Origin of the sequence: Salmonella sp. 3C (assembly GCF_025426275.1) — a bacterium.
GTDB classification, from domain to species: Bacteria; Pseudomonadota; Gammaproteobacteria; order Enterobacterales; family Enterobacteriaceae; genus Salmonella; species Salmonella enterica.
On the sequence record NZ_CP104858.1, the window covers coordinates 230,686 to 345,649 of the forward strand.

The 114,964-nt window shown below is 52.3% G+C and carries 106 protein-coding genes, 7 tRNA genes and 7 pseudogenes (2 of these 120 running past the window's edge); 43 read left to right on the forward strand and 77 right to left on the reverse strand.

All coding sequences use genetic code 11. From position 1 onward, the window contains the following. The 4 genes from N7E69_RS01040 to yfbV all read right to left on the reverse strand — a co-directional run. A protein-coding gene (locus N7E69_RS01040) for an SLC13 family permease (protein WP_039506976.1) crosses the window boundary here: on the reverse strand, positions 1 to 687 show its start. The gene continues 1,140 nt to the left of window position 1, outside the view; 687 of the gene's 1,827 nt are visible here — the first part of the coding sequence; it begins with the start codon at positions 685 to 687; its stop codon lies off the left edge, out of view. A 76-nt stretch (positions 688 to 763) separates the two neighbouring features. Further along, entirely contained in the window at positions 764 to 1,441 is a 678-nt protein-coding gene (locus N7E69_RS01045) for a sugar phosphatase (RefSeq protein WP_001555201.1), read from the reverse strand. After that, positions 1,434 to 1,928 carry a YfbU family protein gene (locus N7E69_RS01050; protein WP_000426137.1) on the reverse strand — a complete coding sequence of 165 codons (495 nt, stop codon included), beginning with the start codon at positions 1,926 to 1,928 and terminating at the stop codon, positions 1,434 to 1,436. The genes N7E69_RS01045 and N7E69_RS01050 overlap by 8 nt, the downstream gene beginning before the upstream one ends. An 82-nt stretch (positions 1,929 to 2,010) precedes the next feature. Then, the gene (yfbV, locus tag N7E69_RS01055; RefSeq protein WP_000106617.1) at positions 2,011 to 2,466 is read right to left on the reverse strand and encodes a terminus macrodomain insulation protein YfbV; all 456 of its coding nucleotides are present in this window, start codon (positions 2,464 to 2,466) and stop codon (positions 2,011 to 2,013) included. A gap of 349 nt (positions 2,467 to 2,815) precedes the next feature. On the opposite strand from yfbV, the gene ackA reads away from it, so the two are divergent. The 3 genes from ackA (at position 2,816) to yfcC (ending at position 7,977) form a co-directional block, all read left to right on the forward strand. Further along, complete coding sequence (gene ackA, locus N7E69_RS01060) at positions 2,816 to 4,018, forward strand: acetate kinase (protein ID WP_000095689.1); 1,203 nt, start codon at positions 2,816 to 2,818, stop codon at positions 4,016 to 4,018. Between the two features lie 76 nt (positions 4,019 to 4,094). Then, on the forward strand, positions 4,095 to 6,239 hold the full coding sequence (gene pta, locus N7E69_RS01065; protein WP_000086692.1) for a phosphate acetyltransferase: 2,145 nt from the start codon (positions 4,095 to 4,097) through the stop codon (positions 6,237 to 6,239). 217 nt (positions 6,240 to 6,456) lie between these two features. Next, the gene (gene yfcC / locus N7E69_RS01070) at positions 6,457 to 7,977 is read left to right on the forward strand and encodes a putative basic amino acid antiporter YfcC (protein ID WP_000117930.1); all 1,521 of its coding nucleotides are present in this window, start codon (positions 6,457 to 6,459) and stop codon (positions 7,975 to 7,977) included. Positions 7,978 to 8,025: 48 nt separating this feature from the next. On the opposite strand, the gene N7E69_RS01075 is transcribed toward yfcC, so the two are convergent. The 5 genes from N7E69_RS01075 to N7E69_RS01095 all read right to left on the reverse strand — a co-directional run bounded on the left by N7E69_RS01075 (position 8,026) and on the right by N7E69_RS01095 (position 12,007). Beyond that, positions 8,026 to 8,979, reverse strand: a complete 954-nt coding sequence (locus N7E69_RS01075) for a transketolase family protein (RefSeq protein WP_000593035.1) — start codon at positions 8,977 to 8,979, stop codon at positions 8,026 to 8,028. Next, positions 8,972 to 9,802: a transketolase gene (locus tag N7E69_RS01080; RefSeq protein WP_001103262.1), complete on the reverse strand. Its 831-nt coding sequence runs from the start codon at positions 9,800 to 9,802 to the stop codon at positions 8,972 to 8,974. The genes N7E69_RS01075 and N7E69_RS01080 overlap by 8 nt, the downstream gene beginning before the upstream one ends. Next, entirely contained in the window at positions 9,799 to 11,190 is a 1,392-nt protein-coding gene (locus tag N7E69_RS01085; protein WP_001675787.1) for a PTS ascorbate transporter subunit IIC, read from the reverse strand. Before N7E69_RS01085 ends, N7E69_RS01080 begins: the two co-directional genes overlap by 4 nt. Positions 11,191 to 11,210: 20 nt before the next feature. Next, the gene (locus N7E69_RS01090) at positions 11,211 to 11,483 is read right to left on the reverse strand and encodes a PTS sugar transporter subunit IIB (RefSeq protein ID WP_000699818.1); all 273 of its coding nucleotides are present in this window, start codon (positions 11,481 to 11,483) and stop codon (positions 11,211 to 11,213) included. Between the two features lie 80 nt (positions 11,484 to 11,563). Then, the gene (locus tag N7E69_RS01095) at positions 11,564 to 12,007 is read right to left on the reverse strand and encodes a PTS sugar transporter subunit IIA (protein WP_000901821.1); all 444 of its coding nucleotides are present in this window, start codon (positions 12,005 to 12,007) and stop codon (positions 11,564 to 11,566) included. Positions 12,008 to 12,259: 252 nt separating this feature from the next. On the opposite strand from N7E69_RS01095, the gene N7E69_RS01100 reads away from it, so the two are divergent. After that, entirely contained in the window at positions 12,260 to 13,279 is a 1,020-nt protein-coding gene (locus N7E69_RS01100) for a LacI family DNA-binding transcriptional regulator (protein ID WP_000026949.1), read from the forward strand. A gap of 5 nt (positions 13,280 to 13,284) precedes the next feature. On the opposite strand, the gene yfcD is transcribed toward N7E69_RS01100, so the two are convergent. From yfcD to yfcF, 3 genes are read right to left on the reverse strand one after another with little or no spacing between them, the layout of a single operon-like run. Then, positions 13,285 to 13,839 carry an NUDIX hydrolase YfcD gene (gene yfcD, locus N7E69_RS01105; protein WP_000230215.1) on the reverse strand — a complete coding sequence of 185 codons (555 nt, stop codon included), beginning with the start codon at positions 13,837 to 13,839 and terminating at the stop codon, positions 13,285 to 13,287. Between the two features lie 56 nt (positions 13,840 to 13,895). Continuing rightward, the gene (gene yfcE, locus N7E69_RS01110; protein WP_000772458.1) at positions 13,896 to 14,447 is read right to left on the reverse strand and encodes a phosphodiesterase; all 552 of its coding nucleotides are present in this window, start codon (positions 14,445 to 14,447) and stop codon (positions 13,896 to 13,898) included. Positions 14,448 to 14,502: 55 nt separating this feature from the next. Next, the gene (gene yfcF, locus N7E69_RS01115; RefSeq protein ID WP_000043010.1) at positions 14,503 to 15,147 is read right to left on the reverse strand and encodes a glutathione transferase; all 645 of its coding nucleotides are present in this window, start codon (positions 15,145 to 15,147) and stop codon (positions 14,503 to 14,505) included. Positions 15,148 to 15,289: 142 nt separating this feature from the next. Between yfcF and yfcG the strand changes: the two genes are divergently transcribed. Then, positions 15,290 to 15,937 carry a GSH-dependent disulfide bond oxidoreductase gene (gene yfcG, locus N7E69_RS01120; RefSeq protein WP_000566563.1) on the forward strand — a complete coding sequence of 216 codons (648 nt, stop codon included), beginning with the start codon at positions 15,290 to 15,292 and terminating at the stop codon, positions 15,935 to 15,937. A gap of 125 nt (positions 15,938 to 16,062) precedes the next feature. Beyond that, entirely contained in the window at positions 16,063 to 16,956 is an 894-nt protein-coding gene (locus N7E69_RS01125; protein ID WP_001166268.1) for a TIGR01777 family oxidoreductase, read from the forward strand. A 51-nt stretch (positions 16,957 to 17,007) separates the two neighbouring features. On the opposite strand, the gene hisP is transcribed toward N7E69_RS01125, so the two are convergent. The 10 genes from hisP to N7E69_RS01175 all read right to left on the reverse strand — a co-directional run bounded on the left by hisP (position 17,008) and on the right by N7E69_RS01175 (position 27,539). Continuing rightward, the gene (hisP, locus tag N7E69_RS01130) at positions 17,008 to 17,781 is read right to left on the reverse strand and encodes a histidine ABC transporter ATP-binding protein HisP (protein WP_001293591.1); all 774 of its coding nucleotides are present in this window, start codon (positions 17,779 to 17,781) and stop codon (positions 17,008 to 17,010) included. A gap of 13 nt (positions 17,782 to 17,794) precedes the next feature. Beyond that, positions 17,795 to 18,502: a histidine ABC transporter permease HisM gene (gene hisM / locus N7E69_RS01135; RefSeq protein ID WP_000569766.1), complete on the reverse strand. Its 708-nt coding sequence runs from the start codon at positions 18,500 to 18,502 to the stop codon at positions 17,795 to 17,797. Further along, positions 18,499 to 19,185: a histidine ABC transporter permease HisQ gene (locus N7E69_RS01140; protein ID WP_000965498.1), complete on the reverse strand. Its 687-nt coding sequence runs from the start codon at positions 19,183 to 19,185 to the stop codon at positions 18,499 to 18,501. The genes hisM and N7E69_RS01140 overlap by 4 nt, the downstream gene beginning before the upstream one ends. 182 nt (positions 19,186 to 19,367) lie before the next feature. Beyond that, positions 19,368 to 20,150, reverse strand: a complete 783-nt coding sequence (gene hisJ, locus N7E69_RS01145) for a histidine ABC transporter substrate-binding protein HisJ (protein ID WP_000731868.1) — start codon at positions 20,148 to 20,150, stop codon at positions 19,368 to 19,370. Between the two features lie 237 nt (positions 20,151 to 20,387). Then, positions 20,388 to 21,170: a lysine/arginine/ornithine ABC transporter substrate-binding protein ArgT gene (gene argT, locus N7E69_RS01150; protein ID WP_000754422.1), complete on the reverse strand. Its 783-nt coding sequence runs from the start codon at positions 21,168 to 21,170 to the stop codon at positions 20,388 to 20,390. 288 nt (positions 21,171 to 21,458) lie between these two features. After that, positions 21,459 to 22,028, reverse strand: a complete 570-nt coding sequence (locus N7E69_RS01155; RefSeq protein WP_000825682.1) for a UbiX family flavin prenyltransferase — start codon at positions 22,026 to 22,028, stop codon at positions 21,459 to 21,461. Positions 22,029 to 22,054: 26 nt separating this feature from the next. After that, entirely contained in the window at positions 22,055 to 23,461 is a 1,407-nt protein-coding gene (locus N7E69_RS01160) for an amino acid permease (protein WP_000380353.1), read from the reverse strand. A 63-nt stretch (positions 23,462 to 23,524) separates the two neighbouring features. Next, positions 23,525 to 24,628 carry an alanine/ornithine racemase family PLP-dependent enzyme gene (locus tag N7E69_RS01165; protein ID WP_000281907.1) on the reverse strand — a complete coding sequence of 368 codons (1,104 nt, stop codon included), beginning with the start codon at positions 24,626 to 24,628 and terminating at the stop codon, positions 23,525 to 23,527. Between the two features lies 1 nt (position 24,629). Then, the gene (locus tag N7E69_RS01170) at positions 24,630 to 26,051 is read right to left on the reverse strand and encodes an APC family permease (RefSeq protein WP_000072506.1); all 1,422 of its coding nucleotides are present in this window, start codon (positions 26,049 to 26,051) and stop codon (positions 24,630 to 24,632) included. A 90-nt stretch (positions 26,052 to 26,141) separates the two neighbouring features. Continuing rightward, positions 26,142 to 27,539, reverse strand: a complete 1,398-nt coding sequence (locus tag N7E69_RS01175; RefSeq protein WP_000132307.1) for a diaminopimelate decarboxylase family protein — start codon at positions 27,537 to 27,539, stop codon at positions 26,142 to 26,144. 210 nt (positions 27,540 to 27,749) lie between these two features. Here N7E69_RS01175 and N7E69_RS01180 point away from each other — a divergent pair, with 210 nt between their 5' ends. Continuing rightward, positions 27,750 to 29,177: a sigma-54 interaction domain-containing protein gene (locus N7E69_RS01180; protein ID WP_000168929.1), complete on the forward strand. Its 1,428-nt coding sequence runs from the start codon at positions 27,750 to 27,752 to the stop codon at positions 29,175 to 29,177. A gap of 35 nt (positions 29,178 to 29,212) precedes the next feature. Here the strand turns inward: N7E69_RS01180 and purF are convergent, their stop codons facing one another. The 9 genes from purF to pdxB form a co-directional block, all read right to left on the reverse strand. Further along, positions 29,213 to 30,730: an amidophosphoribosyltransferase gene (gene purF, locus N7E69_RS01185; protein WP_000334205.1), complete on the reverse strand. Its 1,518-nt coding sequence runs from the start codon at positions 30,728 to 30,730 to the stop codon at positions 29,213 to 29,215. 37 nt (positions 30,731 to 30,767) lie between these two features. Continuing rightward, positions 30,768 to 31,256, reverse strand: coding sequence for a colicin V production protein (cvpA, locus tag N7E69_RS01190; RefSeq protein WP_000262102.1), 489 nt, complete (start codon positions 31,254 to 31,256; stop codon positions 30,768 to 30,770). A 310-nt stretch (positions 31,257 to 31,566) separates the two neighbouring features. Next, positions 31,567 to 32,241 carry a cell division protein DedD gene (gene dedD / locus N7E69_RS01195; RefSeq protein WP_000157035.1) on the reverse strand — a complete coding sequence of 225 codons (675 nt, stop codon included), beginning with the start codon at positions 32,239 to 32,241 and terminating at the stop codon, positions 31,567 to 31,569. After that, complete coding sequence (gene folC, locus N7E69_RS01200; protein ID WP_000792281.1) at positions 32,231 to 33,499, reverse strand: bifunctional tetrahydrofolate synthase/dihydrofolate synthase; 1,269 nt, start codon at positions 33,497 to 33,499, stop codon at positions 32,231 to 32,233. The genes dedD and folC overlap by 11 nt, the downstream gene beginning before the upstream one ends. 67 nt (positions 33,500 to 33,566) lie before the next feature. Continuing rightward, positions 33,567 to 34,481 (reverse strand): acetyl-CoA carboxylase, carboxyltransferase subunit beta, encoded by a 915-nt coding sequence (accD, locus tag N7E69_RS01205; protein ID WP_000118383.1) that lies wholly within the window; start codon positions 34,479 to 34,481, stop codon positions 33,567 to 33,569. Positions 34,482 to 34,630: 149 nt separating this feature from the next. Continuing rightward, entirely contained in the window at positions 34,631 to 35,290 is a 660-nt protein-coding gene (locus tag N7E69_RS01210; RefSeq protein ID WP_000364318.1) for a DedA family protein, read from the reverse strand. Positions 35,291 to 35,338: 48 nt separating this feature from the next. Then, positions 35,339 to 36,151 (reverse strand): tRNA pseudouridine(38-40) synthase TruA, encoded by an 813-nt coding sequence (truA, locus tag N7E69_RS01215; RefSeq protein WP_000016631.1) that lies wholly within the window; start codon positions 36,149 to 36,151, stop codon positions 35,339 to 35,341. Next, positions 36,151 to 37,164, reverse strand: a complete 1,014-nt coding sequence (locus N7E69_RS01220) for an aspartate-semialdehyde dehydrogenase (RefSeq protein ID WP_001289141.1) — start codon at positions 37,162 to 37,164, stop codon at positions 36,151 to 36,153. Before N7E69_RS01220 ends, truA begins: the two co-directional genes overlap by 1 nt. Positions 37,165 to 37,231: 67 nt before the next feature. After that, positions 37,232 to 38,368, reverse strand: a complete 1,137-nt coding sequence (gene pdxB / locus N7E69_RS01225) for a 4-phosphoerythronate dehydrogenase PdxB (RefSeq protein WP_000699176.1) — start codon at positions 38,366 to 38,368, stop codon at positions 37,232 to 37,234. A gap of 103 nt (positions 38,369 to 38,471) precedes the next feature. Between pdxB and flk the strand changes: the two genes are divergently transcribed. Next, positions 38,472 to 39,473 (forward strand): flagella biosynthesis regulator Flk, encoded by a 1,002-nt coding sequence (gene flk, locus N7E69_RS01230; protein ID WP_000553397.1) that lies wholly within the window; start codon positions 38,472 to 38,474, stop codon positions 39,471 to 39,473. On the opposite strand, the pseudogene N7E69_RS01235 reads toward flk, so the two are convergent. Beyond that, positions 39,470 to 40,648 (reverse strand): annotated as a pseudogene (locus N7E69_RS01235) (MFS transporter). The gene flk and the pseudogene N7E69_RS01235 overlap by 4 nt on opposite strands. A gap of 179 nt (positions 40,649 to 40,827) precedes the next feature. After that, entirely contained in the window at positions 40,828 to 41,202 is a 375-nt protein-coding gene (locus tag N7E69_RS01240) for a hypothetical protein (RefSeq protein ID WP_001051261.1), read from the reverse strand. 172 nt (positions 41,203 to 41,374) lie between these two features. On the opposite strand from N7E69_RS01240, the pseudogene N7E69_RS01245 reads away from it, so the two are divergent. The 3 genes and pseudogenes from N7E69_RS01245 (at position 41,375) to N7E69_RS01255 (ending at position 42,678) form a co-directional block, all read left to right on the forward strand. Beyond that, positions 41,375 to 41,623 (forward strand): annotated as a pseudogene (locus N7E69_RS01245) (transcriptional regulator). 168 nt (positions 41,624 to 41,791) lie between these two features. After that, the gene (locus N7E69_RS01250; protein WP_000118258.1) at positions 41,792 to 42,160 is read left to right on the forward strand and encodes an NlpC/P60 family protein; all 369 of its coding nucleotides are present in this window, start codon (positions 41,792 to 41,794) and stop codon (positions 42,158 to 42,160) included. After that, on the forward strand, positions 42,160 to 42,678 hold the full coding sequence (locus N7E69_RS01255; RefSeq protein WP_000847547.1) for a YbjP/YqhG family protein: 519 nt from the start codon (positions 42,160 to 42,162) through the stop codon (positions 42,676 to 42,678). The genes N7E69_RS01250 and N7E69_RS01255 overlap by 1 nt, the downstream gene beginning before the upstream one ends. A gap of 66 nt (positions 42,679 to 42,744) precedes the next feature. On the opposite strand, the gene N7E69_RS01260 is transcribed toward N7E69_RS01255, so the two are convergent. Together N7E69_RS01260 and fabB are read right to left on the reverse strand one after the other, a co-directional pair. After that, on the reverse strand, positions 42,745 to 43,401 hold the full coding sequence (locus tag N7E69_RS01260; RefSeq protein WP_001142903.1) for a CPBP family intramembrane glutamic endopeptidase: 657 nt from the start codon (positions 43,399 to 43,401) through the stop codon (positions 42,745 to 42,747). Between the two features lie 97 nt (positions 43,402 to 43,498). After that, positions 43,499 to 44,713: a beta-ketoacyl-ACP synthase I gene (gene fabB, locus N7E69_RS01265; RefSeq protein ID WP_000817161.1), complete on the reverse strand. Its 1,215-nt coding sequence runs from the start codon at positions 44,711 to 44,713 to the stop codon at positions 43,499 to 43,501. Positions 44,714 to 44,872: 159 nt separating this feature from the next. On the opposite strand from fabB, the gene mnmC reads away from it, so the two are divergent. Continuing rightward, on the forward strand, positions 44,873 to 46,873 hold the full coding sequence (gene mnmC, locus N7E69_RS01270) for a bifunctional tRNA (5-methylaminomethyl-2-thiouridine)(34)-methyltransferase MnmD/FAD-dependent 5-carboxymethylaminomethyl-2-thiouridine(34) oxidoreductase MnmC (protein ID WP_000816104.1): 2,001 nt from the start codon (positions 44,873 to 44,875) through the stop codon (positions 46,871 to 46,873). A gap of 51 nt (positions 46,874 to 46,924) precedes the next feature. Here mnmC and N7E69_RS01275 read toward each other — a convergent pair whose 3' ends face one another. Genes N7E69_RS01275 through prmB form a run of 6 tightly spaced genes read right to left on the reverse strand, consistent with a single transcriptional unit; the run spans position 46,925 to position 51,471 of the window. Beyond that, a complete protein-coding gene (locus N7E69_RS01275) occupies positions 46,925 to 47,200 on the reverse strand; it encodes a YfcL family protein (RefSeq protein ID WP_000559749.1) in 276 nt (91 codons plus the stop codon). A 32-nt stretch (positions 47,201 to 47,232) separates the two neighbouring features. Next, positions 47,233 to 47,781, reverse strand: a complete 549-nt coding sequence (locus N7E69_RS01280; RefSeq protein ID WP_001066345.1) for an elongation factor P hydroxylase — start codon at positions 47,779 to 47,781, stop codon at positions 47,233 to 47,235. Beyond that, positions 47,781 to 48,590 carry a sulfite exporter TauE/SafE family protein gene (locus N7E69_RS01285; protein WP_000368599.1) on the reverse strand — a complete coding sequence of 270 codons (810 nt, stop codon included), beginning with the start codon at positions 48,588 to 48,590 and terminating at the stop codon, positions 47,781 to 47,783. Before N7E69_RS01285 ends, N7E69_RS01280 begins: the two co-directional genes overlap by 1 nt. Continuing rightward, entirely contained in the window at positions 48,590 to 49,414 is an 825-nt protein-coding gene (gene mepA / locus N7E69_RS01290) for a penicillin-insensitive murein endopeptidase (protein WP_000750428.1), read from the reverse strand. Before mepA ends, N7E69_RS01285 begins: the two co-directional genes overlap by 1 nt. 3 nt (positions 49,415 to 49,417) lie before the next feature. Continuing rightward, positions 49,418 to 50,503, reverse strand: coding sequence for a chorismate synthase (gene aroC, locus N7E69_RS01295; protein WP_000918457.1), 1,086 nt, complete (start codon positions 50,501 to 50,503; stop codon positions 49,418 to 49,420). A 35-nt stretch (positions 50,504 to 50,538) separates the two neighbouring features. Next, positions 50,539 to 51,471, reverse strand: coding sequence for a 50S ribosomal protein L3 N(5)-glutamine methyltransferase (prmB, locus tag N7E69_RS01300; RefSeq protein WP_001542329.1), 933 nt, complete (start codon positions 51,469 to 51,471; stop codon positions 50,539 to 50,541). 165 nt (positions 51,472 to 51,636) lie between these two features. Between prmB and smrB the strand changes: the two genes are divergently transcribed. Continuing rightward, positions 51,637 to 52,188 (forward strand): endonuclease SmrB, encoded by a 552-nt coding sequence (smrB, locus tag N7E69_RS01305; RefSeq protein ID WP_000730794.1) that lies wholly within the window; start codon positions 51,637 to 51,639, stop codon positions 52,186 to 52,188. Between the two features lie 99 nt (positions 52,189 to 52,287). Here the strand turns inward: smrB and sixA are convergent, their stop codons facing one another. From sixA to N7E69_RS01325, 4 genes are all read right to left on the reverse strand, one after another. Continuing rightward, complete coding sequence (gene sixA / locus N7E69_RS01310) at positions 52,288 to 52,773, reverse strand: phosphohistidine phosphatase SixA (protein ID WP_001195800.1); 486 nt, start codon at positions 52,771 to 52,773, stop codon at positions 52,288 to 52,290. Positions 52,774 to 52,981: 208 nt separating this feature from the next. Next, positions 52,982 to 55,129 (reverse strand): fatty acid oxidation complex subunit alpha FadJ, encoded by a 2,148-nt coding sequence (fadJ, locus tag N7E69_RS01315; RefSeq protein WP_000214143.1) that lies wholly within the window; start codon positions 55,127 to 55,129, stop codon positions 52,982 to 52,984. Beyond that, positions 55,129 to 56,439: an acetyl-CoA C-acyltransferase FadI gene (fadI, locus tag N7E69_RS01320; protein ID WP_001248128.1), complete on the reverse strand. Its 1,311-nt coding sequence runs from the start codon at positions 56,437 to 56,439 to the stop codon at positions 55,129 to 55,131. The genes fadJ and fadI overlap by 1 nt, the downstream gene beginning before the upstream one ends. Positions 56,440 to 56,617: 178 nt before the next feature. Continuing rightward, a complete protein-coding gene (locus N7E69_RS01325) occupies positions 56,618 to 56,902 on the reverse strand; it encodes a YfcZ/YiiS family protein (protein WP_000030904.1) in 285 nt (94 codons plus the stop codon). Between the two features lie 371 nt (positions 56,903 to 57,273). Between N7E69_RS01325 and fadL the strand changes: the two genes are divergently transcribed. Then, positions 57,274 to 58,581, forward strand: a complete 1,308-nt coding sequence (gene fadL, locus N7E69_RS01330) for a long-chain fatty acid transporter FadL (RefSeq protein WP_001518618.1) — start codon at positions 57,274 to 57,276, stop codon at positions 58,579 to 58,581. A gap of 60 nt (positions 58,582 to 58,641) precedes the next feature. On the opposite strand, the gene mlaA is transcribed toward fadL, so the two are convergent. Further along, entirely contained in the window at positions 58,642 to 59,397 is a 756-nt protein-coding gene (gene mlaA / locus N7E69_RS01335) for a phospholipid-binding lipoprotein MlaA (protein ID WP_000776787.1), read from the reverse strand. A gap of 288 nt (positions 59,398 to 59,685) precedes the next feature. On the opposite strand from mlaA, the gene N7E69_RS01340 reads away from it, so the two are divergent. After that, complete coding sequence (locus N7E69_RS01340) at positions 59,686 to 60,627, forward strand: formate/nitrite transporter family protein (protein WP_000377779.1); 942 nt, start codon at positions 59,686 to 59,688, stop codon at positions 60,625 to 60,627. A 75-nt stretch (positions 60,628 to 60,702) separates the two neighbouring features. Next, positions 60,703 to 60,777 (forward strand) — tRNA-Arg (locus N7E69_RS01345). Between the two features lie 147 nt (positions 60,778 to 60,924). Here N7E69_RS01345 and N7E69_RS01350 read toward each other — a convergent pair. After that, positions 60,925 to 61,549: pseudogene (locus tag N7E69_RS01350) on the reverse strand (transposase); the annotation flags it as partial. 320 nt (positions 61,550 to 61,869) lie between these two features. Between N7E69_RS01350 and N7E69_RS01355 the strand changes: the two are divergent. From N7E69_RS01355 to N7E69_RS01365, 3 genes and pseudogenes are all read left to right on the forward strand, one after another. Beyond that, a complete protein-coding gene (locus N7E69_RS01355) occupies positions 61,870 to 62,259 on the forward strand; it encodes a GtrA family protein (protein ID WP_001576268.1) in 390 nt (129 codons plus the stop codon). Next, positions 62,228 to 62,446, forward strand: a pseudogene (locus N7E69_RS01360) (glycosyltransferase); the annotation flags it as partial. The gene N7E69_RS01355 and the pseudogene N7E69_RS01360, both read left to right, overlap by 32 nt. Positions 62,447 to 62,499: 53 nt before the next feature. Beyond that, positions 62,500 to 64,422, forward strand: coding sequence for an LPS modification acyltransferase (locus tag N7E69_RS01365; RefSeq protein ID WP_000400618.1), 1,923 nt, complete (start codon positions 62,500 to 62,502; stop codon positions 64,420 to 64,422). 170 nt (positions 64,423 to 64,592) lie between these two features. Here the strand turns inward: N7E69_RS01365 and N7E69_RS01370 are convergent. From N7E69_RS01370 to pgtC, 7 genes and pseudogenes are all read right to left on the reverse strand, one after another. Further along, positions 64,593 to 65,039, reverse strand: a pseudogene (locus N7E69_RS01370) (transposase); the annotation flags it as partial. 372 nt (positions 65,040 to 65,411) lie between these two features. After that, the gene (locus tag N7E69_RS01375) at positions 65,412 to 65,555 is read right to left on the reverse strand and encodes a tail spike protein (protein ID WP_105789228.1); all 144 of its coding nucleotides are present in this window, start codon (positions 65,553 to 65,555) and stop codon (positions 65,412 to 65,414) included. After that, entirely contained in the window at positions 65,494 to 65,715 is a 222-nt protein-coding gene (locus N7E69_RS01380) for a tail spike protein (protein WP_250637931.1), read from the reverse strand. The genes N7E69_RS01375 and N7E69_RS01380 overlap by 62 nt, the downstream gene beginning before the upstream one ends. A 194-nt stretch (positions 65,716 to 65,909) precedes the next feature. Beyond that, positions 65,910 to 66,848 carry an omptin family outer membrane protease PgtE gene (gene pgtE, locus N7E69_RS01385; protein WP_000716011.1) on the reverse strand — a complete coding sequence of 313 codons (939 nt, stop codon included), beginning with the start codon at positions 66,846 to 66,848 and terminating at the stop codon, positions 65,910 to 65,912. Positions 66,849 to 67,115: 267 nt separating this feature from the next. Next, entirely contained in the window at positions 67,116 to 68,363 is a 1,248-nt protein-coding gene (gene pgtA, locus N7E69_RS01390) for a two-component system response regulator PgtA (protein ID WP_000930836.1), read from the reverse strand. Next, on the reverse strand, positions 68,353 to 70,359 hold the full coding sequence (pgtB, locus tag N7E69_RS01395; protein ID WP_108610923.1) for a two-component system sensor histidine kinase PgtB: 2,007 nt from the start codon (positions 70,357 to 70,359) through the stop codon (positions 68,353 to 68,355). The genes pgtA and pgtB overlap by 11 nt, the downstream gene beginning before the upstream one ends. Beyond that, positions 70,356 to 71,549: pseudogene (gene pgtC, locus N7E69_RS01400) on the reverse strand (phosphoglycerate transport regulator PgtC). Before pgtC ends, pgtB begins: the two are co-directional and overlap by 4 nt. A 435-nt stretch (positions 71,550 to 71,984) precedes the next feature. Between pgtC and pgtP the strand changes: the two are divergent. Beyond that, positions 71,985 to 73,376, forward strand: coding sequence for a phosphoglycerate transporter PgtP (gene pgtP / locus N7E69_RS01405; protein WP_000955739.1), 1,392 nt, complete (start codon positions 71,985 to 71,987; stop codon positions 73,374 to 73,376). A 274-nt stretch (positions 73,377 to 73,650) separates the two neighbouring features. Here the strand turns inward: pgtP and N7E69_RS01410 are convergent, their stop codons facing one another. Continuing rightward, entirely contained in the window at positions 73,651 to 73,893 is a 243-nt protein-coding gene (locus tag N7E69_RS01410) for a YfdY family protein (RefSeq protein WP_000639889.1), read from the reverse strand. 521 nt (positions 73,894 to 74,414) lie between these two features. On the opposite strand from N7E69_RS01410, the gene lpxP reads away from it, so the two are divergent. Beyond that, positions 74,415 to 75,335: a kdo(2)-lipid IV(A) palmitoleoyltransferase gene (gene lpxP / locus N7E69_RS01415; protein WP_000484428.1), complete on the forward strand. Its 921-nt coding sequence runs from the start codon at positions 74,415 to 74,417 to the stop codon at positions 75,333 to 75,335. A gap of 402 nt (positions 75,336 to 75,737) precedes the next feature. After that, positions 75,738 to 75,809, forward strand: coding sequence for a membrane protein YpdK (gene ypdK / locus N7E69_RS01420; protein ID WP_010723117.1), 72 nt, complete (start codon positions 75,738 to 75,740; stop codon positions 75,807 to 75,809). Positions 75,810 to 75,858: 49 nt separating this feature from the next. Here the strand turns inward: ypdK and alaC are convergent, their stop codons facing one another. Next, complete coding sequence (gene alaC, locus N7E69_RS01425; RefSeq protein ID WP_000763118.1) at positions 75,859 to 77,097, reverse strand: alanine transaminase; 1,239 nt, start codon at positions 77,095 to 77,097, stop codon at positions 75,859 to 75,861. Positions 77,098 to 77,819: 722 nt separating this feature from the next. Next, the gene (gene glk, locus N7E69_RS01430) at positions 77,820 to 78,785 is read right to left on the reverse strand and encodes a glucokinase (protein ID WP_000170380.1); all 966 of its coding nucleotides are present in this window, start codon (positions 78,783 to 78,785) and stop codon (positions 77,820 to 77,822) included. A gap of 203 nt (positions 78,786 to 78,988) precedes the next feature. Here glk and N7E69_RS01435 point away from each other — a divergent pair, with 203 nt between their 5' ends. Continuing rightward, positions 78,989 to 80,224, forward strand: coding sequence for an ion channel protein (locus tag N7E69_RS01435; RefSeq protein WP_000468920.1), 1,236 nt, complete (start codon positions 78,989 to 78,991; stop codon positions 80,222 to 80,224). 19 nt (positions 80,225 to 80,243) lie between these two features. Here N7E69_RS01435 and N7E69_RS01440 read toward each other — a convergent pair. Next, positions 80,244 to 81,897, reverse strand: a pseudogene (locus N7E69_RS01440) (alpha-keto acid decarboxylase family protein). 179 nt (positions 81,898 to 82,076) lie between these two features. Between N7E69_RS01440 and mgrA the strand changes: the two are divergent. Then, positions 82,077 to 83,075, forward strand: a complete 999-nt coding sequence (gene mgrA / locus N7E69_RS01445; RefSeq protein ID WP_000640294.1) for an L-glyceraldehyde 3-phosphate reductase — start codon at positions 82,077 to 82,079, stop codon at positions 83,073 to 83,075. Positions 83,076 to 83,188: 113 nt separating this feature from the next. Then, positions 83,189 to 83,515, forward strand: a complete 327-nt coding sequence (gene ypeC, locus N7E69_RS01450) for a DUF2502 domain-containing protein YpeC (protein WP_000490091.1) — start codon at positions 83,189 to 83,191, stop codon at positions 83,513 to 83,515. A 60-nt stretch (positions 83,516 to 83,575) separates the two neighbouring features. On the opposite strand, the gene N7E69_RS01455 is transcribed toward ypeC, so the two are convergent. Beyond that, entirely contained in the window at positions 83,576 to 84,817 is a 1,242-nt protein-coding gene (locus N7E69_RS01455) for an Nramp family divalent metal transporter (RefSeq protein ID WP_108610916.1), read from the reverse strand. A 342-nt stretch (positions 84,818 to 85,159) separates the two neighbouring features. On the opposite strand from N7E69_RS01455, the gene nupC reads away from it, so the two are divergent. Next, positions 85,160 to 86,362, forward strand: coding sequence for a nucleoside permease NupC (gene nupC, locus N7E69_RS01460; protein WP_039506979.1), 1,203 nt, complete (start codon positions 85,160 to 85,162; stop codon positions 86,360 to 86,362). A gap of 52 nt (positions 86,363 to 86,414) precedes the next feature. On the opposite strand, the gene N7E69_RS01465 is transcribed toward nupC, so the two are convergent. The 3 genes from N7E69_RS01465 to N7E69_RS01475 form a co-directional block, all read right to left on the reverse strand. Then, positions 86,415 to 88,604 (reverse strand): sensor domain-containing phosphodiesterase, encoded by a 2,190-nt coding sequence (locus tag N7E69_RS01465; RefSeq protein WP_000884545.1) that lies wholly within the window; start codon positions 88,602 to 88,604, stop codon positions 86,415 to 86,417. Between the two features lie 190 nt (positions 88,605 to 88,794). Continuing rightward, a tRNA-Ala gene (locus tag N7E69_RS01470) sits at positions 88,795 to 88,870 on the reverse strand. Between the two features lie 42 nt (positions 88,871 to 88,912). Beyond that, positions 88,913 to 88,988 (reverse strand) — tRNA-Ala (locus N7E69_RS01475). Between the two features lie 221 nt (positions 88,989 to 89,209). Here N7E69_RS01475 and N7E69_RS01480 point away from each other — a divergent pair. Next, on the forward strand, positions 89,210 to 89,572 hold the full coding sequence (locus N7E69_RS01480) for a MerR family transcriptional regulator (protein ID WP_000472034.1): 363 nt from the start codon (positions 89,210 to 89,212) through the stop codon (positions 89,570 to 89,572). Position 89,573: 1 nt separating this feature from the next. Then, positions 89,574 to 89,966: a MerR family transcriptional regulator gene (locus tag N7E69_RS01485; protein WP_000826514.1), complete on the forward strand. Its 393-nt coding sequence runs from the start codon at positions 89,574 to 89,576 to the stop codon at positions 89,964 to 89,966. 53 nt (positions 89,967 to 90,019) lie between these two features. Here N7E69_RS01485 and gltX read toward each other — a convergent pair whose 3' ends face one another. After that, positions 90,020 to 91,435 carry a glutamate--tRNA ligase gene (gene gltX, locus N7E69_RS01490; protein ID WP_000695630.1) on the reverse strand — a complete coding sequence of 472 codons (1,416 nt, stop codon included), beginning with the start codon at positions 91,433 to 91,435 and terminating at the stop codon, positions 90,020 to 90,022. Positions 91,436 to 91,693: 258 nt separating this feature from the next. Here gltX and N7E69_RS01495 point away from each other — a divergent pair. From N7E69_RS01495 to N7E69_RS01510, 4 genes are all read left to right on the forward strand, one after another. Further along, positions 91,694 to 91,769: transfer RNA gene (locus N7E69_RS01495), tRNA-Val, on the forward strand. Between the two features lie 45 nt (positions 91,770 to 91,814). Continuing rightward, positions 91,815 to 91,890, forward strand: a tRNA-Val gene (locus N7E69_RS01500). A gap of 41 nt (positions 91,891 to 91,931) precedes the next feature. Continuing rightward, positions 91,932 to 92,007: transfer RNA gene (locus N7E69_RS01505), tRNA-Val, on the forward strand. Between the two features lie 4 nt (positions 92,008 to 92,011). Further along, positions 92,012 to 92,087: transfer RNA gene (locus tag N7E69_RS01510), tRNA-Lys, on the forward strand. 265 nt (positions 92,088 to 92,352) lie between these two features. Here N7E69_RS01510 and N7E69_RS01515 read toward each other — a convergent pair. The 4 genes from N7E69_RS01515 to xapA are packed head-to-tail and all read right to left on the reverse strand — an operon-like array spanning position 92,353 to position 95,650. Next, entirely contained in the window at positions 92,353 to 93,237 is an 885-nt protein-coding gene (locus N7E69_RS01515) for a LysR family transcriptional regulator (RefSeq protein ID WP_000438884.1), read from the reverse strand. A 51-nt stretch (positions 93,238 to 93,288) separates the two neighbouring features. Further along, positions 93,289 to 93,447 carry a XapX domain-containing protein gene (locus N7E69_RS01520; protein ID WP_000658727.1) on the reverse strand — a complete coding sequence of 53 codons (159 nt, stop codon included), beginning with the start codon at positions 93,445 to 93,447 and terminating at the stop codon, positions 93,289 to 93,291. A 58-nt stretch (positions 93,448 to 93,505) separates the two neighbouring features. Further along, positions 93,506 to 94,762 carry a nucleoside permease gene (locus N7E69_RS01525; protein WP_000513237.1) on the reverse strand — a complete coding sequence of 419 codons (1,257 nt, stop codon included), beginning with the start codon at positions 94,760 to 94,762 and terminating at the stop codon, positions 93,506 to 93,508. Positions 94,763 to 94,816: 54 nt separating this feature from the next. Continuing rightward, positions 94,817 to 95,650, reverse strand: a complete 834-nt coding sequence (gene xapA / locus N7E69_RS01530; RefSeq protein ID WP_001119760.1) for a xanthosine phosphorylase — start codon at positions 95,648 to 95,650, stop codon at positions 94,817 to 94,819. Positions 95,651 to 95,905: 255 nt separating this feature from the next. Here xapA and N7E69_RS01535 point away from each other — a divergent pair, with 255 nt between their 5' ends. Beyond that, the gene (locus N7E69_RS01535) at positions 95,906 to 96,667 is read left to right on the forward strand and encodes an outer membrane protein OmpK (RefSeq protein ID WP_000722929.1); all 762 of its coding nucleotides are present in this window, start codon (positions 95,906 to 95,908) and stop codon (positions 96,665 to 96,667) included. A 61-nt stretch (positions 96,668 to 96,728) separates the two neighbouring features. Here N7E69_RS01535 and N7E69_RS01540 read toward each other — a convergent pair whose 3' ends face one another. Beyond that, positions 96,729 to 97,655, reverse strand: coding sequence for a LysR family transcriptional regulator (locus tag N7E69_RS01540; protein WP_001109831.1), 927 nt, complete (start codon positions 97,653 to 97,655; stop codon positions 96,729 to 96,731). An 89-nt stretch (positions 97,656 to 97,744) separates the two neighbouring features. Here N7E69_RS01540 and N7E69_RS01545 point away from each other — a divergent pair, with 89 nt between their 5' ends. Further along, positions 97,745 to 98,743 carry a bile acid:sodium symporter family protein gene (locus N7E69_RS01545; protein ID WP_000765569.1) on the forward strand — a complete coding sequence of 333 codons (999 nt, stop codon included), beginning with the start codon at positions 97,745 to 97,747 and terminating at the stop codon, positions 98,741 to 98,743. On the opposite strand, the gene N7E69_RS01550 is transcribed toward N7E69_RS01545, so the two are convergent. The 3 genes from N7E69_RS01550 to zipA all read right to left on the reverse strand — a co-directional run bounded on the left by N7E69_RS01550 (position 98,740) and on the right by zipA (position 102,033). Further along, complete coding sequence (locus N7E69_RS01550) at positions 98,740 to 98,958, reverse strand: DUF3820 family protein (RefSeq protein WP_001519708.1); 219 nt, start codon at positions 98,956 to 98,958, stop codon at positions 98,740 to 98,742. The two genes, N7E69_RS01545 and N7E69_RS01550, sit on opposite strands and share 4 nt — an antisense overlap. Position 98,959: 1 nt before the next feature. After that, positions 98,960 to 100,975, reverse strand: coding sequence for an NAD-dependent DNA ligase LigA (ligA, locus tag N7E69_RS01555; protein ID WP_000433289.1), 2,016 nt, complete (start codon positions 100,973 to 100,975; stop codon positions 98,960 to 98,962). A 71-nt stretch (positions 100,976 to 101,046) separates the two neighbouring features. Beyond that, complete coding sequence (zipA, locus tag N7E69_RS01560; RefSeq protein ID WP_001752361.1) at positions 101,047 to 102,033, reverse strand: cell division protein ZipA; 987 nt, start codon at positions 102,031 to 102,033, stop codon at positions 101,047 to 101,049. Positions 102,034 to 102,264: 231 nt separating this feature from the next. On the opposite strand from zipA, the gene cysZ reads away from it, so the two are divergent. From cysZ to crr, 5 genes are all read left to right on the forward strand, one after another. Next, positions 102,265 to 103,026 (forward strand): sulfate transporter CysZ, encoded by a 762-nt coding sequence (gene cysZ, locus N7E69_RS01565; RefSeq protein ID WP_000255008.1) that lies wholly within the window; start codon positions 102,265 to 102,267, stop codon positions 103,024 to 103,026. Between the two features lie 163 nt (positions 103,027 to 103,189). Continuing rightward, positions 103,190 to 104,161, forward strand: coding sequence for a cysteine synthase A (cysK, locus tag N7E69_RS01570; protein WP_000036902.1), 972 nt, complete (start codon positions 103,190 to 103,192; stop codon positions 104,159 to 104,161). A 383-nt stretch (positions 104,162 to 104,544) separates the two neighbouring features. Next, positions 104,545 to 104,802 carry a phosphocarrier protein Hpr gene (gene ptsH, locus N7E69_RS01575; RefSeq protein WP_000487600.1) on the forward strand — a complete coding sequence of 86 codons (258 nt, stop codon included), beginning with the start codon at positions 104,545 to 104,547 and terminating at the stop codon, positions 104,800 to 104,802. A 48-nt stretch (positions 104,803 to 104,850) separates the two neighbouring features. Beyond that, the gene (ptsI, locus tag N7E69_RS01580; RefSeq protein ID WP_000623120.1) at positions 104,851 to 106,578 is read left to right on the forward strand and encodes a phosphoenolpyruvate-protein phosphotransferase PtsI; all 1,728 of its coding nucleotides are present in this window, start codon (positions 104,851 to 104,853) and stop codon (positions 106,576 to 106,578) included. 40 nt (positions 106,579 to 106,618) lie between these two features. Next, complete coding sequence (crr, locus tag N7E69_RS01585) at positions 106,619 to 107,128, forward strand: PTS glucose transporter subunit IIA (protein ID WP_000522253.1); 510 nt, start codon at positions 106,619 to 106,621, stop codon at positions 107,126 to 107,128. Positions 107,129 to 107,277: 149 nt separating this feature from the next. On the opposite strand, the gene N7E69_RS01590 is transcribed toward crr, so the two are convergent. Beyond that, positions 107,278 to 107,517 (reverse strand): hypothetical protein, encoded by a 240-nt coding sequence (locus N7E69_RS01590; RefSeq protein ID WP_000844541.1) that lies wholly within the window; start codon positions 107,515 to 107,517, stop codon positions 107,278 to 107,280. Next, on the reverse strand, positions 107,514 to 108,380 hold the full coding sequence (pdxK, locus tag N7E69_RS01595; protein WP_000529617.1) for a pyridoxine/pyridoxal/pyridoxamine kinase: 867 nt from the start codon (positions 108,378 to 108,380) through the stop codon (positions 107,514 to 107,516). The genes N7E69_RS01590 and pdxK overlap by 4 nt, the downstream gene beginning before the upstream one ends. 82 nt (positions 108,381 to 108,462) lie before the next feature. On the opposite strand from pdxK, the gene ptsJ reads away from it, so the two are divergent. Genes ptsJ through N7E69_RS01615 form a run of 4 tightly spaced genes read left to right on the forward strand, consistent with a single transcriptional unit; the run spans position 108,463 to position 111,480 of the window. Beyond that, positions 108,463 to 109,755 (forward strand): transcriptional regulator PtsJ, encoded by a 1,293-nt coding sequence (gene ptsJ, locus N7E69_RS01600; protein ID WP_000565117.1) that lies wholly within the window; start codon positions 108,463 to 108,465, stop codon positions 109,753 to 109,755. A gap of 14 nt (positions 109,756 to 109,769) precedes the next feature. Then, a complete protein-coding gene (locus N7E69_RS01605) occupies positions 109,770 to 110,489 on the forward strand; it encodes a type 1 glutamine amidotransferase (RefSeq protein WP_001263760.1) in 720 nt (239 codons plus the stop codon). 58 nt (positions 110,490 to 110,547) lie between these two features. Beyond that, positions 110,548 to 110,928, forward strand: coding sequence for a YfeK family protein (locus tag N7E69_RS01610; RefSeq protein WP_000710729.1), 381 nt, complete (start codon positions 110,548 to 110,550; stop codon positions 110,926 to 110,928). A 12-nt stretch (positions 110,929 to 110,940) separates the two neighbouring features. After that, on the forward strand, positions 110,941 to 111,480 hold the full coding sequence (locus N7E69_RS01615) for a transglycosylase domain-containing protein (RefSeq protein ID WP_001119683.1): 540 nt from the start codon (positions 110,941 to 110,943) through the stop codon (positions 111,478 to 111,480). A 130-nt stretch (positions 111,481 to 111,610) separates the two neighbouring features. On the opposite strand, the gene cysM is transcribed toward N7E69_RS01615, so the two are convergent. The 4 genes from cysM to cysT all read right to left on the reverse strand — a co-directional run. Then, the gene (cysM, locus tag N7E69_RS01620; RefSeq protein WP_001093883.1) at positions 111,611 to 112,522 is read right to left on the reverse strand and encodes a cysteine synthase CysM; all 912 of its coding nucleotides are present in this window, start codon (positions 112,520 to 112,522) and stop codon (positions 111,611 to 111,613) included. Between the two features lie 67 nt (positions 112,523 to 112,589). Beyond that, positions 112,590 to 113,687 (reverse strand): sulfate/thiosulfate ABC transporter ATP-binding protein CysA, encoded by a 1,098-nt coding sequence (cysA, locus tag N7E69_RS01625; RefSeq protein ID WP_000021076.1) that lies wholly within the window; start codon positions 113,685 to 113,687, stop codon positions 112,590 to 112,592. Further along, entirely contained in the window at positions 113,677 to 114,552 is an 876-nt protein-coding gene (gene cysW / locus N7E69_RS01630; RefSeq protein ID WP_000852708.1) for a sulfate/thiosulfate ABC transporter permease CysW, read from the reverse strand. The genes cysA and cysW overlap by 11 nt, the downstream gene beginning before the upstream one ends. Then, positions 114,552 to 114,964 carry the end of a sulfate/thiosulfate ABC transporter permease CysT gene (cysT, locus tag N7E69_RS01635; RefSeq protein ID WP_000881746.1) on the reverse strand. Its footprint extends 421 nt past the window's final position, so the window shows 413 of its 834 coding nt (coding positions 422–834); the start codon falls outside the window, past its right edge; its stop codon occupies positions 114,552 to 114,554. Before cysT ends, cysW begins: the two co-directional genes overlap by 1 nt.

Here is a 114,964-nt window from a genome sequence, read left to right on the forward strand (position 1 = left end):
GCGAGCGCGCCCCGTCAGACGGTACTCGCGGATAAGATCGCGGAAAGTGCGCCGCTTACCTGCCTGTTGTCCGGGCGCATCGCCTTTTAGCATGAAGCGCATCACCAGCATATAAACAATGCCGAGCGCCAACACCACTATCCCCAGCGGCGTCACGCTAAAAAAGTTGAACCCGTGCAGGCCTTCACGCAGCAGTTCACTGTTAACCACCAGGTTCGGCGGCGTCGCCACCAGCGTCATCATTCCGCTGATAAGCCCGGCAAAACTCAGCGGCATCATCAGGCGCGAAGGCGAGGTTTGCATATGCATAGAAACGCTAAGAACAACGGGGATAAAGATCGCCACCACGCCGGTTGAACTCATGAAAGCGCCAAGTCCGGCGACGGTGATCATCAGTAAAACCAGCATTTTGATTTCACTGCTGCCCGCCATTTTAACCAGCCAGGTACCGACCACCGTCGCAACGCCGGTTCGCACGAGGCCGTCGCCAATAATAAATAAGGCGGCGATAAGAATGACATTCGGATCGCTAAAGCCGGAGAAGGCTTCCGGAAGGGTCAAGGTACCGCTAAGGACAAAAGCAACAATGACGAATAAAGCCACCGCATCCATACGCACTTTGCCCGTCGCAAACAACACGACGGCAATCGCCAGTAAAGAGAGAACCCAAATCAATTCACCGTTCACAACATGTCCTTGTCAGATGAGAAGATAACGCGATTCTGCCATAAATATGCCCCGCCAAAGCGGGGCGATATCATGATCAGGTCTTTCTTAACACCACCACATCGCCGTTTGGTTGTTTAGCGACCGATAATTGCGTCAGGCTATCCAACGCAAAATCAACATCCGCCAGACGCGGCGTGTCGGCCGGCGCATTGACCGCAATGACGTGGCAGCCCGCAGCCAGTCCGGACAGCACGCCAGCCGGGGCATCTTCTACTACGACGCACTCCTGAGGGGCCAGGCCAAGCAGTTGTGCGCCCAGCAAATACGCATCCGGCTCCGGTTTGCCGCGTTTGACTCGTTCGGCGGTGACAAACACCTCTGGCGCTGGAAGGCCCGCGACCTGATGGCGCGCACGCGCGACCGGCATTGAACCGGAGGTGACGATAGCCCACGGAATGCCCGCTTTATTCAGGTGATTGAGTAAATCGACTGCCCCCGGCAACGCGGTGATCCCTGCGGTTTCAGTGGCTTCTATTTGCTCCAGGCGCGTAAACTCAGCGGCAATTTCCGCCTCCGATTTACCCGCCATAAAATGCCGCAACGAGGTGATCGCCTGTTTGCCATGAATAAAGCCCAGCACCTCATCATGAGCAAGGTTAAAACGATCGGCCCAGCTACACCACGCGCGTTCAACGGCAGGTAATGAGTCAACCAACGTTCCATCCAGATCAAACAGAAAACCTTTACACTGCACGCGAGCCTCCTCAGGCATTAATGATTTGATTGATTTCATTCGCGCTCAGGTGGTACTGACGCGGGCAGGCATGCCAGACATTCAACATCCGCTGGTATTTTTCCCACATCGGCGTCTGGGCATTAAAGCCGTGCGTCCCGGCGTCAAAGTGAGTGTAGCGTCCTTCTATATTCACCATAAAACGGACATAGCCGAGGTAACGCGCTTCCGTCGCGGCGTCAAACCCCAGGAAGGTGACGCGACGTTCGTCGATGGTTTGCGTATCTTTGAGGTTGGTCCAGGAGACGTGCAGCGCATGGTACATCTCCATAATATCGATGATGGTACGACAGGTCTCTTCCGTCAGCTCGCCAAACTCGCGATCCAGCTCGCGCATCTGCAGGCCGTAGCCGCGTTCAATAATTGTTTGTAAGCGACGGTAACGCTCGGCGTTGGTGGGATCGAGCATCGTCATCATTTTGTACTGGTTAGACAAAATCAGACGTTGCGCGTTGGTCATTTCCATTTTGAACTCCTGTATCACGCTATGGCGATGAAAAAAAGAAGGCATTGGTATGCCTTCTTTTATATGCGTAATCCGGGGTCAATTACAAATCATCCAGGAAAGTTTTATCCAGTTGTTTGAAGGCGCGCTTAAGCGTGTCAGCTAATGCCTGGTAATCCGGCTTTCCTTCTACCGGCGCCAGCGCTTGTCCAGCCTCCTGCAATTTACCGCGAACTTCGTAAAACCAGTTAAGGATTGAAGGCGGTAACGGCGTCACGGAACGTTTTCCTAACCACCATAATCCCTGCATGGGCAAGCTCAGGGCGAACAGAGCGGTCGCCACGGCCGGGCCTAACTGACCGCCCAGCGCTATCTGCCAGCATAATGTAAAGACGGCGACAGGCGGCATAAATCGTATGGCATAGCGCGTCATACGAATGACGCGGTTTTCGACGAAAACGGGCGCCAGCCGCTTTTCCATCGGCCACGTCTTCGCGTAGTGCTGCCCCCGGCGAAATAAGCTAAAAAAATTTACGGAGCGATTATCCGGTGTCGACATGGCCTACCTCAACTTCACATATAAAATTTAAAAAATTTGTGCAAAACAACAACTGCGAGGGACAACGTTCAAAACATTTTGTCTTCGATACCCACTATCAGGTATCCTGTGTCGGCCTGTGTCGGCCTGTCAAAGGCCGGTAGTTTAAAATCATTGAGTCGTCAATATTACACATAGTATGCCATTGGCTGAAAAATACGCAAAATGGCATAGACTCAAAGGTATTTCTTCCATCATGCCCAAAAAAACTCCTGCGCATGATGTTAATCATAAATGTCAGGGCTATCATGCGCTACGCTCTATGGCTCACTGACGTTTTTTTAGCCACGTATCATAAATAGGTACTTCCATGTCGAGTAAGTTAGTACTGGTTCTGAACTGCGGTAGTTCTTCACTGAAATTTGCAATTATTGATGCAGTTAATGGTGATGAATACCTTTCTGGTTTAGCCGAATGTTTCCATCTGCCAGAAGCACGCATCAAATGGAAAATGGACGGCAGTAAACAAGAAGCGGCTTTAGGTGCAGGCGCCGCTCACAGTGAAGCGCTGAACTTTATCGTTAACACTATTCTGGCACAAAAACCAGAACTGTCTGCGCAGTTAACTGCAATTGGTCACCGTATCGTACACGGCGGCGAGAAGTATACCAGCTCCGTAGTCATTGATGAGTCCGTCATTCAGGGCATCAAAGATTCCGCCTCTTTCGCACCGCTGCATAACCCGGCTCACCTGATTGGTATCGCCGAAGCGCTGAAATCTTTCCCGCAGCTGAAAGATAAAAACGTTGCAGTATTCGACACCGCCTTCCATCAGACCATGCCGGAAGAATCTTACCTGTATGCCCTGCCGTACAGCCTGTATAAAGAACACGGCGTTCGTCGCTATGGCGCACACGGCACCAGCCACTTCTATGTAACTCAGGAAGCGGCAAAAATGCTGAACAAGCCGGTAGAAGAACTGAACATTATCACCTGCCACCTGGGCAACGGCGGTTCTGTTTCCGCTATCCGTAACGGTAAATGCGTGGATACCTCTATGGGTCTGACCCCGCTGGAAGGCCTGGTCATGGGTACCCGTTCCGGCGATATCGACCCTGCGATTATCTTCCACCTGCACGACACTCTGGGCATGAGCGTGGATCAGATCAACAAAATGCTGACCAAAGAGTCCGGTCTGCTGGGTCTGACTGAAGTGACCAGCGACTGCCGTTATGTTGAAGACAACTACGCCACCAAAGAAGACGCAAAACGTGCGATGGACGTTTACTGCCACCGCCTGGCGAAATACATCGGTTCTTACACCGCTCTGATGGACGGTCGTCTGGATGCAGTCGTGTTCACCGGCGGTATCGGTGAAAACGCCGCGATGGTTCGCGAACTGTCTCTGGGTAAACTGGGCGTGCTGGGCTTTGAAGTCGACCACGAACGTAACCTGGCGGCCCGCTTCGGCAAATCTGGTTTCATCAACAAAGAAGGTACCCGTCCGGCGGTGGTGATCCCAACCAACGAAGAACTGGTTATCGCGCAAGACGCGAGCCGTCTGACTGCCTGATTTCACACCGCCAGCCTCGCTGGCGGTGCTGTTTTGTAACCCGTCCCCAAAAGACGGTAACGAAAGAGGATAAACCGTGTCCCGTATTATTATGCTGATCCCTACCGGAACCAGCGTCGGCCTGACCAGCGTCAGCCTCGGCGTCATCCGTGCTATGGAACGCAAAGGCGTTCGTCTGAGCGTCTTTAAGCCTATCGCCCAGCCTCGCGCTGGCGGCGATGCGCCTGACCAGACCACCACTATCGTTCGCGCGAACTCTACCCTGCCGGCGGCTGAACCGCTGAAGATGAGCCACGTTGAATCTCTGCTCTCCAGCAACCAGAAAGACGTGCTGATGGAAGAGATCATCGCGAACTACCATGCGAATACCAAAGACGCGGAAGTGGTGCTGGTTGAAGGTCTGGTTCCGACCCGTAAACATCAGTTCGCTCAGTCTCTGAACTATGAAATCGCGAAAACGCTGAATGCGGAAATCGTTTTTGTCATGTCTCAGGGTACCGACACGCCAGAACAGCTGAACGAACGTATCGAACTGACGCGCAGCAGCTTCGGCGGCGCGAAAAACACCAACATCACCGGCGTTATCATCAACAAACTGAATGCGCCGGTTGATGAACAAGGTCGTACTCGCCCGGATCTGTCGGAGATTTTTGACGACTCTTCCAAAGCGCAGGTGATCAAAATCGATCCTGCTAAACTGCAGGAATCCAGCCCGCTGCCGGTTCTGGGCGCGGTGCCGTGGAGCTTCGATCTGATTGCGACCCGCGCTATCGATATGGCGCGTCACCTGAACGCCACCATCATTAACGAAGGCGATATCAAAACCCGCCGCGTTAAATCCGTTACGTTCTGCGCGCGTAGTATTCCGCATATGCTGGAACATTTCCGCGCAGGATCATTGTTAGTGACTTCCGCTGACCGTCCGGACGTACTGGTCGCAGCTTGCCTGGCCGCGATGAACGGCGTAGAAATCGGCGCCCTGCTGCTGACCGGCGGCTATGAAATGGACGCACGCATTTCTAAACTGTGCGAACGCGCATTCGCCACCGGTCTGCCGGTCTTTATGGTGAACACCAACACCTGGCAGACTTCGCTGAGCCTGCAAAGCTTCAATCTGGAAGTCCCGGTTGATGACCATGAGCGCATCGAGAAAGTTCAGGAATACGTCGCGAACTACGTTAACGCTGAGTGGATCGAGTCGCTGACCGCCACTTCCGAGCGTAGCCGTCGTCTCTCTCCGCCGGCGTTCCGCTACCAACTGACCGAGCTGGCGCGTAAAGCCGGTAAACGCGTAGTGCTGCCGGAAGGCGACGAACCGCGTACCGTCAAAGCGGCGGCAATCTGCGCTGAACGCGGCATCGCCACTTGCGTTCTGCTGGGCAACCCGGATGAAATCAACCGCGTCGCGGCATCTCAGGGCGTTGAGCTGGGCGCAGGTATTGAAATCGTCGATCCGGAAGTGGTGCGTGAAAGCTATGTCGCTCGTCTGGTTGAGCTGCGTAAGAGCAAAGGCATGACCGAACCGGTTGCCCGCGAGCAGCTGGAAGACAACGTGGTGCTCGGCACGCTGATGCTGGAGCAAGACGAAGTCGACGGCCTGGTTTCCGGCGCGGTTCATACCACCGCCAACACCATCCGTCCGCCGCTGCAGCTTATTAAAACGGCGCCGGGTAGCTCCCTGGTCTCTTCTGTGTTCTTTATGCTACTGCCGGAACAGGTTTACGTTTACGGCGACTGCGCAATCAACCCAGACCCGACTGCAGAGCAGCTGGCAGAAATCGCGATTCAGTCTGCGGATTCCGCCATTGCCTTCGGCATCGAACCGCGTGTGGCAATGCTCTCCTACTCCACCGGCACCTCTGGCGCGGGCAGCGACGTAGAGAAAGTACGTGAAGCGACGCGTCTGGCGCAGGAAAAACGTCCTGACCTGATGATCGACGGTCCGTTGCAGTACGACGCCGCGGTCATGGCTGACGTAGCGAAATCCAAAGCGCCGAACTCGCCGGTTGCGGGTCGCGCTACCGTGTTCATTTTCCCGGATCTGAACACCGGTAACACCACCTACAAAGCGGTACAGCGTTCTGCCGACCTGATCTCCATCGGGCCGATGCTGCAGGGTATGCGCAAGCCGGTGAACGACCTGTCCCGTGGCGCACTGGTTGACGATATCGTCTATACCATCGCCCTGACGGCGATCCAGGCTTCCCAACAGCAGCAGTAACAGTAAAAGCTAATGCCGGATGGCGGCGTGAACGCCTTGTCCGGCCTACAGGTGAGATACCGTTGTAGGCCGGATAAGACGCGTTAGCATCGCCATCCGGCATTCTGCTATTTACCCTGCAAAGCGGAATTTTTTGCTTAACTGCGCTGCATCAATGAATAACTATTCCCTTCTTCTCATACTTAGCCTCTTTGCTTTGCAACAGGGATAGTCTGTCATGTCTGTCGTTACAGAATCAAAAACAGCCAGAAAATGGGCAATGCCCGATACGCTGGTCATCATCTTTTTTGTCGCCATTTTAACCAGTATCGCCACCTGGGTCGTACCCGTTGGGATGTTTGATAGCCAGGAAGTGCAGTATCAGGTCGATGGTCAGACAAAAACCCGCAAAGTCGTCGACCCGCACTCTTTTCGCATTGTGACCAATGAGGCCGGGGAAGCGCAGTATCATCGCGTACAATTTTTCACTACCGGCGATGAAAGACCAGGGCTGATGAATTTTCCGTTTGAAGGGTTAACATCCGGATCGAAATTCGGCACTGCCGTCGGCATCATTATGTTTATGTTGGTGATTGGCGGCGCATTCGGCATCGTGATGCGTACCGGCACCGTGGATAACGGCATTCTGGCGCTTATTCGCCACACGCGGGGCAACGAAGTCCTGTTTATTCCGGTGCTATTTGTCCTCTTTTCGTTAGGGGGCGCCGTATTTGGCATGGGCGAAGAGGCGGTCGCCTTTGCAATTATCATAGCCCCGCTGATGGTCAGGCTGGGCTATGACAGCATTACCACCGTCCTGGTGACCTATATCGCCACCCAAATTGGCTTTGCCAGTTCGTGGATGAACCCTTTCTGCGTAGTCGTCGCCCAGGGGATTGCCGGCGTGCCGGTACTTTCCGGCTCCGGGCTGCGTATTGCGGTCTGGATTGTCGCCACGCTGATTGGGCTGGTTTTTACACTGGTCTACGCCTCACGCGTGAAAAAGAATCCGCTGCTGTCCCGCGTCCACGAATCCGATCGCTATTTCCGCGAACAGCAGGATGAAGTCGTCCAGCGCCCTTTCACCTTCGGTGACTGGCTGGTACTGCTGGTCCTGACCGGCGTAATGATTTGGGTCGTCTGGGGCGTGATTGTCCACGCCTGGTTTATTCCGGAGATCGCCAGCCAGTTTTTCACCATGGGCGTGGTGATCGGCCTCATCGGCGTTATCTTCCGCCTCAACGGTATGACGGTCAACGTGATGGCGTCCTCATTCACCGAAGGGGCGAGGATGATGATCGCGCCCGCCTTGCTGGTGGGTTTTGCCAAAGGCATTCTGCTGCTGGTCGGCAACGGCGAAGCCGGGGAACCCAGCGTGCTCAATACGCTGCTTAACAGTATCGCGCATGGCATCAGCGGGCTTAATAATGCTATCGCCGCCTGGTTTATGCTGCTCTTCCAGGCGGTATTTAATTTCTTTGTCACGTCCGGTTCGGGTCAGGCGGCGTTAACCATGCCATTACTGGAGCCGCTCGGCGATCTGGTCGGTGTTAACCGTCAGGTGACTGTTCTGGCCTTCCAGTTTGGCGATGGCTTCAGCCATATTATCTATCCGACATCAGCCTCGCTGATGGCCACGCTGGGCGTGTGCCGGGTCGATTTTCGCAACTGGCTGAAAGTGGGAGCGTCGCTGCTGGGACTACTGTTTATTATGTCCAGCGTGGTCGTCATTGGCGCGCAGATGATGGGATATCATTAATCCAAAATGCCGGATGAGCATCAGCGCCATCCGGCAATATCTCCATGATTAAAGCAGTGATTTCGCGGCTTCTACAATCGCTTCGGCGGTGAGTCCGTACTCTTGTTGTAAGAAATCCTGCGTTCCTACCTGCCCATAACGCTCTTTGACGCCAACACGGCGCATCGGCACCGGGCAGTTTTCCACCAGCACTTCCGCCACCGCTGACCCCAGTCCATTATGGATGCTGTGGTTTTCACACGTGACGATACGCCGCGTTTTTTCCGCGTAGTTTTTCACCAACATGCGATCGATAGGCTTTAAGGTGAACATATCAATGACCGCGGCGCTCACGCCTTCCTGCTCCAGTTGGCGCGCCGCCTCCAGCGCCTCCGCCACCATAATGCCGTTGGCGATAAGCGTAATATCATCGCCCTCGCGCAGTACGTTGCCCTTGCCAATGGTAAAGGTAGAGCCTGGCGCATAGATACTCGTCGCCTGCTTACGGATGGTACGCAGCCAGTAAAAACCGTCCAGGTCCATTAGCTGGCGTAAAATATCCGCGAACATCACCGCATCCGTCACCTCCAGTACTACGGAGTGCGCCAGCCCGCGAACAATCCCCATATCTTCAAAAGACATATGGGTGCCGCCGTTATGGCACGCCGTCACTCCGGCATCGGAGGCGATCACTTTGACGTTGTTACGCTGATAATCCAGCGCCATGAAGAGCTGATCAAAACAGCGACGGCTGGCAAAAGCGGTAAAGGTATGCACAAACGGTTTACGACCGGTCAGCGCCAGCCCCGCCGCAGTGCCAATCACATTCGCCTCCATAATACCGCAGTTAATGACATGCTGCGGGTAGTCACGCGCCACGCTGTCCATCGCCATTGAGCTCATTAAATCAGCCTCAAGCGCAATAATTGGGCTTCCGGCCTCAATCTGCCCGGCGACAAAACCGGCGTAAACTTTGCGCATTTCGATATCGTCTTTAAGCCCTGCGGGCGCAAGCTTAATCATGCATGACCTCCAGTTGATGAATGGCCTCATTGAGCGTCTGCTTCATGCCATCCGTCAGGCGTAAGTGGTGAGAATTCGTTAACTGCTCCAGGTATGGCACCCCCTGCCCTTTAATGCTGTCAAGGATCACAACCCGTGGCCGGGCATCAGCGGGCAGCACAGGCTGAACCACCGCCAGTAGTCCGGCGATATCATCGCCTTTGACGGTGACGACATCGAAACCAAACGCACGGAATTTCCCTTCCAGATCGAATGGATTGATAATCTCCTCCAGCTCGCCGTCAAGCTGCTGTTTATTCCAGTCAATGAAAACGGTCAGATTATTCAGGCGGTGGTGGGCAATAAACTGAAACGCCTCCCAGCACTGCCCTTCATTGAGCTCGCCATCGCCGACAATGCAAAATACCCGGTTGGGTCGCCGCGCCAGTTTATGCGACAACGCCATTCCGCCCGCAATAGAGATGCCCTGTCCCAGTGAGCCGGTCGTGGCGTCCACGCCGCGCGTTTTTAGCCGATCCGGATGGCTGGGAAGACGGGTGCCGTTCTGGTTAAGCGTATTCAGCTCTTCGCGCGGGAAATAGCCTTTAATCGCCAGGGTACTGTACAACGCGGGGCCCGCATGGCCTTTCGACAGTACGAAGTAATCGCGTTCCGGCCAGTCCGGGTCGGCAGGGTCGATTTTCATCACCGCGCCGTACAGAACCGCCAGAGTCTCCACTACCGACATGCTGCCGCCATAGTGACCAAAGCCAAGATGGTTTAAGGATTTGAGCGTGGCGACGCGAATATCGCGCGCCAGTTGGGTGATTTCGGTTACGTTCATTCTTTCGCTCCGCTATTTTCCTGCACTTCGGCAGTCGCTTTTTTGTTTTTGGCCAACACGTTGTACGCCACCAGTAGCGCGAATAGCGCCACCACCAGCCCCGTGATAGCCATCGGCGACAGATAACGCGCTAGGTTGCCCAACAAAATACCGATTACGCCAAAGTCAGCATCCGAGAACGTGGTATTGGCGAAGCCGATCGCGCCGAGAACCGGCAGTAACAGCACTGGCAGGAAAGTGATTAATAGACCATTAGCAAATGCGCCGATCATCGCCCCGCGGCGACCGCCGGTGGCATTGCCAAAGACGCCTGCGGTCGCGCCGGTAAAGAAGTGCGGCACAACGCCAGGCAGGATTAACACAAGCTTCATCTGTCCCAGCAGGAACAGCCCCACCAGCCCGCCGAGAAAACTGAACAGGAAGCCAAACAGTACCGCGTTAGGGGCATAGGGATACACCACCGGGCAGTCCAGCGCCGGACGCGCGTTTGGCACCAGTTTTTCTGAAAAGCCGGTAAAGGCCGGAACAATTTCAGCCAGAATCAGACGGACGCCTTGCAGAATGATGAACACGCCGGCGGCGAAGGTGATTGCCATGATGATGGCGTACACCAGATAGTTTTGCCCGCCGCTAAACGTCGCTTCGACATACTCACGCCCAGCGCTGACTGCCATGATCAGATAGATAATCATCATGGTCAGCGAAATCGAGATAGAACTGTCGCGTAAAAAACTGAGGTTTTCCGGCAGGTTCATCTCTTCCGTGGAGCGGGAGCCTTTACCACACAGGCTGCCAATCCAGCCGGAAAGCACATATCCCAGGGTACCGAAGTGACCAAACGCAATGTCATCGGTACCGGTAATCCGCCTCATATAACGTTGGGCCAACGCCGGGAAGAAGGCCATCACCAGCCCCAGGATTAGCGATCCGGTGAAGACCAGCCCTACGCCCTCAAACCCCGCCACGGTCAGGATTACGCCAATCATACAGGCCATGTAAAAGGTGTGATGCCCGGTCAAAAAGATATATTTAAGACGCGTAAAGCGCGCCACGACAATATTGGCCACCATACCAAATGCCATAATTAACGCCGTGGACGCGCCATATTTTTCCAGTGCGATTGAGACTATCGCTTCATTATTAGGAATAATGCCCTGAATATTAAAAGCGTGTTCAAACATCCCCCCTAGCGGGTTTAATGAACCCACCAGTACGGTTGCGCCGCCACCAAGCACAATAAAACCTAAAATGGTTTTAATCGTGCCTTTTACCACATCGGAAAACGCTTTTTTCTGCGCCACCAGACCAATAAGCGCAATTAACCCTACAAGCACCGAGGGTACTTTTAAAATATCAACAACAAAATTCAGCGTTTCAAGGATAAACATATCCACCTCGCCAGCAATAATTATTGTTTAGCGAACCATGCGCGCAACTGCGTTTCCAGTTCGTTGATGTCGATGATGTTATTGATCACCACCAGTTGGCTTTCCGGTACGCTGGCGCTGGCCGCGATATCTTTGGCCATTACAAAAAGATCGGCAGCCCCGGGCGTGGCCGATGAAAGATCGGAGTGTTCCACCTCGGCGTCAATATTGAGTTTCTTTAATACTTTTTTAATGTTCATTTCTACCATAAAACTACTACCCAGGCCGGAACCGCAAATTGCCATGATTTTCATTATTGTCACCTTTTAAAAGTAGAGTTGGTCTGCATCACGCACGGGCGTAATGTTATTTACCGCAAGAAAATGGAATAAAATCAGAAACGGTCAATAATCGTTTTAATGTCCTCCAGGTTTTTTGCCTGATGTAATTTTTCCATATCTACATCACTGGAAAATAATTCCGCCAGCGCCGATATCATTTCGATATGACTGTGCTTATCAGGCGCCGCCAGCATAATAATGATGTCAACCGGATCGAATTCGTCTGCGCCAAATGAAACGCCGTGCTGTAGTTTCAGTAACGATAAACCTAACCCTTTCGCCCCCTCTTCCGGCCTCGCATGCGGCATCGCTAACCCTGGCGCTAATACATAATACGGCCCAAGCTTTTGGTGCTGCTGAACAATCGCCGTAATGTATTCCGGTGCGATAACACCTGCGTCCAGCAGGGGTTTGCCGCAAATTTCCAGCGCCTGCGACCACGTTTCCACGCTCTCCCGTAGCGTGATGGTTGCGTCAGATAACCAGGTTCCCAGCATGTTATTCGCCCCCACGGTGTATGAAATTATGAACAAACTTTATTCAAGCCATTCGATATTAGCTGCGATCGTTATCACAAAGATAGCGCTACCAGCGACTATTACTCAGAATTGTGATAGCGCTATCAAATTAAAATCATGGTGTGAAATCACAGCAAAAAAGCGGATTTAAGGCGTATACTGCCAGTCATGCGAAGCAAAGAACGACAATAAAAAAGCATCTCAACATGTTGTAATGACGCAGGAATTTGTATGTCGATACCCCGTAAACGGCGCAGTACCGGTAAAGTGACTATCGCCGATGTAGCCCAACTTGCCGGTGTAGGCACGATGACCGTATCACGAGCCTTACGCACGCCGGAACAGGTCTCTGATAAACTCCGGGAAAAAATCGAAGCGGCAGTGCATGAGTTGGGCTATATGCCTAATCTCGCCGCCAGCGCGCTGGCGTCTGCCTCCTCGCACACCATCGCGATGGTCGTACCGAACCTTGCGGAAGCGGGGTGTTCTGAAATGTTCGCCGGGCTGCAACAAATTTTACAGCCCGCAGGCTACCAGATTATGCTGGCGGAATCGCAGCATCGCGTGGAACAAGAGGAGAAGCTGCTCGAAACGCTGCTGGCCTCCAACATTGCCGCAGCGATTCTGCTTAGCGTCGAACATAGCACTACCGTGCGCCAGTGGCTAAAAAATGCCTCTATCCCGGTGATGGAGATGGGCGCGATTCGCAGCGATCCTATTGATATGAATATCGGTATTGATAACGTTGCGGCAATGTATGAGCTGACGGAAATGCTGATTCAGCGCGGTTATCAGAATATCGGGCTGCTATGCGCCAATCAGGAGCAGTGGATTTTTCAGCAACATCTGCACGGCTGGTACAAAGCGATGCTTCGCCACCATATGTCGCCAAACCGGGTGATTAATGCCGCCTTGCCGCCCAATTTTTCTACCGGCGCGTCGCAACTGCCGGAGTTTTTACTGGCGTGGCCGGAGCTGGACGCGCTGGTATGCGTATCGGATGAGCTGGCCTGCGGCGCGTTATACGAGTGCCAACGACGGCGGATCAAAGTTCCGGACGATTTAGCGGTGGTCGGGTTTGGCGATAGCGATGTCAGCCGGGTCTGCCAGCCGCCGTTAACCACCATGGCCGTACCGCACCGTAAGATTGGCAGTGAAGCCGGACGGGCGCTGTTGGAAAGGTTAAATCAGGGAAACTGGAGCGATCGAAAATCCATCGCCTCCAGTTTATGTATGCGGGAAAGCTGCTAAAACGCTTATTCCGTCTCTTCCGGTTTCTCCTGGAGCGCGGCTTCGTTTTTGGCGTTGCGGGTCATCCACAGCGCCAGCGCTTTGAGCGAATCTGGCGTAAACTCATCACAGCGCGCGGTGATCTCCTCCGGGGTCAGCCAACACACTTCGCTGACTTCATCTTCCTGAAGCGCGAAAGGCCCGTGGGAAACGCAGCTAAACAGCGCGCCCCAAACCCGGCAATGTTGGTCTTCAAAGTAAAACAGACCGTGTTCGGCAAACGGCACGCCTGCAATACCCAACTCTTCTTCCGCTTCGCGGCGGGCAGATTCCAGTAGCTGCTCATCAGCCTGAACCACGCCGCCTGCGGTAGCATCTAACATACCGGGCAAAAAATCTTTTGTTTCGGTACGACGCTGCACCAGAATTTTACCCATACCATCATGAACGACGATATACGTCGCACGATGCCGTAAGCGTTGCGCACGCATCTGTTCCCGGCTGGACTGTGCAATGACTTCATTGTCTTCATTCACAATATCCACCCATTCCGTACTTGCCAAACGACGCTGTTCCACCATCAGGAAACCTTCTTATTTCTGGCGCTCTTACGGCGCATTTACGTTTGTGAGGTAAATTACGAGTTAATTGCAACCTGCGCAATGATACTTTGATCATTGAGTGCGATTACGCTCAACACATTATCATCCAGAATACCGTAGCTTGCCGCATACCCGCCTTTCGGGATACTCACTGACCCAGGATTAAAGTGATACAGTCCTTCCTGCTGTTGCGCCACCGGCAGATGCGTATGACCATAAACCAACACATCGCCAGTATGCAGAGCGGGCAGATTCGTCGGCCCGAAGAGGTGCCCATGCGTTAAAAATAGCCGCCTCTCTTGCGTCAATATTTGCTGCCACGGCGCAGTGATCGGGAAATGCAGCAGCATCTGATCCACTTCGCTATCGCAGTTGCCGCGCACGGCAATGATTTGCGTCGCCACCGCGTTCAGGCGTTCGGCGACCTGGGCGGGCGCATAGCCTTCAGGCAGCGCATTTCGCGGCCCGTGGTTAAGGACATCGCCTAATATCACCAGCCAACGCGCGCCGCTTTGCGCGAACCGCTCAAGCACGCGTTCCGTGGCGGGTAAAGAACCATGAATGTCCGATGCGAACATCAGTTTCATCGCTCACTCCTCGTTGTGAAAAACGGCGTTATGATACTGGAATATGAATAGATTTTCAGCCTGAACGCTTCGAGGAAAGCGCAATAAAACGCTGTACGGAAGCACGCTGCCACTGGAATGTCGCATATGCCGCCAGCGATGCCGGCACGTCATCGCCATGCAGCGCCAGACGATTGATCATCAATGCCAGATCGGTATCGGCAATGCACCATTCACCAAATAAATTTTGCGTCCCCTGCCCCAATAGCGCTTCAGCCGTCGCAAACAGTTTTGCCGCGCTGGCTTTTCCAGCCTCGCTTAACGGCGCTTTTTTTGCCCCGGCAAACACCACGTCGGTAGGCCGTTCTTCGCGAAGCGGCAGTAAATCGCTGCGTAGCCACGCCTGAATCTGTCGCGCGCGGGCGCGTTTTTGTAAATCGTGCGGGTAGATACGCTCCCACTGCGGCGGCGCGAAACGCTCCTCCAGGTATTCCGCAATAGCGGACGACTCGCTCAGCTCAAAATTGTCGGCCTCAAGCACCGGTACGCGCTGCGTCAGCGCATATCCCCGCCAGCCAGGTTGCAGATGTTCTCCCTGGTCCAGATCGCGAGTTTTCAGAGTAAAGGAAAGCCCTTTTTCTTGTAATGCCACCCAGGCGGACAAGACGTAGGGAGAGAAAAAGTTCGCATCCGACCACAGCACAATAACAGGCTTACTCATAATGTCCTCTTGAGGGCGTATTAGGTTTCTTCCCAAAATATAGCGTCTTTCGCCTGCTGTCACCTGATGAAAACTCACACACATCAGGAGGCTTTCTATACTTAATTCAGCCCAGACTCTTTACGCACATGCAGGAGCCAAAATGATTGACCTTTACTACGCCCCCACGCCCAACGGGCATAAAATAACGCTGTTTCTGGAAGAGGCGGAGCTGGCGTATCGTTTGCTAAAAGTAGATATCAGCAAGGGCAATCAGTTTCGCCCTGATTTTTTGGCTATCTCTCCCAATAATAAAATTCCTGCCATCGTCGATCACGCCCCGGCAGACGGCGGTCAACCGCTTAGTCTTTTTGAATCCGGCGAAATTCTTCTCTACCTGGCGGAAAAAAGCGGCAAACTGCTTAGCGGGGAGCTGCGTGAACGCCATACCACGCTGCAATGGCTGTTCTGGCAGGTCGGCGGGTTAGGGCCGATGCTGGGCCAGAATCATCACTTTAACCACTTTGCGCCGCAGGCCATCCCCTATGCGATTGAACGCTATCAGGTTGAAACGCAACGCTTATACAACGTCCTGAATAAACGCCTGGAAACCTCCCCGTGGCTGGGCGGCGACCACTACAGTATTGCGGATATCGCCAGTTGGCCGTGGGTTAACGCACATCAGCGTCAGCGAATCGATCTTGATACCTACCCGGCGGTGTATAACTGGTTTGAACGCATTCGCACGCGTCCTGCGACAGCGCGCGCACTGTTACAAGCGCAACTGCACTGTAACAGTACGAAAGCGTAACGCGGTAGCATACATCATGTATGATGTAGAGGTGTATACACGGAAAAAACCTGCGTCCGGCACCCTTATTCGTATTAAAAACCTGACATTAGGGAAGAGGAAATCCTCCCTACTCTGGAGGTCATATGCAGATTCTGATTACCGGCGGTACGGGCCTGATAGGGCGTCATCTCATTCCCCGGCTGTTAACACTGGGGCATCAGGTGACGGTCGTTACGCGCAATCCCGATAACGCGCGTCAGATTCTCGATTCCAGAGTGACATTATGGAAAGGGCTGGCGGAACATGAGCACCTCAATGAGATTGATGCCATCATCAATCTGGCGGGCGAACCGATTGCCGACAAGCGCTGGACGTCGCAACAAAAAGAACGGTTGTGCCAAAGCCGCTGGGCTATCACGCAAAAATTGGTGGATTTAATTCATGCCAGCGCAACGCCGCCCTCGGTGTTGATATCCGGCTCCGCCACGGGCTATTACGGCGATCTGGGTGACGTTGTCGTCACTGAAGACGAACCGCCGCACAACGAATTTACGCATAAACTTTGCGCCCTCTGGGAACAGATTGCCTGTCGTGCGCAGAGCGACCAGACCCGCGTCTGCCTGCTGCGTACCGGCGTTGTCCTGGCGCCGCAAGGCGGGATTCTGGGGAAAATGGTTCCGCCGTTTCGCCTCGGACTCGGCGGTCCGGTGGGTAATGGTCGGCAATATCTGGCCTGGATTCACATTGACGATATGGTCAACGGCATCCTGTGGCTGCTGGATAACGATCTTCGCGGTCCCTTCAATATGGTCTCGCCGTATCCCGTCCATAATGAGCAGTTTGCTCATGCGCTGGGTCGCGCGCTGCGCCGCCCGGCGATTATTCGCATTCCGGCGACGGCAATTCGCTTATTGATGGGAGAGTCGTCAGTGCTGGTGCTGGGCGGACAGCGGGCGCTGCCAAAACGGCTTGAAGCCGCCGGATTCGCATTTCGCTGGTATGATTTAGAAGAGGCGCTGGCGGATGTGATTCGCTAGTTCCTAAAGCGCCGTATCCTGCCCGGTAAGCAATGCGCCGCCGGGCTTCTTTTATTTCAGCGAGCCTTTCAGGAATTGCTGTAAACGCGGGCTTTGCGGATTGCCGAACACCTGCTCCGGATCACCCTCTTCTTCAATTTTCCCCTGATGCAGAAAAATAACGTGCGAAGAGACATGGCGAGCGAAGCCCATTTCATGCGTGACCACCACCATCGTTTTGCCTTCTTCCGCCAGTTGTTGCATGATGCGCAACACTTCGCCGACCAGTTCAGGATCGAGTGCCGATGTGGGTTCATCGAACAGTAAAACGTCAGGTTCCATCGCCAGCGCGCGCGCAATAGAAACGCGCTGCTGTTGGCCGCCGGAGAGATGGACGGGATATTTGCCCTGAGCGCGCTCATCAATCCCCACCTTCGCCAGATATTTCAACGCCCGCTCGCGCGCGTCGTGCTTGCTTAATCCCAGTACCTGAATCGGCGCTTCCATCACATTTTCCAGCACCGTCATGTGGCTCCAGAGGTTAAAGTGCTGAAACACCATCGTCAGGCGGGTACGCAACAAGCGTAGCTGATTTTTATCCGCCACTTTGAGCTGCCCGTCTTTGTCGCGCACCAGATTAATGTTCTGACCGTTCACGATAATCGCGCCTTCGCTCGGTTTTTCGAGGAAGTTAATACAGCGCAAAAAAGTGCTTTTACCGGAGCCGGACGAGCCGATGATGCTAATCACATCTCCGGCGCGGGCCTGCAGCGATACCCCTTTCAGCACTTCATGACCGCCGTAGCGTTTGTGCAAATCGATAACGTGTAATTTATTTTCTGACATCATGTTACTCGAATTATTTAGAGGACACGTGCTGCAACCAGCGTCTTTCCGCCCGACGGAACAGGCTTATCAGGACATACGAAATGAGTAAATACAACACGGCGGCAATGCCAAACGCGGTAAACGGCTGGTAAGTCGCTGAGTTAATATCGCGGGCGATTTTCAACAAATCCGGCACCGTCGCGGTAAACGCCAGCGCCGTAGAGTGCAGCATTAAAATCACTTCGTTGCTGTAGGCAGGCAAGGCGATGCGTAATGCCGACGGCAAAATAATGCAGCGATACATTTTAAATGACGAGAAGCCATAGGCCCGTGCCGCTTCAATTTCACCGTGCGGTACCGAACGAATCGCCCCCGCGAAAATTTCCGTGGTGTACGCGCAGGTATTCAGCGTCAGCGCCAGTACGGTACAGTTCAGTCCGCTGCGGAAAAACGCGTTAAGAAGATCGGTGCCTTTGACTATCTCCAGCGTATACATCCCCGAATAGAACACCAGTAGCTGTACGTACAGCGGCGTGCCGCGAAAAATATACGTAAACAGCCAGATGGGAAAACGGATGAATTTATTACTGAAAACGCGGCCTACCGCCAGAATCACCGCCAGAAGACCGCCCATCACCACCGATGAAATTAACAACCACAGCGTAATCGCCACGCCGGTAAAACGATAGCCATCCGTCCACAGCAGGGATTTCCAGTACTCCTGAATGATCTCAATCACAAATCGGCCCTCTTCACGCCCACGGAATAGCGACGCTCAAGTAAGAGCAGCACACCATTGGAAACGGTGGTAAATACCAGGTAGATAAGTCCACAGACCACGGCAAAATAGAAAGGCTCCCAGGTGCTTTTACCGGCAAGCTGCGTGGCTTTGACGACATCTTCCAGGCCCAGCAGCGACACCAGCGCCGTCGCTTTGAGTATCACCTGCCAGTTATTGCCGATCCCCGGCAGGGCGTAACGCATCATCGCCGGGAACATAATCCGCCGGAAGGTTTGCCCGTGGGTAAAACCAAAAGCCGTCGCCGCCTCGATATGGCCTTTCGGCACCGCCATAAACGCGCCGCGAAAGGTTTCGGTAAAATAGGCGCCGTAGATGAAACCAAGGGTGATAATACCGGCCACCATCGGATCAATATCTATCTGGTCGATACCCAGCGAATCGGTCACCACGTTAAGCGCGATTTGCAATCCGTAAAATATCAGCAGCATTAAGACCAGATCCGGCACCCCGCGAATCAGGGTGGTGTATCCTTCAAAAATAAGCCCCGTTACCCGGTTTTGCGAAAGCTTCGCCCCCGCGCCGACAAGACCGATAAGCACGGCCAGCACCACGGAACTGAGCGCCAGTTCCAGCGTGACGATCGCGCCCTGTAAAATTACGCCTGAAAACCCGTACAACATGCAGCCTGTCCTGTTGTGTGTGGTGAAGTAAGAAGCCTCTTTTGCATTTTTGCCTCACATCACGCCGGATGGCGGCTGTGCCTTGCCCGGCCTACGATGCTCCCCGTAGGCCTGACACGCACAGCGCCCTCAGGCAATGCAGACAGTCAACATTCTTTGGGCTTTATCTGCACCGACGGTGATTAACCGCCATAAACATCAAAATCAAAGTACTTTTTCGCCAGCTTTTCGTAAGTACCGTCAGCACGCATTTCAGCAAAGGCTTTGTTCAGCGCTTCGCGCAGCTCGTTATCCTCTTTGCGCAGCCCCATACCGGTTCCTACGCCGAATAACTTCTCATCTTTCACCGCCGGGCCGCCGAATTTATAGTCTTTTCCGACGGGCTGTTTAAGGAAACCTTCGCTGGCCGCGACCTCGTCCTGGAACGCTGCATCAATACGACCAGCCGTCAGATCGGAATAAATGTTGTCCTGCCCCTGGTAAGAGACGATCTCAATCCCTTTCGGCGCCCAGTGCTCATTGCCGAAGGTCTCCTGCGTCGTCCCCTGTAGCACGCCGACGCGCTTGCCTTTCAGCGACGCGACGGTCGGCTGAATATCAGAGTTCTTCGCCACCACCAGACGGGAATCAGCGGCGTAAAGCTTGTCGGTAAACGCGATTTCCTGCTGGCGCTTTTCAGTGATGGACAGCGAGGACATGATGGCATCAATTTTCTTCGCTTTTAAAGACGGAATCAGCGCATCCAGCGGGTTTTCCACGAACGTACACTGTGTGTTGATACGTTTGCACAGCTCTTTGGCCAGATCGATATCAAAGCCGACCAATTCACCTTGTGCATTTTTGGATTCAAACGGTGCGTATGTAGGATCGGTACCGATACGAATCTTTTGTGGAATAGCGGCAAATGCTGCGGTAGCGCTGGAAAATGCCAGCACCAGAGAAAGGGATAACGCCAGTTTTTTCATAACTATCCTCAACAGACTGTCTTTCCAGGAGATCTTTACAGATCCGATGCGACTATCGTGCCATTAATCAGGCCGACAAGGCAAAGCATTCTACCTTGTCAGCCGGTTTATTTTGCATAAAAATCGATTAAGTATGCATTTATGCGCCTGTTCCGCAACGGCTTATGCACCAAAAAGGTGCAAAACATCTATTTTGCACCGTGATAGTTCCCCAGCGCGGCGCGTTATCCCCTTCCCTCAATCGCCGTAGACATTAAAATCGAAGTACTTTTTGGCCATTTTGTCGTAAGTTCCGTCCTGGCGCAGTTCGATCAGCGCTTTATCAAACGCGGCTTTTAGCTCGGTATCGTCTTTGCGCAGCCCAACCCCCGTCCCGTCGCCAAAATATTTTTTATCCTTCACGGAAGGACCGGCAAACGCATACTCCTTGCCCGCTGGCTGCTTCAGGAAACCTTCGCTGGCGGCGACTTCATCCTGCAATGCAGCATCCAGGCGACCGGCGGTTAAATCGGAATAGATAAGATCCTGGTTGGCATAAGCCACCACATCCACACCTTTAGTGCGCCAGTTATCATTGGCGTAAGCCTCTTGCGTGGACCCTTGCAGCACGCCGACATGCTTGCCTTTCAGCGATTCCAGCGTCGGCTGAATGGGAGACCCTTTTGCCGCAATCAGACGTGAATCCGCCGCGTAAAGTTTGTCGGAAAACGCAATTTCTTGCTGGCGTTTATCGGTGATAGAGAGCGATGAAATAATGGCATCAATTTTTTTCGCTTTTAGTGAGGGAATAAGCGCATCAAAGTCGCTGGCGACCCAGGTACATTTCACCTGCATACGCTTACACATTTCATTACCGAGATCGATATCAAAGCCAATAAACTCGCCTTTGGCATCTTTTGATGAGAAAGGCGCGTAGGTGGTATCTGTTCCAATACGAACCGTTTGCGGGAGCGCGGCGTAACTGGCCGCCGTCGCGCCCAGACCTATCAGCAAAGACAAAGCGAGAACGGTCTTCTTCATACATACCCCTCAAGTGGCATCATTTTCTTATGTTTTACGTGGTGTTGTGTGTTTGCAGACTTTTTCATGCAGGTCTTATGCCATTTTCACGTCAGCAAAACGATTCGACGTTAAATTTGTTAATAAAACGTTGCAATATTGTCCTGATGTTGAAGATAGCAGGTATGACGGTTGAACCGCAGCGTTTCGGCGGCTTTTAACGAATTAAATGTTGAGGATATGATCGCGGTTACAAAATTGTCCTGAAACAGGGCAACAGGGACAATAATGCACGCTAAACAGACAACGCTATGCGCCCTGCCAGCGAACAAAAAGATCGTGCGGAAGGGGGATATCAAACTGATCCAAAACTCGGTTAACCGTTTGATTTATAACATCATCTAACGTCTGAGGAAGATGATAAAAAGCCGGAACCGGCGGCATAATCACCGCGCCTATCTCAGCGGCCTGGGTCATTAAACGCAAATGCCCGATATGCAGCGGCGTTTCGCGCACACACAGCACCAGAGGTCGCCGCTCTTTTAATATCACATCCGCCGCGCGGGTAAGCAGTCCGTCAGTATAACTGTGGACAATCCCCGACAGCGTTTTAATCGAACAGGGCAAGATAACCATTCCCGCCGTCGGGTAAGAGCCCGAGGAAATGCTGGCGGCAATGTCGCGCGCATCGTGCGTCACATCGGCCAGCGCCTGCACCTCGCGCAGCGAAAAATGGGTCTCCAGCGCCAGCGTTTGCCGGGCCGCCTGGCTCATCACCAGATGCGTTTCCACGCTATCGACATCGCGCAAAATTTGTAATAAGCGCACGCCATAAATCGCTCCGCTGGCGCCGCTAATTCCTACAATGAGTCGTTTCATGTTCTCTTACCGTTTACGAGCGCCGTTCATCCCACTGTGTTACGTAATCGGCTCAAAGTGGGTCTGAAGAGATACCATGACAAAAGAATCCCTATCATAAAAGCCAGCTCAACCAGCATTATCACTACCCCTTGCTCACTAAACCAGGTGCCGACCATAATGGCAAAATTGGTGATAATGACAAATCGGGCCGTCCAGGGGAAAAGCGGCGATCGATAGCGTAGCAAATCGCTGGCGTACGTTCCATTACGCACCGATTGTCGGAAACGATACTGGCACCATCCGATGGTTATCCATGCCAGGCAACCCACCTGCCCGGTACTGGCGATCAGATATAAATAAAATTGCTGTGCGGGAATATAGCGGGTCAGCAACGACACTAACGCCAACAAGGCCGTGATTAAAATAGCATACACCGGCACGCCGCCGCCGTTCGTTTTACCAAAGCAGGCTGGCGCAAAGCGATCGCCCGCCATAGACCACAGCATACGCGAACTGGCGTAAATGGCCGAGTTAGCGGCAGAAACCGCGGCGGAAAAGATCACCAGCGTCATCAGCGTATCCGCCCCCGGAATGCCCGCGTGGGAGAATACCCATACAAAGGGACTTTGTCCATTTGGCGTCAGTTCATGCGGATAGACCAGCGCCAGCACCGCAATCGCCAGGCCGTAAAACAAAATGATTCTGAGACCGATCCCCAGGATCACTTTCGGTAAAATAATGTGCGGCGATTCGGTCTCCCCTGCCGCATTTCCGACCAGTTCCACCCCCTGGAAGGAGTAAATCACGATCGTCATACAGACCACAATTTGCTCCCAACCGTGGGGAAACCACATTCCGTCTATTTTTAACGTCGGGTGCCAGTCACTATGGCCCATTAGCGAGTAGATCATGACCCCGCCCGCGCAGATAAACAGCACGATCGCGAAGACCTTAATGGCCGAAAGCCAGTATTCGCATTCGCCAAAACTTTTTGCGGAGGTGAGATTGATAGCCGTCAGGATGAGCAGAATCGCCAGGCAGAACATATATACCGGAACCGCGGGGAAAAACTGGTGAGCAATAAACCCTGCGGCAGTGAGGTCGGCTGCCAAGGAAAAGACCCAGCTAAACCAGTAAAGCCAGCCAATGGTATAGCTCCAGCAAGGTGACGGCATAAACATCAGCGCGTAATGTTGAAATGAACCGGAGTGAGGAAAAGCGCATGATAATTCGCCAAGACACATCATCGTCGCCAGCATAATGGTTCCGGCAAACAGATAGGCCAGTAAGGTTCCCGCCGGCCCGACGCTGCTTAACGGTTCGGCAATGCCGATAAATAAGCCGGTGCCAATCGTGCCGCCCAGCGACATCATCAGCAGGTGCCGCTTCTTCAGGTTACGCCGCAGACCGCCTTCAGGCTCTGCTGGCGGAGATTGTTGCAGGGTATCCATCGTTACTCCCTGTCTTTCGTGAGGTCAAAGATGCCGCCGCGACATAGCCGCGGCGGTTATGCGTTAACGCGTAAACCTCCAGGCGACGCCTTTGGTCTGGCAGGCCATTAACAGGCCCGTATAATCCAGCTCAAAGCGAACCACATCGCCTACTTTTAGCGACTGACGACAATCTTCAATATCCACCAGCGTATGATCGCTGGTTTGTCCTAAGATAGTGATAGCGTCGTCGCATGGCACACAGTTATCCGACGGCACATCCTGGCGACCAAACGCCAGCAATGCGCGTCGGCGTATGCCACGATCGACAAAGGTTTTACTTTGCAAAAAGGCATCGACGCCCAGCTCCCCGACCGGGACGGTAGGTTTACTGTTCAGTTCGATGATTTCCGCTTCCAGGATATACATATCGGAACAGGCTTTATCGACCGGTTTTGCGGAGTGGTGAAATTCATTCAGGTATTTCATGTCCACATATTCAATGCCGAATTCATGCAGTCCGCCGATGCGCAGATGATTCAGTCCCTGCGGCCAGATACCTTTATCCAGCAGGTGATAGCTGGTGCAGTTTCCCGCAGAAAGCCGCCGGACAGGAATACCGCTGTCAGCTTCCAGCCGGGCGGCCAGCGCCAGAAAATCCTCGCCATTTTTTACCGTTGGCAACACGGTGCCGTAACAATTAAAGTTGGTGCCCAATCCATATAATTCCAGACCGGGCAGACCAGTAATCAGAGTCACGGTCTCAAGAATGCGTTGATATTCACCAAACCAGATACCCTCGCGTAAATCGCCCATATCCACCATCAGTAATACCTGATGCGTTTTCCCCTGGCGTTGGGCTTCTTGCGATAATGCCCGTAATACCACCGGCTCGCTATTTAAACTAATATCCGCGTAGCGCACCACATCTTCGATTTCACTCAGACACGGGCTGCGTAACAGGCAGGTCGTACATCCTGTCTCGCGTATTTTTTTCAAATTATAGGTTCGTGATTCAGCGATAACGGTAATTCCGCCGTTGAACACCGCCTGCGCGGTTTCCACGCAGCCGTCAAAAACTTTATTGACAGCCATCACGTCAATACCGCTGCTTGCCAGCAGAGCTTTTTCCGTGCGGGCGTTTTCTTCCAGCTTGCGTAGATTTATTTCCAGAACTGGCATATACATTTTATTTTCCTCCCGCCATGCTTAAACGGGCATTACGTTTCTGCGCCCGATGGTAAATGTACTCCGCGACGACAACCGCCAGCACGGCTCCGCCAATAATTTTCCCGGCGTACTGGAAATATCCGCCCATATCAATTTGAGAAGGCGGAATAAATAACAGCGCAACGGCAAAGGCGATAGAAAGAAAGCCCAGCGCGGGTAAAATAGCCGGTAAAACCTTGCCCGGAATTTTAAAACTTCTTGGCGTATCCGGCTGAGTCTTACGTAAACGCCAGAACGCCGGGAACATCACCAGGTAAGGAATAAAATAGGTGATGGTCGTTAGCGCCGTTAACATCCAGTAAGCCGCCGCAACGCTTGGCGAAATAAAAGTCGAAAAACACAGGACCGTGACAATAATCGCCTGTACAGTCAAGGCAAAGGCGGGCGTTTTCCACACCGGATGTAATTTGCCGATTCGGTCCCCCAGCAGATTATCTTCACGCGAGGCATCCTGGAGCATATAAATCGGCCCCACCAGCCAGGAGTTAATCTGCCCGAGAGCGCCAAAAAACATACAGATGGCCATAACAGGAATTAACCACGGCATATGCAGCGTATCCGCAGCAGCATGCATAGCCTGCATGACGCCTGCCACAATGTCGGTTTTCCCGGCGGGTAAAAGCGTATTTAGCGCCCAGGTGCCGATCATATAGATCCCGACGATAACGGCGGCGGAGACGGCCATCGCTCGCGGAAAATCACGCTGTGGATTACGGGTACGCCCGGCAATCATCGGGGCGACCTCCAGTCCGGCAAACGCAAACATCATGCTGGATAAGAAAACGATCGTATCCCAGTGTCCGAGATCCGGAATCCAGTTTTTCGCTGTAGTGTAGTCCGTCTGCATCTGGTGTCCGGTACATAGCCATACTACCGCCAGCAAAATGAGGATGGCGGAGGGAATAAATACGCCGCACCAGGCGCTGATGCTATTAATAATTTTTGTCCATTCCATCCCGCGGATATTCATCAGCGTTAATAGCCAGAAAATTACCGCGGAACCAATACCGATAAACGCTTTATTTTCCGCCAGGCCGCCGCCGATCATATAGTCCAACGCGGTAAAGCCGAATTGCAGCATTAATGGGAAAAACAGTACGCAGGAAAAGAGAAAACAAACCACGACAATCCATGCAATACGTTTACCAAATGCCTCTTTAATCCAGACAAATATCCCGCCATCTTTCGGCCAGCCGGTTGACAGCTCGCCGCATACCATCGCTAAAGGAAAAAACAAGCAGAATGCGGCGATCACCCATAACAACATGGCCGATGCCCCGTAAGGCGCCACGTTAGGGATTTGCCGCAAACTCAGAATAGCGATGACATTCATAAAGACAATGTCTTTGATGCCAAGTAAGCCAGAATTCGTGTTACTCATGGCCATCTCCTGTTATGCATTCAGGCATCACTGCCCTCTTCTTATCATCTGACGACGGGCTTCAGCATGAAACTGAAGCCCAAAACAGTATTAATAAATGTCGTACTTGACCATATCTTCGTAACTGTCTTCCCGACGAATCAGACGCGTCTCACCATTTTTATCGATCATCACCACCCCCGTGCGCGGACGGTTGTTATAAACGGTTTGACTTTCAATGGTGTATGCCCCGGCATCAAGAAACGCGACAATATCGCCAACATGAGTCTCCTTCGGCAGTAAAAACTCTTCGCCTTTCACCCCCATGTGGAAATAATCTCCGCCATCACACAGCGGCCCGGCTAATTTTACCCAGGCGTCGTGCGCTGCCGTCATGCGAGAGGCGTTATAGACATAAAAGAACCAGTCAAAATGCTGGCTGTCAGAGAGTACGCTGTAACCAGCGTCGACAAATTTCCATTCAACGTGGCATTCCACATTGCCGTTAAGATCGTAATTTGTTTTACGTTTTTCGCAGGAGACTTCCGTCAGTAAAACCGCCGCCGACCCGGTCACTTTACGTCCCGGTTCAATACATATTTCCACATCGGTACGCCATTTATGCACTTCGCGAATGACCGCATCGGCAAAATCCTGGGCGGTAATACCGGCATACATATTATCTTTTAACGGGTCGCCATTCTCGTCGTCATATTTATAGGGAACCGGAATTCCGCCGCCCACGTTAATCAAATCAAATTTAATACCGAGCACCTCTTCCAGACGACGGGATTCATCCACCAGCACTTTAGTCGCTTTTGCGAAAGGCTCTGACTCCGGCACCTGATCGCCTACATGCATATGCAAGCCGCGTAAATGCACATAAGGCATCGCCAGAATGCGGCGGCAGGTTTCTTCCGCCTGTTCCAGGTCGAGACCCGACTTCGCATGGAAAGCGGTAACCAGTTCCGCATGCGTCGCCGAGGGAACATTCGGTTCTACGCGGACGCAAACATTGGCGACTTTCTTCAGCTTGCGAGAGATGGCATCAATATGTTCCAGCTCATACAGGCTATCAACATTAATAAGATACAGATCGTTAGCGATGGCATATTCCAGATCGGCAGGCTTTTTCACCACGCCGTTGAAGACGATCTGATCTCCGCGAAAGCCTATCTCCAGACACTTGCGAACCTCATATTGTGAGTTTGCCTCCGCGCAAATTCCGGCGTCACGAATGGCTTTCAATACCCCCATGACCGAGCAGGTTTTTGACGCAAAGAAGGTTTTGGTATTTTTATGCGCCGCAAATGCCTGCTGGATTTCATGAATGTTACGAATAATCTCCGGCTCAGAAAACACATAGAACGGCGTGGGGTACTGGCGCGCCAGTGCGTCCAGATCGACCCCTTCAAAACACAAATGACCGTCTTTGTGCTGGAAACGGCGATCGCCGTTGATTACCTGCTCACGTAGCTGGTTGTAATTCTGCATAATCGAGTCAGTCATAACGCCCTCTGCTTAATGTTTATGGTAAAAATACGCATTCTTTACAGGGATAAAGCAAAAGGCATGCCACTATTTTTTATCAAAATAATCAATTACTTATAAAAATAAGCTATTTCTCATTTTCGTCATTGAGTTTGCTATTCATCACAACGACGAAAATTCGTCACTTTTATAATGGCAACATGAACAATAGATATGAGGAATGCATGTATGGCATCCACCAATCAGGAACTGGCCTCGGCGCTCAGGATGTTTTCCCGCTTTTTCGATTTGATTCATCAGCCGTTGGCCGTCATTAATGAGCGTGGTGAATACGTTTACTACAATCAGGAAAGCGCGGATCTGGACGGCTACAGCATTGAACGGGCAATGGGAAAACATATGCTGGATGTCTATCCGGGCATGAAAGAGACGCAAAGTACGATGCTTTCATCGTTAAAAAAAGGCGTGGAATACATTGGCCATTATCAAATTTATTACAATGCGCGAGGCCAGGCCGTTGACTATCAGCACACCACCGCACCGCTCTATGCAAGCGATGGCGGCATGGTCGGCGTTATCGAAATCGGCAGGAATATGTCCGGCGTCAGGCGGCTCCAGGAGCAGGTGGTAGAACTGAACCAACTGCTGTATGCCGATCGCCATGAGAAGCACCATGCCATTATTACCGAAAACCCGGAAATGCTCAGTAATATCGCCAAAGCCAAACGGCTGGCCGCCAGTAATATTCCGGTGACGATTGTCGGGGAGACGGGTACGGGTAAGGAGCTATTTTCCCGCCTGATACATCAATGCAGCAAGCGGGCGAATAAGCCATTTATCGCCCTGAACTGCGGCGCTCTACCGCCTACGCTTATCGAAAGTACGCTTTTCGGCACCGTGCGCGGCGCCTATACCGGCGCGGAAAATAGCCAGGGCTATCTGGAACTGGCAAACGGGGGAACGCTCTTTCTTGATGAGCTGAACGCCATGCCGATAGAAATGCAAAGTAAGCTGCTGCGATTCTTGCAGGATAAAACCTTCTGGCGGCTCGGCGGACAACAGCAACTCCACTCTGATGTCAGGATCGTTGCCGCCATGAACGAAGCGCCCGTCAAATTAATTCAACAAGAACGCCTGCGGGCGGATCTTTTTTATCGGTTGAGCGTCGGAATGTTAACGTTACCGCCGCTGCGCGCCCGCCCGGAAGATATTCCCTTACTGGCAAATTATTTTATTGATAAATACCGTAATGATGTGCCGCAGGACATTCACGGACTAAGCGAGACGGCGCGTGCTGATCTGCTCAATCACGCCTGGCCGGGTAATGTCAGGATGCTGGAAAACGCGATTGTACGCAGCATGATCATGCAGGAAAAAGACGGGCTGCTGAAACACATCATTTTTGAACAGGACGAGTTAAATTTAGGCGTACCGGAAACCGCGCCGGAAAATCCCCTTCCCTCGTCACCCGATCCGCAGTATGAAGGGTCGCTGGAGGTACGGGTTGCTAACTACGAAAGGCATTTAATAGAAACCGCGCTGGATACGCATCAGGGGAATATTGCCGCCGCGGCCCGCAGCCTTAACGTATCGCGCACCACGTTACAGTACAAAGTACAAAAATACGCTATTCGCTTCGGCGTGGTGCGTAATTGACATCGGCCAGCGGCATTGCGCCGCTGGCAAAGCCATTAGCCTTCGTTATGCATTTCCAGGTTTTCCATTTCGTTCTGGAACAGCACCGCTTTGGCGTCGTCATTACGTAATGAATCCAGGAAGTCGAGGTATTGCTGGTCTACGTCTTTGGTGACATATACCCCGTTAAATACCGAACATTCAAACTGCTGGATATCCGGGTTTTCCGCGCGTACGGCTTCGATCAGATCGTTCAGATCCTGGAAGATAAGCCCGTCTGCGCCGATGATCTGCCGAATCTCATCCACCTCGCGACCATGCGCGATCAGCTCATTGGCGGTCGGCATATCAATGCCATAGACGTTGGGGAAACGAATTTCCGGCGCGGCGGACGCCAGATAAACCTTCTTCGCGCCGGCTTCCCGGGCCATCTCGATGATCTGCTCTGATGTGGTGCCACGCACGATGGAATCATCCACCAGCAGGACGTTCTTATCGCGGAATTCCGCGCGATTAGCATTGAGCTTACGGCGCACGGATTTACGGCGTAGCTGTTGGCCCGGCATGATAAAGGTACGTCCCACGTAACGATTTTTGACAAATCCCTGGCGGTACGGCTTGCCGAGAATACGGGCAATTTCCAGTGCGATATCGCAGGAGGTTTCCGGGATAGGGATCACGACGTCGATGTCCAGATCTTCCCATTCACGAGCGATTTTTTCGCCAAGTTTGGTGCCCATATTCACACGAGCGCTGTAGACGGAGATTTTGTCGATAAAGGAGTCCGGGCGAGCAAAATAAACGTACTCGAACAGGCAGGGATTACTGACCGGGTTATCCGCGCACTGGCGCGTGAACAGTTGCCCCTTTTCGGTAATATAGATAGCTTCGCCCGGCGCGACATCGCGCAGAAACTCAAAGCCCAGCGTATCCAGCGCCACGCTTTCAGAAGCGACCATATACTCCGTACGACCATCGCCAACGTCACGCTTGCCCAGCACTAACGGGCGAATGCCGTGCGGATCGCGAAAAGCCACCATGCCGTGGCCGATAATCATCGCCACGCAGGCATAGGCGCCGCGGATTTGACGGTTAGTCGCGGCAATCGCGGCAAAAATATTGTCGGCTTCCAGCGGATAGTGACGGAAGTTGTCGAGCTCGCTGGCGAAAATATTGAGCAGGATTTCGGAATCGGAGGTGGTGTTGATATGGCGGCGCTTTTCTTCAAACAGCTTTTTACGTAGCTCATGCGCGTTAGTCAGATTGCCATTATGGGCCAACGTGATGCCATACGGCGAGTTAACATAAAAAGGTTGCGCTTCGGAAGCGCTGGAGCTGCCTGCGGTAGGGTAGCGCACATGGCCGATCCCCATGTTGCCCTGCAAACGCTGCATGTGGCGAGCTTCAAAAATATCGTTCACCAGCCCGTTTGCCTTACGCAAGCGGAAGCAGTTATTCGCATCAATGGTGATGATACCGGCAGCATCCTGACCACGATGCTGGAGCACTGTTAACGCGTCATAAATCGACTGGTTGACCGGCATAACACCGGCGATACCGACAATACCGCACATACGTCATTTTCCTCGTTAAGCCACATCTCAGAACCTGTTACGTCCTGGGCAAGAAACTCGACGAGCTTTGCAGATAGTCAAAGAACCATCTGATGATGAAGCTGAACTGCGGGATGAGCTGCGATTTGCTCCAGTCTTCGCTTTTCGACAAGCCGGTAAAGGTATCAAGGAAGAACAGAATGGCGGCGACAATCAGCGCGCCTCGCAGTGCGCCGAAACAGATCCCCAACACCCGGTCAGTTCCCGACAGGCCGGTCTTCTCTACTAGCTGACCTATCACAAAATTCACGATAGCGCCGACGATAAGCGTCGCGATAAACAGTACCGCGATAGCAATCCCATTACGAACCAGTTCGTCTTCAAAGCCCGTAAACCAGACAGACAGGTAAGTGTAGTAGTGACTGGCGACAAAGAAAGCACAACCCCACGTCACCAGCGATAACGCTTCACGAACAAAGCCGCGGATCAGGCTAACCAGACAGGAAAAAGCAATCACCGCGATAATGGCGTAATCAATCCAGACCATAGATGTCCCACGATTTTACGCCCTGTCGTCCTGTTCGGGGCGCATTCTAACAGAAAAAGAAAACGTTTGCGTAGGGATTTCCTTCCCACGCGTAAATAAAAATGGCGCTGAAAAAATATTCAACGCCATCACACTTTTTATCTCTTCGGGCACGACCAGAAGAGCTGCCATCGGCCTGATAAGCGCAGGATACCAGGTTTATTCCTTCTGCCGGATGACGGCGTAAACGCCTTATCCAGCCTACAGAACTTCGGCTATTACCAGATGAACACCGTAGGCCTTAACGCTGCGCGCTCAGGCAAAACGCGCCTTAGTTCGGGCTATATCCCATCACCACGCCGCTTAACCCGGAAATCTGCTTGAGCTCGCCAAGCGATCCTTTCATCTTATCTTTCGACGCATCCGGCCCGACGAGAATACGGGTTATTTTACCCTGTACCGGCGTTGAGGGGGAAGTATAAACCCGGAACCCGGCGGAACGAAGCTTGCCGACTATCTCGTTGACTTTATCCGCGTTTTTCAGCGCGCCCAACTGTACGACATAGGCTTTGCCGGTCGGCGCAGGTTTATCGTCGGCGGCCGGTTGCGGCGCGGGCGTCGGCGTGGAAGCGGCGACAACCGGCTGTTGCGGTTTAGGCTGCGGCTTCGGCTTTTCAACCGGCTTCGGTTTAGGCGTCTCCACCGGTATCGGATCAAGCTCGACATTGTTAGACGCCATGCGCGACGGGTCCAGCGACGGCGCGGCCGCATCTCCCGCCCGCACCTCTTCAGCCGCCCCTTCCGGCGGCTGTGTCGGCAGCGCCTGCGTTGCGGCAGGCATCATATCCGGCTCATCACGGTCGCCAGGCTTCGGTACCAGTGGAATCGCAGCAAATTCATCCTGATAATGCTTTTTCTGTCCGTCCAGCAGACCGGGAAGCACAATAACCCCCAGCGCGACTAACACAATCGTGCCGACTAAACGATTCTGAAACTTACTCGCCACCGATTCTCCCCGCGTCTATCACTTCCATAACATGTGCGACGGTGTGGAATGATCCGCACACCAGCACGGTATCTTCTGGCTGCGCCGCGTCGATAGCGGCCTGCCATGCCTGCGCGACGCTATCATAGACATTCCCTTTCCCCAGATGTTCCAGAAGTTGTTCCGCCGTCGCGCCGCGCGGCCCCTCTAACGGAGCACAATACCAGTCGTCAACCACGCTTTTCAACCAGGCTAACGTGCCGGCGATATCTTTATCATGCAGCATACCAATCACCGCAAGCACGCGCCCGCGTTTCGGCAACATTTTCAGACGCCCCGTCAGGTATTCCGCCGCGTGGGGATTATGGGCGACATCAAAGATAACGCGCGGCGACTCACTCACGATTTGAAAACGTCCCGGCAAGGTAGCCTGCGCAATACCGTCGCGAATCGCCTGCTCGTCAATGTTCAACCTGCTGGCGCGCAGCGCGGCCAGAGCGGTGGCGGCATTCGGCTGAGGAACCTGCGGCAACGGCAGTCCGGCAAGCGTGCCGTCACCATCAGTAAACGCCCAGTGGGTCGCTGTCACCTCATAACGCCAGTCAACGCCGCGACGCCGCAACAGCGCGCCGGTCTCCTGCGCGACATCCGCGATGGTTGTCGGCATTTCCGGTTCGCCGACGATAGCGGGTTTTTCCGCGCGAAAAATCCCGGCCTTCTCGCGGCCGATACTTTCGCGATCCGGCCCCAGCCAGTCAGTATGGTCAAGCGCGATGCTGGTAATTACCGCTACATCGGCATCCACAATGTTCGTGGCGTCCAGGCGGCCGCCCAACCCGACCTCCAGAATCACCACGTCAAGGTTAGCCTGTTTAAACAGCCACAATGCCGACAACGTACCATATTCAAAATAGGTCAATGAAATATCGCCGCGCGCCGCTTCTATTTCCGCAAAGGACGCGGTATGCGCGGATTCCGCTAATTCTTTCCCCTGCACGCGCACGCGCTCGGTGTAACGTACCAGATGAGGCGAACTATAGACGCCCACACGGTATCCCGCCGCGATTAACACCGACTCCAGCGTTCGACAGGTCGTACCTTTACCGTTGGTTCCCGCCACGGTAAAAACGAACGGCGCAGGCTTGAGGATGTCCAGACGCGCTGCCACCTGGCTTACGCGCTCAAGGCCTAAATCGATACTCTTGCTGTGCAGGTTTTCCAGATAAGAAAGCCACGAGGCCAGGGGCGACGCAGCTTGAGGTATAGATTTGTTTTTCATTGATTCCGCTGCTTCTTTACGGTGAAAAGCAAAAGGGCAGAGCCTGCGGCCCTGCCCTTTTCAGTTATCAGGCCTCAGACTCCTGATCCGGCGCCGGAGGCACCACCACGCCTTCACGCGGGGCGTCCGGGTTCGGCGCGGGCAGATTCATCAGCTTCGCCAGAATGCTCGCCAGCTTCAGGCGCATCTCCGGGCGGCGAACTATCATATCAATAGCGCCTTTTTCGATCAGGAACTCACTGCGCTGGAATCCCGGCGGGAGCTTCTCACGAACGGTTTGTTCGATAACGCGCGGGCCAGCGAAGCCAATGAGGGCTTTTGGCTCGGCGATGTTGAGATCGCCCAACATCGCAAAACTGGCGGAAACGCCGCCCATTGTCGGATCGGTCAATACCGAGATGTAGGGCAGACCACGTTCCTGCATTTTAGCCAGCGCCGCCGAGGTTTTCGCCATCTGCATCAGCGACATCAGCGCTTCTTGCATACGCGCGCCGCCGGAAGCAGAGAAACACACTAACGGACAGTTGTCTTCCAGCGCCTGTTCAACGGCGCGAACGAAGCGTGCGCCAACGACAGACCCCATTGAGCCGCCCATGAACGCGAATTCAAACGCGGCGGCGACAACCGGCATACCGTGAAGCGTCCCTTTCATGACCACCAGCGCGTCTTTCTCGCCGGTTTCTTTCTGCGCGGACGCCAGTCTGTCTTTATATTTTTTGGAGTCGCGGAACTTGAGCACGTCTTTTGGCTCCAGCTCGCTACCCAACTCCACAAGGGAACCTTCATCTAACAGGCTATGCAGGCGATTGCGCGCCGACATGCGCATATGATGGTCACACTTAGGACAGACCTCAAGATTACGTTCCAGCTCAGCGCGGTATAAAACCTGACCGCAGCTATCACACTTGGTCCACACCCCTTCAGGAATGCTAGCCTTGCGGGTGGGAGTAATGTTGCTTTTAATTCGTTCAATCCAGCTCATTGGTGACCTTTCTGCCTGAACCTTAGTCAGCTTTATTATAAGGGGCGCATAATGCCATTTTTGCCCCCAACAGACCATGAATGTTGCACATTAAAACATAACAGCCCGAAACTTTGGATAAAAAAGTGGTCGAACCGCTGAGTTACTTTCTATTTTGCGGCACGCGACGCAGCGCGCTTATGCCGGACAATCTCAATGACGCCAGGTAATATCGAAACCACGATAATCCCCACAATCAGCAGCTTAAGGTTATCCTGAATCAACGGTATCGTACCGAAGAAATAACCGGCGTAGGTAAAGAGCAGCACCCACAGCAGCGCGCCGATGACGTTATAGGCGGCAAAATGCCGATAGGACATGTGCCCCATCCCTGCCACAAACGGCGCAAAGGTTCTGACGATCGGCACGAAGCGAGCGAGAATGATAGTTTTACCGCCGTGTTTTTCATAAAACTGGTGGGTTTTATCCAGATAACTGCGGCGGAAAATTTTCGAATTCGGATTACTGAACAGTTTTTCGCCGAACAGTCGACCAATCGTGTAATTTACCGCATCGCCGACAATTGCGGCGATCAGCATTAACGCCACCATGACATGCACATTGAGATCGTTGGTTTCCAGCGAAGCCAGCGCCCCGGCGACAAACAGCAGCGAGTCACCCGGCAGGAACGGCGTGACGACCAGGCCGGTTTCACAAAACAGAATCAAAAACAAAATAGCGTACACCCAGACGCCGTACTCCGCGACCAGCTCCGCCAGATGCACATCGATGTGCAGAATAAAATCAATAATAAAGTAGATCAGGTCCATATTTGTCTTTGCCTTTCTACCCGACACGTTTCGGGTGTACGATTCGGATTAGTCCGCCAGAAATAGCGGGCCCATTGGCGGTTTTGGAAGGTCAAACCGGTCAGGGTAATCCACCGCAACCAAATATAGCCCCTCCGCCTTCGCCGTTGCCGCCGCCAGCGTTCTGTCCCTGGCCGCTAACAGCTCTGCGATCCAGCTCTCCGGCTGGTTGTGAGCGCCTACTTCCAGCAGGCTGCCGACAATATTCCTGACCATATGATGAACAAAGGCATTCGCTTTGATATCGACCACCACATAAGGGCCGTGGCGGGTAACGTTGATGTGCATCACATTACGCCACGGCGTGCGCGACTGGCACTGCACCGCGCGAAACGAGGTAAAATCATTTTCGCCAAGCAGACACTGCGCCGCGCGATGCATCCGCTCTGCATCCAGCGGCTCATAGTAATGCGTCACGCCTTTTGCTAATACCGCAGGACGCAGTCGATGATTGTAGATGATATAGCGATAACGGCGAGCCGTAGCGCTAAATCGCGCGTGAAAATCATCCGGTACAGTTTTCACCCAGCGCACGGCAATGTCACCAGGCAAATTCGCATTTACCCCCAGCGTCCATGCCGCATCTTTGCGCAATGCGGTCGTTTCGAAATGGACAACCTGCCCGGTGCCGTGAACGCCGGCATCGGTGCGCCCGGCGCAGAACACGTTAATAGGTTCATTTGCCACCTGCGAGAGCGCTTTTTCCAGCTTTTCCTGCACGCTGCGCACTTCATTCTGACGCTGCCAGCCATAATACTTGCTGCCGTCGTACTCAATACCCAGCGCAATTTTATAGACCGGCGATGATTGCTGTCCGGACATCAGTACAGATACTCCTGCACCAGCTTCTCCGCAATTTTAACGGCCATCAGCGCGCCGCCGAAACGCACGTTGTCCGCCACTGACCAGAACTGAATTTGTTCCGGCATACCGTAATCATTATGCACACAGCCAATAGAGAGCTGTGGATTGCCGGAAGCGTCGCCCACCTGCGTCGGGTAATCCGTCTCTTCTGACAGTACGATATCTTCACCGCGGGAAAATGCCTCGCGCGCCTCTTCCGCCGCCAGCGGACGGAGCGCTTCAAAGCTCACCATCTGCGCATGGCCATAGAACACCGGTGACTGCACGACACTGGCGGAGATCATCACGCCATCGTCCTGCAAAATTTTACGCACTTCATCGACGATACGACGTTCCTGGCGCACGCTGCCTTCCCGATCCGGCAGCAGCGGCAGCATATTGAACGCCAACTGGCGGCCAAAGAAATCATCTTCATCAATCGGTATGCCGTTAAGCAGCTTCGCACTCTGTCCAGCCAGCGCATCGACCGCTTTTTTCCCCTGCGCGGACGCTGATAACATACTGGTGACGGCGATGCGCGACAGTCCCCCCTGATCGATTAACGGCTTGAGCGCCGCCAGCAGTTGACTGGTCAGACTATCGGCGACCGCAATCACGTTACGGTTACGGTAATCCGCCAGTACATACGGGTTAACTTCCGGCACGACCAGCGGCACATCAGGCTCCAGCGCGAACAGACCGCTGGAATCTATCACCAGGCAACCTGCATTAGTCGCGTCGTCTATCCAGGCAGCCGATGCCTCTGCGCCGGCAACGAAAAACGCCAACTGCGCCTGCGTCCAGTCAAAGTCCGCCGCATCCTGGACAATGACCGACTTGCCACCAAAACGGAGGTGCTCGCCCGCGCTTTCATGACGCGCCAACGCATAAATTTCACCGACCGGGAACTGGCGTTCAGCCAGTGTTTCAAGCAGGGCTTCGCCTACGGCGCCCGTTGCGCCCAGAATGGCAATGTTCCAGCCTTCAGACATGGTGATTTACTCCAGAAATACATAAGCGTCCCTGTCGCATTATTCGACAGGGAGCATTAAGAAGACATTAATGTGCCGGGTGATGAACAGCGTTAAAACCTAGCTTACACAGCAAGGCGGCTGCCGTTTCGTCGTCACACATCACGTATAAAGACGACCATTCACGGCGCTCAAGATAATTTTTACGCAATTTATCAAATTCACCCGGAATTCCAGCGACTTTACGCAGCGGCGCATCGTCGCGGCGCACATCATACACCAAATGCGCCAGTCTTTTCAGCGTCGGTTGATCCAGCGGGCCATGAAGCGTAATACGACCAAACTCAGGCGCAGGCAGTAATGTCTCCAGCGCGACATGCTGCTCGCGGCCAATAAACGCGCTATACGCCTCAAAGACCTGAGTGGTGCCGCGCGCTTTGCCTTCCAGCGTATAACCGGCAATATGCGACGTGCCGATATCCACGGCTTCCAGTAGCGCGACGTTAAGATCCGGTTCGCCCTCCCACACATCAAGCACCACGCTCAGCGGCTGCCCGGCATTAAGTCGCGCCAGCAACGCGGCGTTATCCACCACCGGACCGCGGCAGGCGTTAATGAGAATGGCGCCGGGTTTCAGTCGACGGATCAGCGTCTCATCGGCCAGATGCAGCGTTTTGTACGGTCCGTCTTTATAGAGCGGCGTATGGAAAGTCAGGACATCCGCTTCCTGCACCAGCTCATCCAGCGTACGAAAATCACCCTCGTCCCCGCGTGCGGCGCGTGGCGGATCGCACAGCAACGTGCGGATACCCAACGCTTCAAGCCTGGTCTGTAGCCGGCTTCCGACGTTACCCACGCCGACAATCCCTATAGTGCGATCGCGTAACGAAAAGCCGTCACGTTCGGCCAGCATCAACAGCGCGGAAAACACATACTCCACCACGGCGATAGCATTACAGCCGGGCGCGGCTGAAAAACCGATGCCCGCCTGCTTCAGCCATGCCTCATCCACATGATCGGTGCCTGCCGTAGCAGTACCAACGAAGTTAATCGGCGTGCCGCTCAGCAGCGATTCATTCACTTTCGTGACCGAACGCACCATTAACGCATCGGCATGGTTCAATTCTTCAACGGGGATCGGGCGACCCGGCACTGCCTTTACCTCACCCAGGCGGCTAAATAATTCGCGGGCGTAAGGCATATTTTCATCAACGAGAATTTTCACGACTGTCGTACCTGTTTGAGAACGAGAGTTAACCGGACAAGTGTGCCATAATCTGGCCGCCAGGCATATATTGCTCAGATTTATGGTTAAAGGATAATTAATTATGCATCCCATCTCCGGCGCCCCTGCACAGCCTCCAGGCGAAGGGCGTAATCCTCTTTCCGCTGCGAGCGAGCAGCCGCTTTCCATGCAACAGCGTACGGTACTGGAAAGGCTGATCACGCGCCTGATTTCACTGACCCAGCAGCAAAGCGCGGAAGTATGGGCCGGAATGAAACACGATCTGGGGATAAAAAATGACGCGCCGCTACTGTCGCGCCACTTCCCCGCCGCTGAACAGAATCTTACCCAGCGTCTGGGCGTAGCGCAGCAAAATCATGCCAATCGTCAGGTGCTTTCACAGCTAACAGAGCTGCTTGGCGTCGGGAATAATCGTCAGGCCGTCAGCGATTTTATCCGTCAACAATACGGTCAAACCGCGCTTAGCCAGCTTACGCCCGATCAACTCAAAAACGTGCTGACGCTCCTGCAACAGGGGCAGCTTTCCATTCCGCAGCCGCAGCAACGTCCGGCAACGGATCGGCCATTATTGCCTGCTGAACATAATACGTTGAATCAGTTGGTGACGAAGCTGGCAGCCGCGACCGGCGAGTCAAACAAACTTATCTGGCAATCAATGCTGGAACTCTCCGGCGTGAAAAGCGGCGAGCTCATTCCGGCAAAGCAGTTTACCCATCTGGCGACATGGCTACAGGCGCGGCAGACGCTGTCACTACAACACGCGCCTACGCTACATACGCTTCAGGCTGCGTTAAAACAACCGCTTGAGCCGGACGAACTCACAGCGATCAAAGAGTATGCCCAGCACACTTATCAAATTCAGCCGCAAACGGTGCTGACCACCGCCCAGGTGCAGGATTTACTTAACCATATTTTCCTGCGTCGCGTAGAGCGGGAGACTGATGAGCTGGAACCGCTCTCTATTCAACCCATCTACCGCCCGTTTGCGCCGATGATTGAAACCGTGAAAAATCTGTCTGCGCGGCCAGGCCTGTTGTTTATCGCGCTAATAATTGTACTGGCGCTTTTCTGGCTGGTTTCTTAACCACGCCGGAACGATAATATCGTCACCAGGATGCCAACCACAGCGGAGATCGCTCCCGCGAGGAATACGGAAGGATAGCCGCATGACGTGGCCAGCATGCCCGCCAGCGGGCCGGTAACGCCGTAGGAGATATCCTGAAACGCGGCGTAGCCGCCGAGCGCCGTACCGCGTACCTGTGCAGGTACGCGTTTCACAACCTCCACGCCCAGCGCCGGGAAAATCAGTGAACACCCTGCCCCGGTGAGCGCCGCGCCTACCAGCGCTATCCAGGCCGTCGGCGCCAGCCACAAGAGCAGCAACCCTGCCGTCTCAACCAGCAATGAGACAACGGCGACCTTCACGCCGCCAAAGCGGTCCGGCATCCAACCGAACAATATGCGCATCAGTACAAACGCACCGCCAAACGCGGTCAGGGTGAATCCCGCCATCGTCCAGCCATTGCTGACAAAATAAAGTGAAATAAACGTACCGATGACGGCAAAGCCCACGCCCTGCAATGCCAGGCCCAGGCCCGGTTTCCAGATAAGCCCGACCACGCTCCACAGTGAAGGTCGCTCCCCCGTATACGCAGGCACTTTACGCACGGTGCCGTTGAATGCCCAGGCCAGCAGCGGTAAAACCATCGTCGTCCCCGCCAGCGCCGCGAAGCCAAAGTGGCTATGGATCAGCAAGCCCAACGGCGCACCGGCCGCCAGCGCGCCGTAAATCGCCATCCCGTTCCACGACATCACCTTACCGGAACGCGTTGGGCCAACCAGCCCCAGTCCCCAGGTCAGGGTTCCGGTCAGCAGCTGGCTTTCGCCAAATCCGAGGATCAAACGCCCGACAATAAGCAGCGCGAATTTTATCGGCGCGGAAACCGGCAACAGCGCGGCCAGGAGTCAGGCGGCGCCCGCCAGCCCGCAGGCAAACATCCCCTGTAACGCCGATCGTTTAGCGCCATATTGATCCGCCAGTCGTCCGGCATAGCCGCGCGTCAGTACCGTCGCAAAAAACTGAATGCCCACGGCGATCCCAACCATCGTATTGCTATAGCCCAGTTCGTGATGAACAAAAAGCGGGATGACGGGTAACGGCAGGCCGACCGTCATATAGGTCAGGAAAACCGCAAAGGCGATGCGGAACAGCGAAAAATTCGCAGACGGGGTCGTTGTTTTTTGGCTAACTGCTGTCATGCATTACTCCAGAATGCAGAGTAAGGCGGGGAAAGGCCACGCCCCCCTCTACCTGAACGTCAGGATTAAGGTGCGTTGGATAACGTTAAACGCTTACGCATTATCGGAAGGATAATGTAGAGAGTGAAGTCTGCCTGTGAGACGCGAAACTTGTCAACCTTGAAATTGCAGCCAGGGTATCAACGTGGCGGCGTGTCATCAAACAGAAAGGGAAAGACCGCTTTCATCCCTCTCACCTTAAACCGTCCGGTCACCTGCTTGCGCTGTTCCGGCGTCAGTAACCTGAACATCATCTCCCAGATATCTTCAGGCTCCGCTTCCTGTAAGGAAATGGGTTCTGGCGTCGGTTCCTCTCCGCTGTCGTCCAGATAACGATGAACATAGAGAGGGAAAACAGATATATGAAACTCCTCGGCCTTTGATTTAACACGCTTACGCCTGACCCCCGCTTTCCCTTCACTGTACTTATATAAACGTTCGCGAACCGCAGGCTCGCTTCCCGGAAACCCCGGTAAGCCAAGACATTCCTTAACCGTGAACCATTCCTTTGCCATCGGTTTCTTTCCTTTCCCCTGATGAAATAAAAATATTTCTTCTTTTTCGCGAAATTTTGCTTTCTTTCTGGCACTATTCTCAGAGTGAAAAAGAAAGTAACTTTCTTTTTCTCGCGCTAATTTTTACCTTAAAAATATCGGTGCCGATAACACATCTTCTTAGGATTACAGAATGGAACCAAAAAGCCAAGACTGGCATCGTGCAGATATTAAAAGTGCACTTGAAAAAAGAGGTATTACGCTCAGAGATCTTTCTCGTCAGGCCGGTTTATCACCTGATTCACTGCGCAATGTCTTTACCCGTTCCTAGCCGAGAGCTGAACGGATTATTGCGGACGCGCTGGGCATCACGCCGCAGGAGATCTGGCCGTCGCGCTATGATGATATGCAAATAAAAAATGATGCCGATATCGCAGAATAATAGTTAATGCTGAATAAATTAGCCCTAACTTATCAATCTCAACAATTAATAAATATTTAAACTTATTCTATTGAAAATAGTAATAGCACTATCTGTCATGCTTCCCGAATCAAATACTGTTAAAGCATTACGTCATTGCTATTACGTATTTTATTAACAGGAATCATTATGAGTTGGGATAAAAGAGTGGCGGTTAATTATGCCAAAACGCATGCAGGTTCTCATTCTCAAGGCCGGTGTGCGGAATTTACCCGAAAGGCAATTCAGGCGGGCGGTATCACGCTGGGGCATACGTATCATGCGAAAGATTATGGCCCAATGTTAAGAAGCGCCGGATTCACCGCTATTGGTACCTATGAAATGCCGCGCGAGGGTGACGTCATCATTATTCAACCTTACGCTGGCGGAAACCCGAGCGGTCACATGGCGATATACGATGGCACAGAGTGGTATTCAGATTTTAAACAACGCGATATGTGGGCCGGCCCGGGCTACCGGGCAGCCAGGCCCTCATATACCATCTACAGGAAGAATTAATGAAAACGTTCTCCCTTGTCGCGCTTATCCTGTTGCTTTGTAGTTGCTCCACGCCTCATCACGACAGTACGCAGGCCGTGAAGCAGTTCTATACCTCATGGATGACGACGTTCACGAACGATGTGAATCCCCCTGACGACACCACCGCCTTAATGCAACGTTACGTTGCCAAAGAGGTTATTCATCGCCTGGCGCTAATACAGTCCCTTTATGAACAGGAGATTGTGGGGGCAGATTATTTTATGTATGCGCAGGACTATGCGCCAGAGTGGATTCCACAGTTACGGGTTGGGAAGGCACACCCTTTCCTCGGCGGAGAAAAAGTGGATGTTCTGTTGGCTACAGAGTCAACGCCCATCCACCTGGAAGTTTATACCCGTTGGGAAGAGGGACGCTGGAAAATTTACCGCGTTCGGGATGCTGACAGGGGTTATGAACAGCCGATTTATGACGCAGGCGCCATCACCCAGGCTGAGGCCTGGTCAGCGAAAGTCGCGCCGGAATATAAGAAGCATTAAAAAAGGGAACCGCCATCGGTCTCTTGTTCGTACCGGAGAGGTTAAAGCGCCTCTTGCATCAGGCGCTTATTCCGTCGCTGAAAACAGTAAGCCGAAAATAACCCAGGCATTATTTAAAATATGAAGTATTATCGGTATCATTAACCCTCGACTTCTCATTCGAACAACGCATAATATCGATGAAAAAACAAACAGATAAACAAAAATCACCGCAAAGAGATATTGTGTATGCATAAATGCAAAAGCGAGTGAAGTAATAATAATACCGGAAGCTCTTGAGTACCGACCCCAACCGATACTGCTGTTTAATAAAAACCCTCTGAATATAATTTCCTCCGCCACAGGAGCCAGAAAGCACATCGCCAGCGTGTTAAGAAATTTATGAAGAAAAAATTGCCTTGATAACTCGGCCATCCAGGGTTCCGGGCCACTAAAAACATTGTAGAGAACGGTAAGGCACACCAGGGCCAGCGCCGGAACAAAACACTCCACGAATGATAAGCGACCCAATGATAAAAACGGGTAATACTTTGAATAAATACTCCAGGCGGCAATCGCATAGACAAAAACAATACTATATATAAAAGGCGCAGCCAGACCTCCCAAATAAAGCCAGGCATAGGAAGGCGAAAATGAGGCAAAAACAAAAATGCCGAACAAACCAAATAAAACAGCCACACAACTCAAACTATGCCTAATTTTATCTAATGTATTAGTTGGCATTTATATAATATCCATATAATTTGTTGTTCCCTGAATGAAAAAACAGGTCGCATTAGCGACCTGTTTCATTATTGATACTACAACGTAATAGTCAGGCTTACAACTTACGCATCACCAGCGTGGCGTTGGTGCCGCCAAAACCGAAGCTGTTAGACATTACGGTAGTCAGTTCACGCTCGGTCGTTTCGGTCACGATGTTCAGACCCGCAGCCTGCTCATCCAGCTCTTCGATGTTGATACTCGGCGCGATAAAACCGTGCTCCAGCATCAGCAGAGAGTAGATGGCTTCCTGCACGCCAGCCGCACCCAGCGAGTGGCCGGTCATCGCTTTGGTCGCGGAGATAGCCGGGCTGTTATCGCCAAACACTTCACGGATTGCACCGAGTTCTTTCACGTCGCCTACCGGCGTGGACGTACCGTGAGAGTTCAGGTAGTCGATCGGCGTGTCTACGCCGTGCATCGCCATCTGCATGCAACGTACTGCGCCTTCACCAGACGGAGCAACCATGTCTGCGCCGTCGGATGTTGCGCCGTAACCGACGATTTCCGCATAGATATGCGCGCCGCGCGCCAGAGCGTGTTCCAGCTCTTCGACAACAACCATACCGCCACCGCCCGCGATGACAAACCCATCACGGTGCGCATCATAGGTACGGGACGCTTTTTCAGGCGTATCGTTATATTTGGTGGACAGTGCGCCCATCGCATCGAACTCACAGGCCATTTCCCAGCACAGCTCTTCGCCGCCGCCAGCAAAAACGATGTCCTGTTTGCCCAGTTGGATCTGTTCAACCGCATTGCCGATACAGTGTGCGGAGGTCGCGCAAGCGGAACTAATGGAGTAGTTCACGCCATAAATTTTAAACGGCGTAGCGAGGCAGGCGGAAACGCCGGATGCCATTGCTTTCGTCACCACATACGGGCCCACGGCTTTCAGACCACGCGGGCTACGCATGGCATCTGCGCCAAAGACCTGGAATTTCGGGGAGCCGCCGCCGGAACCTGCAATCAGGCCGACACGCGGGTTATTCTGATAGACTTCCGGCGCCAGACCGGCGTCGGCCACTGCCTGCTCCATAGACAGATAAGCATAGATGGAGGCGTCGCTCATAAAGCGCACGACTTTGCGGTCAATGAGGCCAGTGGTATCCAGTTTTACGTTGCCCCATACCTGGCTACGCATGCCGGCGTCCTTCAGCTCCTGAGAGAAAGTGATCCCTGAACGTCCTTCACGCAGAGATGCCAGGACTTCCTGCTGGTTATTACCGATGCTGGAAACGATGCCCAGGCCAGTAATCACTGCACGTTTCATTCAATACCTCTGTAATTCGCACTATTTTTAAGTTTCGATTGGCACAATAGCGTACACTTGTACGCCGAACAAGTCCGATCAGCCATTTAGTACGGAAATTTGCGCCATCAGGCACACATCGTTAAGATCGCGATACCGCCCGTCAGACGAGTAACTTACGTGAAACAATACGCCATACAACCCGCCACACTCGAATTTAACGCTGAGGGTACACCTGTTTCCCGAGATTTTGATGATGTCTATTTTTCTAATGACAATGGACTCGAAGAGACACGCTACGTTTTTCTTGGCGGCAATCGTCTTGCGGAGCGATTTCCCGTACATTCACATCCATTATTTATAGTCGCGGAAAGCGGTTTTGGCACCGGACTCAACTTCCTGACGCTGTGGCAGGCGTTTGACAGCTTTCGTTCTGCGCACCCACAGGCGACGCTGCAAAGGTTACATTTCATCAGTTTTGAGAAATTCCCGTTAACGCGCGACGATCTGGCGCTGTCGCACCAACACTGGCCGGAGCTCGCGCCCTGGGCAGAGCAGCTGCAGGCGCAATGGCCGCTGCCGCTCCCGGGGTGCCACCGCCTATTGCTGGATCGGGGCCGGGTGACACTGGATTTGTGGTTTGGCGATATTAATGAATTGACCGACCAACTGGACGCCACGCTGAATCAAACAGTCGACGCCTGGTTCCTCGACGGTTTTGCCCCGGCGAAAAATCCGGATATGTGGACGCCAAACCTGTTTAACGCGATGGCGCGGCTGGCGCGGCCCGGCGCAACGCTGGCGACGTTTACCTCGGCGGGCTTCGTTCGTCGGGGATTACAGGAAGCCGGTTTTACCATGCAAAAACGCAAAGGCTTCGGACGTAAACGCGAGATGCTTTGCGGAGTGATGGAACAACACCTCATGCCGACCCTTTCCGCGCCCTGGTTTTACCGCAGCGGAAGCGAAAAACGTGAAACGGCGATCATTGGCGGCGGCATCGCCAGCGCGCTGTTATCACTGGCGTTACTGCGTCGCGGCTGGCAGGTGACGCTCTATTGCGCGGACGACCAGCCCGCCCAGGGCGCCTCCGGTAATCGACAGGGTGCGCTTTATCCACTCCTTAGCAAACATGACGCCGCCATTAATCGCTTTTTCCCGACCGCATTCACCTTTGCCCGTCGCCTGTATGATGCCCTGCCCGTCTCTTTTGATCATGACTGGTGCGGCGTGACACAGCTCGGATGGGATGAGAAAAGCCAGCAGAAAATTGCCCAGATGCTGTCCCTGGCGCTGCCCGCCGGACTGGCCTCGGCGCTCAATGCCGAAGAGGCGGAACAGGCGGTTGGCGTGACGACACGCTGCGGAGGAATTACCTATCCGGCAGGCGGCTGGCTGTGCCCGGAACAATTAACTCGCGCAGTCATCGCTCTGGCGACCGAGCAGGGTTTACAAACGCGCTTTTGCCATACGCTCACGTCGCTCGTTGCGCAGGAGTCGCGCTGGCAACTGCGCTTTACGTCAGGTGAAACCGCCAGCCATGAGACCGTCGTCCTGGCGAACGGCCATCAGATTAACCGTTTTGATCAGACCCAGCCGCTGCCGGTGTATGCCGTCGGGGGGCAGGTCAGTCATATTCCCACCACCCCCGCCCTCTCGGCGTTGCGTCAGGTGTTATGCTACGACGGCTATCTGACGCCGCAAAATCCGCATAATCAGCAGCACTGTATTGGCGCCAGCTATCACCGGGGTGACGAAAGCACCGTCTGGCGCGAAGAAGATCAGCGTCAGAACCGACAGCGTCTGCTTGACTGTTTTCCGGATGCGAACTGGGCCACAGAGGTTGACGTTAGCGGCAACAGCGCCCGTTGCGGCGTGCGTTGCGCAACCCGCGACCATCTGCCGATGGTGGGCAATGTTCCTGATTACCATGCCACGCTGACGCATTACGCCGATTTAGCCGATAACAAAACGTCGGCGGCGCCTGCGCCTGTGTATCCGGGTTTATTTATGCTCGGCGCGCTGGGATCGCGCGGTTTGTGCTCAGCGCCATTATGCGCAGAAATTCTGGCGGCGCAGATGAGTAACGAGCCGATTCCACTGGATGCCGGTACGCTGGCGGCGTTAAATCCAAATCGGTTATGGGTGAGAAAGTTATTGAAGGGAAAAGCGGTGAAGTAATGGGTCAGTCAATAGCGGAAGGCGGCAAGCGTCGCCTTCCGGCCCACGGCGTTATTGTTTTGCCTTGTCGAACAAATTGTCCCACATCGCTTTGACTAACGCCTGATCGCGCGGCGACAGTTCGCCGGCGCCGATCGCTTTCTCCAGACTTTGGCTAACGTTGGCATAGACCGCCTCAACGGAGTGGTCATCACCGCTCTCCAGCTCGGCAATGGCTAACGTCAGGTGGCCACGCAGGTATCCACTGGCAAAAAGCTCATCGTCGCTGGCGTGCTCTACCATATCGTCAATTAATGCCAGAATGCGTGATTCAAACTCCGCGATCATCTTCTTTCCTCATTGTAAACGTGGCGCTGGCTTTAATTAAGCGCTTCCGGCCACGGGAACTGTTCCGCCTTAAGTTCGGGCGTGTGATAGTAATTCTGTAGCGCTTTGATGAAGCGGGCCGGACGTTCAGGAATGCCCTGCTCCAGATACGCCATTACCTGCGCATGAACCCGGCGCTGAAACGCCACGCGATCCGGCTCAATATCGCCTTCCAGATTGTCGCAACTGACGTTAAAGGGATACCCCGCCGCCACGCAAAACAACCAGTCGAAAGCCTGTGGCTTCACCTCGACGTCTTCAAATTGACTTTGGGTCTGCGCGTCGCGTCCATCCGGGCAGTACCAGTAACCAAAGTCAACCAGTTCGCGGCGCGCCTTACCGGCGATACACCAGTGAGAAATCTCATGCAGCGCGCTGGCGTAAAACCCATGCGCAAAGACGATGCGGTGGTACGGTACCTGCGCGTCAGCAGGAAGATAGATCGGTTCGTCGTCGCCTTTAATCAGACGGGTATTAAATTCTTCGGCAAAGCAGCCGTTAAAAATCTCAATTAACTGTTCGTAATGGTGCGTATTGTTCATTAATTCATCCCCAACCAGTGGAGGATCTCCTGTCCGTGGCTATCATAAAGTAACCTGGCGCTCATTACCGCCGAGACAATAACGATCATCGGTCTGATAAGCTTTTGGCCTTTGCTCAATACCAGACGCGACCCCATTCGCGCCCCTAAAAACTGACCAACCAGCATCACGAAGCCCGTCGCCCAGATCACTTTGCCGCCGATGATAAATAACAGCAGGCCGCCAACGTTGGAGGTAGCGTTAAGCACTTTGGCATGTGCCGTGGATTTCGCCAGGTTATAGCCACATAAGGTGACAAACGCCAGAGCGTAAAACGACCCGGCGGCAGGCCCGAAAAAGCCGTCGTAAAACCCGACGCATCCCCCGGCTATCAGCGCGAACGGTAATCCATACAGGCGGCGCTGGCGATCTTCCTCGCCCAGCTTCGGCATCAATAAAAAATAGAGGCCGATGAAAATCACCAGGATAGGCAAGATCTGGCGCAAAATATCCGCCTGCACGTGCTGCACCAGCAGCGCGCCGCTCATCGAGCCAATGAACGTCATCAGAATATTGAGCTTTTGCTCGGCCAGGTTTACCACTTTACGGCGAATAAAATAGAGCGAAGACGAGAGGGAGCCGCCGCACGCCTGTAATTTATTGGTCGCCAGCGCGTTTGCTGGCGACATCCCGGCGGCCATCAGCGCAGGGATAGTGAGCAGCCCTCCGCCCCCGGCGATAGAATCGATAAATCCTGCCAGTACGGCGACAAAAAACAGCACCACCAGCAGCAGCGGGGAGACCATAAACAGATCATAAAAATTGTCCATCAGAGTACATGCTCATCCAGTAGCGCCTGGCAGGAAGGCGGCAGCGGCGGCGGTGTCTTCTTCTCAGGCTTTGTGGTGCCAGGTTTTGGCGGTTCGAACCAGCTTTGCAGTTCAGCGCCGCATCCATCGCCCGGCGGGGGTAAAGGTTGATCTTCGCACTCCAGGCTGTCGGCAGGGCAGCGTAAACGCACGTGCATATGCGCGCGATGCTGGAACCAGGGGCGTACTTTACGTAGCCAGTCACGATCGTTTCCGGCATCGAGGCAAAGCTGTTGTTTAATAGCCGGATTGACGAAAATACGGGTGACGTCATTGTCTTGTGCCGCCAGTTTGATCAGACTGGCGATATCCGACGACCAGCGCGACGGCACGACGTGTTTACCGTCGCGGGACACCAGATCTAACGCCTGCGGGCGCAATAGCTGCGCCTGGCTCCAGCGCGTTTTCGGCAACTGCAAGAAAATATCCACATCAAGCCCGGTCTGATGACTGGCGTGTCCGCCATTAAAGCGGCCTCCGGCAGGCATCCCCATGTCGCCTATCAGGACGGTTCCGAGCCCCCGTTGCTGCGCCTGATGACTCAACCGCTGGATAAACATGACCAAGTCCGGGTGGCCGAAATAACGGCGCTGATCGGTGCGCATCACCTGATAATTATCGGACTGTACCGGCAACGTGTCGGCGCCGATGATGCATCCGTTGGCAAAGCTACCGATAGACTGGGCGGCGCCGGGGACAGGATGGGTTATTTTCTGCCACGGCGTCGCCGCCAGGCTGGCGCTACTGACAAACCATGCCAGCAGCGCAATCGCGGTTTTTTTCATTTCTTACCAGCGTGGAATCTCTGTCTTTACATCCGCATTCTGTGCCCGATGGCGCAGCAGGTGATCCATCAGCACGATCGCCAGCATGGCTTCTGCGATCGGCACTGCGCGAATCCCCACACACGGATCGTGGCGCCCTTTGGTGATCATTTCGACTTCTTCACCCATCCGGTTGATCGTACGTCCCGGCACGGTAATGCTGGAGGTAGGTTTCAGCGCCATATGCGCCACAATGTGTTGCCCGCTACTGATACCACCGAGGATGCCGCCAGCGTGGTTGCTCTGAAAACCCTGCGCCGTGATTTCATCGCGATTCTGGCTGCCGCGCAGCGCCACCACGTTAAATCCTTCGCCGATCTCCACGCCTTTCACCGCATTGATGCTCATCAGCGCATGGGCGATGTCCGCATCCAGTCGGTCAAAAACCGGTTCGCCAAGCCCTGCCGGCACGCCGCTCGCCATCACCGTCACTTTCGCGCCGATGGAGTCGCCCTCTTTTTTCAGCGCGCGCATCAGTTCGTCCAGCGCGTCAAGTTTGTCCGCATCGGGACAAAAGAACGGATTAAGCTCAACCTGACGCCAGTCTTTAATCTCCAGCGGAATATCGCCCATCTGGGTCAGGCAGCCGCGGATTTCGATGCCGAACTTTTCCGCCAGGTATTTCTTGGCGATCGCCCCTGCCGCTACGCGCATCGCGGTTTCACGCGCGGAAGAACGTCCACCGCCACGGTAATCGCGCAGGCCGTATTTCTGCTCATAGGTGTAATCCGCGTGTCCCGGACGAAAAACATCTTTAATCGCGCTGTAGTCCTGCGAGCGCTGATCGGTGTTTTCAATCAGCAGGCCAATGCTGGTGCCGGTCGTCACGCCATCAAACACGCCGGAGAGAATTTTTACCTGGTCCGGTTCGCGGCGCTGGGTAGTATAGCGCGAGGTGCCGGGGCGGCGTCTGTCGAGATCGTGCTGCAGATCGGCCTCCGTCAACGGGATGCCGGGCGGCACGCCATCGACGATACACCCAAGCGCCAGCCCGTGTGATTCGCCGAAAGTGGTTACGCGAAAGAGTTGTCCAATTGTGTTTCCTGCCATCACGGCTCCGTTATCGTTGTTGTCGTTTGCGTGTTTTAATCTTTATAAATGTTGAAATGTTCACGGGCCGCGAGCAACTGCGCTTTAGTCAACATAAAGACGCCATCGCCGCCGTTGTCAAACTCCAGCCAGGTGAACGGCACATCCGGATACTGCTCCATCAGATGTACCATGCTGTTTCCGACTTCACAAATCAGAACGCCGTCATCGGACAGATAATCCGGCGCATTCCCCAAGATACGACGGGTCAATTTGAGGCCGTCAGTGCCGGACGCCAGCCCCAGCTCAGGTTCGTGGCGATATTCGTTCGGCAGATCGGACATATCCTCCGCATCGACATAAGGCGGGTTAGTGACAATCAGATCGTACTGAACTTTCGGCAGATCGCGGAACAGATCGGAACGGATTGGCGTCACGTGATGGATAAGACCGTGTTCTTCAATGTTATGCTCGGCGACAGCCAGCGCATCCGGCGAAATATCGACCGCATCAACCTCTGCGTCCGGGAAAGCATAAGCACAGGCGATGGCGATGCAGCCGCTGCCGGTGCACATATCCAGAATATATTTCGGCTGTTGGCTAATAAGGCCGGCGAAGTGGTTATTAATCAGCTCGCCAATGGGCGAACGCGGCACCAGCACGCGCTCATCGACATAAAATTCGTGGCCGCAGAACCAGGCTTTATTGGTCAGGTAGGCGACCGGGATACGCTCGTTAATGCGACGAATCACTCGCTCGACAATGCGGTGTTTTTCGCTGGACGTCAGCCGCGCGGTCCGCATATCTTCCGGAATATCCAGCGGCAGATAAAGAGACGGCAACACCAGTTGTACCGCTTCATCCCACGGGTTATCGGTACCGTGTCCATACCAGATATTCGCCGCGCTAAAGCGGCTTACCGCCCAGCGCAACATGTCCTGAATGGTATGCAGTTCACTTACTGCTTCATCGACGAAAATTTTATCCACGTATTCCTCCAGGGCATGCTCGCATTAAATTCGGCGGCTAGTTTGCCACGAAGACAGGGATAAATCAGCATTGACGCGGCGGGAGAATACGAAAAATCCGTTTTGACCGTTCGGATATCCTCCGGGTCGGGTAAACTAAGGCAAAAGATCAGACGAGACCCACGAATGAAAAAGAAAACATCGCTCAGCGAGGAGGACCAGGCGCTGTTCCGTCAGCTGATGGTCGGCACCCGAAAGATTAAACAGGATACTATCGTCCATCGGCCGCTGCGCAAGAAAATCACGGAGGTCCCTACCCGAAGGTTAATTCAGGAACAGGCGGACGCCAGCCACTATTTTTCCGATGAGTTCCAGCCGCTGCTCAATACGGAAGGGCCGGTAAAGTATGTCCGTGAAGATGTCAGCCATTTCGAGCTAAAAAAAATGCGTCGCGGCGACTATTCGCCAGAACTGTTTCTGGATTTACACGGCTTAACGCAGCTTCAGGCCAAGCAGGAACTGGGGGCGCTGATTGCCGCCTGCCGTCGGGAACATATTTTTTGCGCCTGCGTCATGCATGGACACGGTAAACATATTCTGAAACAGCAAACGCCGTTATGGCTGGCGCAGCATCCGCATGTGATGGCCTTTCATCAGGCGCCGAAAGAGTACGGCGGCGACGCCGCGCTGCTGGTGTTGATTGAAGTGGAAGAGTGGCAACCGCCCGAATTACCCTGATGCGGAATTGCCGGATGGCGGCGCAAGCGGCTTATCCAGCCTACGAACAGCCAACGCTGTCGCAGGCCTGATAAGCGAAGCGCCATCAGGCAGCAAAGATTAAATCGCTTTCGCCATTTTCAGATTGCAGGGACTCATTTGCCAGTTGAATGTCCCCTTGCCGCTTTCATCAAGCGTAACGTTGGCAATTGCGGACGTCGTGAACATCGGCGGCGTTTCGCCCGGACAAAGCTCAGATACCAGGTATCCGACCAGAGGTAAGTGAGAAATCACCAGCACCGATCCGATCTCTTCATTGGCCAGCGCCTGGAGGTAGGCGCTGACCAGACCGACATCGCCACAGGGCGTTAGCTCCGGCAGGACATCCACCTGAGCCGGCAGATTCATACAATCGCCGACCACATCTAACGTCTGTTCGGCCCGAAGAAACGGACTCACCAGAACACGTTCGATATCCACTTTTTGACCTTTCAGCCAGTTTGCCATCAGGCGAGACTCGTCACACCCACAAGGGGTCAAGGGACGAACCGAATCACTGGCGGCATCGAGGGCTGCGTCGCCGTGACGCATGATAAAAACTTGCATATTGCACCGCTTTTGTTAACCAGTTTCACCAACACGCTTACCACATGCCCCTATTGGCTGCGGCAAAAATGCGGTGGCCGGCATTGTGCCTTATCCATTCACTGAATGAAACGCTGTTTTTTACCTCAATGGCGTAAGTATAGTCAATCCTTGATTATTATTTCGCCACTAAGGAGGCATTCAGTGCGGATTCATATTCTCTTTGACCTCAATTTCCCTGGTCAGTTTCCCCATTCGTCCAGAAATGCTCCCTGCGCTCCGCCATGCGCACTAATTGTTCACAAGGCGCGTAACGAGGACCGTAAAGTGCGGCCAGGCGCTGTAATGTCGCCACCATTTCACCCGGCCCGAGAGCATCCATATAGCGGAACGGGCCACCGAGAAACGGCGGAAAACCGATACCAAACACGGCGCCGATATCGCCATCGCGCGCGCTGCGAATCACTTTTTCGTCGAAACAGCGCGCCGCTTCGTTAAGCATTAACATGACACAGCGCTCTGCCACCTGCTGCGCAGACAATCGACTCTGCCCTTGCACGCCAATAAGCTTATAAATAGCAGGGTCAACCTGTTTTTTGCTTTTACGCCCTTTTTCGCCATAAAGATAGAAACCGCGACCATTTTTTCTACCTTTGCGATCGTCATTCAAAATTGAAGCGACAACATTTGCAGGCGCGCTAAAACGTTCTCCATACGCCGCCTCAAGCACAGGAATAATTTTAGTGCCCGTGTCGATTCCTACCTCATCCAAAAGTTGGATTGGCCCCACCGGAAAACCAAATTTTACCAGGGCGGCGTCAATATGTTCGACGCGTTCGCCTTCAGTCAGCATCCGAATCGCCTCATTGATATATGGCACAAGAATTCGGTTAACATAAAACCCGGCTTTATCACTGACGACTATCGGGGTTTTACCCTGTTTTTTCGCCAGCTTAACGGTCGTGGCGATGGTCTGCGCGGAAGTAGACGCATGAGGAATAACCTCAACCAGCGGCATTTTTTCGACCGGGCTAAAAAAGTGCAATCCAATCACCTGTTCCGGTCTGGCCGCATTCGCCGCAATATCGCCAATCGGCAGGGAAGAAGTATTGGAGGCAAAAATGGTGTGAGCAGCGCAATTTTGTTCCACTTCCGCCACCATCTGTTGTTTTAACGGCAGATCTTCAAACACCGCTTCAATGACCAGATCACGATGACTGAAACCACGGTAATCGGTCGAACCTGATATCAATGCCAACTGTTTATCGCGTTCGTTGGCTTTGATATGGCGGCGGCGTACTTTTGTTTCAAGCAGATCCCAGCTGTATTTCAGAGCATGATTGATCCCCTGAGTATTTATATCCTTAATTCGTACTGGCAAACCGCCTTTACAGGCCGTAACCCAGGCGATACCGCCGCCCATTAACCCGCCGCCTAAGATGCCCACGCTGTTCAGCGGGCCGGGCGGCGCATCGCTACCGGGATCTTTTTTCACCTCGGTACTGGCAAAGAAAACAGCGCGCAGCGCCTGCGATTGAGGCGTCATCGCCAGCTCGCCGAAAGCGCGCGCTTCCGCGTCATAGCCGCTACTGCTGCCCTGCGCCAGTCCGGTTTCAATCACATCAATGATCCGCTCCGTCGCCGGATAATTACCCTGCGTTTTTTGCGCTGTCTTTTTACGCACCAGGCGAAATAACAGCGCGCGCCCCAGCGGCCCCGCCAGGATACGTTCACGGACCGGTAATGTCCGCTGCGCCAGGCGTTCTTTTTTAGCCAGCTCGACAGCCGCTTCCAGTAAAATAGTTTGCGGCACCACATCATCAACCAGCCCGGCTTTAAGCGCCTGCCTGGCGCGAAGCTGTTTACCTGTCAGGATCATATCCAGCGCGGTACTGACCCCCACCAGCCGTGGAAGTCGCTGCGTTCCGCCCGATCCCGGTAAAAGCCCTAACTGTACCTCCGGCAGTCCGAGAACGGTTTTAACGTCGTCGGTACAGATACGTCGATGGCAGGCCAGCGCCATTTCAAGGCCGCCCCCCAGACAGGCGCCATGAATGGCGGCGATAACCGGAACAGGCAACGCCTGGATCTCCGCCATCAGTTGTTGCCCCTGACGCGCCAGCGTTTCCGCTTCCTGCGCGTTTTGGCAGTGACCTATCATGTTGATATCAGCGCCAGCAATAAAGTTATCTGCTTTGGCTGAGATAAAAACAACGCCCTGCAACGCTTTATTTTCCCGGATCTGCTTCAGGATGGCGCGTACCTGCGCGGCAAACTCCGCTTTCAGGGTGTTCACCTTTTCTCCAGGGACATCAATAGCGACAACCGCGACATTATCCAGACGCACGTTAAGCATAAAAGCTGATGTGGTAGTCATTATTCCGCCTCCAGAACCATCGCCGCGCCAAGACCGCCAGCCGCGCAGGCCGTGACCAGGCCAAAACCTCCGCCCCGACGCCGTAATTCATGCAACGTTTGGGTTATCATCCGCGCGCCCGTTGCGGCAAAAGGATGCCCGTAGGCGATTGAGCCGCCGAGCACGTTGAATTTAGCGTCATCCACCTCCCCTGTCGCCTGCGCACGACCAAGCACCTCACGGGCAAATCGTTCGCTGCCCAGCAGTTGTAAGTTCGCCAGAGTCTGGGCGGCAAACGCTTCATGCATGTCAAAAAGCGTCAGATCGGCCATCGTCAACCCGGCCCGCTCCAGCGCCAGCGGCGTTGACCAGGCCGGCCCCAATAGCATGTCCTGCCAGACATCAATAGCGGTAAAGGCGTAGCTGCGCAGATAACCAAGCGGGCGCAGCCCCAGCTCTTTAGCGCGGGATTCGGTCATCATAATAACGGCGGCAGCGCCGTCGGTCAGCGGTGTACTGTTGGCGGCGGTTACGGAGCCATGTTTTCGGTCAAAAGCGGGACGCAGTTTAGCGTAGTCCGCCAGCGTGGAGGCGCCGCGAATGTTGTTGTCTTCTGCAAAGGGGTTTTTATACGGCGGCACATAGGTCGTCATCACTTCTTCCGCCAGTTTACCCTCCGCCCATGCCTGCGCGGCGCGCTGATGTGAACGATGCGCCAGTGCGTCCTGCTGTTCACGCGTAATACCATACGTTTTCGCCATCTGTTCGGCGGTATCGCCCATGCGCAGACCGGTGGAATACTCAGCAACGGCGGGAGGCACGGGCAGCAGGTCGCGTAAGCGCAGACGAGAAAAAAGCGTCAGCCGTTGGCGGGTCGTCCGGGCTTTATTGACATCAACCAGTACCCGCGCCAGGGCTTTACTCACGCCTATTGGCAGTACCGACGACGAATCTGCGCCGCCAGCGATACCCGCGCGTATCGTGCCGGCCATCAGGCTTTCCGCCACATTCGCTACCGCCTGAAAACTGGTGGCGCAGGCGCGGCTTACGCTATAGGCATCGGTATGAACATTCATCCCCGTACCCAGCACAATTTCGCGCGCAATGTTGGGCGCTTCCGGCATTTGTACTACCTGACCAAAAACCAGTTGCTCAATGGCATCGGCTGGAATTTCACTGCGCGCCAGCAGCTCGCCTACCACCATCTTGCCGAGATCAACAGCGGGAATACCATGAAATGCAGTGGCCTGACGAGCGAAGGGGGTTCGTAACCCACTGACAATAGCAATGCGATCGCCCTGACGGGTGACCAACGGTAAAGCCTGACGCATAGTACTCCCCTGTAAAAAAAATAAATTAGTGGTCTGACCTGATCACAGTCTTAACCAATTTTTTACATTTAGCCAAGCAGAGAGAAAAGAAAGTGGGAGCTAAGGCACAGTGAAGGGAAGCGACAAAAAAAGAAAACGCCTCCGCCAGATGATGACGGAGGCGTCGTGAATGAACGGATTAACGCAGGCCGAGCTGGAAGATCAGCGTTTCTGCTTCGCAGGCGAAAACAAAATCAATATCCAGACGAACGCCTTCGGATTCCTCGGTAAAGGTTGGCGTAATTTGGCAAGGTTCAGACTCCACGCTACGCGCTTTTTCGGTTAACGCCGCCAGCGTCTCTTCAGCCTCTGCGCGGGTAGCGAATACGCGGCTGTATGACGCGGTGCAATCGGAGTTGTCCATGATGGTTCCAACGTCCATACAGCAGCAAACCGGGGTTTCATCAGCACTGCATTTACTCATTTGTAGATTTCCTCTGTATTTGCACCCAGGGTGCCAGATAAACGATGGGGATATTTTACGCTCCCGGCATTCGCCTCTCCAGTCGTTAATGGTGGGAAACGCGTTAAGTGACCGAAATCACACTTAAAAATGATCTAAAACAAAAATCGCGCGATCGGGTGACCGTTAAGCCCGCCGATTTTGCCAGCCAGATCTCGTTTCTAAGATCACAATTGAAAAAACTTATAAACATACTTGCAACATTCTAGCTGGTCAGACCTATACTCTCGCCACTGGTCTGATTTCTAAGTCGTACCGCAGACCCTACACTTCGCGCTCCTGTTACAACATGTAACATAGTTTGTATAAAAATAATCAATGAGGTTATGGTCATGAGCCAGAAAACCCTGTTTACAAAGTCTGCTCTCGCAGTCGCAGTGGCAATCATCTCCACCCAGGCCTGGTCTGCAGGCTTTCAGTTAAACGAATTTTCTTCCTCTGGCCTTGGCCGGGCCTATTCGGGTGAAGGCGCAATCGCAGATGATGCGGGTAACGTTAGCCGCAACCCGGCGTTAATTACCATGTTTGACCGCCCGACGTTTTCAGCGGGCGCGGTTTATATTGATCCTGATGTTAATATTAGCGGGACATCGCCATCTCGTCGGACGTTAGATGCGGATAACATCGCGCCGACGGCCTGGGTGCCGAACGTCCATTTTGTCGCCCCGATTAACGATCAGTTTGGCTGGGGGGCTTCTATTACCTCTAACTATGGTCTGGCGACAGAGTTTAACGACACATACGCCGGCGGCTCGGTTGGCGGTACGACCGATCTTGAAACCATGAACCTGAATTTAAGCGGCGCTTATCGCTTAAATGAGGCCTGGAGCTTCGGCCTTGGCTTTGATGCGGTATACGCGCGTGCGAAAATCGAACGTTTTGCGGGCGATTTAGGCCAGTTGGTCGCGGCACAGAATCCGGCGCTGGCGCCGGTCGCGGGTCAGATTCCCAGCGACACCAAGATTGCCCACCTGAACGGTAATCAGTGGGGCTTTGGCTGGAATGCCGGTATCCTTTATGAACTGGATAAAAATAACCGCTACGCGCTGACCTACCGCTCGGAAGTCAAAATTGACTTTAAAGGCAACTACAGCAGCGATCTTCCCATCGCTATAAACCGATTTAACCTGCCTATCCCAACGGCAACCGGCGGCGCGACGCAGTCAGGCTACCTGACGCTGAATCTGCCGGAAATGTGGGAAGTGTCCGGTTATAACCGTGTGGCGCCACAGTGGGCCATCCACTATAGCCTGGCCTATACCAGCTGGAGCCAGTTCCAGGAATTGAAGGCAAAATCGACCGCCGGCGATACGCTCTTTGAGAAGCATGAAGGCTTTAAAGACGCTTATCGCATTGCGTTGGGTACCACCTATTACTACGATGACAACTGGACGTTCCGTACCGGTATCGCCTTCGATGACAGCCCGGTACCAGCGCAAAACCGTTCTATCTCTATTCCGGACCAGGACCGTTTCTGGCTGAGCGCCGGTACGACTTACGCCTTTAATAAAGATGCGTCTGTCGACGTTGGCGTCTCTTATATGCATGGTCAGAGCGTGAAAATTAATGAAGGCCCTTATCAGTTTGAATCTGAAGGGAAAGCCTGGCTGTTCGGTACTAACTTTAACTACGCGTTCTAATCTCTTTCTGAAACGGATCAAAAAGGTGAGCATTGCGCTCACCTTTTTATTTACTGCCGTTTATTCCGAGTCGATCTCTTTGAGTTCGTCCTGAATCGCCTGCGCGTTCGGGTTTTCCTGCGGCTTGAGTTTTCCGCCATTGGCGATAAAGTCATGACGCTGGAAGTACGCCTCACGCACCATAATATAAGGATCGGAAGACTGGCGCAGCAAACCATCGGAGTCCAGCAACTGCGCGCGGGTTTCTATCCCTTCGATAGTCCATTTTCCTATGGACATTGGCCAGGTCAACCACGAGAGCACCGGATACAAGGTATCCGCCATATCCCCGCCATCTTCACGCAGCGTGAAGCTGCCGTAGAACGGAAGTTGCATATAAGGCCCATACCCCACGCCATAATGGCCCAGCGTACTGCCAAAGCGATGCGGTTCAACGCGCTGCAGCTTAGGATTCGCCATTCCCGCGACGTCAATAAATCCGCCCATCCCTAATAAGGTGTTCAGGAAGAAACGGGTGAAATGCACCATACCCTGATAAGGATCGCCCTGCAGGAAATAGTTCACCATGATCGCCGGTTCTTCGAGGTTGCCGGTGAAATTACTTAAACCGTTACGCGCAGGCTGTGGAACATAATCACGCCAGGCGACCGCGACCGGCCGAACAACATACGGGTCCAGCACATTAAAGTTGAAGTTGTACATGGTGCGGTTAAACCCTTCAAATGGGTCTGAACGCCCCTGCTGTTCTGTACCGGAACTCGCACACCCGACCAGCAGTGTGGTTCCCAGCGCCAGCGCCGACAGGCGAAGCTTCATAGATGTCTCCCTGTGAATTATGGCTATCGCTGATTGCCATCCATGACGGAACGCTACCGTATCCGCCTGTTTAGGTGTGAGCGATTTTAACAGCACGTCAAACGATGTCTATATGCGCGATCTCATTGCTTTGAGCATAGCCTGGTAACGCAACAACGTGACGGCCCTATTCTAACGGAACAGATAAAAACGAGCGTGATCATTTTTATTTTTTCGGAGAATGCCCCGGCCTGGGTAAATGAAAAACCGCTACGCTTTATTAATATGTGTTAATCAGCAGAGATCATCATGGATAGCCTTAACGACGATAAAATTAACCGGCAAAGCAGTGACCTGGAAGTTGAAAGCGAAGAAAAACAAAGCGGTAAAGAGATTGAAGTGGATGAAGATCGTCTTCCTTCCCGCGCCATGGCGATTCATGAACATATTCGCCAGGATGGTGAAAAAGAGATGGAACGCGATGCGATGGCTTTGCTCTGGTCAGCCATTGCCGCAGGACTTTCTATGGGGGCATCACTCCTGGCGAAAGGGATTTTCCACGTGCAGCTTGAAGGCGTTCCCGGCGGCTTTTTACTGGAAAATCTCGGCTATACCTTTGGTTTTATCATTGTCATCATGGCCCGCCAGCAATTATTTACTGAAAATACCGTTACCGCCGTGTTGCCGGTAATGCAAAATCCCACTCTGAGTAACGTTGGCCTGCTGATGCGCTTGTGGGGCGTAGTCTTATTGGGCAACCTTATTGGCACCGGGGTTGCGGCGTGGGCATTTGAATATATGCCTATATTTGATGAAGAGACCCGCGACGCCTTTGTCAAAATTGGTATGGAGGTCATGAAAAATAGCCCAACGGAGATGTTTGCCAACGCGATTATCTCTGGCTGGATTATCGCCACAATGGTATGGATGTTTCCTGCAGCAGGCGGGGCAAAGATTGTGGTCATTATTTTGATGACCTGGCTTATCGCGCTGGGCGATACCACCCATATTGTCGTCGGTTCCGTTGAAATTTTGTATTTGGTTTTCAACGGCACGCTGCCCTGGAGCGACTTTCTCTGGCCCTTCGCCCTTCCCACACTTGCCGGAAATATCTGCGGCGGCACTTTTATTTTCGCATTGATGAGCCACGCGCAGATCCGCAACGATATGAGCAATAAGCGTAAGGAAGAAGCGAGGCTACGCGGCGAGCGCCTGGAACGGGAGCGGAAAAAAGCGGAAAAACAGCGCTGAGTGGCGACGGTTTAACCAGTCAGGCGGCGCTACACTTACTCCGGCGAATAAAAAACGCTATACTGGCGCCGCGTTGTCCCCTTAGTTAAATGGATATAACGAGCCCCTCCTAAGGGCTAGTTGCAGGTTCGATTCCTGCAGGGGACACCATGACCTCTTTTACCCACCTCTCACAAATCTCAGCAACCCCACACCACACAAGGCGTTGCAGCGTTTTTGATGTCTTATGATTTCCAGCGAATAGTGCCTATAAACATAACGAAAAGCATCCCTTTAAAGTACCCTCTCGCTGTTAGAACTTAACCAAAAGTTAGCACCTTCACTTTCCGACAGATATAGGCCCAGAACTTCTTTTTTGCCTTCCAGATTCAGTGCCAGAACGGTATAAACCGCCTTGCTCTGATAACGGCCATCCTCACGGTTTTTATAATGAATAGCGTCCAGCCAGACGACGGGATAAACCTTCTCCAGCGGGCGCTGTTGCCACTGTTTTAGTTCAGGGATGACTTTATCGGTACTGCACTGACGGTGGCGGTTGAAACGCTGAAGGCATAAAGATCTTCACTCTCCCGGCCGATGTCCTGATAACTCATCTCCAGCGCAAACAGTCGAATGATATTGCGCTCGATCTCGTCGTACAGGGGGTCTGAAGCTTCTTCACCAGTTATGGCTCAAAAGTGCCGTTACGATTGCGCGGAGTTGCCAGTTCAAAACTGCCTGTTGGGGCTTTAATGGCTTTTTGCCGGAACCATTTTTACGGTTTGCCTCAACATCCTGAGCCAGATGGGAATCAAGTTCAGCAGACAGGGTAGACTCGGTTAAATACTTGATTAATGGCGTTAAAATGCCATCTTTGCCCGTTAATGCCTGGCCGGACCTGAAGGGCTTTAAGTGCTTTGTCGAAATCGAAGGGATGGGACATGTGCCATTCTTTTTTATTTTATGTTACTAAAATTATACAGAATTTTTAACGCTCCCCCTCCCCCCAGCACTTCCACCCTTTCAAGTACCTCTCCCTGAAAAAAAATGCAAAGCCTTGTAAGACGATGCAAAGCTTTACATGTCCCGTTTTTATTCCAAGACGCTTGGCAATCAGCAATACCAATTGATCGATAACATCGATCAATATATTAAAACTCAATAGTTAAAAACTATTAAAAATACAATTATTGATCGCTTATATCGATCAAACCAATTTGTAGTGCTACACTCCAGACCTTTCTGAATCTGATAATTTTCATAATGTTGAAGTTATTCGCTAAGTACACATCGATCGGTGTTCTTAACATGCTCATTCATTGGAGAGTATTTGCTTTCTGTATGTATGGGATGCATACGCATCAGGCGCTGACGAACTTTTCCGATTTTGTTATCGCTGTATCGTTCAGCTTCTATGCTAATGCGCGCTTCACCTTTAATGCCAGCACTACTGCAATTCGCTACATGATGTATATGGGATTCATGGGAGCACTGAGCGCTGTTGTTGGATGGATGGCTGACCAATGTTCTTTGCCACCATTGGTTACCCTCATCACTTTCTCGGCAATTAGCCTGGTATGCGGCTTTATCTATTCCAGATTCTTTATCTTCAGGGATAAAAATGAAAATCTCTCTTGTCGTCCTAGTTTTTAACGAAGAAGACACGATACCGATTTTCTATAGAACGGTACATGAGTTTAATGAACTTGAAAAATATAAAGTTGAGATTATTTTTATTAATGACGGAAGTAAAGATGTGACAGAGTCAATAATTAAAATAATAGCCGTATCTGATCCACTCGTCATTCCGTTTTCGTTTACACGAAACTTCGGGAATGATGCAAGATGCACAACCATTTTATTAATCTTTTTTTAAAATTGAGGTAATTTAAGTTGGAACACTTAAAATACAGACCTGATATAGATGGATTACGCGCAATAGCGGTTTTATCTGTGGTAATATTCCATTATTTCCCATCATTATTGCCGGGTGGGTTTGTTGGAGTAGATATATTCTTTGTGATATCTGGATACCTTATAACATCAATAATATTAAAATCTGCATCAAACAAATCATTTTCATACCTTGATTTCTATAAAAGGAGAGTGCTTAGAATATTTCCAGCATTATCCATAGTTCTTGTATCATGTCTTATTGTTGGCTGGGTTTATTTATTCCAGGATGATTACAAATTACTTGGTAAGCATGTTTTTAGCGGCTCATTCTTTATATCAAACTTTACTCTTTGGAGTGAGTCTGGCTATTTTGATTCAAAGTCATACCTTAAACCTTTACTACATTTGTGGTCACTGGGAATTGAAGAGCAATTTTATATAATATGGCCAGTAGTTATATTGCTATGCTTTAGAAGCAAAAACCATAACAGAAACATAGTATTATCATGCGCAACTATATTTTTAATTAGCTATGCGATTAGCATTTTTACAATGGCATCTGATGGCGGAGCTAATTACTACTCTCCCGCATCAAGATTTTGGGAGTTAATGGCTGGAGCGATTATATCCACATTGAGATTTATAGGAATAAACACTTCGTTATCAAAATTAATGTCCCTGTTAGGAATTATACTAATCGCATTATCAATAACCATGATAGATGAAAAGATGTCATTTCCTGGATATATAGCAATAATCCCAGTACTTGGCGCCTCTCTTATAATAGCATCTAATGGTAATGATTTAGTTGTGTCGAAATTGCTTAGTGTTAGGCCTGTTGTTTTCTTTGGTCTTATTAGCTATCCTCTTTATTTGTGGCATTGGCCTATTTATTCATTCTATCGTTCAATATTTGCTGGTTCACCAGACTACCATGAATTAATTCTTCTTTTATTATCATCGTTCTTTTTGGCGATATTAACTTATTATTTAATTGAAAAACCACTGAGAAATGCCAGAAATAAATATATCACAGCAATATTATTAGCATTATCAGTATTTGGGACAGGTTTAATTGGCGCATTTATTTTTCATATAAATGGAGTTAAAGACAGGGAAATCAATAAATCAGCAGGTGAATATGCTTCTGTTACTGACGTGTACAATTATTATAAATATGGAGAACTACTCCGTGGAGGGATATGCCACTCAGTACAACTTACTGCTGCCATATCCAATGGATGTATAAAAAATGGCAAGCATAATATATTTATCATTGGTGATTCTTATGCGGCGGCTCTTTTCAATGGACTTTCTCATTATATAGATAATAAAGGTTCTGATTATATAATGAGCCAAATGACAGATGGTAACGCTCCTCCTCTATTTGTTGACGGTAAAGATGATTTACAGAGAAGTGTCATCACTCTAAACAATAATAGAATTAATGAAATTAAACGTGTTCAGCCTGAGGTGGTTCTGCTGACATGGTCAGTTCGAGGAACAAATGGAGTACATGATAAAAAGTTAGCAATTGATACGTTATCATTAACCATAAAAAAAATTAAAGAGGCATCCCCTGACTCAAGGATTATTTTCATTGGACCAGTCCCGGAATGGAATGCAAATTTAGTTAAAATAATATCTAACTACCTGAGTGAGTTTAAAAAAAACCCACCATTGTATATGACATATGGATTAAATAGTGAAATAAGCGAGTGGGACTCTTACTTTAGTAACAATGTTCCAAAAATGGGAATTGAATATATATCAGCATACAAAGCATTATGTAACGAAAGTGGATGTCTTACAAGAGTTGGTAATGGTCCTGATTTTATCACTGCCGTTGATTGGGGACATTTAACAAAGCCTGGTTCTGATTTCCTTTTTAATAAAATCGGAAATAAAATAATCAAATAGATAGGCTGTTACTATTACATATAAATCCAATATAGAACCTGCCAGTCATACTGTGTAACTGCCACTATATTAACGGTGATCGCTCAGGCGGTCACCGAACTCGATAATAAAGCGACTCATTGCCAGCGACCAGTCCTGGATCGGCATACTCCATTTTTTGACGCCCCTTTGACCAACTCTTTTACTGCGGCGGTGATCTTAAGTATCAGCATGGGCGACACATCAGCGTTGTACATCTCTTTGAAGGTGGCGATGATTTCGCGGGTAGTCATGTCATGCCTTTGGCATAAAGGGATAAATCTGACTGTCCATCTCGTAATACGCGTCTGATGCTCCTTAATCAGCTGCAGTTCAAAGGTATTTTCACGGTCACGCAGCATGTTCAGCACTATCTCGCCGCCATCATACAGCACCGTTTTTAATGAGTAGCCATTGTGGGAGTTTGAGCTCGTTTTAGGAGCATTTTTCTCATGCCCGAGATGGTCAGCCAGCTCAGCATTGAGCGCCGTTTCGACGGTTAATGTCGTCAGCATATGGGAAAACTGACTGAGGTCGGCTTCAGTTTTAAGACCTTTAGCCAGTTCAGCCGCAAGAGCTGTGAGTTTCTTTTCGTCCATAATTGCCTTTCTCCTTTGCTGGAGTGAATATATAATAATCAGACAATTACATAATTTTTAATTACAATCTCCCAATACTTATATTTTACCCCCATATTCATTACACGTTCAAAGTGTTGTTAACGTTAATCTAACTAATTATCCATTAGGTATTTCCCCTAAAGACCTTAACGAAGCCGAATTATTTTTGCATGTGACACAAAACATGAGTAATCTTTTATAAATTTATCTGACACGATATTAGAACTAACGACATCTCAACTACCATACAATCTTTATAGTTAACTATTAAGGATGCGGGGTCTGACAGATTACCAGATGGTGTTTGTTTTATGTCAATGAGTCTCAAACCATTAATAATGCAACCACTTTCTACAAACAATTAGTTAGTGTTAAAGTTTTAGTATCGATTACAGAAATATATGTGAATGCCTTCCCATATGTGTACCATAGATCACCAGACCCTGCGCAATCTTGCATAAGAATGTTCGATACATAACTTCCCCAGCCATCCATACCAAGACCAACACTCTATGAACCAATGGCAACGAGACCATCGACTAAATGATTTGTTGGTAGTTGGTAGTTGGTGTACCGGATATTCTGATAGCGAATAGTTGCCTGGTCTATCTTTTTCATTTCCGATATCTGCCCAAAGGTTGAAGCAGTCCCACAAAAAGTATATGGAAAGTAACTTTCTGAATTGAAGTTTATAACATCTGGATGAGGTCCCCCTCTACTGTTCCTTGCCACGTCTTAACGCCAAACCCGCCAGATCTATATGAGGTAAACACAATATCACCGGACATGCCATACGTTCAGCAAAAAGTCGTCATCGGCCGGTTATGACCGATGACATCCTGATGTGGTCTAGAAGCGGTACTGCAACCCCGCGGTAACCGTATAGTTATTATTAGCTATACCTGCGGCATCGCCACCAAAATACGCCGTATCACCGCTGGTTTTATCTATGATTTGCGTACCGCCCTTACCTTCTTCATATTTACTGTAAGCGAACTCAGCAAAGATTTTTGCATTACTGGTAATATAATATCCGGCGTCAATAGACGCGCCATAATATCGTGAATTTTCCGTTTTTTCACGGAAGGTAAGTTTGCGCATGTAGTGTTCGTCATTATCATGCGCATTTACCCAGTCGCTGTATTTAAACAGTACATTACACTCAAAGTCATTAATACGATAATCACCCGCCAGCCCGATATAGGGCATTTCGAAACGCTGGCTATAACCTATACCGCGCACGCCATGAGGAAAGTTACCAATATACCGACCATTATCATAAATATAAGACCCGCCTCTTGCCGTCCAGCTAAAACGGGTTTCCTGATAGCCCGCTGTCACGCCCGCCTTGTAGTTATCGCCCTGCAATAACCAACCTTTCACATTCAAATCGTATTCATTAGCATAGTTGGCGCTGGTGTCCGGATGAATTGAACGATCGGTCCAGCCAGGCTGCTCACTGCTCATCCAGTCATGGTCAACCATATGACCCGATCCCGACGCCAAAGACGTCCAGCCGCGGGCGTCCAGCGTCATGAACGAATAGGGTTCCCATGATAAATCCCCCTGCAACGTGGCGACATTTTTTATTTTCCAGTCCAGTTGACTCAGCTTCCGCCCGGTGTCGGTATCATAAACCAGCTCCCTGGATTTACCATTTAACACCCCCACAGAAAGGGATGTCGTGACGCTATCAGGAGAGACGTCCGGAATAAATAAGGTAGACTCCGCATAAACCGACTCAGAAAATACGGCGATCATCATTACTGCAATAGCATGTTTTTTCATTTCTCTTGTCCTCATATTCAGATGTAATCTGGAGAGGTGATGAAGTTTTCATCTTGTCAAATCGTCGGACAAGAGTACATTTATTACGCCAGAGAACTTGACGCATTTTTACCTTATATTGAAGTTAAGAAATAGAATTTGATGCTCAGGTGAATAATAAGCAATCTATAATCATGATGGAATGATTTACCATTACGGTGATGCGACGTTATCTGGCTAACGACATCGTTGCTGTTGTTGTCAGCCAGATTGAAAGTAACTGTAATATCAGAATTTATAATGCTCTTTACTTAGACCATATTTTTTCATGCGCAGATAAAGTTTTTTACGGGGAATTTGCAGATACTCCGCCACTTCATTAATTCGTCCCTGATGAATATTTAATGCTTCGGTAATAATTTGTCGCTCATACTCTTCAACGCGCCGGTCAAGCGGGGTCGGCTCCTGAAGAAGCAACTGCGGGTTGACCGTTTCCGCCAGCGGCAGCACGCCAACAGCAAAAAGCTCTGCCGCATTAGCCAGTTCGCGCACATTGCTTGGCCAGGCGCGTCGCATTATTCCTTTCAGTAATTCCCCCGCTATTTCCGGCACTGGATGATTGAGCCGCAGGCAGGCTTTTCGAAGATAATGGCGAAATAACGGTTCGATATCATCCGGTCGCTGAGAAAGAGACTGGCAGGCGATTTGGGTCATGGCGAAACAGTAGTAAAGCTCGGCCGCAATCTGGTTAGCTGCCGCCTGCTCCACCAGCGAAGCGCTGCCAACGCCCACCAAACGAAAAGGCCGATGCTCCAAGCTTTGTAAACGCGCCAGATGGTGCTGCTGTTCGCGTGTCAGATATTCGGGATGACTCAACACCAGCGTACCTCCTTGCGCCTGGTCGATGAATGTCTCCAACTGCCCGGCATTCTCCGGCGTGAGTTCATAGCGTACAAACGGCCCTTTCGCGTTACGCCCCAGTTGATGGAGATAACGGGCGCCAGTCATACGTCCAGTGCCATGCTCACCGTAAAACCATACGGCAATGTCCGTTTCCGCCAGTTGTTGTAACCGTTGTCGAAACTGATTCATCCACTCGCTGCGCCCAATCAGTTCAACCTGTAACGTCTGCTGGCAATATTGCCGCCGTGCAATGACCGACCGGCGCTGGCGTAGCGCGTCTTCAATTAATATCAACAGCTTGCCCGGATCGACGGGTTTTTGCAGAAAATCCCAGGCGCCCTTTTTCACCGCATCAACCGCCATCGGTACATCGCCATGTCCGGTAATCAATAAGATTGGCAGTTGATCGTCATCCTGATGAAACAGCGTCATAAGATCGATACCGGAACACCCCGGCATACACACATCGCTCAAAACGATCCCCTCCCAATCCGCTTCTACCCACTCTTTGGCCTCGAAAGGATGGGTAAAGCCACGCACGCGGTAGCCTGCCTGCTCAAGCATTTGGGTGTAGGCGTCAAGTACATCAACGTCATCATCAATCAGCAAAATAGAACATTCATCATTCAACATCATCGACATCCGTTACAGAGAATTGCAGCACCACGCAAGCGTTACGCGTCAGCGTCGACGCCAGACGCAGGTCGCCCTTCATTTGCGCCATCAGCGACACGCTAATCGACAGCCCAATACCCAACCCGACAGCTTTACTGGTAGTAAACGGCTTGAGTAAAGAGGGCAACAGCGCCACAGGCCAGCCAGGGCCGTTATCTGCAATATAAACCTCCAGCGCCTCTCCCTGCGTCTGCCATGTCACCGCGATCGCCGCATCATGCGAACAGGCGTCAAGCGCATTCGCCAGCACATTCACCAGAACCTGCTGAATACGCACTTCATCGCCGCTAACCCATACGGTGTCGGTTGGCAGTGAAAGCGCTCCCTGCCGGGATTGGTGACGCATGGCTAATAACTCCCATGCCGCCACGAAGGTTTGGCGCAGATCAACGGGATACAATGGCGTTTCCAGCTCCGCCCGGCGGGTAAACTGCCGCAGCGAACGGATAATGGCGTCAATCCGGTTAATGAGCCCTTCCGCTTTGGTGAGCGTATTTCTCGCCTGTCCGCTCTGACCTTGTTCAATCGCGCGTCCCGCCGTAAATAAATACATTGAAAGCGCATTCAGCGGCTGGTTAATTTCATGCGCCAGCGTGGTCATGGTCTGGCCGACTACCGCCAGTTTCGCCGTCTGAATCAACTCATCCTGCATGGCGCGCAGGTCGGCTTCTATCTCTTTGCGCTCGGCGACCTCTTGTTCAAGCTGCCTGCGTTGCATATTGAGCTGGCCCAGCGTATGACGTAGCAAACGGGCTATCCGTCCTAGCTCATCGCGCCCGTAAACCGGGATAGTCGAGTCGGTTCTCCCCAGCCCTATCTGTACCACAGCCTGATTAAGCGCGGTAAAACGCTTTACCAGCCGGGAACGGATAAAATAGTGGTTGAGTCCCCAGGCCAGCAGCAACGCCAGGAGCGTCGCCACTAAAATAAGCCCGCCGCTAACGCGAACAATCTGTTCCAGGCGTTGATTGAACGTCTGCATTTGCTGGTGACTACTACCTAACTGCGCCTCAAGCAGCGTGCGAAAGCGCCCTAGCGTAGCCTCTCTGGCGCGGCTGGCGTCCAGTAAGGCTTTTTGCGCCGCAACATAATCGCGCATGGTATCGGGCATCTTATTTTTTACCATCCCGATTTCCAATAGTTCGTCGATGGTTTGCCGCAGCGTGATCGTACTGGGCCAGTCATCCAGCGCACGAATATTCTCATCCGCCGTTTTTTTTAGGTTTTCCAGATAGCGAATATGGGTCTCCACCAGCATCCCGTCATTATTGCCGGACTTGAGCTCATTCAATCTGTCGCGCAGGTCATCAACAATCTGATTTTCAATTCGCGCCAGGGTATATACCTGCTGCTGCTCGTTCTGCACCTCGCGCGAACGTTGCAAATACTGCGCTGCATCGCCCTGATTCGCCTCAATTTGATCGAGTAGCGTCCCTTGCTGCCAGGTAAAATCCTGTACCAGCGAATTTAGCTCCGTGGTGAAATCATCATGGAGCCAGTCGATGCGAGCGGAAAGCTCACTGACTTTCTCCCGCACCAAAAACATGTTGTAGAGGGCGTTGTCCAGCTCCGCCAGCAAGGTCCGGCTATCCTGTAAAATGACGGCCAGTTGCCGGCGCTCAGCAAGCTGAAGCCCCTGGCTGAGACGCTCAATCTTATCCAGATGCTGAATAATCTGCGTACGTAACTGCAAACGTACCGTCGTGTTCGGCGCCAGCAAAAATTCATTGAGTTGATCCACAGCCAGATTCAGGTTCCCCTCAATTAAAAAAGCGGAGTGGATGCGAGGAAAATATTCATCAAGCAAATAGCGAACCTGCGAACTTTGCTCATGCCAGGAATAAAGGCTGACCATACTGACAATCAGCGTCAGTAATGCGCCCGTTAAAAATGCACCCCGTAAACTGTTGCTGATACTGAGCTGACGAAGCCGTTGCAATAATCTCCCCTTCATTTCAGCTCTTCCAGTTTGTGAATCGCTAGCCGCTGATTGTTCAGAAACCAGATCTGCCACTCCATCATTTTTTGTTCGGCAAAGCTTTTATTATCAAACTGCGCCAGCCAGGTTTCATCCTCGCTGCTTGCCGCATCCACCGGGACGCTGGTCAATAAGGCTCTGATTTCAGGTAAGGGGCGTTTAAGCCGCGTTTCTGCGCTATGCAACGCTCGCCATGCATCTTTAAGCTGCGCGAGACGAAAACTGATCGCGGTATCAAACATGCGTTGTACCAGTTGCTGACGCTTCAGGATCAGACGATAGTTCAACGGCGGCTGGGCCATCAAACGCTGTTGTTGCGCGGCGCGAGGATTATCGGCGCTAAGCGGTGCGACGGGATACTTACCGGTATTCGCGTCAGCCAGTATCCTTTGCCCTTTCGGACTTAATAAGTAATGAATAAAAGCACGCGCTTCGTCTGCATGACGGCTGTTTTTCAACACCGCGACGTAAGTGGGCGACACCGCAGAATACGGGAAATAGGTAAAAGCAAGATTAGGATCGTTAAGTAGCAAATTAGCATAGTTATCAATGACCGGCCCGGCAACGCCAAGCCCGCTTTTGATTTTATCCGCTACGCCGAAACTGCGAGAGGAAATCGTGACCAAATTACCCGAGATTGCCAGCAGCGTCGCCCATCCTGCCGTCCAGCCTTTTTGCTGCAACAGCGACTCCACCATCAAATGATTCGTGTCTGAACGTGACGGACTGCTCATTAATAGAGCGCCCTAGTAACTGGGCAGGCCCATATCCTGCCAGTCAGCAGGCGGCGGAAGATGGCGCGCAGCGAGCGCTGAACGGTTGATCAATAGCCCAAATCCGGATACCGCTACCGCCACTGAAGTTGAGCGGATAGAACGCGGCACCAGCTTCTGGCTGGCGGCAGGCGCGCTATCTAATAGCGCCAGCTTTTGGTGCTCCTGAAGGTGTTGCAACAGCATGGGGGATGACGTCAGGATCAGATCGACATTTTCCGCATTCGCCGTATCAAGTAATTGCTCTAAAGAACCGCTGGTACGGTTGAGCGTACGAATCATGACGGAACCCGGCTCCGTCTGCCAGCGCTGGATAATCCAGGCGGTCGCGCTGGGTGAAAAGGTCGTTGCCATCACCAGCTCGCGGCTGTACGCCTGGCAAGAACCGAACATTGCCGCCAGCCATAGCGTAAAAGCGCCCACTCTGGCGAAACGACTACAGCATGAGAAAAGTCGATTTGTGATCCCGTTCATAAATATCGATATCACATAAAGAAAATATTGAGACAAAACTTACCCTTTTATTTCTGTTGGCATCCAGAACAACGTTATTTGAATAATAACGGGTCCGTCGCCCGAAAACATCAATAAAGCGTATCAGATCACTGGCAGCAAATTTGTTAATATCCGCACATGCTAACGATAAAACGGCCATGCCAATAATTAAAGTTTCACCACACCCTTCAGGATGGGTCAAAAATAACCTTTAAATTCACCCAATTGAGTCAATTTTGACACATTTCTTCGACTTGAATTTTATTGTCACTCCTTTCACTCTACCGACAAAACCTCCTGATGTTCATCTCACTATAAAATACAGGTGACTCCATGTTAACAATATTAAAAACAGGGCAATCGGCGCATAAAGTCCCACCGGAAAAAGTCCAGGCCACATATGGTCGATATCGTATACAGGCATTGTTAAGCGTATTTCTGGGATATCTCGCTTACTATATAGTCAGAAACAATTTCACATTATCGACGCCTTATTTAAAAGAGCAATTGGATCTCAGCGCTACGCAAATCGGCCTGCTGAGTAGCTGTATGCTTATTGCTTACGGAATCAGTAAAGGCGTAATGAGCAGTCTGGCGGATAAAGCCAGCCCAAAAGTCTTCATGGCGTGCGGTCTGGTACTCTGCGCGATTGTTAACGTTGGGCTGGGATTCAGTAGCGCATTCTGGATATTTGCCGCTCTGGTGGTCTTCAATGGCCTTTTTCAGGGCATGGGCGTCGGCCCCTCGTTTATTACTATTGCAAACTGGTTCCCTCGTCGGGAACGCGGACGCGTAGGCGCCTTCTGGAATATCTCGCATAACGTTGGCGGCGGGATCGTCGCGCCTATCGTCGGTGCGGCTTTTGCGATATTGGGCAACGAACACTGGCAAAGCGCCAGTTATATCGTTCCGGCCTGCGTCGCCGTCATTTTTGCCTTAATTGTTCTGGTCTTGGGAAAAGGTTCGCCACGCGAAGAAGGTCTTCCCTCACTGGAACAGATGATGCCGGAAGAAAAAGTCGTACTGAAAACGAAGAATACGGCAAAAGCGCCGGAAAATATGAGCGCATGGCAAATCTTCTGTACTTATGTGCTGCGCAATAAAAATGCCTGGTATATTTCGCTGGTGGATGTCTTCGTCTATATGGTGCGGTTTGGCATGATTAGCTGGTTGCCTATCTATCTGTTGACAGTAAAACACTTTTCAAAAGAACAGATGAGCGTCGCGTTTCTCTTTTTCGAGTGGGCGGCGATTCCCTCCACGCTACTGGCAGGCTGGCTGTCAGATAAACTGTTTAAGGGCCGCAGAATGCCGTTAGCCATGATTTGCATGGCGCTGATTTTTGTCTGTCTGATCGGATACTGGAAAAGTGAATCTTTGCTGATGGTAACGATTTTCGCCGCCATTGTAGGTTGTCTGATTTACGTCCCGCAGTTCCTCGCGTCCGTACAGACAATGGAGATAGTCCCCAGCTTTGCCGTAGGTTCCGCCGTCGGTTTACGTGGGTTCATGAGCTATATTTTCGGCGCCTCGTTGGGCACCAGCCTGTTTGGTGTAATGGTGGATAAACTTGGCTGGTACGGCGGATTTTATCTTCTGATGGGCGGCATCGTGTGCTGCATTCTATTCTGTTACCTCTCCCATCGCGGCGCGCTGGAACTGGAACGCCAGCGCCAGAATGCGTTACATAATCAGGACTCACTGCAGCTTGCGGACGCGCAATAAACGATTAGCCTTCCCGAGGAACAGAAGCGCCGACATTGTCGGCGCTATCTATTCGCTGACATCGTGTATACCCAAAATAATTCGAGTTGCTTAAAAGCGGCAAGGGAGTGAGTCCCCAGTAGCATAGATAACGATGTGACTGGGGTGAACGACAAATCTGCCGGGAACAGATTTGAACGTCGCGTGCGACGGCCGTCAGGGCGAGGCCCATCGATGGGCCGAGTAATCCGTAGCCAACACATCAGCAACTTGAAGTATGAAGGGTATGTACTGACTAACGCTTACCGTATCCCACCATAAAGCGAATAATTAACCCACATGCCGGTGCGAGAAAAAGCAATAATCCGCTAACGATGTCATCGCCATCCTGCAACCATACATTGAGTAAATAAATCAGCGCGGCAAGGATAACCATTCCCGTAAAAGAAGAAACCGCAGAAAAAGCCCCCATCACCTGACCGATATAGCCACTCACGGCAAGTATACTTATTGCAAGAAATGTCCATAAATAGATCATCTATAATACCTCCTGTCTATGGCAAGGCTTCCATATAGCCTTACGGTCCCTCTCACTTCTCCTTTAAGATAAACCTTATCAGCCCGTCATTTCCATAACATTTATCTCACATTTTATTTTTTTAATCATTTTTCAATGACCTTCGTCTGAAATAAAATTATCACTGTAAAAACAATGCATTAAAAATAATGATTAGCTTATTTTTGCTACGGGAGAAATATTTACGCTTCTTGATAAAGAATTTCTGGGCGCGAGTAAATAACTGGTGGTACATTAGCCTGCCTGGCGTTCATGCCCTCGTGGTTTAGTACTGACTTAGTTTTACACTCCTTACGGGAACCATTGTCGTACATGATGGCCTAACTATACGTAAATCATTCAAGTTACCCTGATGAGCTTACTCAAGTAAGTGCTTCGGATAAGCTAACGCAACTTGAAGGATGATGCGTATTTCAGAGTGTACCGCTGCGGATAATGACTCTTCTGCGATACATTATTTTCGTATCTACAGAAGGTATTTTATGTTTCCTCAAAGCAAATTTTCACGCGCGTTTTTGCACCCGCGCTACTGGCTGACGTGGTTTGGCGTTGGCGTCCTCTGGTTACTGGTGCAGCTTCCCTACCCGGTTTTGCGTTTTCTGGGCACCCGCACCGGTAAACTGGCGCGCCCCTTCCTGAAGCGACGTGAGTCAATCGCCCAGAAAAATATTGAACTCTGTTTTCCGACCCTCTCCCGGGAAGAAAGGGAAAAACTGATCGCCGAGAATTTCCACTCTCTTGGCATGGCGCTGCTTGAAACGGGCATGGCCTGGTTCTGGCCTGATAACCGGGTTCGCAAATGGTTTGATGTGGACGGGCTGGACAACCTTACCCGTGCGCAGGCGCAAAATCGCGGCGTAATGGTCGTTGGCGTGCATTTTATGTCGCTGGAATTGGGAGGCCGGGTAATGGGTCTCTGCCAGCCGATGATGGCGACCTATCGTCCGCATAACAATCCGCTCATGGAGTGGGTGCAGACGCGCGGTCGTATGCGCTCAAATAAAGCGATGATCGGCAGAAACAATCTGCGCGGCATTGTGGGCGCGCTAAAAAAAGGGGAAGCCGTTTGGTTTGCTCCCGACCAGGACTACGGCCCTAAAGGCAGCTCCTTTGCGCCATTTTTCGCGGTTGAAAACGTCGCCACCACCAACGGCACCTATGTACTGTCCAGGCTGTCTGGCGCCGCCATGTTGACCGTTACAATGGTAAGGAAATCCGATAACTCGGGTTATCGTCTGTATATTACCCCTGAAATGGAAGGTTACCCGGCAGATGAAAATCAAGCCGCTGCCTATATGAATAAAATTATTGAGAAAGAGATCATGCGCGCCCCGGAGCAATATCTCTGGATCCATCGCCGTTTCAAGACTCGCCCGTTGGGGGAAGCGTCACTCTACATCTGAAAAAGGCCGCAAGGCCTTTTATTTTGGCATTTCGCATTGTCATAATATTCATATCGTAAATTACTCATTCCTGCTTTTAGCGATAAGTCTCCTGTTTACAGGCGATTTTTTACTGTGTCGGCGGCGTCGCTCAATAGCGATTCATCACTGTCAGAAATTAAACTGTCGCCGATTCCCGACACTTGTAAGTTACTAAAAGTAAATAAGAAAATGCCTCTTGTTTCACCTCGCTTTTAGGCGTACATTAGCGCCGTCTGGAGCGATGACGCGCAGAATTCTGAGGTGATGCAGGCGGTAGAAACACGAATAATTCTCAATTTCGTATTGTCCGGCATCAACTCTCTATAATCAGGTAAGTGTAAGTTCATTTAGGCGTACGACAGGTACGCGGAGAGATGAAACGTGAAATATTTCTTTATGGGCATTTCATTTATGGTCATCGTTTGGGCCGGTACTTTCGCCCTGATGATTTAAAAGTACAATGCAAAGAAAAACAGGAGCCATGGGGCTCCTGTTTGCTTTTCTACTCCGTGCTCGCTTCAACGGGTTTTGGATGTGACGGCAGCACGCCATCGGCGCGGAACATCGCTTTAATCCCTCTGACGGCCTGGCGAATGCGGTCGCGATTCTCTATTAATGCAAAGCGTACATGGGTGTCGCCATAATCACCAAAGCCTATCCCTGGAGAAACGCAAACCTTCGCCTCATTCAGCAGCTTCTTGGCAAACTCAAGCGATCCCATCGCCGCATATTGCTCCGGGATTTTCGCCCAGACGTACATTGAGGCTTTCGGCATTTCAACCATCCAGCCCGCCTCATGCAGCCCCTTCACCAGCACATCGCGACGACGTTTATACTGCTCGGCGATATCGCGCACGCACTGCTGATCGCCTTCCAGAGCGGCGATAGCCGCCACCTGAAGCGGGGTAAAGGTGCCATAATCGTGATAACTTTTAATGCGCGCCAGCGCGCTGACCAGGGTTTTATTGCCCACCATAAACCCAATACGCCAGCCCGCCATATTATAGCTTTTCGACAGCGTGAAAAATTCAACCGCCACGTCGCGCGCGCCGGGCACCTGCATAATGGATGGCGCTTTCCAGCCGTCGTACACGATATCGGCATACGCCAGATCGTGCACCACCAGCACATCATAACGTTTAGCCAGAGCGACCACTTTTTCAAAAAATTCCAGTTCGACGCACTGGGCCGTAGGGTTAGACGGAAAACCCAAAATCATCATTTTCGGTTTCGGATAACTTTCGCGAATAGCGCGCTCCAGCTCGTTGAAGAAATCCACTCCCTCTACCAATGGAACCGAACGCACCTGCGCCCCGGCGATAACGGCGCCATAGATATGAATCGGGTAACTGGGGTTCGGCACCAGTACCGTATCGCCATGATCCAGCGTCGCCAGCATTAAATGCGCCAGTCCCTCTTTGGAACCGATGGTCACAATCGCTTCGGTTTCCGGATCGATATCGACATCATAACGTTCCTGATACCAGTGAGAAATCGCGCGGCGTAAACGCGGTATGCCGCGGGACGTGGAATAACCGTGCGTATCCGGACGCTGCGCGACGGTGCAAAGTTTTTCGACAATGTGGGGAGGGGTTGCGCCATCAGGATTACCCATACTGAAATCAATAATATCTTCACCGCGCCGACGCGCAGCCATTTTGAGTTCAGCGGTGATGTTAAAAACATAGGGCGGAAGGCGATCGATACGCGTAAAGCGACGTTCAGGGCGGAAGTCAGCCATAATATCCTCAGATTAACGTTAGCGCCCGGACCGTCCGAGCGACGCTGCCACGATGGTGGCTCCTTTAGAAAATAGCCTGAAAATTTTCTTCCTGTCGAGAGGCTAATGAAAATATTTTTTAGCGACGAAAAAAGAGGAACAAGCGTAAAAATTTACCTTTTAAGCATGTCAGTTATAGCATCAAACAAATCATATTATTAACAACTTGATATCATTGAATTTACCTAATGTGTTACAGCCGACGATAATTTCCTGTCAATAAACCTTATCTCAAATAATCCCCTTTTAATTTTGTGGTTTTTCCTCTTTAATCAAAACCCTTACTAACGCTAAAGGTATTCAATCATGTCATATTGCGGTATTTTTCAGGGACATTTCCCCGAAAATGAGGATCCTTTCCAGCAAGATGCCGCGATGAAACCGTAAATAAGGCAGCGGACCGGATACGTATAGTAAAATAAATCCCTGTTTTCGCCTGACTAACCGCCATGACGTGATGACTCAACGCGCTGGTGTTTGACCTTTCGCTCAGCAAGAGTAAAGTGAAATAATTCAGTCAGTTGAAGCATTCATGCACAGGAAAGGCAATGAAAAAAACCGCGTGAGGCACGCGGTTTGAGACTGACAAGAGAATGATTAATTGCCTGATGACGCTGCGCTTATCAGGCCTACAGATGACACACTTTTGTAGGCCGGATAAGGCGTTTATGCCGCCATCTGACTTATAGAATATGGCCTAATGTCTGGCGCAGATGCGCGCCGGAGCCTAACAAGCCAGGGTTATCATGGACAATCAGATAGACCGGAATACCGTGTACATAATCTTTAAAGCGGCCTTTATCTTCAAAGCCACCACGGAAGCCGGACGCTTTAAAAAATTCCAGGAAGCGCGGGACAATACCGCCAGCGATATAAACGCCGCCAAATGTCCCCATGGTTAACGCCAGATCGCCGCCAAATCGCCCCATGATGACGCAAAAGAGCGACAACGCGCGGCGACAATCGATACAGCTATCCGCCAGGGCGCGTTCGGTAATATCTTTCGGGCGCAGATTTTCCGGCAGACGGTTGTCGGACTTAACAATCGCCCGGTAAAGATTCACCAGCCCCGGGCCAGACAGCACGCGCTCGGCGGAAACGTGGCCAATTTCGGCGCGCAATATTTCCAGAATCATAGCTTCTTCTTCGCTATTAGGCGCAAAATCGACATGCCCGCCTTCGCCCGGAAGGCTAATCCAACGCTTATCCACATGCACCAGATGCGCCACGCCCAAGCCGGTTCCCGCGCCATACACCGCAATAGGTTTGCCGTCTACCGGTTCGCCGCCGCCGAACTGAATTAAATGCTCTTTTTTCAGCATCGGGATCGCCATCGACACGGCGGTGAAATCGTTGATGATTTCCAGATGGCTAAAGCCGAGATTTTTTTTCATTTCCGCAATAGAAAAAGCCCAGGTATGGTTAGTCATCGCTACCCAGTCACCGGTAATCGGGCAGGCTATGGCGATACAACCATCTTCCACGCTGACGCTATGCTCATCGAGATAAACGCGCACCACGGCCTCAAGACTGGGATAATCCAGGCCGGAATACGTTTTGGCCTGCGAGATTTCTCCACTGGCGATATCACACAGGGCAAGACGCGCATTCGTGCCGCCTACATCTCCTACTAAAGCATACTTTGTCATTCTTCTACTGCTCCGCTAAAGTCAAAATAAGTCTTTGTCACACTGTAAATTCATGGGGGCATAACAACAACGGCCATCAGGCTGACTGCCTATAAATATAGATCTTCATCACAGAATTACTTTCTTGTTTCAGCACCAATTGCAGCAATGCCGTCGGGCAGGCTGTGCAAAATAGGTATACGACCCCGTATAAGGAAGAGATTATGTTCCACCCGCGTGCCCGAACGATGCTGCTGCTGTCGCTCCCCGCGCTGATTATTGGCGTAGCGTCAAGCCTGGTTTTAATCGCTGCGATGAAAGTCGCGTCGGTTTTTCAGCAATTTCTTTGGCAACGACTGCCCACCAGCATCGGCATCGCTTATGATTCGCCGTTCTGGATAGTGGGTATGCTCACGCTAACCGGGATCGTGGTGGGTTTGATTATCCGTTACAGTCCCGGACACGCTGGCCCCGATCCGGCCATCGAACCGTTAATCAGTATGCCGGTCTCGCCATCTGCGCTACCCGGGCTGCTTCTCGCCTTAATCATCGGCCTTGCTGGTGGGGTAAGTTTGGGGCCAGAGCATCCGATAATGACAATAAATATCGCGCTGGCGGCGGCTTTCGGCTCCCGCCTGTTTCCGCGTATCACGGCGTTAGACTGGACGATTCTGGCCTCAGCGGGCACCATCGGCGCGCTGTTCGGCACGCCCGTCGCCGCAGCGCTGATTTTTTCGCAAACACTTAGCGGCTCTAACGATATTCCCATGTGGGATCGCCTGTTTGCGCCGTTAATGGCGGCAGCGGCGGGGTCACTCACCACCAGTCTGTTCTTTCATCCGCATTTTTCGTTACCCATCGCCCATTACACGCAGATGCGGCTGGTGGACATTGCCAGCGGAGCGATCGTCGCGGCGATCGCCATTGCCGCCGGGATGGTCGCCGTCTGGTGCCTTCCGCGTCTGCATGAGTTGCTGCACCGCCTGAAAAATCCGGTCCTGATTCTCGGCATTGGCGGTTTTATACTGGGCATCCTGGGCGTCATTGGCGGGCCGCTTACCCTGTTTAAAGGCCTGGACGAAATGCAACAAATGGCGTTTAGCCAGACGTTGGGCGCGGGAGATTATTTTACCTTAGCCGTCGTCAAACTCGCCGCGCTGGTCATCGCGGCGGCGAGCGGCTTTCGCGGCGGGCGCATTTTTCCGGCTGTGTTTATCGGCGCGGCGCTGGGGCTCATGCTCCATGCCCATGTTGAGGCCGTACCCGCGGCGATTACCGTCTCCTGCGCGATTCTTGGCTTAGTGCTGGTAGTGACGCGCGACGGCTGGCTCAGTCTGTTTATGGCGGCAGTCGTCGTACCGGATACCAATCTGCTGCCGCTGCTCTGCATTGTGATGCTCCCCGCCTGGCTATTGCTGGCGGGAAAACCGTTGCTGGCCGCCAACCGTCACGAACCCTAATCCGGCGCAGCGGGGGCCATTATCCCCCGTTGCGGGCTTCCAGCGCCCGGGTCACGGTACGCAGTAATTCCGGCAGATCGGCTTTTGGCAACATCACTTCAATAAATGACAGACGTTGTGGGCGCGCCAGACGTTCGAGGACCTCTGCCAGTTGGATAGCCTGCGTCACCCGCCAGCACTCCGCCTGTTGCGCCGCGTTTAGCGCCGGTGGTATCTGCGTCCAGTTCCAGCTCGCGATGTCGTTATACCGCTGGGCCGCGCCGTGAATGGCGCGCTCTACGGTATAGCCGTCATTGTTGAGCAGCAGGATGACCGGCGCCTGCCCGTCGCGTAACATCGAGCCCATCTCCTGAATCGTGAGCTGCGCCGCGCCATCGCCGATAATCAGAATCACCCGCCGATCGGGACAGGCTGTTTGCGCGCCAAACGCGGCGGGCAAGGAATAGCCGATAGACCCCCACAGCGGCTGTACCACAACTTCCGCGCCGTCAGGAAGCGACAGCGCGGCAGCGCCAAAGGCGGCGGTCCCCTGGTCGACAAGGATAATATCGCCGGGTTTGAGATACTGCTGTAAGGTTTGCCAGAAGCTTTCCTGGGTCAGTTCTCCCTTATCAATCCGCACTGGCTGTCCGGCGGAACGCGTCGGCGGCGGCGCAAAAGCGCATTCCAGGCACAGTTCGCGCAGCGTAGACACCGCCTGCGCCATCGGGAGGTTGAACCAGGTTTCGCCGATGCGCGACGCGTAAGGCTGAATCTCCAGCGTGCGTTCCGTCGGTAATTGTTGGGTAAATCCGGCCGTAAGGGTATCGACAAAACGGGTGCCGACGCAGATAACCCTATCGGCGTCCTCTATGGCCTGACGCACTTCTTTGCTGCTGGCGCCAGCGCTATAGGTGCCAACGAAGTTCGGGTGCTGTTCATCAAAAAGCCCCTTCCCCATCAGTAGTGTCGCATGAGCGATGGGCGTTTCCGCCATCCAGCGCTGCAACAGTGGTCGTAAACCAAAACGCCCGGCAAGAAAGTCGGCCAATAGCGCAATACGCCGACTGTTCATCAGGCACTGACGGGCGTGGTAACGAAAAGCCGTCTCCACGCCGCTTTGCGCTTCATGCACGGGCAACGCCAGCGCCTGCGTAGGTGGGATGGCCGTTTTTTTCGCCACATCGGCGGGCAACATGATGTATCCTGGCCTGCGTGCGGCAAGCATTTCACCCAACACGCGGTCAATCTCGAAACAGGCGTTCTGTTCATCTAATTATTGCGCTGGCAGCGGATATCGCCTGACTCATGCGATAAAAATGACGAAAATCGCCGTCACCGAGGGTATGGTGCATCAATTCGCCACGCTGCTGCGCAGCGCTACAGGGCGCGCCGACGATATGCAAGACCGGGACATATTCCGCGTAACTGCCCGCGATACCGTTAATAGCGCTAAGTTCTCCCACGCCAAAGGTGGTGAGTAGCGCTCCAGCGCCCGACATGCGCGCATAGCCGTCCGCGGCATAAGCGGCGTTCAGCTCATTGGCGCATCCCACCCAACGCAGGGTCGGGTGGTCAATCACATGGTCAAGAAACTGCAAGTTATAATCGCCCGGTACGCCAAAAAGATGGCCAATGCCGCATCCTGCCAGTCTGTCCAGCAAATAGTCGGCCACGGTATAGGGGTTTTGCATGACAGCTTTCCTTCTGACGTTGATATTATGTTGAGTATTAAGGAATGCCGATGGCTGTCCAGCACGGTGGGGATGAAAGCCTGGAAAACAATGTTTACAGCGGCAAACAGTAAAAGCCGGATACCGCCTGGCGAGTGTAACCGTATACACTATTTATTCACGCCACAGGGGGAAAGGTCATGATTTATCAGCCCGATGAGAATCGTTATCACACAATGGAGTATCGTCGCTGCGGACGCAGCGGCGTCAAACTTCCCGCTATTTCGCTGGGGTTATGGCACAACTTCGGCGATACGACACGGGTAGAAAATAGCCGGGCGCTGCTGCAACGCGCGTTCGATCTGGGCATTACCCACTTTGATCTCGCCAATAATTATGGGCCGCCGCCGGGCTCCGCAGAATGCAATTTTGGCCGCATTCTGCAGGAAGATTTTTTACCGTGGCGTGATGAATTGATCATCTCCACCAAAGCGGGCTACACCATGTGGGATGGCCCTTATGGCGACTGGGGTTCACGGAAATACCTTATCGCCAGCCTCGATCAAAGCCTGAAACGTATGGGGCTGGAGTATGTCGATATCTTTTATCACCATCGTCCCGATCCCGAAACGCCGCTTAAAGAGACGATGAAAGCGTTAGATCACCTTGTGCGCCACGGCAAAGCGTTGTACGTGGGGATCTCTAACTATCCTGCCGATCTGGCCAGACAAGCTATCGATATTCTGGAGGATCTCGGCACGCCTTGCCTGATTCATCAGCCTAAATATTCGCTTTTTGAGCGTTGGGTAGAGGACGGGCTGCTGGCGCTGTTGCAGGAAAAAGGCGTCGGCAGTATTGCCTTCTCGCCGCTGGCGGGCGGGCAGCTCACTGACCGTTATCTGAATGGCATTCCGGAAGATTCCCGCGCGGCGAGCGGAAGCCGTTTCCTTAAACCAGAACAGATTACCGCCGACAAACTGGAAAAAGTTCGCCGGTTGAATGAACTGGCCGCGCGACGGGGCCAAAAATTGTCTCAGATGGCGCTCGCCTGGGTGCTGCGTAACGATAACGTTACCTCGGTACTGATTGGCGCCAGCAAACCGTCGCAAATCGAAGACGCCGTAGGAATGCTGGCCAATCGCCGTTTTTCGGCGGCGGAATGTGCAGAAATTGACGCTATTCTGGAGAGCCGGTTTTAGCAAAAAATGCTCTCCTTCATGATTTAAGAGTTAAGGCGATGAAACAAATCTTTACTGCTTTGTAATATTGCATTAACAGGCCGGCGACGGCTCGATCGTGAAGGAGAGAAAGTATGTTCAGGTCACTGATTCTGGCGGCAGCCTTGCTGGCTTTTACACCGCTTGCCGCGAATGCGGGCGAAATCACCCTGTTGCCCTCAATAAAATTACAGATTGGCGATCGCGATGATTACGGTAACTACTGGGACGGTGGTCGCTGGCGCGACCGGGATTACTGGCACAACCATTATGAATGGCGTAAAAATCGCTGGTGGCGCCATGACAACGGCTATCATCGCGGCTGGGATAAGCGTAAAGCGTATGAACGCGGTTATCGGGAAGGCTGGCGCGATCGCGACGATCATCGCGGGCGAGGCCGGGGTCACAAACATCATCACTAAGCCTCCTGCTGAATAACAGCCCGATGACGCCCACGCATCGGGCCTGCTATCTTTCTGTCTTTATGACAATCCCATCACCGTTCCAACCAGCAACCAGATATTCAGGGCGACGACCAGCACGACAATTATCCAGCCAATCTGTTTTACTCGCCGCGTGTTCACCAGCTCGCCCATTAGCGTAGCGTTACTGGTGAAAATCAGGAGCGGCACCAGCGCCAGCGCAATACCAAAACTCAGCAGCACCTGGCTCATCACCAGAATTCGGGTAGGGTCCAGCCCCATCAAAATCACAATAAATGAGGGCAGCATGGTAATGCTGCGCCGTACCCACAGCGGAATGTGAAAACGGACAAACCCTTGCATCACCACCTGCCCCGCCAGAGTCCCTACCACGGTGGAGGAAAGCCCTGCCGCTACCAGACCAAGACCAAACACCGTTGCCGCCGCATGGCTTAGTAACGGTTCCAGCGTCAGGTATGCCTGATCGAGGTCGGCGATGCCAGTGTGGCCGCTAAAATGAAACGCCGCCGCGGCGGTCGCCATCATTGCCAGATTGACAAAACCGGCAATCGTCATGGCAATAGCGACATCCCATTTCGTTGCTGAGTACCGTTGTTGCCGCGTTCCGCCGTGCAGATGCTGTGTTAATGACGAGTGCAGATAAATCACGTGCGGCATAATCGTCGCGCCAAGCACGCCGGCGGCTAAGAATACGGCTTCCGGGTTCGGTAGCGCCGGGATAACCATTCCTTTGCCAAGCTGCGCCATATCAGGCTGAGAGAAAAACAGCTCCACAATGTAAGCAGCGGCGACAAAAAGCAGTAAACCGCCGATGACTTTTTCAAGCGGTTTTTGACCGCGGCGTTGTAACATTAAAATCAGAAACGTCGCGATACCGGTCAATACCGCGCCCTGTAATAAAGAGACGCCCAGGATCAGCTTAAAACCTATTGCCGCGCCGATAAATTCAGCTAAATCGGTGGCCATCGCGATGATTTCCGCCTGTACCCAGTAAAACCAGACTACCGGGCGCGGATAATGGTCGCGAATTTGCTCCGCCAGGTTCTTGCCCGTGGCGATTCCGAGTTTTGCCGAGAGGATTTGAATCAGCATCGCCATCAGGTTCGCCCAGACCACCACCCAGAGTAGCTGGTAGCCAAAGCTGGCGCCGGCCTGAATATTGGTCGCGAAGTTACCAGGATCGATATAACCAATCGCGGCAATGAACGCAGGTCCCATTAATGCGAGCCTTAGCTTGCGCGCCGCCCGTCCGCTGCTATTCTCTACGCGATTGTCAGTCATCTTTTGCCTCAAAAACATAGCCTTTGCTATGTTTCATGCTATGTTTATTGATAATGATTATCAAGTGCATTTCAATGGGTACGGGTGATTACTTTGATAGTGTGAAACGATAGACCGATACGATGACGACCTGTATCAGAACAGTTTGGCTTAACATTACAAGATTAGCACACTGATATAACTTTTCATTTTCATATTCAGTACAGTAAAAGTGTATTACAGTTCACTAATTTTGAATCTCGTCACAGGTCCTTATTATAGTGTGTGTTGGATCTCGTTTTCTTTACGGCTGTTGCATAGAATGTGCACGAAAATTAAACCTGCCTCATATTTGGAGCAAATATGGACCGCGTCCTTCATTTTGTCCTGGCGCTTGCCGTTGTTGCGGTACTCGCACTGCTGGTTAGCAGCGACCGTAAAAAAATTCGCATTCGTTACGTCATTCAGTTACTTGTTATCGAAGTATTACTGGCCTGGTTCTTCCTGAACTCGGATGTTGGCCTTGGCTTCGTAAAAGGTTTCTCCGAGATGTTTGAAAAACTGCTCGGATTTGCCAACGAAGGGACAAACTTCGTCTTCGGCAGTATGAACGATCAAGGTTTGGCGTTCTTCTTCCTGAAAGTATTGTGCCCGATCGTCTTTATTTCCGCGTTGATCGGTATTCTCCAGCATATCCGCGTTCTGCCAGTGGTCATCCGCGCTATTGGTTTCCTGTTGTCCAAAGTAAACGGTATGGGCAAACTGGAGTCTTTTAACGCCGTCAGCTCGCTGATCCTCGGCCAGTCTGAGAACTTTATCGCTTATAAAGATATCCTCGGCAAAATGTCCCGTAACCGCATGTACACCATGGCGGTGACCGCAATGTCTACCGTTTCCATGTCTATCGTGGGCGCGTATATGACCATGCTGGACCCTAAATATGTGGTCGCAGCGCTGGTTCTGAACATGTTCAGCACCTTTATCGTTCTGTCGCTGATCAACCCCTATGTCGTTGATGCCAGCGAAGAAAATATTCAGATGTCGAACCTGCATGAAGGCCAAAGTTTCTTCGAAATGCTGGGCGAGTACATTCTGGCAGGTTTTAAAGTGGCGATTATCGTCGCGGCGATGCTGATCGGCTTCATCGCGCTGATCGCGGCGCTGAACGCGCTGTTCGCAACAGTTACCGGTTGGTTCGGCTACAGCATCTCTTTCCAGGGCATTCTGGGTTACATCTTCTACCCGGTCGCATGGGTAATGGGCGTACCGTCCAGTGAAGCGCTGCAGGTAGGAAGTATCATGGCGACCAAACTGGTTTCCAACGAATTCGTGGCGATGATGGATCTGCAGAAAATCGCCGCTACCCTCTCTCCACGCGCTGAAGGCATTATCTCCGTCTTCCTGGTGTCCTTCGCGAACTTCTCTTCCATCGGTATTATTGCGGGCGCGATTAAAGGCCTGAACGAAGAGCAAGGCAACGTGGTTTCCCGTTTTGGTCTGAAACTGGTTTACGGTTCTACGCTGGTGAGCGTACTGTCCGCCTCTATCGCGGCGCTGGTACTGTAAGTCTGCGTTTAATGTAGAAACCGGGGAGCTATCCCCGGTTTTTTTATGCCACTTATTTACCTAACGGGCGCGGGCGGCCAATCAGATATCCCTGCAAACTGTGTACGCCAAGCTGCAATAGCAGATCGCGCTGCGCAGGCGTTTCAACAAACTCAGCCACGACGCTCAACGATTTCGCTTTCGCTAAATCAGTGATGGATTTCACGATCATCGCATCCAGGGAGTCCGTCAGAATATCTTTTACGAAACAACCGTCGATTTTAATGATGTCCGCCTTGAGGCGTTTTAGCCGTTCATAGTTTGCATAGCCGGTGCCGAAATCATCAATGGCGATTTTTAGGCCAAACTTACGCAGCTGGTTGATATTGTGCATACTGATTTCGGAATGAGAGAAGGCCTGTTCTTCAGTAATTTCGATGATGACCGAAGCAGGCGGGACGCCATAGCGTTTAAAAAGCTGCATAATGCGCGACGCCGTCTCTTTTTGCAGCAGCGTCAGCGGCATCAAATTAACCGAGAAACGCGCCCCCTGCTCCGCCGAAGGATGCGCGGACAACCATTGCAGGAGCGCTTCCATCACCTGCATATCAAACCGTACGCTCAGGTTAAACTGGGCGATAAGCGGAATGAACTGATTGGGCATCATGATACCGTCGTCGCACCGAAGCCGCGTCAGAATCTCGTCATACCCTTTTCCCTGCGAGTCGCGAATGGGTTGCGCATACAAAACCAGCGCGCCGCGCTCCAGCGCCTGACGGATTTTCTGCAACCGCAGCACCCGTTCCGTCGTCTGCCCGGAAGCGGCTTCAATACTCTGGGTCAGTGCAAGCACCCGACGGTGCGAACAGGATTGCTCCGCCAGCCAGCTTAATTGCCCCAACAGCGGTTGCAAGGTTTCCTGGCGACCATCGAATGTTCCCCACGATGCGCCGTATTCCATGTCCAGACCGGTATTGTTCCAGTAAATTTTGCGGTTATTAAGCACATTGAGCATATATTGCAGGCGGGCTTCCGTCTCCGGTCCCGTCAATACCAGCAATAACTCACTGCCCGGCAGATGGAAAATTTTCTCCTTTTCCAGCAGCAGCGGCTGCAACACGCGAAACACCTCGCGTTCGCAATGCACGCGCATCTGCATACCGTAATGACGGCTCAGAAATTCCAGGTTTTCCATGCGTAGATAACACACGCTTTGCCCGGCATCCTGTAAAAGAAACTGCTCCAGCGCACGCAGGTTAGGCAGTTGCGTCAACGGATCGGTTAATGCCTGCGAGTGCCACTGTCGATTCAACCATTCGCTACGCTGATTAATCCGCGCCATGTACAACAAACAAATACTAAAAGAAATGAGAACTGAAAGGATAAATGCCAGCGAATATTCTGAGCCCACGCCCTGCAGAAAATTGCGGTTATAGCTAAGCAGGAATAGCGCAGTGAGAGCCCAACTAAAATTCAACAGCGGATAGCTGATTTTCCCCACGCCGATGGTAAATCCAATGAACAGAACTGGCACCAGATAGCCAGCAATATACTTTGTCTCGAAAGGCGTACACAGCACCGCTAATAGCGTCGCCAGAGTGGCAAACCAGAGAAGCGTAAACAGGCGTTTTTCTTTGGCGAGATAAGGAGCGACATCCCTCCGCCAGAAAATACGAATATAGTGCGGGCTGACTATCATCCGCAGCGGATAATAGAAAAAGAGGGTAAAAATAAGCGCGGCAGAAATCAGACTCAATAAATCAACAATCGAGAAAATAGCGGTGCCGGTGCCAAAGAAGGTAGAGATTGTCACCGGGAAAGCCAGGTAGTGCCCCGCCAGATGCATACTGATTTTTATGCCAAACGGCGTCATTAACCCTAACCAGAAAACGCGTAGCCAGATGCCTTGGTTGGGTATTCCGTAGCGCCAGCGCGCGCCCAGCTGCCAGCGTACGATAGCGCAAACCAGCAACACGGGAAACGTCTGGCAAAATAGCAGCACCATCGCCTGTGGCAGAGGTAAATGAAAATTCCATTCATTAGTCAACATCATTCCGCCTACCATCGGCGCGACGCCACGGCGGCCAAATAAAAACAGCACGGAAAACATGACGCAGAGCGGTAGCCAGGCCAGAAAGATATAGCTGGAATCAATTGTGGCGCGGGGAGAAATGAGACGAGATAGCAGAATAGCCGGAACGGTCAGGCAGAAGGCCAGTAAAAATATTTTTATATTTTTTAATACGTTACACTTATCCAGCATTGCTTTAATGCTCACATCATTATATAAGGCGCATGAATAATAAGTATATTCGCATTATGAAGCAATCTAACAAAAGCTCATATTGACCGCAAAAGCAGCGGCAAACAAACGCACCTGAAGAGCAGCTCAGAGGCCATAAATTTTGTGACAAAAAGCAAAAACCCCCGCTTTTCAGCGAGGGTTTGAATGTTGGTGGAGCTAAGCGGGATCGAACCGCTGACCTCTTGCATGCCATGCAAGCGCTCTCCCAGCTGAGCTATAGCCCCATAGTGCTTTTACGTATACGCCAAATTTATCGGGAGTAAATTTGGTGGAGCTAAGCGGGATCGAACCGCTGACCTCTTGCATGCCATGCAAGCGCTCTCCCAGCTGAGCTATAGCCCCACTACGTAAAGCTTGTCGAGTTGACGGGCGGCATCATATGAATTCCCTCGGCATGTGTCAACGGCAAAATGAACTTGCCGAATTCAATCGCTGAAAAAGCATTCAAATAAAGGACATTGCGGCACAACTCGCATTCAGTAGTTAAACACGTCACGGTTTCGACTAAAATGGTGCTATAAAATGAACCACTAATTAACCCCACGACTATTCAGGGAATCGTTATGTTCAAGGAACGGATGACGCCAGAAGAACTCGCTAATCTCACCGGTTACAGCCGACAAACCATCAATAAATGGGTACGGAAAGAAGGCTGGGCAACATCGCCCAAACCTGGCGTCCAGGGCGGTAAAGCCCGTCTGGTTCATGTAAACGAACAGGTTCGTGAATATATCCGCAGCGCTGAACGTTCAGTTGACCATCACGCAGACACATTCACGCCTGCCAGCAACGCATCGCTTGAAGCGCTGCTCATGACGCTCGCCAAAGAGATGACCTCATCCGAGCAGAAACAGTTTACCTCTCTCCTCGTTCGTGAAGGGATTACCGGTTTGTTACAACGCTTAGGGATACGCGATAGCAAATAATATGAAAAGATTACGCAGTAAAATGACCACTGAAGAGCTGGCTGAATGCCTCGGCGTGGCCAGACAAACCGTCAATCGCTGGATCAGAGAACAACACTGGAAAACCGAAAAATTTCCCGGCGTCAAAGGCGGACGCGCAAGACTCATCCATATTGATGCCAGCGTGCGGGAGTTTATTCTCAATATTCCGGCTTTTCGCAAACTGCCTGCGTTTTATCAGGCGGAAGAGGCTTTCGCAGAATATGCGAACGCGGCGCACAGTCACGCTTATCGACAAATTATTGATGCCGTTGAAAATATGTCTGCTCAGGAACAGGAAAAACTGGCGCTGTTTTTATCGCGGGAAGGTATTCGCGGATTTCTGACGCGTTTAGGTATCAATGAGGCGGACTAACAAAGAATAAACGGCAGGCGTCTGCCCTGCCGTTTATTCTGTTTCAGCGGGCGTTACTGCTGGCTTTCACGCTCGGCGATAAAGCCCAGCGCTTTGTTGATGCGCTCAATGCTGCGGGTTTTACCAATCGCATGTACGGTGACATCCAGCGCAGGCGACTGCCCGGCACCGGTCACAGCCACACGCAGCGGCATCCCCACTTTACCCATCCCCACTTCCAGCTCATCCGCCGTGGCCTGAATCGCGTGGTGGACGTTTTCTGCTGACCAGTCCGTAATCGCCGACAGCTTGTCGCGCACCACTTCCAGCGGCTGACGCGCTACCGGGCGGAGGTGTTTTTTCGCCGCATCGGCGTCAAACTCGCTGAAGTCTTCATAGAAGTAGCGGCAGCTCTGCGCCATCTCTTTCAGAGTCTTGCAGCGCTCGCCCAGCAACTTCACCAGTTCAGCAAGCTGCGGGCCGTTACGGGTGTCGATATTTTCCTGCTCAATATGCCACTGCAAATGCGTCGCCACATATTCCGGCGCCAGCGTATTGATATAGTGGTGGTTCAGCCACAGCAGTTTATCGGTGTTGAACGCGCTCGCAGACTTGCTCACCGCACCGAGGGAGAACAGCTTGATCATCTCTTCGCGAGTGAAGATTTCCTGATCGCCGCTGGACCAGCCCAGACGCACCAGATAGTTCAGCAACGCTTCCGGCAGATAACCGTCATCGCGATACTGCATCACGCTCACCGCACCGTGACGTTTAGACAGCTTTTTACCGTCGTCGCCGTTAATCATCGACACATGCGCGTACATCGGCACCGGCGCGTTTAACGCTTTCAAAATGTTAATCTGGCGCGGAGTATTGTTGATATGGTCTTCGCCACGAATCACATGGGTAATTTCCATATCCCAGTCGTCCACCACCACACAGAAGTTGTAGGTCGGCGAACCGTCGGTACGACGAATGATCAGATCGTCCAGTTCCTGATTGCTGAATTCGATCGGGCCACGGATCTGATCATCAAAAATAACGGAACCGTCCTGCGGGTTAGCAAAGCGCACCACGCATGGCTCATCGTCGGCATGATGTTCGTAACTGTGACGGCAACGCCCGTCATAACGCGGCTTCTCGCCTTTCGCCATCTGCTCTTCACGCAGTTGCTCCAGACGCTCTTTAGAGCAGTAGCATTTATAGGCTGTTCCCGCCTCCAGCATCTCGTCAATCACCGCGTTATAGCGTTCAAAACGTTTGGTCTGGAAATATGGGCCTTCGTCCCATTCCAGGTTCAGCCAGTTCATACCATCCATGATGGCTTCAATGGCTTCCGGCGTGGAACGCTCAAGATCGGTGTCTTCAATACGCAGCACGAACTCACCGCCGTGGTGACGTGCGAAAAGCCAGGAATAAAGAGCAGTACGCGCGCCGCCGACGTGCAGATAACCTGTCGGGCTAGGCGCGAAGCGAGTTTTGATTTTCATGAAATGGCCTTACGTTTATAAAGATGCCGACAACCGGCAAATCCTGGAAAGATGAATAGCCTTGTATTCTATCACTGTGGCTTGATTCCTCAATGTTGATCCGGTCAGAACACTGCGCTTTGCTATTTCCGTATAGAAATCATGCAGTGCGGGGTAATTCACGATCGTTTTGTTTAATTTTACGACGAACAAACAAAAACTTTAGAAAATGCGTTGACTCATTTTCAACTCTCCCTATAATGCGACTCCACACAGCGGGGGTGATTAGCTCAGCTGGGAGAGCACCTCCCTTACAAGGAGGGGGTCGGCGGTTCGATCCCGTCATCACCCACCAACTACTTTATGTAGTCTCCGCCGTGTAGATAAGAAATTGAGAAGTGGGTGATTAGCTCAGCTGGGAGAGCACCTCCCTTACAAGGAGGGGGTCGGCGGTTCGATCCCGTCATCACCCACCACTTTCTCGCCAGCTAAATTTCTTATTGTGAAGTACCGAAGTGGGTGATTAGCTCAGCTGGGAGAGCACCTCCCTTACAAGGAGGGGGTCGGCGGTTCGATACCGTCATCACCCACCACTTCGGGTCGTTAGCTCAGTTGGTAGAGCAGTTGACTTTTAATCAATTGGTCGCAGGTTCGAATCCTGCACGACCCACCAATGTAAAAAGGCGCCCTAAAGGCGCCTTTTTGCTATCTGCGATATGGAAGATTCGAACCTGTCGCAGGTTCGGGTCTTGCCTGATGCGCTGCGCTTATCAGGCCTACAGACGACACCGCACACGTAGGCCGGATAAGACGTTAATCGCCATCCGGTACAGACGACACCGCACGCGTAGGCCGGATAAGACGTTAGTCGCCATCCGGCACAGACAGCACCGCACACGTAGGCCGGATAAGACGTTAGTCGCCATCCGGCACAGACATCATACCGTCAACGCCGCCACCAGTTTCTCCAGCGCTGGCGTTGCCTGCTGCTGGTCATACACAATATACAAATCCGCCGGAATACGTTCCTCTAACGGACGGAACACCACACCCGGCCAGCTCATTTGCGCATAGCCATCAGCCATCAACGTAATCCCGATCCCCATACTGATCATCGCCAACACCGTTTGCGGCTCAACCACTTCCCGAATAATCATTGGCGAGAAACCCGCCTGTTGGCATACACGTTGTAAAAATCCCCAATCAGAATGTACGGAAGGCAACGTAACAAAATATTCATTGCGCAACGCCGCCAACGGCACAGAATCTCTGGATGCCAGATCGTGATCTTCCGGAACTGCAACCATGAATGCAGATTCATGCAAACGTATGCTGGTAAAACCGACTGCTGGTTCGATAGCCATACGCCAGATCCCTGCATCAAGTTCCCGACGCTCTAACAACGCCATTTGCATACCTGGAGACTTTTCGCGAAAAAGTACTTCAACATTGGGATTCGCTTTCAAAAAGTGACGCATCGCAGGACGCATTCTTCCCCACAGCGCCGTACCAACCACACCCAGTTCAATGCGCCCCGCTTCACCGCGACCAATCTGCTCCACTCGCGCCAGCGCCTGATTTGCATTGGCTAACAAGCGACGTGACTCTTCCATCAAAACTTTCCCGGCATGGGTTAATGCAACGCTGCGGGAATGACGGATAAACAGCAATGTACCCAGTTGCTGTTCAAGTTCTTTGATATGGATACTCAAGGGAGGTTGTGACATATTTAACCGGGCAGCAGCCCGGCCAAAATGCAATTCTTCTGCAACAGCGAGGAAATAACGTAATAGCTTTAGATCAATACGATGGGCTCGTTCCATCACTATCGCACTCCAGGAATAAGGGATAACGTCTGGAATTTACCATATTACCTAGTAAAAAATAGATTTAACGACAAGATACCCAATATACATAAATACAATAGATAATACCCCGGGTAAAACATTTGGTGCGGGAATAGGTATACGGCATAAAGTAAAAAATGCGCCAATACCAAATCCAATACCGGAGGAGAGAATAATTTCTTTCATACTGTGTCCTTGTTCATAAAAATGGACTGGCGAACATCCTCTCGCCAGTCAAATAAAATTAATGCGCTAATGATTTGGTCGACAGTTTTTCTGGATGGTGCTGATATTTAAAGAACAATGCAAAAATAACGGCCAATGCCAGAGCGTAGGCGGCAAAAACCAGCCAAATGGTTTGCCAATCTTTTACACCATCAATAGAAAAATAATCCACGGCCATACCGCTTAAAAGAGACCCAATCCACGCCCCCACGCCGTTAACCATGGTCATAAATAGCCCCTGCGCGCTGGCGCGAATACTTGAGTCCACCTCCTGCTCTACAAATACTGACCCTGAGATGTTGAAGAAATCAAATGCGCAGCCATAAACAATCATCGACAGCAGCAGTAGCACAAAGCCAAACGGGGATGGATCGCCAAAGGCAAAGAAGCCGAAACGCAGCGTCCACGCCAGCATGCTCATCAGCATTACTGTTTTAATACCAAAGCGTTTAAGGAAAAACGGAATGGTGAGGATAAAGCCCACTTCCGCCATCTGCGAAACTGAAAGCAAGATAGAGGGATACCTCACCACAAAGCTGTCGGCAAACTCAGGATTACGGGCAAAATCATGCAGGAATGGATTACCGAAGACATTGGTAATTTGCAGCACCGCCCCCAACATCATCGCAAACAAAAAGAAGATTGCCATGCGTGGATTTTTAAACAGAACAAAAGCATCCAGTCCGAGCTTACTGACAAGCGTGGTGTTCGCCTTCTTCTCGGCTACCGGAATTTTCGGTAACGTCAGCGCATACAGGGCCAGCAATAACGATGCGCCAGAAGCGATGTATAATTGCGCACTGCTCAGTTCCAGCCCTATCAGGCTCACCGTCCACATCGCAACAATAAAACCTATTGTGCCGAAAACGCGCACGGGCGGAAATGACGTTACCGGATCCTGACCTGCTTTCGCCAGACAGGAGTACGAAACGCTATTGGATAATGCAATCGTTGGCATATACGCCATCGCATTAACCAACATCACCCAGAACATCGTCTGGGGATCGGTAACGGTGGTGGCGTACAATAACGCCCCCGCGCAAACCAGATGGCAAAGCATATAGGCTCGCTCAGCGCGCAGCCATTTATCAGCAATGATCCCCATAATGCCCGGCATGATAATCGCTGCCAGTCCTTTTGAGCTGTAGACCATACCGACATTCGCGCCGGTAAAATCCAGAGTGTTGATCATGTAAGAGCCCAGGGTAACCAGCCAGCTCCCCCAGATAAAATATTGCAAGAACGACATGACTTTTAAGCGGGACGTAATACCCATTTTTTATTCCTTGCCGTGAGATAAAGCCCCAATACGGGGCCGTAGTCATTGTGTTTAGGCCAGCTTACGTAAAAAGCCGCAAATCAGATTTATAAAGTTCTGCCGGGAAAGTTCAGCCGCCGCCAGCGTTTGCGCATGGGAGAGTTTTACATCGCCCAGCCCTTCCGCCAGATTGGTGATCGCTGAGACGGCAACAACTTTGAGGCCACAATGACGTGCGCTAATCACCTCAGGGACAACGGACATTCCGACCACATCGCCGCCAATAATCTGCATCATGCGGATTTCTGCCGCCGTTTCGAAGTTCGGACCCGGATAAGAAACAAATACGCCTTCAGTGAGGGGGAATCCCTCCTCTGCCGCAACGGACTGAAGCATGGCGCGATAATCTGCGTCATAAGCATTAGCCAGCGAGAAGAAGCGATCGCCATAACGATCATCGTTTGGCCCCACCATCGGCGTACCGGGCATCGTATTAATGTGATCGCTAAGCGCAACCAGGCTACCCGGCCCCACTTCCGGACGCAGAGATCCTGCCGCATTGGTGCAGAACAACACTTCACAGCCCAGTAATTTCAACGTGCGAATGGCATCGGTCATCACCGCCATTCCACGCCCTTCATAAAAATGTCCGCGACCTTTCATACAGGCCACCGGAACACCCGCCAGATGGCCGAGCACCAGTTCACCAGCATGGCCGTGTACGGTGCTGACGGGAAATCCCGGCAATTTCTCGTAAGAAATGGCTACCGCATCTTCGATTTGGTCCGCCAGAGCACCCAACCCGGAGCCTAAAATAAACGCAACTCGCGGGGTAAATGCCGGTTTATGTGCATGAACAATATCAACACAATACTCAGGATTATGAGAAAAAAGAGCGTGAGGCATAAGTTTCCTTGTTCTATCGGATTTAATTTGACTCCTTTTTATAACGACCATCGCCCCTTGCTGACCAATACACTTTTCACGTGTCATCAATAGCCATTTAATATCGATAGATTTAGATCGCTTCTGTATTAATACAGAGGGAAAACAGTATTGGTTTTTGCTTGCAATTCATATTAACAATATGCCGCTTTCATATTTATAAATTGCCTCTTTTTAATTAACCCATTAATAATTATCGGCATAGGGAAATATGCTATGAAAAAAATTCTTACTCTGACGCTTTCTTCTTTACTCATTATTCCCGCACTCACCCATGCGGAATTTAAAGGCGGGTTCGCCGATATCGGCCTCCATTACCTCGACTGGACATCAGACACCACGGAAAAAACCAGTAAAAAATCCCATAAAGATGATTTTGGGTACCTGGAACTGGAAGGCGGAGCGAATTTTAGCTGGGGAGAAATGTACGGGTTCTTCGACTGGGAAAATTTTTACAATGGCCGCCACGCTAAACCAGGCAGCGAACAGCGTTACACCTTTAAAAATACCAACCGTATTTATCTGGGCGATACAGGATTAAACCTCTATCTCCATACCTACGGGACGTACGGTTCACCTCATCGCGCTAATTTCCATGATGACATGTTTCTCTATGGTTTAGGCTATAACTTCACGGGTAACGGTTACTGGTTTAAACCCTTCTTTGCCAAACGTTATACCGATCAGACCTACTACACAGGCGATAATGGTTATGTATTAGGTTGGGTGGCCGGCTATAGCTTCTCGTTGGGTAGTGAGAAATTCAGCGTAACGAACTGGAATGAGTATGAGTTTGACCGCGATGCGTCCTACGCTGCGGGCAATGGCGGGAAAGATGGCATTAATGGCGCAGTAGCGCTGTGGTGGAATGCGACTCCTCACCTGACCGCAGGAGTACAATATCGTTACGCTGATAATAAGTTAGGAGAATCCTTCCTGCAGGATGGCATTATTTATTCCATCAAATACCTGTTTTAACACACTGCCCTGTCAAAAATGGCAGGGCAAGACCGCACCTCACACACGGACAGATAGATATTTATAGCTGATACAGCGGATCTTTCGCCCTCGCGGCGGTTAATTCGCTGGCCTGAGTACGCACCACGTCCCACAACGCCTGCGCCGCCGTGGAGAGCGATCGGTTTTTTCGCCGCGCCAGCATGAGCTGCCTTTCAACTACGGGCGTCAGCCGTTTAACCTGTAAGTGGCTGCCCTGCGGGAGCGGTAACGCCAGCGCGGGCAGCACGCTGATGCCGATTCCCGCTTCCACCATTGGAAACAGCGTGGCCGGGTGACCAATCTCCTGCACGATATCCGCCTCAATAGCAAAATGGGCCAGCGCCGCATCAATCAGCGGTCGACTGCCGGAAGCATAATCCTGTAAGACCAGCGAGGCCTGTTTAAGATCCTGCCAGCTTACCCATTCCTGATGCGCCAGCGGATGATCCTGGCGACACAACAGTAAAAAAGGCTCTGATAAGATGGCTTCACACTGTAAATCCACCGCTGCGCCGGGATCGATAACGATGCCAAAATCCACTTCACCCTGGCGGATGCTCTCCAGCACCCACTGCTGCGGACGATCGTGCAATACAAAATCAATAGCGGGATAAAGTGAATTACTTTGGGCAATGCATTGCGGAATAAGATGCGCAGAAATGGTTTGGCTCGCGGCAACGCGCACGGTGCCGGTTAATTGTGTCCCTACTCTGCCTGCATCGCGCAGTATGCTGTTCAGTTCATCAAGCACCCGCTCCAGACGCGTCGCCAGTTGTTGCCCCGCCTCGGTCAGCACCACCTCACGCGTGGTGCGATCCAGCAGTCTGACGCCGGTTTGCCGCTCCAGCTCTTTTACGCTATGACTGACCGCAGACTGGCTCAGTCCAATCCTGTCCCCTGCCCGACTGAAACTTTTGGCCTGGGCGACGGTAATAAAAATACGCAGTTGACGCAGTGAATAGTTCATCGACTAGATTCATATATAGATGCAATAAATCAATTTTATTTCTCAAAGCGAAAAACGCAAAATAGCTGCACCGACTTTCAGGAGTTTTTATGAAACTTTTTCGTATCCTTGACCCTTTCACGCTGACACTTATCACCGTGGTACTACTGGCCTCTTTTTTCCCGGCGGAAGGCGGCTTTGTGCCTGTCGTTGAAGGCATTACGACAGCGGCCATCGCTCTGCTGTTTTTTATGCATGGCGCGAAGCTTTCGCGTGAAGCGATCATCGCTGGCGGCAGCCACTGGCGGTTGCATCTGTGGGTCATGTGTAGCACTTTTGTGCTCTTTCCTGTCCTCGGCGTATTGTTTGCCTGGTGGGCGCCTGTCAATGTAGACCCTATGCTCTACAGCGGCTTTCTGTATCTGTGCATTTTGCCCGCCACCGTGCAGTCGGCGATTGCATTTACTTCACTCGCGGGCGGTAACGTCGCGGCCGCGGTGTGCTCAGCGTCTGCGTCCAGTCTGCTGGGCATTTTCCTGTCGCCGCTGCTGGTCGGTCTGGTAATGAATATTCATGGCGCGCAGGGCAGTCTGGAAGAGGTGGGCAAAATTATGCTGCAACTGCTGCTGCCTTTTGTGCTGGGACACCTGTCTCGCCCGTGGATCGGCAATTGGGTCGCGCGCAACAAAAAGTGGATCGCGAAAACGGATCAGACCTCTATTCTGTTGGTGGTCTACTCGGCGTTCAGCGAAGCGGTGGTCAACGGCATCTGGCACAAAGTCGGCTGGGGATCGCTGCTGTTTATCGTCGTGGTCAGCCTCATACTGCTGGCGATCGTCATAGCCATTAACGTCTTTGTCGCCCGTAAATGCGGCTTCAATAAAGCCGACGAAATCACTATTGTCTTCTGCGGTTCGAAAAAAAGCCTGGCCAACGGGATCCCGATGGCCAATATTCTGTTTCCGACGTCAGTGCTGGGTATGATGGTATTACCGCTGATGATCTTCCACCAGATCCAACTGATGGTCTGCGCAGGGCTGGCGCGGCGCTACAAACGCCAGACCGAGAAGTTACAGGCGCAGCAGGAAAGCCGCGCCGCGAAAGCTTAAAGCGGGCGTTTCAGGGGCTGTACCAGTTGCGTCAGCCCCTCGGTTTTAATCAGCAGCGTGATTTGCATCAACTCCCCCAGTTTACCCGCCGGAAATTGATCTTTACGGGCAAACCACAGCAAATACTCTTCCGGAAGGTCGATCAATCGACGTCCCTGATATTTGCCAAAGGGCATCACGGTGTTGGCGATTTCAACCAGCTGCTCTTTTTCCATCTCAGGCACCCAGTAAGCGGATCATTTCCGCTTCATCAATCACGGTAATACCCAGTTCCTGCGCTTTGGCCAGTTTGGAGCCCGCCGCTTCACCGGCAATCACCAGATCGGTTTTCTTCGATACGCTGCCTGCCACTTTCGCGCCCAGCGCCGCTAAACGCGCTTTAGCGTCATCGCGGGACATCTGGCTCAGGCTACCGGTTAGTACCACGGTTTTACCGGCAAACGGGCTATCGATCTCTTGCACATTAATGACTACCGGCGCGGGCCAGTGAACCCCTTCCGCCAGTAGCTGCCCAATCACGTCACGATTGCTCTCTTCGGCAAAAAAGTTAAAGACGTGCGTAGCGACCACAATCCCCACGTCGGGTACTTTCTGCAACTCGTCAATGGTAGCGGTCTGCAGCGCCTCCAGCGTGCCGAAATAAGCCGCCAGCCCCGCCGCCGTCGCTTCACCCACTTCACGGATGCCCAGCGCATAGAGAAAACGCGCAAAAGTCGTCGCTTTGGCTTTTTCCAGCGCGTTTACAACATTTTGCGCGGACTTTGGCCCCATTCGGTCCAGGCCGGTCAGTTTACCCGCCGTCAGACGGAACAGATCCGCTGGCGTATGGACATACTCCCTTTCCACCAGTTGGTCGATGATCTTATCGCCCATCCCGTCTACATCCATCGCCCGGCGCGACACAAAATGTTTCAGCGACTCTTTACGCTGCGCGCCGCAAATCAGCCCGCCGGTACAACGGGTAACGGCTTCGCCTTCAACGCGCTCTACGTCCGATCCGCACACCGGACAGTGCGTTGGAAACACAATCGGACGCGTCTCTTCAGGGCGTTCGGACAGAACCACGTTGACCACCTGAGGGATCACATCGCCTGCCCGACGGATAACCACCTTATCGCCAATACGCAAGCCAAGTCGCTCAATTTCATCGGCATTATGCAACGTGGCATTGCTGACCAGCACACCAGCCACCTGAACCGGTTCCAGACGCGCCACCGGCGTAATCGCCCCAGTGCGCCCGACCTGAAACTCAACATCGCGCACAAAAGTCATCTGCTCCTGAGCAGGAAATTTAAACGCCACCGCCCAGCGCGGCGCGCGGGCCACAAAGCCCAGCTGTTCCTGCAAAACCAGCGAGTTGACCTTAATCACCACGCCGTCGATATCAAAACCGAGCGTGGGGCGATCTTTTTCGACGTTGCGATAAAAATCCAGTACCGCCTGGGGAGAATCGCACAGCGTCACGCGATCGCTGACCGGTAACCCCCACGCTTTAAATTGCAGCAAACGTCCCAGATGCGTATCCGGCAACTCGCCGCCTTCCAGAATACCGACGCCGTAGCAGAAAAATGTTAGCGGTCGCTTCGCCGTAATACGCGGATCGAGCTGACGCAACGAGCCCGCCGCCGCGTTACGCGGGTTAGCAAACACTTTGCCGCCAGTGCGGCGCGCGTCTTCATTGATCTTTTCAAACCCGGCCTGCGGTAAAAATACCTCTCCGCGAACTTCAAGACGCGCCGGAATGTTATCGCCGTGCAGCTTTAACGGAATGGCGCGAATCGTGCGCACGTTTGAAGTGATATCTTCACCGGTGGTGCCGTCGCCACGCGTCGCAGCGCTCACCAGCACGCCGTTTTCATACAGAATGCTGACCGCCAGGCCATCCAGTTTTAGCTCGCAGCACCAGATGACATTTTCCGTGCTTTTTAGACGATCCTGCACTCGCTTGTTAAACGCCAGGAAGCTTTCTTCATCAAATACGTTATCGAGCGACAGCATCGGTACTTCATGGCGAATCTGGTTGAATGCCGTCAGCGGCGCCGCGCCAACGCGCTGCGTGGGCGAATCCGGCGTGATAAGGTCCGGACGTTGCGCCTCCAGCTCTCGCAGTTCCCGCATCAGGCGGTCATATTCGGCATCGGGAATCTCTGGCGCATCCATCACATGATACAGATATTCATGATGGCGAAGCGTGGTTCGCAGTTCTGTCAGTTGTTGTTCGATTGGTTCCATATCACACCATCAATGATAAAAAACCCCCGACAGGCGGGGGTTACGTTAAAAATGTCACACCTGCGTTAACCTCAGGCGTTAGCGTCCATCACCTCGCGGATGCGGTCCTGATATTCGCGCAGTTTCTGCGGTGTCATCATCCGACGCTGGTCATCCAGCACGACGCCACCGACCTCATCAGCGATATGCTGCGCGGATTGCAGCATCAGCTTGAAATTCTGCAGCGCATCGCCGTAAGACGGTACCTGCATAAAGATAGTGACGCCAGGCGTAGTGAAGTCCGTCATTTCAGGATCGAACGTTCCCGGATTGACCATATTCGCGAGACTGAACAAGGCCGGGCCGCTGCCGTCCGGGCTCAAATGACGATGGAAAATATTCATATCGCCAAATTTAAAGCCTGACTGCTGAATACTGTTCAGTAACACTTCACCATTAAGCTCGCTGCCATGATGGGCCGCGACGTTCATAATGATGACCGCCTCTTTACGCTGCGGTTTTTCCACAACCGGCGCTTCTTCCACTACCGGTTCCGCCTCAACCACAGGTTCCGCAGGCTGGAAGGTTTGCGCTGATGGCGGCGGCGCGGGCTGCGCAACAGGCTGCGGCGCTTGCGACGGCGGTGCAGGCTGCTGTTGCGGCGGCTGTACCGGCGGCGCAGATGGCTGAACCTGCTGAGGCTGCGGCGCAGGTTGGACCGGTTGCTGAACCGGCTGTTGCATCGGCGCTTGCGGCTGCGGCGGCGCCGCTGGACGCGGTTGCGCAGACGCATAAGGCGGCTGGTACTGGTGTTGCGGCGACTGACGAGGGGCATCATGCTCCTGCGACTGGCCGGGGACATGATTTACGCGGTGAACACGAACTTCACCCACGCCTTCGTCTTCTTCGACATCGTCGTCATACGAGTCGTCGTCGCGTTTCGATTTCATGCGTTTTAGTGGACGATCGCGGAACATAGAAGATCGTTCTTTACGGCTGGTCCAGAAACCATGTACCAGTAAAGCGATTATGGCGATCGCGCCAACAATGATTAATATCAGACGCAAATCCTGCATCATTATATTCTCTGTTGTTCTAACACCTTGCCACCACGGCAAACATTTACTCACTAAGAGTATTTGCCGATTACGTCAAGTGCAAGTGTACTGTTGGCTTTCGCAGCATAAAGATGAAGGAAAATGTGCTTTTTGCTGTTTTTTCGAACATTTCCGAACTATCCACCGTCTGATAACCGGGTAAGATATCCCACGTTTACCCAGGGCTTTAAGAAAAAGGAGTATGTCCTGAATATGGTTTCATCATCCACAACCGTACCACGTAGCGGCGTCTATTATTTCTCGCAAGGATGGAAGTTAGTCACCCTACCGGGAATCCGCCGCTTTGTTATTTTACCTTTGCTGGTCAACATTGTGCTGATGGGCGGCGCATTTTGGTGGCTGTTTACCCAGCTTGACGCCTGGATACCTTCGTTGATGAGTCATGTGCCGGACTGGCTGCAATGGCTGAGCTATCTGCTGTGGCCGATTGCGGTTATCTCTGTTCTGCTGGTCTTTGGCTATTTTTTCTCTACCCTCGCCAACTGGATCGCCGCGCCGTTTAACGGCCTTTTAGCCGAACAGCTTGAGGCGCGGTTAACCGGCGCCACGCCGCCAGATACCGGCATACTCGGCATCATGAAAGATGTACCGCGCATTATGAAACGTGAATGGCAAAAGCTGGCGTGGTATCTGCCGCGCGCTATTGTGCTGCTGGTTCTCTATTTTATTCCTGGCATTGGCCAAACCATCGCGCCGGTGCTGTGGTTTTTGTTCAGCGCCTGGATGCTGGCGATCCAGTATTGCGACTACCCGTTTGATAACCACAAAGTGCCGTTTAAAACGATGCGCGCCGCGTTGCGCACGCAGAAGGTGGCGAATATGCAATTTGGCGCGCTCACCAGCCTCTTTACGATGATTCCGGTGCTTAACCTTTTCATTATGCCTGTCGCCGTCTGTGGCGCGACGGCAATGTGGGTTGATTGCTGGCGTGCTAAGCACGCGTTATGGAAATAACGTAAAAATGTATAAATAAGAGATGGCTTATGCTGTCTCTTATTCCATACTGATAACCATTATTTCCCATCAGCATATAGATATGCGAAATCCTTACTTCCCCATATCTGGCTGGAAGGTATGCTGGGAAGGTATCCCAATTTCATACAGTTAAGGACAGGCCATGAGTAAGATTTATGAAGATAACTCGCTGACTATCGGTCATACGCCGCTGGTTCGACTGAACCGTATCGGTAATGGACGCATTCTGGCGAAGGTGGAGTCGCGCAACCCGAGCTTCAGCGTCAAGTGCCGTATCGGCGCCAATATGATTTGGGATGCCGAAAAGCGTGGCGTACTGAAACCTGGCGTGGAACTGGTGGAGCCGACCAGCGGCAACACCGGTATTGCGCTGGCGTATGTCGCCGCCGCGCGCGGTTACAAACTCACCCTAGCCATGCCGGAAACCATGAGCATTGAACGCCGCAAGCTACTCAAAGCATTAGGCGCGAATCTGGTGCTGACCGAAGGGGCGAAAGGGATGAAAGGCGCTATTCAGAAAGCCGAAGAAATTGTCGCCAGCGATCCGCAAAAATATCTCCTGCTCCAGCAGTTCAGCAACCCTGCCAACCCGGAAATCCATGAAAAAACCACCGGCCCGGAAATCTGGGAAGACACCGATGGTCAGGTGGATGTGTTTATCTCCGGCGTCGGCACTGGCGGTACGTTAACCGGCGTCACGCGTTATATCAAAGGGACGAAGGGTAAAACCGATCTTATCACCGTTGCGGTAGAACCCACTGACTCCCCGGTTATTGCCCAGGCGCTGGCTGGTGAAGAGATCAAACCAGGCCCGCATAAAATTCAGGGCATCGGCGCAGGCTTCATCCCGGGCAACCTGGATCTGAAACTGATTGATAAAGTGGTTGGCATCACCAATGAAGAAGCCATTTCTACCGCGCGCCGTCTGATGGAAGAGGAAGGTATTCTGGCAGGAATTTCTTCCGGTGCCGCGGTTGCTGCAGCGCTTAAGCTGCAGGAAGATGAAAGCTTTACCAATAAGAATATTGTGGTTATCCTACCTTCATCAGGTGAGCGTTATCTGAGCACCGCGTTGTTCGCCGATCTCTTTACTGAGAAAGAACTGCAACAGTGATGCCAGCATGTTAAAAACGCGTAAAAAAGCACCTTTTTGGGTGCTTTTTTGTGGCCTGCTTCAAACTTTCACCTCACCTGGCATTGATTCACCCTGCCGGAACTGGTATTTAACCAGACTAATTATTTTGATGCGCGAAATTAATCGTTACAGGAAAAGCGTTAGCTGAATCGATTTTATGATTTGGTTCAAATCTTCCTTTCGCGGCATAATGTTTAATGACGAGCGAAACGTCAGCGGCCATAAGTTGCCAGCAACGGATTGCGTAGAACACCTTTTGTGTCGCGTCCCGTTTACGCCGGCGCTAACAATACAGGCTAAAGTTGAGCCGCCAGGCTAGACTTTAGTTCCACAACACTAAACCTATAAGTTGGGGAAATACAATGTTCCAGCAAGAAGTTACCATTACCGCTCCGAACGGTCTGCACACCCGCCCTGCTGCTCAGTTTGTTAAAGAAGCAAAAGGCTTCACTTCTGAGATTACTGTGACTTCCAACGGCAAAAGCGCCAGCGCGAAAAGCCTGTTTAAACTGCAGACTCTGGGCCTGACTCAAGGCACCGTCGTCACCATCTCCGCAGAAGGTGAAGATGAGCAGAAAGCGGTTGAACATCTGGTCAAACTGATGGCGGAACTCGAGTAAGTTTTTTTCCGGGTTCTTTTAAAAATCAGTCACAAGTAAGGTAGGGTTATGATTTCAGGCATTTTAGCATCCCCGGGTATCGCTTTCGGCAAAGCACTGCTGCTGAAAGAAGACGAAATCGTCATTGACCGGAAAAAAATTTCTGCCGACAAGGTTGATCAGGAAGTTGAACGTTTTCTGAGCGGTCGTGCCAAGGCATCTGCGCAACTGGAAGCGATCAAGACAAAAGCTGGTGAAACGTTCGGTGAAGAAAAAGAAGCCATCTTTGAAGGGCATATTATGCTGCTCGAAGATGAGGAGCTGGAGCAGGAAATCATAGCCCTGATTAAAGATAAGCACATGACGGCTGACGCAGCCGCACATGAAGTTATCGAAGGTCAGGCCACTGCCCTGGAAGAACTGGATGATGAATACCTGAAAGAGCGCGCGGCTGACGTACGTGATATCGGTAAGCGCCTGCTGCGCAACATCCTGGGTCTGGCCATTATCGATCTGAGCGCGATTCAGGAAGAAGTTATCCTGGTTGCCTCTGACTTGACGCCGTCAGAAACCGCGCAGCTGAACCTGCAGAAAGTGCTGGGCTTCATCACCGACGCGGGCGGACGCACGTCTCATACCTCCATCATGGCGCGTTCTCTGGAACTGCCAGCGATCGTAGGTACCGGTAGCGTCACCGCTCAGGTGAAAAACGGCGACTATCTGATTCTGGATGCCGTAAACAACCAGGTTTACGTCAACCCGACCAACGATGTTATTGAGCAACTGCGCGCCGTCCAGGAGCAGGTTGCGACCGAGAAAGCGGAACTCGCAAAACTGAAAGATCTGCCGGCAATCACGCTGGATGGACATCAGGTTGAAGTTTGCGCCAACATCGGTACCGTTCGTGACGTTGAAGGCGCTGAGCGTAACGGCGCGGAAGGCGTTGGTCTGTATCGTACTGAATTCCTGTTCATGGATCGCGACGCGCTGCCGACGGAAGAAGAGCAGTTTGCCGCCTATAAAGCGGTCGCTGAAGCGTGCGGCTCGCAGGCGGTTATCGTCCGTACCATGGACATTGGCGGCGACAAAGAGCTGCCGTACATGAACTTCCCGAAAGAAGAGAACCCGTTCCTGGGCTGGCGCGCCGTGCGTATCGCCATGGATCGCAAAGAGATCCTGCGTGACCAGGTTCGCGCGATTCTGCGTGCCTCCGCTTTCGGTAAATTGCGCATTATGTTCCCGATGATCATCTCTGTTGAAGAAGTTCGCGCGCTGCGCAAAGAGATTGAAATCTACAAACAGGAACTGCGTGACGAAGGTAAAGCATTTGACGAAAGCATTGAGATTGGCGTGATGGTGGAAACACCGGCTGCGGCGACAATTGCGCGTCATTTAGCCAAAGAAGTTGATTTCTTTAGTATCGGCACCAATGATTTAACGCAGTACACCCTGGCAGTTGACCGTGGTAATGATATGATTTCACACCTTTACCAGCCAATGTCACCGTCCGTACTGAACTTGATCAAGCAAGTTATTGATGCTTCTCATGCAGAAGGTAAATGGACTGGCATGTGTGGTGAGCTTGCAGGCGACGAACGTGCTACACTTCTGTTGCTGGGGATGGGTCTGGACGAATTCTCTATGAGCGCCATTTCTATCCCGCGCATTAAGAAGATTATCCGTAACACGAACTTCGAAGATGCGAAGGTGTTAGCAGAGCAGGCTCTTGCTCAACCGACAACGGACGAGTTAATGACGCTGGTTAACAAGTTCATTGAAGAAAAAACAATCTGCTAATCCACGAGATGCGGCCCAATTTACTGCTTAGGAGAAGATCATGGGTTTGTTCGATAAACTAAAATCTCTGGTTTCTGATGATAAGAAAGACACCGGAACTATTGAGATTGTTGCCCCGCTCTCTGGCGAGATCGTCAACATCGAAGACGTGCCGGATGTAGTTTTTGCTGAAAAAATCGTTGGTGATGGCATCGCTATCAAACCAACCGGTAACAAAATGGTCGCCCCTGTTGACGGCACCATCGGCAAAATCTTTGAAACCAACCATGCGTTCTCTATCGAATCCGATAGCGGCATTGAGCTGTTCGTTCACTTCGGTATCGACACCGTTGAGCTGAAAGGCGAAGGCTTCAAGCGTATTGCTGAAGAAGGTCAGCGCGTGAAAGTTGGCGATCCGGTCATCGAGTTCGATCTGCCGTTGCTGGAAGAAAAAGCCAAGTCTACCCTGACTCCGGTTGTTATCTCCAACATGGATGAAATCAAAGAACTGATCAAACTGTCCGGTAGCGTGACCGTGGGTGAAACTCCGGTTATCCGCATTAAGAAGTAATTCTTGCCGCAGTGAAGAATGGCGCCTTTGGGCGCCATTTTTTTTGCCTGTACTTGCGCCGCCATCCGGCGGTGGTGCGGCGCACTGCCTGATGGCGCTACGCTTATCAGGCCTACAAGGTTGCGAACATTTCAGCGCCAATCCACGGGTTACAACTGCGAGGTCACCGGGCGAAAGCACTTCTCGCGCATCAGGATCTTCATCCCATCCGGGCCACTCTCCAGCATCCTGCGTTCGGAATCGGACACTTGCAACTCGCACTGATAGCCGCCAGTGATGCCAAACATCGCCCGCGCTACGCAAATATCTTCCAGCGCGTCCAGCCCGCTCGTTTCAAAATGCCCCACGATACGTCCCTGCTGGCGAACCACCAGCCGATAACTCTTCATCGCGCCTCCCCTGCCGGCGGCAGAATTAACTCATCACAGCCACACTGCTGTGTCCAGGTCATCACCTCCAGCACGCGCTGCGCCGCATCTTTTGCCGCGGTCGTCAGTTTTTTCCCCTGCACAACACCGCTGACCAGCTCGGCGCAGAAGAGATCTCCCGTCCCTTTTAATTCCGTCGCCACCCGCGGATGGGCAAAGACCTCCACGACCTGCGCAGTAACGACCGCAACCGTTATGGTCTCCAAAGATTCGCCCGGCGCGCTGGTGATAACCACCCATTTCAGCGTATCGGAAAGCAGCGATTGCGCCGCCGCCACCGCCTCTTCCAGCGTGCGGCACGGTTTACCACTCAGCATCTCCAGCTCAAATACGTTCGGCGTTAGCCCCTGCGCCTGCGGCAACAAATGTGTGCGATAAGCCTGCGGAATTTCCGCCTGCACATACATTCCACTGTCGGTATCGCCAATGACCGGATCGACAAGAATACACACCTCCGGATGCGAAGCCCGGATCGCCATTAGCCACTTCGAAAGCAAGACAATTTGGTCTGCGCTGCCCATGTAACCGGTGGTAATCGCTTTTAATTCACGTAGCGCATCGCGCTCATTCAACGCCGTAAGGTAGCCTGCAAACCACTCGGCGGGAATAATGCCGCCATAAAAGGTTTTATAGTGCGGCGTATTGCTGAATAGCACCGTCGGGACCGCCGTCACGCGTAGTCCCTGCGCTTTAATGGCCGGAACAGCGATACTGTTGCCTACGCTGCCGTACACGACCTGTGACTGGACGGCGACGATATCGGTCTGTAATGCCCGATGGTTGTCGTCGAAGAGCACTGACTGAATATCACTCTCTTGTCCCATAAAATTTTCCTCTCGCTGGACAGCAGGCTACCGCCTCATTATCATTGTCATATGCTAAAATTCATTTTGTCATAGGTCAATAATGATCGACGGAAAAACCGCTAACGAAATTTTTGACAGTATCCGTCAACACATTATCGCCGGCACGTTACGGGCGGAGGATTCGCTCCCGCCGGTACGGGAGCTGGCAAGCGAATTAAAGGTGAACCGCAATACCGTCGCAGCGGCGTATAAACGGCTGATAACGGCGGGACTGGCGCAAAGTTTAGGCCGCAATGGGACGGTGATTAAAGGCAGTCCGTCTCCCGTAGCGCTGGAAGGCGGCGATCCGCATACGCCTCTGCACGACCTTTCCGGCGGCAATCCCGATCCGCAGCGTCTGCCTGACCTTAGCCGTTATTTTGCCCGTCTCAGCCGCACGCCGCATCTCTACGGCGATGCGCCCGTTTCCCCTGAACTACACGCCTGGGCGGCGCGCTGGCTACGGGATGCCACCCCCGTCGCAGGCGAAATTGATATCACCAGCGGAGCTATCGACGCTATCGAAAGACTGCTTTGCGCGCATCTGCTGCCGGGCGACAGCGTCGCGGTGGAAGATCCCTGTTTTTTAAGCAGTATCAATATGCTGCGCTATGCCGGTTTTAGCGCCAGCCCGGTCAGTGTGGATAGCGAAGGAATGCAGCCTGAAAAGCTAGAACGGGCGCTAAACCAGGGCGCGCGGGCAGTGATCTTAACGCCGCGCGCGCACAACCCTACCGGCTGTAGCCTGAGCGCTCGCCGTGCCGCTGCGCTGCAAAATATACTGGCGCGTTACCCTCAGGTAGTAGTCATTATCGACGATCACTTCGCCCTGCTTTCTTCGTCGCCCTGGCAGCCGGTTATTGCGCAGACAACGCAACACTGGGCGGTGATACGCTCCGTTTCCAAAGCCCTCGGCCCCGATTTACGTCTTGCTATTGTCGCCAGCGACAGCGCGACCTCGGCAAAACTTCGGCTGCGGCTAAATGCCGGTAGTCAGTGGGTCAGCCATCTGTTACAGGATCTGGTCTACGCCTGCCTGACCGACCCTGAGTATCAGCACAGGCTGACGCAAACGCGGCTGTTTTACGCCGCCCGGCAACAAAAACTGGCCCGCGCCCTACAGCAATATGGCATCGCCATTTCTCCCGGCGACGGCGTGAATGCCTGGCTCCCACTGGACACCCATAGCCAGGCTACCGCGTTTACGTTGGCAAAATCCGGCTGGCTGGTACGTGAGGGAGAAGCCTTTGGCGTAAGCACGCCGTCTCACGGTCTACGTATCACGCTGTCGACATTAAATGATGGCGAGATCAACACGCTGGCGGCTGATATCCATCAGGCGCTAAATCGCTAACAGGAGAAAATAACGTGCGAGTTCATTTTGTTGTCCATGAGTCGTTTGAATCCGCTGGCGCTTATCTGAAATGGGCTGAAGATCGCGGTTATACCATTTCATGGTCGCGCGTCTATGCCGGAGAAGCGCTACCGCCCAATGCCGATGAGTTCGATATGCTCGTGGTATTTGGCGGTCCGCAGTCGCCGCGCACCACCCGCGAAGAGTGCCCGTACTTTGACTCTCGCGCCGAACAGCACTTAATTAATCAGGCGATTACGGCCCGGCGAATGGTTATCGGCATTTGTCTTGGTTCGCAGCTCATTGGCGAGGTGCTGGGCGCCGCGGTGTGCCAAAGTCCGGAAAAAGAGATTGGCCACTACCCTATTACGCTCACTGAAGCCGGTCTGCGGCATCCGCTTATCGCCCACTTTGGCTCACCGTTAACCGTCGGCCACTGGCACAACGATATGCCAGGACTCACCGATCAGGCGACCGTGCTGGCCGAAAGCGAAGGCTGTCCACGTCAGATAGTGCAGTACGGTAATTTTGTCTACGGTTTCCAGTGCCATATGGAATTTACCGTCGAGGCGGTTGAAGGATTAATCCAACATTCGCAGCAGGAGCTGGCCGACGCGCAAGGGAAGCGTTTTATCCGCTCGGTTGCCGAGATGCGCGCATGGGATTACCAGCAAATGAATGAAAAGCTGTGGCGTTTTCTGGATGAACTCACGCTGGCGCACTCACAGAAATAACCACACCAGGAGTGCAACTTATTACCCGGCTAACGGTCTGAGGTGCAGTGATTATCGCATGAAAAAGGATTTTACCATGAAGAAAATTGTCTGCGCCGTCGTTGCGCTCCTGCTAACCCTCCCCGCCTGGGCGAAGCTAAACGCCCACGAAGAAGCGCGCATTAACGCCATGCTGAATGCGCTGGCGCAGAAAAAGGATCTGACATTCGTTCGTAACGGTGATGCGCATAACTGCGAGGAAGCCGTATCGCACCTGCGCTTAAAACTGGGTAACACGCGCAATCGTATCGACACCGCCGAACAGTTTATCGATAAAGTCGCGTCGTCGTCGTCCATCACCGGAAAGCCCTATATCGTTAAAATTCCCGGTAAAGCGGATGAAAATGCACAGCCTTATTTACATGCGCTTATTGCGGAAACGGATAAGAATGTTGAGTAAGAAAAAATCATAATGCCAGGCGTGTTACTGTGGTTTTTTAAAGGCGTTATCGCGCTTCTGTTAGCGTTTGCTGTAGGGTTAATCGTTTACTATTATCTGGAAATTCGTCCCATAGCCCAGACCGCATTACAGAGCGCCTCTTTCTGGTTGTCCGAATCGCCGCAGACGCGTTTTTTGCGCCGCGCTGCGGCCAAAATACATCCCAAATCTTATACTGCCAGATTGCTCTATACCCAAGCTGGCGTGGATGGGCATTTCAGGACCGCGATCTGGGTGTTCTGGTTGGACAGCCTGTACCGCGACGACGAGCTGTATGCCATGATGCTGGCGCAAGCGTATTATGGCCGGGATTCGCAGGGTAACGCGGTTTACGGTACGAAAAATGCGGCGTTAACGTTATTTCACGTACCAGTGACAGAGATGGCCTGCCAGCAACAAGTACAACTGATTTATATGTTTAAAGCGCCGTCACTTTACCGGCCTGGTTCAGCCAGGCTGGTAGAAAGCAGCAAGCATTACATGACGCTTTGCCAGGAACAAATACAAGAATAAGAACAACAGACGAGCTTTTATTATAAAAGGCGGCGGTAATGCGCTGGCGCACATAGAAAATCGGCAAGATATTCCCGCTTGTCAAAGGCGCCGTTGCCTGTGTATATCCCAACCAGCTAAACCTGTTAGTTTAAATCCCTGCCCCCTGGCTGAAATGCTCTTCACCAAACACGCCGGTAGACAAGTAACGATCGCCGCGATCGCAGATAATCGCCACCACTACCGCGCCGGGCGTGGCTCGTGCGACGCGTAACGCGCCCGCTACCGCGCCGCCGGAACTCACGCCGCAGAAAATGCCTTCACGAACGGCCAGTTCACGCATGGTGTTTTCGGCATCATTCTGGTGAATATCCAGCACCTCATCTACCAGCGAGGCGTTAAAAATGCCTGGCATGTATTCCGCAGGCCAGCGGCGAATGCCCGGAATACTGCTGCCCTCTTCCGGCTGCAGGCCAACGATGGTGACCGGTTTTTCCTGCTCGCGCAGAAAACGCGACACGCCGGTAATGGTGCCGGTCGTGCCCATGCTGGAGACAAAATGCGTTACCCGCCCCTGCGTTTGCCGCCAGATTTCCGGGCCGGTGGTGGTGTAGTGGGCGTAGGGATTATCGGGGTTATTAAACTGATCGAGCAGTTTACCCTCGCCTCGTTCAGACATAGCGAGCGCTAAATCGCGCGCCCCTTCCATTCCCTGCTCTTTAGTGACCAGAATCAGTTCCGCGCCATAGGCCCGCATTGCCGCCCGACGCTCCTGGCTCATGTTGTCCGGCATCAACAGCTTCATGCGATAACCTTTCAGCGCGGCGATCATCGCCAGCGCAATGCCCGTGTTGCCGCTGGTCGCTTCAATCAGGACATCGCCCGGTTTAATTTCCCCGCGCTTTTCCGCCTCGACAATCATCGATAGCGCCGCGCGATCTTTCACCGATCCTGCCGGATTATTGCCTTCCAGCTTGACCCAGATTTCACTGCCGTTATCCGGCCCCAGACGTTGTAATTTGACCAGCGGCGTATTGCCGATGGTTTGTTCTAATGTATTCACGTTTTCAGCTCGTAAAAAAGCCCGGTATGCGTAGCGCCACCGGGCGATAACTATACAAATTAACCTATCAGGCCGATTGCGCCAGAGCAAGTTCCTCTTCACGCGTTTCAATACGCTGGTCGCCGTTATACAGACGCGCTTTTTGCAGTCCAACAAACAAACGCTCGCCGCGAACCGGAACATCCTCACCCGCCATCACCACCGTCAGCGGATCGTGATACCACCCCAGCGGCTGTACCACTAACTGTGTATAGTGACCTTTCGGGCTGGCCTCAATGACCTGTACTGGTAGCGGAGAATCCAGGCTGGTGCGGCGGCTAATATCCACCTCCCACGGACGCAGGAACAGATCGACCGGCCCCTGGTACGCGGGCGTATAACCCAGCGGCCAGCGATGCGCGCCAACGTGAAACTGCCCGCCGCGGACGGTGCCTGTCAGGCGGTTCACCTCGCCCATAAACTCCAGTACGAAGCGGGTTGCCGGTTCACGCCACACTCGATCCGGCGCATCAGCCTGTTCGATATTGCCCTGACTCATCACCACCACCCGATCCGCCACTTCCGTCGCTTCTTCCTGATCGTGGGTGACAAAGACGCTGGTGAATTTCAGTTCTTCATGTAGCTGGCGCAACCAGCGACGTAACTCTTTACGTACCTGGGCATCCAGCGCGCCAAAGGGTTCATCCAGCAGTAGAATTTGCGGTTCTACGGCAAGCGCACGCGCCAGCGCCACGCGCTGTTTTTGTCCGCCGGAAAGCTGGGCGGGGAAGCGATCCGCGAGGTGCGCCAGTTGCACCATCTCCAGCAATTGCGTCACTTTCGTTTTAATCGCCGCCGCAGTTGGGCGGTCGCGTCGCGGCAGCACCGTCAGGCCAAAAGCGATGTTGTCAAACACCGTCATATGGCGAAACAGCGCATAGTGCTGAAACACAAAACCGACTTTACGCTCACGCGCGTGCAGGCGGCTAACGTCCGTACCGTGGAAACGAATATGACCGCTGGACTGATGCTCCAGCCCGGCAATAATGCGCAGCAGCGTCGTTTTGCCGGAACCTGACGGCCCCAACAAGGCAACCATCTGGCCGGAAGGAATATCCAGCGAGATATCATTCAGTACCTGAGTGCGACCAAAGGATTTCTTAATTCTGGCGATCTCAATGCTCATGATTTTCCTCCTGTTGCGCGCGTTTTTCCTGATTCTCCAGACGCCATTGCAACATGCTCTTCAAAAACAGGGTAATAATCGCCATTAGCGTCAACAATGCGGCGGCGGTAAAGGAGCCGACGGTGTTGTAGTCCTGCTCCAGTAATTCAATCTGTAACGGTAGCGATAACGTTTCGCCGCGAATCGAGCCGGACACCACCGACACCGCGCCAAACTCGCCAATCGCGCGGGCGTTGGTTAACACCACGCCGTAGAGTAGCGCCCAGCGAATATTCGGCAACGTCACGCGGCGAAACATTTGCCAGCCGGATGCGCCCAGCAAAATAGCCGCCTCATCTTCCTGACTGCCCTGGCTGAGCATTACTGGCACCAGTTCGCGCACCACAAACGGACAGGTGACAAAAATAGTGACCAGTACCATCCCCGGCCAGGAGAACATCATTTGTAAATTATATTCATCCAGCCAGCCGCCCAACGGGCCGTTGGAACCATAAAACAGCAGATAAACCAGACCGGCCACCACCGGCGAGACGGCAAAGGGAATATCCAGCAGGGTCAGCAGTAGCTGACGTCCGGGGAAGTTAAAGCGCGTCACCAGCCACGCCAGCAGAATGCCGAACACCAGATTCACCGGCACTGCGATCAAGGCAATCAACACCGTCAGCCAGATGGCGTGCAGCATGTCCGGATCGGCCAGATTTTGCAGTACCGGCATTAACCCTTTGCTGAACGCCTGCACGAAGATGTAAATCATCGGCACCAGCAGGATAAACGCCGAAACCAGCATCCCGACGCCAATCAAAAACCATTTTCCCCAGTTAATGCGGGGGACGTCGTATCGCTTCAATTGAGTCACTTCCGCCATTAATGACCTACCACACGTCGACCAAAGCGACTTTGCAGAGTGTTAATTGAGAACAGCAGCAGCAAGGATGCCGCAAGGATCACCGAGGCAATGGCGCTGGCGGCCGGGTAATCAAACTCCTGCAAGCGCACAAAAATCATCAGCGAGGTCACTTCTGTTTTCCAGGCGATATTTCCGGCGATAAAAATCACCGCGCCAAACTCGCCCAGACTACGGGTAAAAGAGAGCGCCACGCCGGCAATCAGCGCAGGCGACAGCTCAGGCAGCACGACTTTGCGAAAACTTTGCAGGCGGGTGGCCCCCAGCGTTTGTGCCGCTTCTTCATATTCCGGCCCCAGCTCTTCCAGTACCGGCTGGACGGTGCGCACCACAAATGGAATACTGGTAAAGGCCATCGCCACCGCAATACCGA

Excerpts from the sequence above, each read along its gene's own strand:
- N7E69_RS01045 (WP_001555201.1), bottom strand. The coding sequence starts at position 1,441 with ATGCCTGAGGAGGCTCGCGTGCAGTGTAAAGGTTTTCTGTTTGATCTG.
- N7E69_RS01050 (WP_000426137.1), bottom strand. The coding sequence starts at position 1,928 with ATGGAAATGACCAACGCGCAACGTCTGATTTTGTCTAACCAGTACAAA.
- yfbV (WP_000106617.1), bottom strand. The coding sequence starts at position 2,466 with ATGTCGACACCGGATAATCGCTCCGTAAATTTTTTTAGCTTATTTCGC.
- ackA (WP_000095689.1), top strand. The coding sequence starts at position 2,816 with ATGTCGAGTAAGTTAGTACTGGTTCTGAACTGCGGTAGTTCTTCACTG.
- yfcC (WP_000117930.1), top strand. The coding sequence starts at position 6,457 with ATGTCTGTCGTTACAGAATCAAAAACAGCCAGAAAATGGGCAATGCCC.
- N7E69_RS01075 (WP_000593035.1), bottom strand. The coding sequence starts at position 8,979 with ATGATTAAGCTTGCGCCCGCAGGGCTTAAAGACGATATCGAAATGCGC.
- N7E69_RS01080 (WP_001103262.1), bottom strand. The coding sequence starts at position 9,802 with ATGAACGTAACCGAAATCACCCAACTGGCGCGCGATATTCGCGTCGCC.
- N7E69_RS01085 (WP_001675787.1), bottom strand. The coding sequence starts at position 11,190 with ATGTTTATCCTTGAAACGCTGAATTTTGTTGTTGATATTTTAAAAGTA.
- N7E69_RS01090 (WP_000699818.1), bottom strand. The coding sequence starts at position 11,483 with ATGAAAATCATGGCAATTTGCGGTTCCGGCCTGGGTAGTAGTTTTATG.
- N7E69_RS01095 (WP_000901821.1), bottom strand. The coding sequence starts at position 12,007 with ATGCTGGGAACCTGGTTATCTGACGCAACCATCACGCTACGGGAGAGC.
- N7E69_RS01100 (WP_000026949.1), top strand. The coding sequence starts at position 12,260 with ATGTCGATACCCCGTAAACGGCGCAGTACCGGTAAAGTGACTATCGCC.
- yfcD (WP_000230215.1), bottom strand. The coding sequence starts at position 13,839 with ATGGTGGAACAGCGTCGTTTGGCAAGTACGGAATGGGTGGATATTGTG.
- yfcE (WP_000772458.1), bottom strand. The coding sequence starts at position 14,447 with ATGAAACTGATGTTCGCATCGGACATTCATGGTTCTTTACCCGCCACG.
- yfcF (WP_000043010.1), bottom strand. The coding sequence starts at position 15,147 with ATGAGTAAGCCTGTTATTGTGCTGTGGTCGGATGCGAACTTTTTCTCT.
- yfcG (WP_000566563.1), top strand. The coding sequence starts at position 15,290 with ATGATTGACCTTTACTACGCCCCCACGCCCAACGGGCATAAAATAACG.
- N7E69_RS01125 (WP_001166268.1), top strand. The coding sequence starts at position 16,063 with ATGCAGATTCTGATTACCGGCGGTACGGGCCTGATAGGGCGTCATCTC.
- hisP (WP_001293591.1), bottom strand. The coding sequence starts at position 17,781 with ATGTCAGAAAATAAATTACACGTTATCGATTTGCACAAACGCTACGGC.
- N7E69_RS01140 (WP_000965498.1), bottom strand. The coding sequence starts at position 19,185 with ATGTTGTACGGGTTTTCAGGCGTAATTTTACAGGGCGCGATCGTCACG.
- hisJ (WP_000731868.1), bottom strand. The coding sequence starts at position 20,150 with ATGAAAAAACTGGCGTTATCCCTTTCTCTGGTGCTGGCATTTTCCAGC.
- argT (WP_000754422.1), bottom strand. The coding sequence starts at position 21,170 with ATGAAGAAGACCGTTCTCGCTTTGTCTTTGCTGATAGGTCTGGGCGCG.
- N7E69_RS01155 (WP_000825682.1), bottom strand. The coding sequence starts at position 22,028 with ATGAAACGACTCATTGTAGGAATTAGCGGCGCCAGCGGAGCGATTTAT.
- N7E69_RS01160 (WP_000380353.1), bottom strand. The coding sequence starts at position 23,461 with ATGGATACCCTGCAACAATCTCCGCCAGCAGAGCCTGAAGGCGGTCTG.
- N7E69_RS01165 (WP_000281907.1), bottom strand. The coding sequence starts at position 24,628 with ATGTATATGCCAGTTCTGGAAATAAATCTACGCAAGCTGGAAGAAAAC.
- N7E69_RS01170 (WP_000072506.1), bottom strand. The coding sequence starts at position 26,051 with ATGAGTAACACGAATTCTGGCTTACTTGGCATCAAAGACATTGTCTTT.
- N7E69_RS01175 (WP_000132307.1), bottom strand. The coding sequence starts at position 27,539 with ATGACTGACTCGATTATGCAGAATTACAACCAGCTACGTGAGCAGGTA.
- N7E69_RS01180 (WP_000168929.1), top strand. The coding sequence starts at position 27,750 with ATGGCATCCACCAATCAGGAACTGGCCTCGGCGCTCAGGATGTTTTCC.
- purF (WP_000334205.1), bottom strand. The coding sequence starts at position 30,730 with ATGTGCGGTATTGTCGGTATCGCCGGTGTTATGCCGGTCAACCAGTCG.
- cvpA (WP_000262102.1), bottom strand. The coding sequence starts at position 31,256 with ATGGTCTGGATTGATTACGCCATTATCGCGGTGATTGCTTTTTCCTGT.
- folC (WP_000792281.1), bottom strand. The coding sequence starts at position 33,499 with ATGAAAAACAAATCTATACCTCAAGCTGCGTCGCCCCTGGCCTCGTGG.
- accD (WP_000118383.1), bottom strand. The coding sequence starts at position 34,481 with ATGAGCTGGATTGAACGAATTAAAAGCAACATTACTCCCACCCGCAAG.
- N7E69_RS01210 (WP_000364318.1), bottom strand. The coding sequence starts at position 35,290 with ATGGACCTGATCTACTTTATTATTGATTTTATTCTGCACATCGATGTG.
- truA (WP_000016631.1), bottom strand. The coding sequence starts at position 36,151 with ATGTCCGGACAGCAATCATCGCCGGTCTATAAAATTGCGCTGGGTATT.
- N7E69_RS01220 (WP_001289141.1), bottom strand. The coding sequence starts at position 37,164 with ATGTCTGAAGGCTGGAACATTGCCATTCTGGGCGCAACGGGCGCCGTA.
- flk (WP_000553397.1), top strand. The coding sequence starts at position 38,472 with ATGCATCCCATCTCCGGCGCCCCTGCACAGCCTCCAGGCGAAGGGCGT.
- N7E69_RS01240 (WP_001051261.1), bottom strand. The coding sequence starts at position 41,202 with ATGGCAAAGGAATGGTTCACGGTTAAGGAATGTCTTGGCTTACCGGGG.
- N7E69_RS01250 (WP_000118258.1), top strand. The coding sequence starts at position 41,792 with ATGAGTTGGGATAAAAGAGTGGCGGTTAATTATGCCAAAACGCATGCA.
- N7E69_RS01255 (WP_000847547.1), top strand. The coding sequence starts at position 42,160 with ATGAAAACGTTCTCCCTTGTCGCGCTTATCCTGTTGCTTTGTAGTTGC.
- N7E69_RS01260 (WP_001142903.1), bottom strand. The coding sequence starts at position 43,401 with ATGCCAACTAATACATTAGATAAAATTAGGCATAGTTTGAGTTGTGTG.
- fabB (WP_000817161.1), bottom strand. The coding sequence starts at position 44,713 with ATGAAACGTGCAGTGATTACTGGCCTGGGCATCGTTTCCAGCATCGGT.
- N7E69_RS01275 (WP_000559749.1), bottom strand. The coding sequence starts at position 47,200 with ATGATCGCGGAGTTTGAATCACGCATTCTGGCATTAATTGACGATATG.
- N7E69_RS01280 (WP_001066345.1), bottom strand. The coding sequence starts at position 47,781 with ATGAACAATACGCACCATTACGAACAGTTAATTGAGATTTTTAACGGC.
- N7E69_RS01285 (WP_000368599.1), bottom strand. The coding sequence starts at position 48,590 with ATGGACAATTTTTATGATCTGTTTATGGTCTCCCCGCTGCTGCTGGTG.
- mepA (WP_000750428.1), bottom strand. The coding sequence starts at position 49,414 with ATGAAAAAAACCGCGATTGCGCTGCTGGCATGGTTTGTCAGTAGCGCC.
- aroC (WP_000918457.1), bottom strand. The coding sequence starts at position 50,503 with ATGGCAGGAAACACAATTGGACAACTCTTTCGCGTAACCACTTTCGGC.
- smrB (WP_000730794.1), top strand. The coding sequence starts at position 51,637 with ATGAAAAAGAAAACATCGCTCAGCGAGGAGGACCAGGCGCTGTTCCGT.
- sixA (WP_001195800.1), bottom strand. The coding sequence starts at position 52,773 with ATGCAAGTTTTTATCATGCGTCACGGCGACGCAGCCCTCGATGCCGCC.
- fadJ (WP_000214143.1), bottom strand. The coding sequence starts at position 55,129 with ATGACTACCACATCAGCTTTTATGCTTAACGTGCGTCTGGATAATGTC.
- fadI (WP_001248128.1), bottom strand. The coding sequence starts at position 56,439 with ATGCGTCAGGCTTTACCGTTGGTCACCCGTCAGGGCGATCGCATTGCT.
- N7E69_RS01325 (WP_000030904.1), bottom strand. The coding sequence starts at position 56,902 with ATGAGTAAATGCAGTGCTGATGAAACCCCGGTTTGCTGCTGTATGGAC.
- fadL (WP_001518618.1), top strand. The coding sequence starts at position 57,274 with ATGAGCCAGAAAACCCTGTTTACAAAGTCTGCTCTCGCAGTCGCAGTG.
- mlaA (WP_000776787.1), bottom strand. The coding sequence starts at position 59,397 with ATGAAGCTTCGCCTGTCGGCGCTGGCGCTGGGAACCACACTGCTGGTC.
- N7E69_RS01340 (WP_000377779.1), top strand. The coding sequence starts at position 59,686 with ATGGATAGCCTTAACGACGATAAAATTAACCGGCAAAGCAGTGACCTG.
- N7E69_RS01355 (WP_001576268.1), top strand. The coding sequence starts at position 61,870 with ATGTTGAAGTTATTCGCTAAGTACACATCGATCGGTGTTCTTAACATG.
- N7E69_RS01375 (WP_105789228.1), bottom strand. The coding sequence starts at position 65,555 with ATGGATGGCTGGGGAAGTTATGTATCGAACATTCTTATGCAAGATTGC.
- pgtE (WP_000716011.1), bottom strand. The coding sequence starts at position 66,848 with ATGAAAAAACATGCTATTGCAGTAATGATGATCGCCGTATTTTCTGAG.
- pgtA (WP_000930836.1), bottom strand. The coding sequence starts at position 68,363 with ATGTTGAATGATGAATGTTCTATTTTGCTGATTGATGATGACGTTGAT.
- pgtB (WP_108610923.1), bottom strand. The coding sequence starts at position 70,359 with ATGAAGGGGAGATTATTGCAACGGCTTCGTCAGCTCAGTATCAGCAAC.
- pgtP (WP_000955739.1), top strand. The coding sequence starts at position 71,985 with ATGTTAACAATATTAAAAACAGGGCAATCGGCGCATAAAGTCCCACCG.
- N7E69_RS01410 (WP_000639889.1), bottom strand. The coding sequence starts at position 73,893 with ATGATCTATTTATGGACATTTCTTGCAATAAGTATACTTGCCGTGAGT.
- lpxP (WP_000484428.1), top strand. The coding sequence starts at position 74,415 with ATGTTTCCTCAAAGCAAATTTTCACGCGCGTTTTTGCACCCGCGCTAC.
- alaC (WP_000763118.1), bottom strand. The coding sequence starts at position 77,097 with ATGGCTGACTTCCGCCCTGAACGTCGCTTTACGCGTATCGATCGCCTT.
- glk (WP_000170380.1), bottom strand. The coding sequence starts at position 78,785 with ATGACAAAGTATGCTTTAGTAGGAGATGTAGGCGGCACGAATGCGCGT.
- N7E69_RS01435 (WP_000468920.1), top strand. The coding sequence starts at position 78,989 with ATGTTCCACCCGCGTGCCCGAACGATGCTGCTGCTGTCGCTCCCCGCG.
- mgrA (WP_000640294.1), top strand. The coding sequence starts at position 82,077 with ATGATTTATCAGCCCGATGAGAATCGTTATCACACAATGGAGTATCGT.
- ypeC (WP_000490091.1), top strand. The coding sequence starts at position 83,189 with ATGTTCAGGTCACTGATTCTGGCGGCAGCCTTGCTGGCTTTTACACCG.
- N7E69_RS01455 (WP_108610916.1), bottom strand. The coding sequence starts at position 84,817 with ATGACTGACAATCGCGTAGAGAATAGCAGCGGACGGGCGGCGCGCAAG.
- nupC (WP_039506979.1), top strand. The coding sequence starts at position 85,160 with ATGGACCGCGTCCTTCATTTTGTCCTGGCGCTTGCCGTTGTTGCGGTA.
- N7E69_RS01465 (WP_000884545.1), bottom strand. The coding sequence starts at position 88,604 with ATGCTGGATAAGTGTAACGTATTAAAAAATATAAAAATATTTTTACTG.
- N7E69_RS01480 (WP_000472034.1), top strand. The coding sequence starts at position 89,210 with ATGTTCAAGGAACGGATGACGCCAGAAGAACTCGCTAATCTCACCGGT.
- N7E69_RS01485 (WP_000826514.1), top strand. The coding sequence starts at position 89,574 with ATGAAAAGATTACGCAGTAAAATGACCACTGAAGAGCTGGCTGAATGC.
- gltX (WP_000695630.1), bottom strand. The coding sequence starts at position 91,435 with ATGAAAATCAAAACTCGCTTCGCGCCTAGCCCGACAGGTTATCTGCAC.
- N7E69_RS01515 (WP_000438884.1), bottom strand. The coding sequence starts at position 93,237 with ATGGAACGAGCCCATCGTATTGATCTAAAGCTATTACGTTATTTCCTC.
- N7E69_RS01520 (WP_000658727.1), bottom strand. The coding sequence starts at position 93,447 with ATGAAAGAAATTATTCTCTCCTCCGGTATTGGATTTGGTATTGGCGCA.
- N7E69_RS01525 (WP_000513237.1), bottom strand. The coding sequence starts at position 94,762 with ATGGGTATTACGTCCCGCTTAAAAGTCATGTCGTTCTTGCAATATTTT.
- xapA (WP_001119760.1), bottom strand. The coding sequence starts at position 95,650 with ATGCCTCACGCTCTTTTTTCTCATAATCCTGAGTATTGTGTTGATATT.
- N7E69_RS01535 (WP_000722929.1), top strand. The coding sequence starts at position 95,906 with ATGAAAAAAATTCTTACTCTGACGCTTTCTTCTTTACTCATTATTCCC.
- N7E69_RS01540 (WP_001109831.1), bottom strand. The coding sequence starts at position 97,655 with ATGAACTATTCACTGCGTCAACTGCGTATTTTTATTACCGTCGCCCAG.
- N7E69_RS01545 (WP_000765569.1), top strand. The coding sequence starts at position 97,745 with ATGAAACTTTTTCGTATCCTTGACCCTTTCACGCTGACACTTATCACC.
- N7E69_RS01550 (WP_001519708.1), bottom strand. The coding sequence starts at position 98,958 with ATGGAAAAAGAGCAGCTGGTTGAAATCGCCAACACCGTGATGCCCTTT.
- ligA (WP_000433289.1), bottom strand. The coding sequence starts at position 100,975 with ATGGAACCAATCGAACAACAACTGACAGAACTGCGAACCACGCTTCGC.
- zipA (WP_001752361.1), bottom strand. The coding sequence starts at position 102,033 with ATGATGCAGGATTTGCGTCTGATATTAATCATTGTTGGCGCGATCGCC.
- cysZ (WP_000255008.1), top strand. The coding sequence starts at position 102,265 with ATGGTTTCATCATCCACAACCGTACCACGTAGCGGCGTCTATTATTTC.
- cysK (WP_000036902.1), top strand. The coding sequence starts at position 103,190 with ATGAGTAAGATTTATGAAGATAACTCGCTGACTATCGGTCATACGCCG.
- ptsH (WP_000487600.1), top strand. The coding sequence starts at position 104,545 with ATGTTCCAGCAAGAAGTTACCATTACCGCTCCGAACGGTCTGCACACC.
- ptsI (WP_000623120.1), top strand. The coding sequence starts at position 104,851 with ATGATTTCAGGCATTTTAGCATCCCCGGGTATCGCTTTCGGCAAAGCA.
- crr (WP_000522253.1), top strand. The coding sequence starts at position 106,619 with ATGGGTTTGTTCGATAAACTAAAATCTCTGGTTTCTGATGATAAGAAA.
- N7E69_RS01590 (WP_000844541.1), bottom strand. The coding sequence starts at position 107,517 with ATGAAGAGTTATCGGCTGGTGGTTCGCCAGCAGGGACGTATCGTGGGG.
- pdxK (WP_000529617.1), bottom strand. The coding sequence starts at position 108,380 with ATGGGACAAGAGAGTGATATTCAGTCAGTGCTCTTCGACGACAACCAT.
- ptsJ (WP_000565117.1), top strand. The coding sequence starts at position 108,463 with ATGATCGACGGAAAAACCGCTAACGAAATTTTTGACAGTATCCGTCAA.
- N7E69_RS01610 (WP_000710729.1), top strand. The coding sequence starts at position 110,548 with ATGAAAAAGGATTTTACCATGAAGAAAATTGTCTGCGCCGTCGTTGCG.
- N7E69_RS01615 (WP_001119683.1), top strand. The coding sequence starts at position 110,941 with ATGCCAGGCGTGTTACTGTGGTTTTTTAAAGGCGTTATCGCGCTTCTG.
- cysA (WP_000021076.1), bottom strand. The coding sequence starts at position 113,687 with ATGAGCATTGAGATCGCCAGAATTAAGAAATCCTTTGGTCGCACTCAG.
- cysW (WP_000852708.1), bottom strand. The coding sequence starts at position 114,552 with ATGGCGGAAGTGACTCAATTGAAGCGATACGACGTCCCCCGCATTAAC.